This is a genomic window from Pseudomonas sp. NPDC088322 (assembly GCF_044740745.1).
Lineage (GTDB): Bacteria > Pseudomonadota > Gammaproteobacteria > Pseudomonadales > Pseudomonadaceae > Aquipseudomonas > Aquipseudomonas shirazensis.
In genome coordinates this window covers 167,851-271,123 of the sequence record NZ_JBIURK010000009.1, presented here as the reverse complement: position 1 = coordinate 271,123, position 103,273 = coordinate 167,851, and the positions used below count along the sequence as shown (strand labels likewise).

Sequence of the window (103,273 nt, the reverse complement as noted above, 5' to 3'; positions counted from 1 at the left end):
GGGTCTCCCCATGTGAGAGTAGGTCATCGTCAAGATTCATTTCGCAAAACCCCTATCTGCGCGAGCAGGTAGGGGTTTTGTCTTTTCCGCGATCCATAAAATCCAGAGCTGCTGCGCAGCCTAAAATTGTCGCTCCAGCTACCATTCCCGGCACTTTTTACCCCATCCAGCGCTCATAACGAAGTGCCAGTATGCTTATGTCTCGCATCAGGGCGGCCACGCGTCTCCCACAATGCGAGCCAGAACACTAGAATAGAGCCCACGCTTCCACTCAGACGCCCATATGCCCAACCCTGTCGACCCCGAAGTGCTGGCCAATCTGCCGCTGGACGACCTCATCGCCTGCCATGAGTGTGACCTGCTGCTGCGCAAGCCGCCCCTGCAGCACAATGAGAAGGCGCTGTGCCCACGTTGCGGCTACGAGCTGTACGCTCACCGCCATAACGTGGTCAATCGCAGCCTGGCGCTGGTGCTGGCTGCGCTGCTGCTTTATATACCCGCCAACTTCTTGCCGATCATGCAGCTGCACCTGCTCGGGCAGACCTCCGACGATACCGTCTGGAGCGGTGTGCTTGGCTTGTACAACTCACAAATGCACCTGATCGCCGTGGTGGTGTTTCTCTGCAGCATGGCCATCCCCTTGCTCAAGCTGCTGTGTCAACTGGCGGTGCTGCTGAGCATCCGTCTGGACATCGGGCGCAGCTACGGCTTGCTGATCTACCGGATGTACCACCACCTGCGCGAGTGGGGCATGCTCGAGGTGTACTTCATGGGCGTGCTGGTGGCCATGGTCAAGCTGCTCGACCTTGCCCAACTGAATATCGGTATTGGCCTGTTCTGCTTCATCAGCCTGCTGCTGGTGCAAGTCTGGTTGGAAGTGGTGATGTCGCCGCATCAGATCTGGGTGGCGTTGTCCGGGGAGGATCTGCATGCGGGCGATTGATGCCGGGATTCTGGTGTGCAATGAATGCCACGAGCTGAACCGTCAGGAAGGCGATGACGCCGGGCAGACCTGTATCCGCTGCGGTGCCATCGTCCACCCGCGACGGCCTAACAGCATCGTGCGCACCTGGGCACTGCTGATCACTGCGTCCATCCTGTATATCCCAGCGAACCTGTTGCCGATCATGACGGTCAGCTCGCTGGGCAAGGGCAGCCCCGACACGATCATGTCCGGGGTCATCACGCTGATGCACCACGGCATGTTGCCTATCGCAGCCGTGGTGTTCATTGCCAGTATCCTGGTGCCGACCTTCAAGTTGGTCGGCATCGGCCTGCTGCTGTACTCGGTGCAAAGACATCAGCCGCTGTCGGCCCGGCAGCGCATCTGGATGTACCGCTTTATCGAATTCATCGGGCGCTGGTCGATGCTCGACATCTTTGTCATTGCCATTTTGGTGGCGGTGGTCAATTTTGGCCGGATCGCCAGCGTCGAAGCTAATCTGGGCGCCATCGCTTTCGCCTGCGTGGTGATCCTGACGATGTTTGCTGCCTTAACTTTCGATCCCCGACTGATCTGGGATAACACGGAGTCGGATGACGACCATGAGTGACGTGCCTACGGCAAAAACCCGCCCTGCCTCGAACTGGTCGGCCATCTGGATCCTGCCCCTGATCGCGTTGATCATCGGCGGCTGGCTGGGCGTTCAGGCCTACCGTTCTGCCGGGGTGGAGATCCAGGTGCGCTTCAAGACTGGTGAAGGGATCGTCGCCAACAAGACCGAGGTGATCTACAAGGGTATGCCAGTCGGCAAGGTTACCGAACTAGAGCTGGATGCCACCGGCAGCAACACCGGGGTGATCGCCACCATCGAGATGAACAAGGCGGCAGACACCCAGCTGACCACCGGCACGCGCTTCTGGCTGGTCAAGCCGAGCGTTACCCTGGCGGGCATCTCTGGCCTGGAGACACTGGTCTCGGGTAACTATATTGCCGTCGACCCGGGCAAAGGCGAGCCGACCAAAAGCTTCAAGGCGCTGGCCTCGGCGCCGCCGCTGTCTGACTCCGAGCCCGGCCTGCACCTGACCCTCAAGGCCGATCGACTTGGCTCGCTCAATCGCGACAGCCCGGTGTTCTACAAGCAGATCCAGGTCGGTCGGGTGAAGAGCTACAAGCTGTCCGAGGATCAGGGCACCGTTGAGGTCAAGGTGTTCATCCAGCCCGCCTACGCCAGCCTGGTGCGCAAACATACTCGCTTCTGGAATGCCAGCGGCATCAGCATCGATGCTGACCTGTCCGGGGTCAAGGTGCGCAGTGAGTCGCTCAGCAGCATCGTTGCCGGTGGTATTGCCTTTGCTACCCCTGAGCACCGCAAGGACAGTCCGCCGACTGATCCAAGCCTGCCATTCCGCCTCTATGAAGACTTTGACGCTGCCCAGGCGGGTATCCGCATCAAGGTCAAACTGACTGATTTTGAAGGCCTGCAGGCAGGGCGTACGCCAGTATTGTACAAAGGCATTCAGATCGGCTCGCTGAAGACCCTGAAGATCGAAGACGACCTGGCCAGTGCCTCAGCCGAACTGACCCTTGATCCTCTGGCCGAGGATTATCTGGTCGAGGGCACGCAATTCTGGGTGGTCAAGCCGTCCATTTCCCTGGCGGGCATCACTGGCCTGGAGGCGCTGGTGAAGGGCAACTACATTGCTATCCGTCCAGGTGACAAGGGCGCACGGCCGCAGCGCGAGTTCGAAGCACGGGCCAAGGCGCCGCCGCTCGATCTGAAGTCGCCAGGGCTGCATATGGTGCTGTTTGCCGACAGCCTCGGCTCGCTCGAGGTCGGCAGCCCGGTGATGTATCGCCAGGTCAAGGTCGGCAACGTGCAGAGCTATCAGTTTGCCCGCAACAGCAAACGCATCCTGATCGGCGTGCACATCGAGAAGGAGTACGCCAATCTGGTCAACGGCTCAACGCGCTTCTGGAATGCCAGTGGTATCACCCTGACCGGCGGCCTGTCCGGGATCAAGGTCAAGAGCGAGTCATTGCAGACCCTGATGGCGGGCGGCATTGCCTTCGATACGCCGAAGCCGGATGTGCCGCTCAAGCGTCATATCCCGCGCTTCCGTCTGCATGAGAGCGAAGAGGCAGCCAATCGCGCCGGTACCCTGATCACCATCCGTGTCGAGCGCGCTGATGGCCTCAAGCCGGGCACGCCGATCCGCTTCCGCGGCCTGGAGGTGGGCAGTATCGAGAGTACCGACCTGACCGACGATCTGCAGGCGGTACTGCTGCGTGCGCGCATCAACGAAGCTGCCGACCGCATCACCCGTGTCGGTACGCAGTTCTGGGTGGTCAAGCCAGCATTGGGGCTGGTCAAGACCGAGAACCTCGATACGCTGATCGGTGGGCAGTACATCGAGGTGCAGCCAGCCGCCAGGAGCCAAGGCTCACAGCGTGACTTCATCGCTCTGGCGGAGGCGCCAGAGGTGAAAGGTCAGGAGATCGGCTTGCCGATTACCCTGAGTGCTCCGCGACGTGGCTCGATCAAGCCGGGCGTGCCGGTCACCTACCGCGAGGTGGCAGTGGGCAAGGTCACTGGCTTTGAATTGGGACAGAACGCTGATCGAGTGCTGATCCACATCCTCATCGAACCGCGCTATGCCGGGCTGGTGCGCGGTGGCAGCCGGTTCTGGAACAGCAGCGGCTTTGGCTTCGACTGGGGCTTGTTCAAGGGGGCAACGGTGCGTACCGAGTCGCTGGAGACGCTGATCGACGGCGGCATTGCTTTTGCCACGCCAGAGGGCGAGCAGATGGGTAACCCGGCACGACCGAAGCAGACCTTTGCCTTGTTCGACAAGCCTGATGACGTGTGGCTGCAGTGGGCGCCGAAGATCCAGCTGGGCAAGTAAGCAATATGGCTGCGCTGCAGATCTTGTAGCAGCGGCCTGTGTCGCGAAAGGGGTGCGCAGCGCCCCCAGCAGTTCTGCGGCGTTGCCTAAATCGCGGGGCCGCTGCGCGCCCCTTTCGCGACACAAGGCCGCTCCTACAGGGGTCGCATCCAGGCGAGGGTAAATCGCAGGCAATAAAAAACCGACCCTAGGGTCGGTTTTTAACAAGCGCGTCGCTTAGGCAGCTGCAGTTTCTTTCAGCGCCTTGATGTGGCCATTCAGACGGCCTTTATGGCGAGCAGCCTTGTTCTTGTGGATGATACCTTTGTCGGCCATACGGTCGAGGACAGGCACAGCCAGGGTGTAAGCGGCTTGCGCTTTTTCGGCGTCTTTTGCGTCAATGGCTTTAACTACATTCTTGATGTAGGTACGAACCATGGAACGCAGGCTGGCGTTGTGGCTGCGACGCTTCTCAGCCTGTTTTGCGCGTTTCTTGGCGGAAGGTGAGTTGGCCACCGTCGAGCTCCTTGAAAGACTTTAGGGAAATAGCAAACAAAATAGGCCGCGAATCATGCCGATGCATACGACAGATGTCAAGGCCACCTGCAAGGTTCCGCCGAGTGGTGGGTCCGCGAGAGGGAAATATTCCTTTCTGCGCCGCGACCTGTAAACTCGGGAATTTTGGCTCCCCTGCGAAGGCGCGGGAGTATCGCACATCTTGGCGGCTTTAGTAGCGTCCTCCGTCCCCAGCGTGAAAATTTTTCGATGAACCTGCTCAAATCCCTGGCTGCAGTCAGCTCCATCACCATGATTTCACGGGTGCTGGGCTTTGTCCGCGACACCATCCTGGCGCGCGTATTCGGTGCCGGCGCGGCAACCGATGCGTTCTTCATCGCCTTCAAACTGCCCAACCTGCTGCGGCGTATCTTCGCTGAGGGCGCATTCTCGCAGGCCTTCGTGCCGATCCTGGCCGAGTACAAGACCCAACAGGGCGAAGAGGCGACGCGCACCTTTATTGCCTACGTCAGTGGCTTGTTGACTCTGGTACTGGCCGTTGTTACTGCGCTGGGCATCTTCGCCGCGCCGTGGATCGTGTGGGTCACGGCGCCGGGCTTTGCCGCCGACGCCGAGCGCTTCGCCCTGACCACCGACCTGCTGCGGGTGACCTTCCCTTATATATTGCTGATCTCGCTGTCATCGCTGGCAGGGGCGATCCTCAATACCTGGAACCGCTTTGCGGTACCGGCGTTCACCCCGACCCTGCTCAACGTGGCGATGATCGCCTTCGCCCTGCTGCTGACGCCGTACTTCGAGCAGCCGATCATGGCCCTGGCCTGGGGTGTGTTGGCGGGCGGCCTGGCGCAGTTGCTGTATCAGCTGCCGGCATTGAAGAAGATCGGCATGCTCGTGCTGCCGCGCCTGAACCTGCGGGACAGCGGTGTATGGCGGGTGCTCAAGCAGATGCTGCCGGCGATTCTCGGCGTGTCGGTCAGCCAGATCTCGCTGATCATCAACACCATCTTCGCTTCCTTTCTGGTGGCCGGATCGGTGTCGTGGATGTACTACGCCGACCGCCTGATGGAGCTGCCCTCAGGCGTGCTCGGGGTAGCGCTCGGCACTATCCTGTTGCCGACCCTGGCCAAGACCTACGCCAATCGCGACCGCCACGAGTACTCGCGGATTCTCGACTGGGGCCTGCGCCTGTGCTTCCTGCTGGTACTGCCGTGTACCCTGGCCCTGGCAATTCTGGCCGAGCCGTTGACCGTGTCGCTGTTCCAGTACGGCAAGTTCAGCGCATTCGACGCGGCCATGACCCAGCGCGCCTTGATCGCCTACTCGGTCGGCCTGCTGGCGATCATCCTGATCAAGGTGCTTGCGCCGGGCTTCTATGCCCAGCAGAACATCCGCACGCCGGTAAAGATCGCCATCTTCACCCTGATCTCGACCCAGCTGCTCAACCTGGTGCTGGTCGGCCCGCTGGCCCATGCCGGGCTGGCCCTGGCCATTAGCATCGGCGCCTGCCTCAACGCCGGCTTGCTGTACTGGCGCCTGCGCCGCCAGGACCTGTTCCAGCCGCAACCAGGCTGGGCGCGGTTCCTGCTCAAGCTGATCCTCGCGGTCAGCCTGATGTCGGCCGTGTTGCTGCTGGGCATGCATTACATGCCAGCCTGGGAAGAGGGCGGCATGCTCGAGCGCTTCCTGCGCCTGGGTGCCCTGATCGGTGCCGGCGTCGTGACCTATTTCGGTTGCCTGTTCGCCTGCGGCTTGCGTCCTCGGCAGTTTGCCCGCAATGCCTTGCATTAAGGTGCCAGGCGGCCAGGCGTCGGTTTTACACATTAGTCGCCACCCCAGGGCGCTGCTGCCTGTCACCAGCGCCCGGGTGTGGTTATAATCGACCACTTTATGAGCAAGAAGCGCGTTATGCAGCTGGTTCGAGGTCTTCACAACCTGCGCCCCGAGCACCGGGGGTGTGTCGCCACCATTGGCAACTTCGACGGGGTTCACCGTGGCCACCAGGCAATCCTGGCGCGCCTGCGCGACCGCGCCCGGGAGTTAGGCCTGCCCACCTGCGTGGTTATCTTCGAGCCACAGCCGCGCGAGTACTTTGCCCCCGAGACTGCGCCGGCACGCCTGGCGCGGCTGCGTGACAAAGTGCAGCTGCTGGCCGCCGAAGGCATCGACCTGGTCCTGTGCCTGGCCTTCAACCAGCGCCTGAGCCAGCTCAGCGCCGATGAATTCGTCAAGACGATCGTGGTCGATGGCCTCGGCGTGCGCCACCTGGAGGTCGGTGACGACTTCCGCTTTGGCTGCGACCGTGCCGGCGACTTTGATTTTCTGGTCGAGGCCGGCAAAAAGTACGGCTTTACCGTCGAGGCCGCCAACACGGTCGTGCAGGACGGCTTGAGGGTCAGCAGCACCAAGGTGCGTACCGCCCTGGCCAATGCTGACTTTGCCCTGGCCGCACACCTGCTGGGCCGCCCGTACACCATTACCGGGCGCGTCCTGCACGGCCAGAAGCTGGCTCGTCAGCTCGGCACGCCGACCGCCAACATCCAGCTCAAGCGCCGCCGCATCCCACTCAGCGGGGTCTACCTGACCAGCGCCGAGATCGACGGCAAGCGCTGGCCGGGTGTTGCCAATATCGGGGTACGACCCACCGTTGCTGGTGATGGTCGTCCTCACCTGGAGATTCATCTTCTTGATTTTGCCGGCGACCTGTATGGCCGGCGTCTGACGGTGGAGTTCCACCAAAAGCTGCGCGAAGAGCAGCGATTCGCCTCCCTGGAGGCGCTGAAGTCGGCGATCGACGCGGACATCGCCGCCGCACGTGCCCACTGGCACGCTCAACCGCTAACCAAGAGCCTGAAATGACCGACTACAAAGCCACGCTTAATCTTCCGGACACCGCCTTCCCGATGAAGGCCGGCCTGCCCCAGCGCGAACCGCAGATCCTGCAGCGCTGGGACAGCATTGGCCTGTACCAGAAGCTTCGCGAAATTGGCAAGGATCGTCCCAAGTTCGTCCTGCACGATGGCCCGCCCTACGCCAACGGCAAGATCCACATCGGTCATGCGCTGAACAAGATTCTCAAGGACATGATTGTCCGCTCCAAGACCCTCTCCGGTTTCGACGCGCCGTACGTCCCGGGTTGGGACTGCCACGGCCTGCCGATCGAGCACAAGGTCGAGGTCACCCATGGCAAGCACCTGAGCCCGGACCAGACCCGTGAGCTGTGCCGTGCCTATGCCGCCGAGCAGATCGAAGGGCAGAAGAGCGAGTTCATCCGCCTGGGTGTGCTGGGTGACTGGGACAACCCCTACAAGACCATGAACTTCGCCAACGAAGCGGGCGAAATCCGCGCGCTGGCCGAAATCGTCAAGCAAGGCTTCGTGTTCAAGGGCCTCAAGCCTGTGAACTGGTGCTTCGACTGCGGCTCGGCCCTGGCTGAAGCCGAAGTCGAATACGCCGACAAGAAGTCCTCGACCATCGACGTCGCCTTCCCTATCGCCGATGCCGACAAGCTGGCCAGCGCCTTTGGCCTGGCCGCGCTGGCCAAGCCTGCCGCCATCGTCATCTGGACCACCACGCCGTGGACCATTCCCGCCAACCAGGCGCTGAACGTCCACCCGGAGTTCACCTACGCCCTGGTCGACACCGGCGAGCGTCTGCTGGTACTGGCCGAAGAGCTGGTCGAAGCCTGCCTCAAGCGCTGGGACCTGCAAGGCTCGGTCATCGCCACCGCGCCAGGTTCGGCGCTGGAACTGATCAACTTCCGTCACCCGTTCTACGAGCGTATGTCGCCTGTCTACCTGGCTGAATACGTCGAGCTGGGCGCCGGTACCGGTGTTGTCCACTCGGCACCTGCCTACGGCGAAGACGACTTCGTGACCTGCAAGCGCTATGGCATGGTCAACGACGAAATCCTCACCCCGGTGCAGAGCAACGGCGTCTACGTGCCATCGCTCGAGCTGTTTGGCGGCCAGTTCATCTGGAAGGCCAACCCAGCCATCGTCGACAAGCTGCAGGAAGTCGGTGCGCTGCTGCACACCGAAACCATCAGCCACAGCTACATGCACTGCTGGCGCCACAAGAGCCCGCTGATCTACCGCGCCACCGCGCAGTGGTTCATCGGTATGGACCGCAAACCGGCCAGCGGCGACACCCTGCGTGAGCGTGCGCTCAAAGCCATCGAAGAAACCAAGTTCGTGCCGGCCTGGGGCCAGGCGCGCCTGCACTCGATGATCGCCAACCGCCCTGACTGGTGCATCTCGCGTCAGCGCAACTGGGGTGTGCCGATTCCGTTCTTCCTCGACAAGCAGACCGGCGAGCTGCACCCGCGTACAGTCGAGCTGATGGAAGAGGTCGCCAAGCGCGTTGAACAAGAGGGCATCGAAGCCTGGTTCAAGCTCGACGCCGCCGAACTGCTCGGTGACGAAGCCGGCCAGTACGACAAGATCACCGACACCCTCGATGTCTGGTTCGACTCCGGTACTACCCACTGGCACGTACTGCGTGGCTCGCATGACATCGGTCACGCCACCGGCCCGCGCGCCGACCTGTACCTGGAAGGCTCCGACCAGCACCGGGGCTGGTTCCACTCGTCGCTGCTGACCGGCTGCGCGATCGACAACCATGCGCCTTACCGCGAGCTGCTCACCCACGGCTTCACCGTCGATGAGAACGGCCGCAAGATGTCCAAGTCGCTGGGTAACACCATCGAGCCGCAGAAGGTCAACGACACCCTCGGCGCCGACATCATGCGCCTGTGGGTTTCGGCCACCGACTATTCCGGTGAAATGGCCGTCTCCGACCAGATCCTCCAGCGTAGCGCCGACGCCTACCGGCGCATCCGCAATACCGCGCGCTTCCTGCTGTCGAACCTGTCCGGCTTCGATCCGGCCCGCGACCTGCTGCCGGCCGAAGACATGCTTGCGCTGGACCGCTGGGCCGTCGACCGCGCGCTGCTGCTGCAACGCGAGCTGGAAGAGCACTACAGCGAATACCGGTTCTGGAACGTCTACTCCAAGGTGCACAACTTCTGTGTGCAGGAGCTGGGCGGGTTCTACCTCGACATCATCAAGGACCGCCAGTACACCACCGGCGCCAACAGTGTTGCCCGGCGTTCGTGCCAGACCGCGCTGTACCACATCAGCGAAGCGCTGGTGCGCTGGATCGCGCCGATCCTGGCGTTCACCGCCGACGAGCTGTGGCAGTACCTGCCAGGCGAGCGCAACGAGTCGGTGATGCTCAACACCTGGTACCAAGGCCTGACCGAACTGCCAGAAGGCTTCGAGCTGGACCGCGCCTATTGGGAGCGGGTCATGGCGGTCAAGGCAGCGGTCAACAAGGAACTGGAAAACCAGCGTGCGGCCAAGGCCATCGGTGGCAACCTGCAAGCCGAAGTGACCCTGTTTGCCGAAGAAAGCCTGAGCGCCGACCTGGCCAAGCTTGGCGACGAACTGCGCTTCGTACTGATCACCTCGGCTGCGAGCGTGGTGCCGTTCGTGCAGGCGCCGGCCGATGCCGTGGCCACCGAAGTCGAAGGCCTCAAGCTGAAAGTGGTCAAGTCCGGTCACGCCAAGTGTGGCCGTTGCTGGCACTTCCGCGCCGATGTCGGCGCCAACCCTGAGCATCCGGAAATCTGCGCACGCTGCGTCGACAACCTGAGCGGTGCGGGCGAGGTGCGTCACTATGCCTAATCCTGCAGTGGGGCGCTTCGGGCGCCTCGCCTGGCTGTGGTTGAGCCTGCTGATCGTGGTGGTCGACCAGGTGACCAAGCTGTACTTCAACAGCAACCTGAGCATGTACCAGCAGATCGTGGTCATCCCTGACTACTTCAGCTGGACCCTGGCCTACAACACCGGCGCTGCGTTCAGCTTCCTGGCCGACGGCGCTGGCTGGCAGCGCTGGCTGTTTGCCCTGATCGCGATCGTGGTCAGCGCGGTGCTGGTAGTCTGGCTCAAGCGCCTTGGTCGCAGCGAAACCTGGCTGGCAGTTGCCCTGGCGCTGGTACTCGGCGGCGCGCTGGGCAACCTGTACGACCGTGTCGTGCTCGGTCATGTGGTCGATTTCATCCTGGTCCACTGGAAGAATACGCATTACTTCCCGGCATTCAACGTTGCCGACAGTGCCATTACCGTTGGCGCGATCATGCTGGCGCTGGATATGTTCAAGAGCAAGAAGTCCGAGGAGCCTGCGCATGACTGAGACCCGTATCGGCCAGAACAGCGAAGTCACTCTGCACTTCGCCCTGCACCTGGAAAACGGCGACACCGTCGACAGCACTTTCGACAAGGCTCCGGCCGTGTTCAAGGTTGGCGATGGCAACCTGCTGCCGGGTTTTGAAGCCGCATTGTTCGGCTTCAAGGCCGGCGACAAGCGCACGGTCAGCGTGCCCCCGGAAAACGCCTTCGGCCAGCCGAACCCGCAGAACGTGCAGATCATGCCGCGTTCGCAGTTCGCTGACATGGAGCTGTCCGAAGGGTTGCTGGTGATCTTCAATGATGCAGCCAACGCCGAGCTGCCTGGAGTGGTCAAAGCCTTTGACGAGCACCAGGTGACGATCGACTTCAACCACCCATTGGCTGGCAAGACCCTGAGCTTCGAGGTGGAGATCCTCGCGGTGAAGGCCTTGTAAGCCTGGAGCCGAGCATGCAAATCAAACTCGCCAACCCTCGCGGCTTTTGTGCGGGGGTCGACCGGGCGATCGAGATCGTCAACCGTGCCCTGGAAGTGTTCGGCCCGCCGATCTACGTGCGTCACGAAGTGGTGCACAACAAGTTCGTGGTCGAAGACCTGCGCAACCGTGGCGCGATCTTCGTTGAAGAACTCGACCAGGTGCCGGACGACGTCATCGTCATCTTCAGCGCCCACGGCGTCTCCCAGGCTGTGCGCCAGGAGGCCGCAGGCCGTGGCCTGAAGGTGTTCGACGCCACCTGCCCGCTGGTGACCAAGGTCCACATCGAGGTGGCCAAGTACAGCCGCGATGGCCGTGAGTGCATCCTGATCGGCCACGCCGGCCACCCGGAAGTCGAAGGCACCATGGGTCAGTACGACGCCAGCAACGGTGGCTCCATCTATCTCGTCGAAGACGAGAAAGATGTGGCCAATCTGCAGGTGCGCGACCCTGATCACCTGGCCTTCGTTACCCAGACCACCTTGTCGATGGACGACACCAGCCGAGTTATCGACGCCCTGCGCGCGCGCTTCCCCAACATCGGCGGGCCGCGCAAGGACGATATCTGCTACGCCACTCAGAACCGCCAGGACGCGGTCAAGCAATTGGCTGATGAGTGCGATGTGGTGCTGGTGGTCGGCAGCCCGAACAGCTCCAACTCCAACCGCCTGCGCGAGCTGGCCGAGCGTATGGGCACTCCGGCGTACCTGATCGACGGCGCCGAGGACCTGCAGCAAAGCTGGTTCGATGGCATTGGCCGGGTGGGTGTCACTGCCGGTGCTTCGGCACCTGAAGTGCTGGTGCGCGGGGTGCTTGAGCAGCTCACGGCCTGGGGCGCAACCGGTGCCGAAGAGCTCGACGGGCGCCCGGAGAACGTGACCTTCTCGATGCCCAAGGAACTGCGGGTGCGCTCGCTGCTCTGAGCCACCCCTCAGGGGCCTGCGCACAATGGCTCAACGGCCATGTCCGTGCGCAGGCGCACCCTGCCGCTGGGCGCCAGGACGATCTGGCGTGGTTGCCCGCCTTCTGCGTGTGGGCATATCTGCAAACTCCCGCCGTGAAACCCGCCGTTACCGCGCAACGGTACGCCCTGTGCGCTGAAGCGCACACCGTCAGCCAAGTTGCCAACGATCCGTACCCGCTGCGGTAAACGTTGCTCAGCCAGTAACAGCCCGCTATCCGCGTCCACCACGCGCCAACCCACTCCCCAGCCTGCCTCCAATGGCTCGACCCGCACGGCCTGCTGCTGCAACAAGGCCTGGCTACGTGCCGAGCGAAAGGCCTGGAGCAGCTGTTGCGCCGCTGCCGCCCGTTGCAAGTCCTGGCTGAGCGCGGTGTAGGACGGCGTCGCCAGCTGCGCCAGAACCGCGACCAGCGCGAGCGCCAACATCATTTGTATCAGTGTTGCCCCGTGTTGCCACACCGTGCATTCCTCCCTGGAAGTGCTTCGCTGTAGCTTCAGGCACGGCGGACATGAGGTCCAGTCGGCCACTTGGCTGGCACATTGCGGGAAATTTCCCAAGGAGCGCATGGATGCGCAAAGGACAGCAGGGCATCACGCTGCTCGAGGTCGTGCTGGGCATGCTAGTGCTGGCGCTTGGCCTGTTTGCGGCAGCGGCTTTACAGGTCAAGGCATTGCAGGCTACCGCCAGCGCTCGGCAGCACAGCCAGGCGACCTATCTCGCCCAGAGCCTGCTGGAGCAGGCGAGGGCGGGCGGGTCAGTGGAGGATTCAGGACAATGGCAGGCGCAGGTAAGGCTGGCCCTTGGCGCGCAGGCCGAGGGCTGGGTGCGAAGTTCAGGGTCATCGCTGAAGGTCATCGTCGACTGGCCCGGTGCGCGTGACCCGGAGCATCAGGGCGTAAGCCTGCAGGGCTGGCCATGAACGGCAGTCAGGCGGGTTTCAGCCTGCTCGAAGGGCTGCTCGCGCTGGCCTTGGGCTTGATGCTGCTGGCCGCAGCGAGCCAAGTGTTTGTCGCTACGGTGCAAGCCTGGCGCTTGCAGGGCGCGCTGGCGCAGCAGCAAGAGGATGCCCGCCTGGCGCTGCAACGGATCGCCCAGGATATCCGCATGACCGGTGTGTTCGGCTGTTTGCGCTTGCACGCCAGCGACTTCGACTCACCCAACGCAGCGGCCGCCTTTGCCAGGCCTGTGCAAATCAACCAGGGTGGCGCACAACTGAGTCTGTTGGTGGGGCAGTTGCCCGGCAGCGGTAGCCGGCCCGACTGGACGGTGTTGAGTGATTGCCGCAGTTGGGCTCAGGTCAGGGCCGACGCCCACGAGGGTGACGAGCAGACCCTGGCCTTGCCGGTCAGCCGCATCACCTACGAGCTGCGCGATGGCAGCCTGCGGGTGGTGCGCCGAGGCTCGCCGCAGGCTTTGATCGACAATGTGCGCAGCCTGCATGCTAACTTGGTAACGAACGCGCAGGGCCAGCGGGTCGACCTGCAACTAAGCCTGTTCGACCCACAGCACAATCTCGAACAGCAGTACGCCATCAGCGTAGCTCTACGCAATCGGCTGCCAGAACAATGAAGCACCAGCGCGGCATGGTGCTGCTGACCGCTCTTATATTGAGCCTGCTGCTCGGTCTGCTCGCCGCCGCCGCCCTGCGCGAAGCAGTGCTGCAGACCCGCATGGCCGGGCTTTTGCTGGCCAGCAGCCAAGCGCTGGAGCAGGCCGAGGCAGTCTTGCTGGAGGGCGCAGCGCGGCTCGCCGTGGCGCCGCCCAACGAGTGCCAGCTCTGCTCGCCGCCAGCCGACTCCCATGACGTGAACGGCGCTGGTGGCGACTGGCAGGCAGCCGGGCAGGGCTGGTTCAACCTGCAGAACCTTGGCCAAAGCGACCGGCCCGCGCACCTGCCCGTGGGCACCCAGGCCACCCTCTACCGAGTGACCGCAGTCAGTCAGCAAACCCGCGTGCGGCATGTGCTCGAAGCCGTATACGCGCAGCCCGCCGACCCGTCGCAGGCACTGCAAAGAATCCTTTGGCGGCAAAGAGTGCAGGAGCCATGACATGCAGCAAGGCCTGAGCCTGATCGAGTTGTTGATTGTCGTCGCCGTCAGCGGCATTCTGGCAGCCATTGCCTACCCCGCTTACAACGAACAATTGCGCCGCGCCGCTCGCAGTGAAGTGGTCGGCCTGCTGCACGACGCTGCGTTGCGCCTGGAGCGCCACCATGCGCGCAGCGGCCAGTACAGCGACACTGACCAGCATCAATTGAGCTTGCCCGCCGACAGCCGCTATTACCGCCTGCAGTTGCAACGCGATGACGCCAGCTTCCGCCTGCAGGCGCAGCGCTTGTCGACCGGTTTGATGGCGCAGGACCAGTGCGCTGACTATCAGCTCGATCAGGCGGGTGTGCGTAGCAACCCGGGCAGCCAGGACGCTGCGGGTTGCTGGAGCGGTTGACGGGGTAGCTCGGTTTTTTCAGGTATTGGATCGACAGATGAACAAGCAAGTAGTGGTTGTCGGCGGTGGCGTGATCGGCCTGCTGACTGCGCTCAACCTGGCAGCAAAGGTCGAGCGGGTGGTGGTGTGTGATCAAGGCGAAGTCGGCCGCGAGTCGTCGTGGGCCGGTGGCGGCATCGTCTCGCCGCTGTATCCGTGGCGCTACAGCCCGGCAGTCACGGCGTTGGCGCATTGGTCACAGGCGTTTTATCCACAGCTGGGCGAGCGCCTGTTCGCCAGCACCGGCGTCGACCCCGAGGTGCACGTCACCGGCCTGTACTGGCTGGACCTTGAGGACGAAGCCGAGGCGCTGGCGTGGGCGGTGCGTGAGCAGCGGCCGTTGACGGCTGTGGATATCTCGGCGGCATATGACGCCGTGCCGGGCCTCGGCGCCGGCTTCACACGGGCGATCTTCATGGCTGGGGTGGCCAATGTGCGCAATCCACGGCTGGTTAAGTCGTTGAAAGCAGCGCTGGCGGCTCTGCCCAATGTCACTCTGCGCGAGCACTGCCAGATCACCGGCTTTGCCCAGCAAGACGGGCGTATCAGCGGTGTGCACACGGCCGATGGGCTGCTCGAAGCCGATGACGTGGTGCTCAGCGCGGGCGCCTGGAGTGGTGACCTGTTGGCCACGCTGGGCCTGACCTTGCCGGTCGAACCGGTCAAGGGCCAGATGATCCTCTACAAGTGCGCCGAAGACTTTTTGCCGAGCATGGTTCTGGCCAAGGGCCGCTACGCGATCCCGCGGCGCGACGGGCATATCCTCATCGGCAGTACGCTGGAGCATGCCGGCTACGACAAGACCCCGACCGAGCAGGCACTGGAGAGTCTCAAGGCCTCCGCCGTTGAGCTGTTGCCCGGGCTTGCTGACGCCACGCCGGTGGCGCACTGGGCCGGTCTGCGTCCAGGCTCACCCGAGGGTGTGCCGTATATCGGCCCGGTGCCGGGGCATGCCGGGCTGTGGCTGAACTGCGGGCATTACCGCAACGGCCTGGTGCTGGCGCCGGCTTCGTGCCAGCTGTTTGTCGACTTGCTGACGGGCGTTGAGCCGATTATCGATCCCTCCCCGTATGCCCCGGCTGGGCGGCTGGCTTGAGATTTTGGGACTGCAGAGCAGCCCCTGCGCCCCTCAGCCGATAACCGGTTCCTGCAGATGACGAGTCGGGTAATGCTGCTCGTACATCTTGCACACCCGCAGCACCTGCTCATCGGCGAAGCGCCCGGCCACCACCTGCAGGCCCACCGGCAACCCTTCGCGGGTGAAGCCACACGGCACCGAGGCTGCCGGTTGCTGGGTCAGGTTGAACGGGTAGCTGAACGGCGTCCACTCCATCCACTGCTCCAATCCCGACCCTGGCGGCACGTTGTGCCCGGCGGCAAACGCCACCAGCGGCATCATTGGCGACACCAGCACGTCGTAGCGCTGATGGAAGGCGTTCATCCGCGCCACCAACTCAGCCCGTGCTTCCAGCGCTGCGGTGTACTGCTCGAGACTGATGGCCGCGCCTTGCTCGGCAATCCAGCGCAGGCCCGGATCGAGCAGCTCGCGCTGGGCTGACGTCAACTGGCTGGCCAGCCGCGCCGCGCCGGCGAACCACAGGGTATTGAAGGTTGCCAGCGGGTCGGCAAAACCTGGGTCGACTTCTTCGACCTGCGCCCCTAATCGCGCCAGGCGCTGCACTGCCTGAGCGGTCAGAGACTGAATCTGCGGGTCGACGCTGACGTAACCGAAGTCGGCGCTGTAGCCGATGCGCAGCCCGCTCAAGTCCTGCTCTGCGGCCAGCCAGGGTCGCTGGCGCGGTGCTCCGGCGAGACCGTCGCGCGGATCGGGGCGAGCCACACAGTCGAGCATCAGCACAGCATCGTCGACCGTGCGCGTCATCGGCCCCAGGTGCGAGAGGATGGTCATGGCACTGGCCGGCCACTGCGGCACATAACCAAAGGTCGGTTTGATGCCGAAGGTGCCAGTGAACGCGCAGGGGATGCGGATCGAGCCGCCGGCATCGCTGCCCTGGTGCAACACGCCGAGATTGAGCGCCGCTGCCGCCGCCGCACCGCCCGATGAGCCGCCGGCAGTCAGGCGCGTATCCCACGGGTTGCGCGTGATGCCATACAGCGGGTTGTCGGTGACACCCTTCCAGCCGAACTCAGGCGTGGTGGTCTTGCCCAGCAGCACCGCGCCGGCCTCACGCATGAACCCGCTGAACGGTGCGTCGACGTCCCATGGCCCAGCTGCCGAAGACGTCAGCGAGCCTTTGCGGGTGGGCATGCCACGGGTCAGGGTCAGGTCCTTGATCGAGGTCGGCAAGCCATCCAGGCGGCCACAGGGCTCGCCGCGCTGCCAGCGCTGTTCGCTGGCGCGGGCGGCGGCGCGGGCGCCTTCGGCATCGACATGGCAGTAGGCGTTGACGGCCGGGTTGTGCTGGTCGATGCGGGTCAGCACGTCATCGATCACCTCGAGCGGAGACAGCTGGCGCCGTTGATACAGGTCGAGCAGCTCGACGGCGGTGAACTCGCCGATTGCAGTTTTGCCGGTCATCTCAATGGGCTCCCTGATTGGCGGCCTGGACCATTGCCCGCAGCAGTACATCACAGCCATCGGCCAGGTCCTGCGGCGCAGCGTTTTCGATTTCGTTGTGGCTGATGCCGCCTTCGCACGGCACGAAGATCATCCCCGCCGGGCCCAGCTCGGCGACGAAGATCGCATCGTGGCCAGCGCCGCTGACGATATCCAGATGGCTCAGGCCCAGCGCGACTGCGCCCTGGCGCACAGCGTCGACACACTGCTCGGCAAAATACAGCGGCGGGAAGTCAGCGGTTGGCGTCAGCTCGAAGCTCAGGCCATGCTTGGCCGTGGTGGCTTCGATCACCGCGCGCACCTCGGCGACCATCGCATCGAGCTGCTGCGGGTCGAGGTGACGCAGGTCGATGGTCATGTGCACCTGGCCGGGGATCACGTTGCGCGAGCCAGGATGCAGGCTCAGGCAGCCGACCGTGCCGCAGGCATGCGGTTGATGGGCATGGGCGATGCGGTTGACCGCGCTGACTACATCGGCGGCGCCGACCAGTGCATCCTTGCGCAGGTGCATCGGCGTAGGCCCGGCGTGGGCTTCGACGCCGGTCAACACCAGGTCGAACCACTTCTGCCCTAGGCAACCCTGCACTACGCCAATGGTGGTGCGCTGGTCTTCCAGCACCGGGCCTTGTTCGATATGCGCCTCGAAGTAGGCGCCGACCGCATGGCCGGTGGGCACACGCGGGCCGGCGTAGCCGATGCGCGTAAGCTCGGCGCCGACTGACAGGCCTTGCTCGTCGCGCTTGGCCAGGGTCTCGTCAAGGTCGAACTTGCCGGCAAATACTCCGGAACCCATCATGCATGGCGGGAAGCGCGAGCCTTCTTCGTTGGTCCACACCACCACTTCCAGCGGTGCTTCGGTTTGCAGGCCGAGGTCATTGAGGGTGCGGATCACCTCCAGCCCGGCCATCACCCCGTAGCAACCGTCGAACTTGCCGCCGGTGGGCTGGGTGTCGATATGGCTGCCGGTCATCACTGGCGCCAGGTCCGGGTTGCGCCCCGGACGGCGGGCGAAGATATTGCCGATGGCATCGACACTGACGCTGCAGCCCGCCTCCGTGCACCATTGCACGAACAGGTCGCGCGCCTGGCGGTCAAGGTCGGTCAGAGCCAGCCGGCACACGCCGCCCTTGGCGGTGGCACCGAGGCGGGCGAGGTCCATCAGCGACTGCCAGAGGCGCTCGCGGCTGATCAAGGCGCCCTGGCCTAGTGTTGCTTGCGCTGGATCGATAGGGTTTTGGCTGTTCATGGTCGGTCTCCTTCAGGCGCTCAAGGCCAGGTAGCGGTTCTTGATGCTCGGGTCGGCGCGGAACTGTTCGGCGCTGCCCTGATAGGCCACGCGGCCTTGTTCCAGCACGTAGTGACGGTCGGCGAGGGCGTCGCAGACCTTGAGGTTCTGCTCGACCAGCAGGATCGACAGGCCTTCGTCCTTGATCCGCCGCAGGATCTTCACCAGTTCGTCGACGATCACCGGGGCCAGGCCTTCAGTCGGCTCGTCGAGGATCAGCAGCTTGGGCCCATTGAGCAGCGCGCGGGCAATCGCCAGCATCTGCTGCTCGCCACCGGACAGGGCAAAGCCGCTGTTGCGGCGACGTTCCTTGAGCCGCGGGAACATCGCGTAAACGTCCTCCAGCTGCCAGCGGCTGTGCTTGCGCGCGGCGATCTTGAGGTTCTCTTCGACGTCCAGCTGGCGGAAGATGCCGCGGTGCTCCGGCACCAGCGCGATGCCTTGGCGGGCGATGTCAAAGATCTCGCGACCGACCAGCGGCTGGCCGTTGAAGTGAATCTGGCCCTGGCGCGGGCGGACGATGCCGAGAATGCTGCGCAGGGTGGTGGTCTTGCCGGCGCCGTTACGCCCGAGCAGGGTCACCAGCTCACCGGCCTCGACCTTGAGCGAAACGCCCTCGAGCACATGGCTCTTGTCGTAGTAGGAATGGATCGATTCGACGCTGAGCATCAGGCGGCCTCTCCAAGGTAGGCGGTACGCACGCGTTCGTCGTTGCGCACCTGATCCGGGGTGCCTTCGACCAGGATCTGGCCGTGGCTCATGACGGTAATGCGTTGGCTGATCGACATGACGATGCTCATGTTGTGTTCGATCAGCAGCACGGTGTGGTCGCGGCCCAGGTCGCAGATCAGGTCGGTCATCACCGGGATGTCATCGATGCCCATGCCCGAGGTGGGCTCGTCGAGCATCAGCAAGGTGGGCTTGGCGCAGATCGACATGCCGACTTCCAGCACCCGCTGCTGGCCGTGCGACAGCTCGCCAGCGAGGGTCTCGGCGCGGCCGTTGAGCTTGAGCCGTTCGAGCACCTGGTCAGCGGTGTCCCAATGGCTGCGCTTGTGCTCGACGCTGCGCCAGAAGTTGAGCGCGCCAAGGCCATCGCGGCCCTGCGCGGCCAGGCGCAGGTTCTCGCGCACGCTTAGGTTCTGGAACAGGCTGGTGAGCTGGAACGAGCGCGCCATGCCCAGAGCGACGCGGCCGTGAGACGGTTTGCGGACGATGTCCTGGCCGTTGAGGAGGATCTTGCCGGCGGTGGCCTGGCGCTCACCGGTGAGGCAGTGGAACAGGCTGGTCTTGCCGGCGCCGTTGGGCCCGATCACGGTGTGGATGGTGCCGGCACGGACTTTCAGGTCGACACCATCGACGGCATGGAACGGCCCGTAGGCCAGTTGCAGGTTGTGTGTTTCGAGGAGGAATTCGCTCATTACAGCTGCTCCTTGGTTTTGCCATCGACGGCAGGCGAAGGGCGCAGGCGCTTGGCCAGATCAGCCAGGCCACCCCACAGCCCACCGCGCATGAACACCACCACCAGAATCAGGATCACCCCCAGCAGCATCAGCCAGCGCGGCCACAGCTCCGACAGCACGTCCCCGAGCAGCACGATCGCGCCGGCGCCGAGCAACGAGCCGAACAGCGAGCCGGTGCCGCCGACGATGGTCATGATCAGGATGTTTTCACTCATCATCAGGTCGATGTTCGACAGCGGGGCAAAGTGCAGCAGCATCGCGTACAACGCCCCGGCGATACCGGTGATGGCGCCAGACAACATGAACACCAGGATCTTGAAGTGGCGAATGTCATAGCCGATGGCCGCAGCGCGGGTTTCGTTTTCGCGGATCGCCAGCAAGGTGCTGCCGAACGGTGAGCGGATCACCCGCAGGGCGCCGGCAAAGATCAGCAGGAACAGCACCGCGACAAACGCGTAGAAGTGGCGCGGGTCGGCAAGGTCGAGCAACACATGCCCGGCAACCGTGATGTTCGGCCGTGGCACGTCGAGCAGGCCGTTGTCGCCGCCGGTCCAGCTGCTCAGGGTGTAGGCCAGAAAGTACGCCATCTGGCTGAAGGCCAGGGTCAGCATGACGAAGTAGATGCCCTTGCGCCGAATCGCCAGCGCACCGACCAGCAAGGCCAGCAGCGCGCCGAACAGCGCCGCGCCAACCAGAGCGCCGAGCATGCCCCATTGCAGGTGAATCATCAGCAGCGCCGCGCCGTAGGCACCGGCACCAAAGAAGATGCCCTGGCCGAACGAGAGCAGGCCGGTGTAGCCCAGCAGCAGGTTGCAGGCCAGCGCGGCCAGGCCAAAGATCAGGATCTCGGTGGCGAGGGTGGTCGACGGCAGGATCAGCGGCAAGCCGATCAGGGTCACGACCAGCAACAGCAGCAGCGCCGGGCCATGCCCTTTGGCCACGGCCAGTGGATTTTTCTCAGTCATGTTCATGCTCTCCCGAACAGGCCGTAGGGACGAACCAGGATCACCGCCGCCATCGCGCCGTAGATCATCAGGCTGGCGCCTTGCGGCCAGAGGCTGCTCATCATGCTTTGCACCACCCCGACCAGCAGGCCGCCAACCAGCGCACCGCCAAACGAGCCCATGCCGCCGATCACCACCACGACGAAGGCGATGCCGAGAATCTCCGGGCCAACGAACGGCTGCGCCCCGCGCAGTGGCGCAAACAGCACCCCGGCCACGCCCGCCAGGCCCACGCCAAGGGCAAAGGTCAGCGAGAACAGGCGGAAGATGTTGGTGCCCAGCAGCGACACCGTCTCGGTGCTTTCACTGCCGGCTCGCACCAGGGCGCCGAAGCGGGTGCGCTCCAGCAGCAGCCACAGGCCAAGGCCGATCAAGGCGGCGAAGCCGATCAGGAACAGGCGGTAATAGGGGTAGATGAAGTCGCCGATGATCAGCACCCCGCGCAGCTCCGGCGGCACCGCGATGTGCTTGCCGACCGGGCCCCAGATCAGCACCGAGGCTTCCTGGATGATCAGCGCGATACCAAGGGTGACGAGAATCTGGAAGGTGTGTGGCAAGTGGTAGATGCGCTTGATCAGCACCCGCTCAACCACCCAGGCCAGCGCGGCTACCGCCAGCGGCGCGATCAGCAGCGCCAGCCAGAAGTTGCCGGTCAGCGCCACGGCGGTGTAGCACAGGTAGGCACCCAGCAGAAAAAACGCACCGTGGGCGAAGTTGACGAAGTTGAGCAAGCCGAAAATGATTGTCAGGCCCACGGCAATGAGGAAGTAGATCATCCCCAGGCCAAGGCCGTTGAGCAGCTGGAACAGGTACAAATCGAGCATGAACGTGCCCTCTGCAGCGCGCCGCGCGCCTGCAATTTTGTCGAGTGGGAAGGCGTGGCGTCAGGCCAGGGCGCAACCGGTTTGAGAGACCTCGATGAACGAACGGCCGGCGTGCAGCACTTCGGCCAGATCATCGTCATCTCGCATCTGTGCTTGAGGTTTGCCGCGCAGCAGGTAGTAGTCCTTGAGCACCTGATGGTCACCCGGGCGGATCAGCTCGTCGCCGGTCGGGCCTTGGAAACTCATGCCCTGCAGGGCTTTGGACACTGCGGCGCCGTCGAGGCTGTTGGCCTTGATGATGGCTTCGAGCATGACCCGGGTGCCGATGTAGTCGGCCGCCAGCGGGTAATTGGGGTTGATGCCGTAGGCCTTGCGCGTGGCCGCGACCAGCTCGCGGTTGAGCGGGGTGTCAACCTGATGCCAATACTGCGCGCCGAGGTACACGCCTTCCAGTACATCGCTGCCCAGCTCCTGGAATTGATCGAGCCCGGCCGACCACACCAGCAGCACTTTCATCCGATCCTTGATGCCGAAATTGACCGCCTGGCGCAGGGCATTGGATGACTGGCTGCCGAAGTTGAGCAGCACCAGTACGTCCGGCTTGGCGGCAATGGCGTTGGTCAGGTAGCCGGAGAACTCCTGCTCCTGCAGCGAGTGGTAGCTGTTGCCGATGTGCTCGATGCCGTGTTCGCTGAAGACCTTGCGTGCGTTGTCCAGCAGGGCATCGCCAAACACGTACTGCGGGGTGATGGTGTACCAGCGCTTGGCCTCGGGCAGCAGCTTGATCAGCGGCACCAGGGTTTCGCGAATGGCGCCGTAGGTCGGCACCGACCAGCGAAAGGTAGAGCTGTTGCAGTCCTTGCCGGTGATCTCGTCGGCTCCGACCGGGGTCATGAACACGCCGCCGGCCTTGTTGATTTCCTTCGACACCGCCAGCGCCGAGGACGACAGCGTGCAACCTTGAAAGAACCGCGCTCCGTCCTGGCCGATGGCTTCCTGGACCTTGCGTACCGCCTTGCCGGCGTTGCCCTCGGTATCGATGACCTTGTACTTGAGCGGCTGGCCGAGCAGCTGCGGGTGCTCGGCAATCGCCAGGCGCGAGCCCATGTCGGCGTATTTGCCGTAACTGGCAAACGGCCCGGACATCGACTTGAGGCCATAGAAGGTCAACGGTTGCTCGGCGAACACCCGCGACGCTCCCAACGGGAGGCTGCCGAGGGCGCCGAGGGCAAGGCCTGCTTTGAGCAGGGTACGTCTTTGCATGAGTAACTCCTTGTTTGTGGTTATTAGGCAGGAGTGGCAATGACAAAGCGGGTACGGCCGGGCCTGTGTGCAGGCCTCTGTCCAGGCGAATCAGTGGTTGTGGCTGAACTCCAGGAGGAAATTGCGGGCGACTTCGCCTTCCAGCGCAGTCATGTGGTGTTCGGCGTCGCACATGTGCTCGTGCATCAAGCGGCGCACGGCGGCTTCATCGTTGGCGCGCAGGGCGTCGAGCAGCTGCTTGTGATAGTCGATGTTGGCCGCGGCGAACTGCTGGCGCTTGGGCAGGTAGGCTTTTTTCAGCACCACAAGGTCGCGCAGCAGGTCGTTGAGAAACACCGCCATGAAGCTCAGCAGCGGGTTGGCGCAGCGACCGGCCAGCAGGGTATGAAACTCAAGCTCGGCCAAACGCTGCTCGCGCTGGCCTTCTTCGCTGTCTTCCGGGGTGCTGCAGAAATCGATGTTGGCTTGCAGCGCGGCGTAGTCGGCCTCGCTGAGGCGGCCCATCACTGAAACCGCCAGCTCGACCTCGATGACTTTGCGCAGTTGGTACACCTGCTCGCCATCCAGGTGCTGAAAATGCAGGTAGTTGCGCAGCGCACGGCTGGCCGGTTCGGTGCCGACTTCATTGAGGTAGGCGCCGCCGCTCGGGCCGGTGCGGGTGCTGACCAGGCCCTCGACCTCGAGCGCCTTGAGCGCTTCGCGAGCGGTGCCCTTGGAACACTCGAAGTGCTCCATCAGCTCACGCTCGGTCGGCAGACGGTCACCGGGGTGCAGCGCCTCGGTGACGATCGAGCGCTTGACCGACTCGACGATCATGTCCGACAGCTTCTGACGTTTGCGCTTGGGTTTGAGCATGCGGGCTATTTTTCATATTTATGCGGATAAATAGGATTTAGCGAATTTGCCGGTGGTGGGTCAAGAGTTGAGGCGGGGAGGGGGTCGTAAATGGAGCGGATGGGTCGGCTACGGGTATGTGTGTTCAGCGAGCGGGCATGAAAAAGCCGCTGTAACCGTGTTACAGCGGCTTGGCCGGAGCAGACCGTTGATCAGTCTTTCGGGCCTTGCTCCAGATGGGCTGGGCTGCAGTACCACTGATTGCCACGGTGCAGCGCCCGGTCATTGGGCAGGTGCACGCCGCAGTGCGCGCAGCGCACCATGGTCAGCGGGTCATCCAGGCGCTGCGCGGGGCGCGCCTGCTGGCTGAGCTTGAATTTGCGCCACAGCCAGAACGCGGCGGCGATCAGGGCGATCCAGAAAAGTAGGCGAACCATGGTGTCCAGCTTGGTCGAGAAGAAGAGCCGACAGTCTAGGACGCGGGCAAAAAAAAAGGGAGGCCTTGGGCTTCCCTTTCTTTTTTGTTTTTCCGACATCGTGCTTGCTGTGTGTAGGAGCGGCCTTGTGTCGCGAAAGGCCTGCGCAGCGGGCCCAGCAATTCTGCGGCGCTGCGTAGATCGTGGGGCCGCTGCGCAGCCCTTTCGCGACACAAGGCCGCTCCTACAAGGGCAGCCTGTATCAAATCAATCAAACAGACCGAAGGTCGCGTAGCTGAACCACGAACGGCTCTCTTCGGCTTCTTTCGGACCGGCTGGCAGAATCGGATCACCGTCTTCATCTTTAGGCAGCAAGTCTTGCGGAATCTCCGAACGGGCATCCTTGAACTGGCGAACCACGTCCTGATTGGCGCGGGTCTCACCTGGCGGCAGCGGCGTGTCGGTCTCGATCAGGCCCAGGGTTGCCTTGGACAGCCACGAACGCTGATCACCATCAGCTTGCTTGGGCTCGAAGCTGCCGTCGACCAGGCTTGGGTGATCTGGGTAGTTGAGCTTGAGGGTTTCCAGGCTGGTATTGGCCAGCTCGTCCAGGTGCAGATGCTGGTAAGCCTCGACCATCACCGCCAGGCCGTCACCGACCGATGGGGTTTCCTGGAAGTTCTCGACCACGTAACGGCCACGGTTGGCTGCAGCGACATAGGCCTGGCGGCTCATGTAGTAGTCGGCAACGTGGATTTCGTAGGCGGCCAGCAGGTTGCGCAGGTAGATCATGCGCTGCTTGGCGTCTGGCGCGTAGCGGCTGTTGGGGAAGCGGCTGGTCAGCTGGGCGAACTCGTTATAGGAGTCGCGGGCAGCGCCCGGATCACGCTTGGTCATGTCCAGCGGCAGGAAGCGCGCCAGCAGGCCACGGTCCTGGTCGAACGAAGTCAGGCCCTTGAGGTAATAGGCGTAGTCGACGTTCGGGTGCTGCGGGTGCAGCCGGATGAAGCGCTCGGCAGCCGACTTGGCAGCCTCTGGCTCGGTGTTCTTGTAGTTGGCGTAGATCAGCTCGAGCTGGGCCTGATCGGCGTAACGGCCGAACGGGTAGCGCGATTCCAGGGCCTTGAGCTTGTTGACGGCACTGGTGTAGCTCTTGTTGTCCAGGTCGGCCTGCGCCTGCTGGTACAACTCGGCTTCGCTGAGGTTCTCGTCAATCACTTCCTTGTTCGAGGAACAGGCAGCGGTAAGCCCGAGGAGGGCGATCAGCAGCAGGTGTTTCACTTGCATGGCGGCTTGCGTCCTTTGACGGCCGCTGTCTTGGGCGGTGCCGTCCTGTTATGATGAGCGCCCCCGGGTTGACCCCAGGGCAAAAGAAGCCGTATTTAACCACAAGCGCGCAGTTGAAACCAAAGGCTGTGCGCCAGCCGAATCGAGCATGTCCGAGATCATCCAACTTAGCGAAGAGGTCCCGTCCGAAATGGGCGGCCAGCGCCTCGACCAGATCGCCGCCCAACTGTTCGGCGAGTACTCGCGTTCGCGCCTGACCACCTGGATCAAGGACGGCCGTCTGACGGTCGACGGTCAAGTCGTGCGTCCACGCGATCCGGTCTATGGCGGTGCCAAGCTGGTCCTTGAGGCCGAGCAGGAAGCCCAGGGCGAGTGGATCGCCCAGGACATCCCGTTGAACATCGTCTACGAAGACGAGCAGATCCTGGTGATCAACAAGCCTGCCGGGCTGGTTGTCCACCCGGCTGCCGGGCATGCCGATGGCACCCTGCTCAATGCCTTGCTGCACCACGTGCCAGACATCGTCAACGTGCCGCGTGCGGGCATCGTCCACCGCCTGGACAAGGACACCACCGGCCTGATGGTAGTGGCCAAGACCCTGCAGGCGCAGACCAAGCTGGTCGAGCAGATGCAGAGCCGCAGTGTCAGCCGCATCTACGAGTGCATCGTGATTGGCGTGGTCACCTCCGGTGCCACCATCAACGCCCCGATCGGTCGCCACGGCGGCTCGCGTCAGCGCATGGCGGTGACCGAGACCGGCAAGCCTGCCGTCAGCCACTACCGCGTGCTCACCCGCTTCCGTTCGCACACCCATGTGCGGGTCAAGCTGGAGACCGGCCGTACGCACCAGATCCGCGTGCACATGGCCCACGTCGGCTATCCGCTGATTGGTGACCAGACCTACGGCGGTCGCTTCCGCATCCCGCCTGCGGCCGAGCCGGAAATGGTCACTGCGCTGAAGACCTTCCCGCGTCAGGCCCTGCACGCACGCTTCCTCGCCCTCGATCACCCGCTCACGGGTGAGCGGATGCAATGGAAGTCGGCGCTGCCGGAAGACTTCGTCGGCTTGCTGGAGCTGCTCCAGGAAGACCGCGACAGCTTTATCGGATGAACGGTCTGACGCAGTTGCTGCGCCCTGATTGGCCAGCCCCGGCCACAGTGCGCGCCTGCGTCACCACTCGTGCGGGTGGCATCAGCCTGCCGCCGTACGACAGTTTCAACCTGGGCGATCATGTCGGCGACGACCCGGCTGCCGTCAGTGAAAACCGCCGACGCCTCAGTGAGCAATTCGACATTCATCCCGCCTGGCTCAAGCAAGTCCACGGCGTGGTGGTGGCTGATGCTAACCCGGCGCAGGTGATGGAAGCTGACGCGAGCTGGACCGACCATGCGCACATTGCCTGTACGGTGATGACCGCCGACTGCCTGCCAGTGTTGTTCTGCGATCGCGCCGGTACCCGCGTTGCCGCAGCCCATGCCGGCTGGCGCGGGCTGGCGGGCGGCGTGCTCGAGGCTACCCTCGAGCGCCTGGCAGTGCCGGCCGATCAGGTGCTGGTCTGGCTCGGCCCGGCCATTGGCCCGAGCGCATTCGAAGTAGGCGAAGAAGTCCGTGACGCCTTCACTGCCGAGCACCCGCAAGCCGCCGAAGCATTCGTGCCGGGTGAGCGTGCGGGCAAACTGCTGGCCGACATCTACCAGCTGGCACGCATCCGCCTTGCGGCGCGCGGCATCACTGCTGTCTATGGTGGTGGCCTGTGCACGGTCAGCGACCCACGCTTCTATTCCTATCGGCGCACCCCGCAGGGTGGGCGCTTCGCTTCGCTGGTTTGGCTCGATCCGCTGTGCGTCTGATTTGAGAGCGCCGGGGCTGCGTTGCTGCAGCCCTTTCGCGACACACGGCCGCTCCTACAGGGGACCGCGTACTACCTGAGCGGCCTTGTGTCGCGAAAGGGGGGCAGAGCGCCCCAGCATTGCCAGCTCCTCATGCAGTCATCGTTCTTGTAGGACATTCCCGTAACTGATCTCGATCAACCCGGCTAAGCTTGAAACTCCCAGAATAAGCCTCATCTATTAGTCATCTCTGGCAGGTTTCTTCATCAGGTGTGTCCATCGCTCCGGCCTGCCCTTATTTAGGAAGGTATCCCCATGCGAATAGACCGATTAACCAGCAAACTGCAATTAGCGTTATCTGACTCGCAATCCCTGGCGGTGGGCATGGACCACCCGGCCATCGAGCCGTTGCACCTGCTGCAAGCACTGATCGACCAGCAAGGTGGTTCGATCAAGCCGCTGCTGATGCAGGTCGGCTTTGACGTCAACAGCCTGCGCAAGGCGTTGAGCAAAGAGCTCGACCAGCTGCCGAAAATCCAGAACCCGACCGGCGACGTCAACATGTCGCAGGACTTGGCGCGCATGCTCAACCAGGCCGACCGTCTGGCCCAGCAGAAGGGTGACCAGTTCATCTCCAGTGAACTGGTGCTGCTGGCGGCCATGGACGAGAACAGCAAGGTCGGCAAACTGTTGCTCGGCCAGGGCGTGAGCAAGAAAGCCCTGGAAAACGCCATCAATAACCTGCGTGGCGGTGCGGCCGTCAACGACGCCAACGTCGAAGAGTCGCGTCAGGCCTTGGACAAGTACACCGTCGACCTGACCAAGCGTGCCGAAGAAGGCAAGCTTGACCCGGTGATCGGCCGTGACGACGAAATCCGCCGCACCGTGCAGGTATTGCAACGCCGGACCAAGAACAACCCGGTGCTGATCGGCGAGCCTGGCGTGGGTAAAACCGCCATTGCCGAAGGCCTGGCCCAGCGCATCATCAATGGCGAAGTGCCGGACGGCCTCAAAGGCAAGCGCCTGCTCGCCCTGGATATGGGTGCGCTGATTGCTGGCGCCAAGTACCGCGGCGAATTCGAAGAGCGCCTCAAAGGCCTGCTCAACGAGCTGTCCAAGCAGGAAGGGCAGATCATTCTGTTCATCGACGAGCTGCACACCATGGTTGGCGCTGGTAAAGGCGAGGGCGCCATGGACGCCGGTAACATGCTTAAACCGGCCCTGGCCCGTGGCGAGCTGCACTGCGTCGGCGCCACCACGCTCAACGAGTACCGCCAGTTCATCGAGAAGGACGCGGCGCTCGAGCGACGCTTCCAGAAGGTGCTGGTCGAGGAGCCGAGCGAGGAAGACACCATCGCCATCCTGCGCGGCCTGAAAGAGCGCTATGAAGTGCACCACAAGGTGGCCATCACCGACGGTGCGATCATTGCCGCGGCCAAGCTCAGCCACCGCTACATCACCGATCGCCAGCTGCCGGACAAGGCCATCGACCTGATCGACGAAGCGGCCAGCCGCATCCGTATGGAGATCGACTCCAAGCCTGAAGTGCTCGACCGTCTCGACCGTCGTTTGATTCAGCTCAAGGTCGAATCCCAGGCGCTGAAAAAAGAAGAAGACGAGGCGGCGAAAAAACGCCTCGAGAAACTTCACGAAGAAATCCAGCGGCTGGAGCGTGAATACTCCGACCTGGAAGAGATCTGGCAGTCGGAAAAAGCCGAAGTACAGGGCTCGGCGCAGATCCAGCAAAAGATCGAGCAAGCCCGTCAGGAGCTTGAAGCTGCGCGCCGCAAAGGCGACCTGAGCCGCATGGCCGAGCTGCAGTACGGGGTGATCCCGGACCTGGAGCGCAGCTTGCAGATGGTCGACCAGCACGGCAAGAGCGAGAACCAGCTGCTGCGCAACAAGGTCACCGAGGAAGAGATCGCCGAAGTGGTCTCGAAGTGGACCGGCATCCCGGTGTCGAAGATGCTCGAAGGCGAGCGCGACAAGTTGCTGAAAATGGAAGCGCTGCTGCACCAGCGCGTGATTGGCCAGCACGAGGCCGTGACCGCCGTGGCCAACGCCGTGCGCCGTTCGCGGGCCGGGCTGTCTGACCCGAACCGGCCAAGTGGTTCGTTCATGTTCCTTGGCCCGACTGGCGTGGGTAAGACCGAGCTGTGCAAGGCCTTGGCCGAGTTCCTGTTCGACACCGAAGAGGCCATGGTGCGTATCGATATGTCCGAGTTCATGGAGAAACATTCCGTGGCTCGCCTGATCGGTGCTCCACCAGGCTATGTAGGTTACGAAGAGGGCGGGTACCTGACCGAAGCCGTGCGCCGCAAGCCGTACACCGTTTTGCTGCTGGACGAGGTCGAGAAGGCCCACCCGGATGTATTCAACGTGCTGCTGCAAGTGCTTGAAGACGGTCGCCTGACCGACAGCCATGGCCGTACGGTGGACTTCCGCAACACGGTCATCGTGATGACTTCCAACCTTGGCTCGGCACAGATCCAGGAGTTGGTCGGCGACCGTGAGGCGCAGCGTGCGGCGGTAATGGACGCGGTGGGTAACCACTTCCGGCCGGAGTTCATCAACCGGATCGACGAGGTGGTGGTGTTCGAGCCGCTGGGCCGTGAGCAGATCGCCGGTATCACCGAGATCCAGCTGGGCCGTCTGCGCAGCCGTCTGGCCGAGCGCGAGCTGTCGCTGGAACTGAGCCCGGAGGCGATCGACAAGCTGATCGCGATTGGCTACGACCCGGTGTATGGCGCACGTCCACTGAAGCGCGCGATCCAGCGCTGGATCGAAAACCCGCTGGCGCAGTTGATCCTGGCAGGGCAGTTCATGCCGGGGACGACGATTACCGCCAAGGTCGAAGGCGAAGAAATAGTCTTCGAATAAAAAATAATCTTGAGCCCCGCACGTGCGGGGCTTTTTTTTGAAAATTTTCTGGGTTTTTTTACCCAAAAACGGCTTTGACCCTGAGAAAAATGCCTGCCACGACGATTATTCTGCCCATCCCGAAGCGAGATCCAGCAGCGTTTTCTGCCCTCCAGTTGGCTCGCAGGGCGATCGTAAGCTACTGATTATCCCAGTAAAACCCCCAATTTACGGGGGCTCGCGGCAAGCCCGTAAAATTATTGAAATTTATGCTTGCATCTAAAATCGAGTGCTCCTAATATACGCCCCGCTGTCAGCCACTAAGCAGATCGCCAGCGGTAACAACGATCTGAAAACAGTTTGCAAATCAGTAAGTTGAATGCAAATTGGGGGTTGACAAGCAAAACGAAGGATGTAGAATAGCCGGCCTCAGAGACGCAAACGCAGAAATGCAGAGTGTTGAAGAGATCGAAGCTTAAACAGCCTTCGAGATCGGAAGATCGAAGTTTAGTTCCGCGATAGCTCAGTCGGTAGAGCAAATGACTGTTAATCATTGGGTCCCTGGTTCGAGTCCAGGTCGCGGAGCCATTTCGGGGTGTAGCGCAGTCCGGTAGCGCGCCTGCTTTGGGAGCAGGATGTCAGGAGTTCGAATCCCCTCACCCCGACCATTTTCCGGGTCGTTAGCTCAGTTGGTAGAGCAGTTGGCTTTTAACCAATTGGTCGTAGGTTCGAATCCTACACGACCCACCAGTAAGATAAGGGTACCTCGACTGAGGTGCCCTTTTTCTTCGTCTAGTGTTTGCTTTTGTACAGTTTCATTTTCGGGGTGTAGCGCAGTCCGGTAGCGCGCCTGCTTTGGGAGCAGGATGTCAGGAGTTCGAATCCCCTCACCCCGACCATATTCCGGGTCGTTAGCTCAGTTGGTAGAGCAGTTGGCTTTTAACCAATTGGTCGTAGGTTCGAATCCTACACGACCCACCATGTAAGAGCAGGGCACCTCGACTGAGGTGCCCTTTTTCTTTATCTGGATTTTATCTCTGCAGGTTTTCCCGCCTGCCCCCGCCACGTTGCCGACCTGCCTGCACAGCCTTTCCAGGGCGTGCTCCGACGGCGAGCGCCAGCAAGATCAGCAGCATCGACGCCAACCCCAATGTACTTGGCCATTGCCCCAGTATCAGCATCGAACTGACGATGCCGAACAGCGGGATCAGCAGCGACAGCGGTGCTACCTGTGATACAGGGTATTCGCGCAGCAGCAGGTTCCAGCCCCAGTAGCAAAACAGCGTCGCGCCGTATACCTGAAACGCCAGCGAAAACAAGGTAAACCCGTGCAACTGGGCCGGCAGCGCGGTGAATGGTGCTGAGCCGTGTGCAAGCCAGGTCAGCAGTAATAGCGGGATTGGCGGGAACAGGCTGGCCCAGACCACAAAAGCAAAGATTTCCTGCACCTTCGACTTTTTGATCAGTACATTGCCAATACTCCAGGCCAGGGCGCTGGCGATTACCAGCGCTAAACCGACAGTGCTGACGGTGCCTGAGCCATCCACCAGCACGCCGAACAGGCCAAGAGCCGCCAGGCATATGCCGATCAGTTGTGGCCGATTCAGGCTTTCGCCAAACCACAATACGCCCCAGCCCAAGGTGAAAAATGCACTTAGCTGAATCAGCAGCGAGGCACTGCCAGGTGGTACGCCCAAAGCGATGCCCTGGTTGATAAGCGCCCACATGGCCACGCCGAAGATCAAGCCGTAGCCGGCCAGCCAGCGAAACCTTACCTGCGGCCGCTTGACCACGAATACCCAAGGCAGGGCGGCAAGGCTGAAGCGCAGCGCGGTCAGCAGCAGCGGATCGATCTCGGCCAGGCCGAGCTTGGTGATGGGGAAGTTCAACCCCCAGATGGCCGTGACCATGACGGCCAGGCACAGGTGCTTTTTCTGCATTGTCAGACTTTTCCCGGAACAACGAGCGCACAAGCGCGAGAGCGGGAAATATGCGCGAAATGGCGCTGGCCTGCTTTCAGCTTGAGGCCAACTATCATTAAAATCAGGCCATGAAAGAATCTCTCGGTCTTGATCCTTACCAGAACGTCCCGCGTGATGCGGTGGTGACGGTGCGTGATTACGCCGACGGCCAGGTATTTGCCGCGCACAGCCATCAACGCGGGCAGTTTGCCTACGCCTCATGTGGCGTCATCACCGTGTTTACCGACAGGGGTAATTGGGTGGTGCCGCCCCAGCGGGCTATCTGGGTGCCGGCGCGGCTGGGTCATGCCATGCACATGCGTGGCCCGGTCACCATGCTCAACACCTATATCCGCGAGCCTGCTGCACTGGCTTTGGGCTTGCCGGAGGCGTGCCAGGTGTACGGTGTATCTGCACTGCTACGGCAGTTGCTGGACAAGGCGATTGAGGTCCCTGCGCTGTACGCCGCAGAGGGGCGTGATGGCCACCTGATGGGCCTGTTGTTGCATGAGATAGCGGCCATGCCAGCGCTGTCGCTGAATGCGCCACTGCCGCATGAGCCGCGGCTGGCGCAGGCCTGCCGCGAGTTTCTCGAGCAACCTTCACTGGAGGTCGGCATTGACGCCATGGCCCAGCGCACGGCCATGAGCCGGCGCACGTTCACTCGCCTGTTCAGGGCGCAGACCGGCATCAGCTTCATCGAATGGCGGCAACAGGCTTGCCTGCACGCGGCGGTGATCAGGTTGGGCAACGGCGAGCCAGTCACGCAGGTGGCAATAGCGCTTGGCTACAGCAGCTCAAGTGCCTTTGCGACTGTTTTCAAGCGGGTGTTGGGCGAGGTGCCGAGCCGCTATATGGCGTAACCACCGGGGCCGCAAGGCTGCGGCCCGGCAGTTTTTACGTCAGTGCAGCTTGAGTCGCGGTTCGGTGCCGCGGCCGATCTTGCTGCCGATCATCAGCATCGCCGTGCGGAACGCGCCATACAGCGCCATCTGGTGCATGCGGTACAGCGACACATAGAACATCCGCGCCAGCCAGCCTTCCAGCATCACGCTGCCGGTCAGGTTACCCATCAGATTGCCCACTGCCGAGAAGCGCGACAGCGAGACCAGCGAGCCGTAATCCTTGTAGGCATAGGTTGGCAGCGGCTTGTTGTCGAGGCGGGCTTTCAGGCTCTTGGCCAGCATTGAGGCCTGCTGGTGCGCAGCCTGCGCGCGAGGCGGCACATTGCGGTCGCTGCCCGGTTGTGGGCATGCAGCGCAGTCGCCAAAGGCGAAGATATTGTCATCCAGTGTGGTCTGCAGGGTGGGGCGCACCACCAGCTGGTTGATCCGGTTGCTTTCCAGGCCGTCGATATCCTTGAGGAAGCCCGGCGCGCGAATACCTGCCGCCCATACTTTGAGGCTGGCCTGGATGACTTCGCCGGAGGCGGTTTTCAGGCCATCTTCGGTCACTTCACTGACCGAGGCGTTGGTCAGCACCGTCACCCCGAGTTTTTCCAGGGTCTTGTGCACCGGCACGCTGATGCGCTCAGGCAATGCCGGCAACACGCGCGGGCCGGCTTCGATCAGTGTGATGTGCATGTCTTGCGGCTGGATCTTGTCCAGGCCGTAGGCGGCCAGCTCGTGCGCGGCGTTGTGCAGCTCAGCGGCCAGCTCGACGCCCGTGGCGCCGGCACCGACGATGGCCACGCTGATTTTTTCGCCCGCTGCATTACCGGCATGGGCGCGCAGGTAGTGATTGAGCAGCTGCTGATGGAAGCGCTCGGCCTGCTTGCGGCTGTCGAGGAACAAGCAGTGCTGCGCCGCGCCCAAGGTACCGAAATCATTGGTATTGCTACCAACTGCAATTACCAGGGTGTCGTAGCCCAGGGTGCGCGCTGGCAGCAGCTCGCGGCCGTCTTCATCGAGGGTGGCCGCCAGCTGGATCTGCTTGCTCTCACGCTCCAGACCACTCATGCGGCCGAGCTGGAAGTTGAAGTGGTTCCATTTGGCCTGGGCGACGTAGTTGAGCTCGTCTTCCGAAGAGTTCAGCGAGCCGGCCGCCACTTCGTGCAGCAGCGGTTTCCAGATGTGGGTCAGGTTGGCGTCGACCAGGGTGATTTCGGCCTTTTTGCTCTTGCCCAGGCTTTTACCCAGGCGGGTCGCCAGTTCCAGGCCGCCGGCGCCGCCGCCGACAATCACGATGCGATGTGTCATGGAGATATCTCATAAGGTTAAACGAATGCTTGGCCCTGAGGGCCGGCGTCGTGGCCGAGGGGAGGGCGAGCGCAACGCAGCTCATAGCACCAGTCCACTCAACAAACGACTCAAGAGGCCCAGACCGATGGTCACTGCCACCACCAGCGCCAGGAGCAGCCATGGCCGAAAAGGCCTGCGCTCGACTTGGTGCTGAGGGGCTTTGAGATACTCATCGACGCGACGCTGATCTTCAGGATTCAGGCGGCTGGTCATGGTGGGCCTCGTCAGATAGACGCTTGAGACTGCACGAACGCTACAGGGTTCGTGCACCAGGCAGCGACGAATGATAATACTTTCTGTCTATGCCGCCGAGTGTACGCCGCTGCAAAGACTTTCGGCAGTGGATCAAAGACTGATCCCGACATCGAAAACGATACTGCGTCCCAGGTTACCGCGCAGAAAATCCGGCGCGTCCGGGTGGGCGAACAGCACCCGGGCAAAGGTTGGTCCGACCAGCGACAACGACCGCCAGCCCTGGCGCAGGTATTCGGTCGGCGGCGGGAAATGGCTGTTCAGGTCGAGCACTTCACGCTTGAGGCTGGCAAAAGCGATTATATCCAGCTCGTTCAACTCCAGGCCGCGCTCGCGGTAATTGTGGGCTTTCTTGCGCAAGGTTGGAGCCAGGCGCAGCAGCAATTCCTGCGCGCTGATGCGTCTGGGCCGGGCTTCGCGGCGTACCAGCTGGCTCAGCGAGAACGCACTGCGCCGCCGTTGCAGCTCTTCGCGCCACTCGTCATTCAGCCGCCGACCCTCATCGAGCACGAAAAATACCTCGAATGCCGCGTCGCGAAACAGCACGTCCGGCGGCTCCTGCCCGGCGGGGGTGAAGTCTTCGTTGCGGTAGGGAATGTTCAGCCCCTGCAGTAGGCGCTGGCAGACCCAACGCTCGCGTTCCCATTTGCGGGCATTGGACAGAAAGGCATTGGCTTGTTCGGCCTGGATAGTAAGCAGGCGCAGGTAATCTGAGTCATCCATGGCTCAAGCTTAGCCGCTAATCTGTGAAGGTAAGATGTTGTTTACCGATGAAAATCAGCCAACCTCCAGGTCAACGCGGTCCCGTAGGAGCGGCCTTGTGTCGCGAAAGGCCAGCGAAGCTGGCCTGGCGATATCAGCGGCGAAGCTGAAAATGTGGGGCCGCTGCGCAGCCCTTTCGCGACACAAGGCCGCTCCTACGCCGAGCGCGCCAGGTTTGGAAGAATGGATAGTCAACACAGGAGACATCAAACGTGATCAGCGCACAGGTCCTGTCCACCACCAGCCTCACCCTCGGCTGGCTGGCCTACCTGCCACTGCTGCTCTGGGCCATATCGCGCAGCAGCTGGATCGAACTGTGCAGCGATCGTCGCCGCCAACACCTGCTGTTCGGCGCGATATTCGCCTTGTTTGCGTTATGGCTGGTTCGTCGCGACTTCGACACCGGCGTCTCCTACCACTTCATCGGCATGACTGCCGTAACCCTGCTGCTCGACTGGCCGTTGGCGATCATCGCCGGCTTCATCGCTCAACTCGGGCTGTTGTCGCTCGGCCGGCAGGATTGGGCCGCGCTCGGCATCAACGGCCTGCTGATCGTCGGCCTGCCGGTGCTGGTTACCGAAACCTGCGCGATCCTGGTCGAGCGGGCGCAGCCGCGTAACCTGTTCATCTATATATTTTCAGGCTTTTTCGCCGCTGCGCTGTCAGCCCTGCTGTGCCTCACGGCTGCGCTGGGCCTGCTCTGGGTCGATGGCCTGTTCGCCATGCCCGAGTGGCTGACGGACTTTGTCGGTTACCTGTGGCTGATGATGTTTCCCGAAGCCTTTATCAACGGCATGGTCATCAGTGCGCTGGTGGTGTTCTGCCCGGAATGGCTGGAGACCTTCAACCGCACCCGCTACCTGCAGGCGCCGTGGAAGGATGACGAGCGCTGAGGCCCATCACCCAGGCATGGACTCAGTGACGCGGCTCCAGATCAGCCGAATACAACTCATCTTCCGATTCCGGCGCGCCGGCAATCTTGTGTTCCTCAGCCGCCCAGGCGCCAAGGTCGATCAATTTACAGCGGTCGGAGCAAAACGGCCGGTTGACGCTGGCCTCGGTCCATTCCACAGGTGCGCCACAGGTTGGGCAATCAACGGACAACGGCTGGCTCATGGCTGGCCTCCTCGTAAAGTCAGGTAAAAGTGGTGCAACTGGTCGATCTGCTCGTGCAGCCAAGGCACATCGCGATCATTCACCAGCACATCGTCGGCATGCCGCAAACGCTCCTCGCGGGTCGCCTGAGCCGCCAGAATCGCCTGCACCTGCTCAGGGCTGGTGCCGTCGCGCTGCAATGTACGCTGCACTTGTAGCGCCTGCGGCACATCGATCACCAGCACGCGCTGGGTCTTGCGATACTGCCCCGACTCGATCAACAGCGGCGAAACATACACCGCATAGGGCGACTCGGCCTTGGCCAGGTAGCTGAAGATCTCCTGCCCGATCAACGGGTGCAGCAACGCTTCAAGCCAGCGCCGCTGTTCAGGGTCGGCAAAAATCAGCTGGCGCAGTGCCGCTCGATCGAGCTGGCCATCGCCTTGCAGCACGCCCGCGCCAAAGCGCTCGACGATGCTGGCCAACGCTGGCCGCCCAGGCTCGACCACCCAGCGCGCAGCCTGATCAGCGTCGACCAGGTGCACACCCAGCTCGACAAAACGCTCGGCCGCAGCGCTCTTGCCACTGCCGATGCCGCCGGTCAGGCCCAGGATCCAAGGGGAAAACGCCGCAGTGGTCATCAGATTCCAAGCAGTTGCAGGTAAGAGGCGTACATTTCATCACCCCAGAGCACAGCAATCCACCCCGCAATTGCCAGATACGGACCAAACGGCATCGCCGTGCCCAGCGAAGCGTTACGCCAACGCAGCAAACACAGGCCGATCAACGCCCCCACCAGCGATGACAACAGCAGCGTCAACGGCAGCACCTGCCAGCCACCCCAGGCGCCGAACAACGCCAGCAGCTTGAAGTCGCCATAGCCCATGCCGTCCTTGCCGGTCACCAGCTTGAATAGCCAGAACACCGTCCACAGGCTCAGGTAGCCCATCACCGCGCCCCACAGCGCGTCCGGCAACGGCACGAACATACCCGTGGCATTGAGCATCAAACCGATCCACAGCATCGGCAGCACCAGCACATCGGGCAGCAACTGATGCTGGCTGTCGATCAAGCTCAATGCCAGCAGGCACCAGGTCAGTAACAGCGCAGACAGCGCCTGCAGCCCAGGCCCGTAGTGCCATGCCACCACCAGCGACAGCCCGGCGCAGGCCAGCTCCACCAGCGGGTAACGCCTGCTGATCGCGCCCTTGCAGCCCGCGCATTGTCCCCGCAGCAGCAGGTAACTGAGCACAGGAATATTCTCCCAAGCCCGGATCCGATGCCCACAGTGCGGGCAATGCGAAGCCGGCAGCGCCAGATCAAACCGCCCATGTTCGGCGACCGGCAACTCCAGCACCTCCTGCGCTTCACGCTGCCACTGCCGTTCCAGCATGATCGGCAAACGGTGCACCAACACATTGATGAAGCTGCCCACCAGCAAGCCCAGCAGTGTCGCCAAACAGGTGAAATAAACCGGCTGTGCGGTCAAAAGCGTCCACAGATTCATATTCAGACCAAACTACCCAACTGGAAAATCGGTAGATACATCGCCACCACCAAACCACCGACCAGTACCCCGAGGATCAGCACGATGGCCGGCTCGAGCAGGCCGGTCAACTGATCCAGCGCCTGGCTCACCTGCTCTTCATAATGACTGGCGGCCTTGCCCAGCATCTGGTCCAGCGTGCCACTGGATTCGCCGATGGCCGCAAGCTGCACCAACAACGGCGCAAACAACCGATCCGCACTCATCGCCTGATGCAACCCCAGCCCATTGGCCATGCCCTGACGCAAACGCAGGATCGCCTGCTCATGCACCACGCCACCACTGACCGACGCCACTGTCGCCAACGCATCCAGCAATGGCACCCCCGCTGTGTACGCTGTGCCCAAACTGCGGGCAAAACGCGCCAGTGCCGCCTGCGCCAGCAACCGCCCCAGCACCGGCACCTCAAGTACCCGCAAAGATATCCACAAGCGCGCCACAGCGTTGTGCCGATACAGCCAACGCAGCGCCACTGTGGATAACACCATCAATGCCCCCAGCCAAGGTGCATGCCGCGCCAGCCCTGTGGACAAGTCCAGCACCCACTGGGTGAACGCCGGCAAGCTCTTGTCAAAACCGGCAAACAACCCCTGAAAGCGCGGCACCACCTCCAGCAGCAGCAGCGCCGAAACCCCCAGCCCCGTCAGTAACAGCAGCAGCGGATAAATCATCGCCTTGCGCACCCGCCGCTGCAGCGCCTGACGCTGCTCAAGCATGTTCGCCAGCTCCTCCAGCTGCCCATCCAGCTTGCCCGACTGCTCACCCACCCGCACCAGGTTGCAGTACAGCCGATCAAACCAAAGCGGCTGGCGCTGCAACGCATCCGCCAATCCTAACCCCGCTGCCACATCCTGCTGCAATTTCACCAGCAACCGCCCCAGGCCCTCGTCGCCACCACTGCGCCCCATCACCTCAAACGCCTGCAACAACGGCACCCCCGCCTTCAGCAGCGTCGCCAACTGCCGACTGAAGCCCGCCGCATCCGGCTTACCCCGCCGCTGCGGCCAACTCAGCTGCCAGCACCCCACCGGCCGCAGCCGCGCAATGCTGATGCCCTGCCGCAACAGCCCAGCCCGCACCCACGCCGGGCTGCGCCCCTCGCACTGGCCGCTGACCCGGGCACCGCTGCGGTCGGTGCCCTCCCAGGTGTAAATACGCGATGTGGTACTCATGCACAGCTCCTTGCGGCTGATGCGACAAGCCCGGTAACAGCTTGCCGCGCCCATCCATGGGCGGGTTGTGAAGATGCTCACTAGAGTAGTTCAGCGAACATGACGTCCAGCCGAGCAGGGGTGACAAAAGGTGTCTGTTGAGGCCTACTGCGCGCCTGAAAGGCTGACGTCCACAGTGGATGAAGGCTCAGCCGAATCAACAAGGAAACGCGTTCATGAAAGCCCAACAAGGCATCACCCTGATCGAACTGATGATCGTCGTCGCAATCATCGGCATCCTCGCCACCATCGCCGTACCGATGTACACCAATCACCAGGCTCGTACCAAGGCCGCGGCCGGGTTGCTGGAGATATCTGCGCTGAAGACCGCGATGGATTTGCGCCTGAACGAAGGCAAGGACGTGCCCGATGTGGCTGCGCTCGGTGGACAGGCGACTACTGCGCATTGTGCAATTGCTGCCAGTGGCGCTGCGGCTACCGGGGTAGGGAGTATTGCCTGCACGCTGGTGGAAGCGCCGGGGAATGTGGTGGGCAAGGTGATTACCCTGAGCCGGTCGGCGGCGGGGTGGGTTTGTAGTACCGGTATTGAAGAGGATTTGGCGCCTTCGGGGTGTAAGGCGGGGTGACGTTGGCGGCTGTTGCTGATTTGGCGGATGGAGATGGTGCGCTGGCCCGTATCATGCCGATTGCATTTGTATGATGCTAACTCGCCGCAACTGCGTAATCGGCAATGTGGTGTCCAGCGCAACGCGGCGGGGCATCGATCCACCGTCTGAGGCTCGAAGTCACCGGGCTTGACCAAGAGACCTTCGCAGCCATGTGCAGGATGTCCACAAAAAGCCTGTACGAACTGGAGAGCGGGAAGTCGAATTCCAAACTCAGCACGTTGGAATCCGTGTTGCGTCTGTTTGGCGTGCGGATGGGTATGGTGATGACTGCCAAAGATACGCCCGTTGCAGCAGTCATCGGCACTCCGCTGGCCGGCTCCAACGTGGTGGCCGGACCAAAACGAGGGAAAAGCCCTGCGGCAGCCAAAGCGAAGAGGGCAGCGTCGAAGCCGGCATCGCCACGGGCACGGGAACGCAGTGAGGAGAAGTGAGTGTGTTACCGATATTGAAAAGGACTTGGCCCCAGCGGGTGCAAGGCGGGGTGATATTGGCTCCGGTCGTTCGACCTGAACGGCGCGGCCAAACGCAGTGATTTGCGGTTGGGCGATTGCTGGCAGGGGCGGTTTGCCTAAGCATCGCAGGTAATGATACGTTCGCAAAACGCCGGTGTAGCTCAGTCGGTAGAGCAGCGCACTCGTAACGCGAAGGTCGCAGGTTCGATTCCTGTCCCCGGCACCAGTAAAATCAAGTGGTTAGGCTAAATCAAGCTCTCCAATTTCTCGAGCATGACAGCAGGGTGACAGCAAATGGAGAGAGTTTTCTCTCAGCTTAACCAACCTTTCTCAACCCCGGGACACCGTGTAAATCAAGGTCTCTAGCGATTTTAGATATCGTCGTCAATTTCCCAGGCTGCATGACGAGTCCTAGATGATCGATACAGGCATTTAAAAGCCCCGTTCAGGTAAGTGCCTGCCGGGGCTTTTTCGTAACCGTGGCACTGACATCAAGGAAAGGTATGGATACGCTAAAGAGCTTGGCTCTGACCATCATCAGCTCCGCCGGGGTGAGTGCCGCTCTACTCGCTGCGCTTGCATGGCTGGCTAGAAGCTGGATCGGCGAAAGGCTGAAGGCTAGCATCAGGCACGAATATGATGATCGACTTGAAAAGCTTAGGGCGGACTTGAAAGCCCAAGGCGATGCTCAGCTCACATCGCTCAAGTCAGAGCTAGACCGTCAGGCAGAAAAACTTAGGATCGCGTCCGCCTCGTTCTCCGAGGTCCAAAAAGCGACCATTGCTAAGAAAATCGAAGCTGTAGATGCGCTATGGCTAGGTGTGATTAGGTCGCGCGCCGCGTTTCCTGGCGAAGTCACGATAACCGACATCTTCACGGATAAGGAGATGCAAGGCTTTTACACCAACCCCCAGATGCGAAAGTACTCCAACAAGCTTGCGGGTATCAGTGAGTACGATTATTTCCAAGCTGGCTTCGAGGAGGTGCAGCTTTTTCGGCCGCACTTGGGGGAGTACACCTGGGCGCTCTATGTCACCTACCGCTCTGTCCTAGGTCGCTCGATTTACCTGATAAAGCAAGGAGCTGAGAACCCTGAAAAGCTTGCCTGGCATCAAGATGACAATATCAAAAGGCTTATTGCCTCTGCCTTTGGTCCTGAGCTCATGAATGAGTTTAACCTCCTGACACATTCGAGATATCAGTGGCTCAGCTACAAATTTGACACTCTGTTGTTCAAGGCCATTGATACTCTCCTCACGGGCAAAAGCTTCAGTGATGCGGCCTTACGCCAGGCTCAAGAGATGGAGCAGCAGATCGGGGCGAGCCTACCTCCAAATTAAAGCGCGGTGTCTCTGATTCTAAGGACAGTAGTTGTTGAGCAATCAGCGTGTCGCGCTGTCGCGCGGATGCCGAGCCCTGCGTTCAGCAATTCCTTCACCCTCCTGTGCAGATCCGCGTCCACCGGTCGCCCTTGGTACTTGCCGGCGGCCTTGGCCTTCTGGATACCCTGGGCCTGGCGCTCCCGGCGCTGCTCGTAATCCTTCCGTGCGATCGCAGCCATCATGTCCACCAGCATTGAGTTGATTGCGGCCAGCATCCGGTGAGTAAACTCGTCGCCCTTCGTGTCGAGCATACCCTGGTGACTGGTCGGCAGGTCGAGCGCGACGATGCGCAGGCCCTTGGCGTCGATCGCAGCCTTGAGCTTGGCCCACTCATCGGCTGGGAGGCGGGAAAGGCGGTCTATGGATTCGACAAGCAGCACGTCACCCTTGCGGGCGTCCTTAAGCAGGCGCAGCAGCTCCGGCCTATCTGCGGCGGCACCGCTGGCGTTCTCCAAGTAGTCACAGGCGATGGTCTTGTTGTGATCGCTGGCGAACTTCTCCAAGGAGGTCCGGGCTCGGCTGGCATCTTGCTCGTCGGTAGAGGCTCGGAGGTAAGCGCGGATGAACATGGTGCAACCTGTATCAGTTAGGGTGTCTTCCTACAGCTGTTGCACTTTGGGTGTCACTTTTCAAGTGTAAAGGTTGCCAAAGGCTCGAATCACCCGTATCAGTCTAGGCATACACCGGTTCGACGAGAAAACGTACCTATGGCGCGCACCGTTACGCCCTTGTCAGACCCCAAATGCGAGGCTGCCAAGCCGCGGGACAAGGACTAGAGCGCCTTGAGGAGATTGCTAGCCTTGCGTCATCGCGCGCTGCGTTTGGTGATACCTATGAAGACGAACTACATGACATTTGGGTGCATTTGAATGCCGAATATGAACAGTAGGCGGGAAGAGAACGTTTGGAGTATGTGAGACTGTCTGGGGAGCCCTCGTTAGCGTCAGGTTAGGTCCCTTGCATGCAGCGGAATAGGCAGGTATCCACTCTGGTATCCATGAAATGGGTAGCTCCAGCAGGCAGTGCCGGGCGTAATTCGCGCAGCGGTTCACGCACGATCGTCACGTAGTCGGAATGCGTGACCCTGCCGAGGTACGCAGCCAGGTACGCGCTGCTGGTACGCACGCAGGTTCACCAGCCCATGGGCCGTGAGGGCAAGGGGGGCATCAAGGTGATGCTCCCTCTGGCTTCGCTAACGGACACTGCCTGGCGGGTGCCGGCGACCTTGGAAGGCCACCCCTAGTAACGCTGCGGGCGCTACTTCACCGAAAAATCACAGACCCCACATCCGAACCAGGGCAAACCCCAAATCCACGTTGACGCATTCGTGTCCGTCCACCCACTGGTCAGTGCGAAGCCTCCGCCCGGTATTTGTCTCCCTTTCACCCTTGGCTATCACAAGAACGAACAGCTTTGTAGGACATTCGAAGGAGTTCAGCCGCTTCACATCGGCCTGTACTGACCACGGGCCTTCAAGGCACTTCGTTTGTGACACATCTCCCAGGCACTTTATTTCAGCGACCATGTTGGCTATGCCGCTGTCATCCACTGCATACAGATCCGCTTTACGCCTGTCGCCTATCGGATGGTCAGTCCAGATTTCGATGCCGTCTTCAAACCAGGCGTGAAGGCTTACTTCGGCCTGAATCCAGTGCTCGCGACAACTGCTCAATTGCAGCACTTGCTCAAGTCTTTTGCTCATCCCGCAAAAAGCTCGTTCGAATAAGGAGATCCATTGGGTTGTGTCCATTCAACACCCGTGCCTACAAAAAATGAGGTGTGCTGATATGCGGCAATTGGTTGCTCAGCACCATGATCGGCTACGCGCTGTCGCTACTCATTTCGGTGCTGGGCCAGTTCGCACCGGTGGTTCGCACTCAGGTTCGCAACCCCCTATGCGCGAACCTTCCGCTCCAGTTGATGCAAGTTGAGCCAACTAGATTCCAGAGAAACTGAGCTTCTCGACTTTGGCTGAGGCTTCATGAAGTCGAGCTGCAACTAAGGCTAGATAGTTGTTAAATCGGGCCCGGGCGCCAGGGGATACGCTAGCAATCAGCGTTTCGTCGACAATGCCCACACCCCGTAAAGTGCTCTGAAGGTTGGCAATCCAGCTGCTCATGAACCCGTCGTATAGGCTCGGCACCGCATCGAAAACCGATTTGATCGCTTTAGAGATAGCAGCGTCATCGAGACTGTTCACAATCTTATGGGCAAAGGTATTCCTCGCGTCACGCAGACTATGAAGCAGCGTCAGCATTTCTAATGAAATCATGCCTAGCGAGAACGCCATGTCGATCTTGGCTGCGTACTGGAATCGGAGCTTGCCCACGCGAGCTGAGGGCAAACCTATGAGGCGCGATTTGATCATCTCATCCAGAATTCCGTCTGTTATCACTCCGCTGAGCAGCACCGCGCCTCGGTCATTCTCCTCAGACAGCAGCTCAAAGGTTTTCTCATAAACCTCACCAGCTGTAGCTCCTGCGAACATGGTTTTCTCCATCGAGCCTGGGGCAGCCTACCCGACATGGCCGCCTGTGATTTATCCGCACTATGGCATGAGCACCGTCAGTGTGCACAGGCGGGGTGAGCATCAGGCTCGTGACCGCTATCCGGGCGGCATGCCTGTTGAGAAATGTTGAGGTTGCCAGGTCTTGGTTTCCACTTTGGTTTCCACGGTATTGGAGCCTGCCAGTGAGCCCGCCGCGATGACCACATGAAAACCACAATGCTCACCGCCCAGCGCCTGCTGATCCAATCTCAGGTTTGTCAGTTTCCACCGTGTAAGACGAGTGTCGCTAGGAGGGTGGAATTCGTGCAGGTCATGGTCAGCAGCTGTGCTATGAGCAGGCCGGATTACGGCGTTTGGTCAGTGCGGTGGTTCTGCGTGGCAATTTGACATCTGTCCTTGGCAGGCAACAGTATTGGTACGAAAGGGGCGAGGGACAGCTCTATGCTGTATGGATATACAGTAAAAGGCTTTACTATGCTAGCTCTATCCAACAGAGCCGCTGGCGAACTCACGCACGGCGGTGGAAGGGCTGATTATGCTTAGCATCCTCATGAAATTCGCGCTCGTACTGACAACGATTGCGCCAATCGGTTTAACGCTCTCATTCTTGCTTTATCAAAGCAATGACCAGAAGCTATGGTCATTGTTTGTACTATTTTGTTCGTTGTCGCTCTGTGCGACTTGTCATCAGATAATTATATCTTCAGCCGCAAAGCTCAACAAAACGACCGTCACGGCCGTTTCGATAAAGCCTGCCGACAAAGAGATTTCGGGATACTTTGTGGCGTACATGCTGCCGGTGTTAGGTGGTGGGAAGTACTTTCTTGAACCTCTCACTTTCGCCTTTTTTGCAATTATGTTTTTTGTTTTCATTTGGGTGTCCAAGTCCTTTTACGCGAATCCGGTGCTGGCAATTTGCGGGTATAAATTCTATGAGGTTCAGCTAAATAATGGCGGGAACCTTCTGCTTATTACAAAGAGGGTCATAAGTAAGCCAGCAGATATTGTAAAGGTAAGTTACATAACATCGCACACAGTGCTTGAATCTTCATAGGGGCCAATGGATGGATCTTTTTGTTTTGCTAGAAACAACGCCGCGTATCCTTAGAGTTGTTACGAGTGGCGAGCTTCAAACCGATATCGACAAGGAGCTTCGCCGACAGGCTCAAGCATTCATTAGCAACAAAACCGACGTTGCCTTTGATGCGCGCTACCGCCCTGATGACGATGAGGTACTTCTGATAGATGGATTCGATGATCTGGACGGCCTGATCGCCACTGTACGGGAGCCAGAAAACGCAGACATTTGGCAGCCCTCAGAGCAGGGGCTGGGTGTAATCAAAGGGCTGTTTGGAGGCTTCACTGAGAATGGATCTACGACAGTAGTCGTCCAAGCTTTCGATAAGCGTCAAGCAATAGCCACAGGAAAGTTTTCAATTTTTTATGACAAGAATACCTTCCGTCGACTAGATGGGATAGGTATCGCCTTGGACAACAAGCCAACCGCAATACTCACTCAAGGTGTTGCTGAGAATTCGCCTACCGAACTTCGATTCGTTAGCCTTCACAATGCTCGACGGCTTTTCGATATGGATGCCTATTATCATGAAAGTACTAAGGAAGAGTTAGAGAATTTCTTTAATCTTGATAAGTTCCATGGCTTTGATTCCAGTTGGCTTGATGCCAACATTGATAACTGGATACGCAAGAAGGTCACCTTCATTAATCAGGAAGGTATTCTCGACGCTTGCACGCCACAGGAACTGCGTATTGCAGCTGCCGGGTTTGATATTGATATCGGTGTTTATGATGAGGCCGGACAAATGAAGCTCGTCTTCCCGGGGGACAAGAAGAGTCTTAAGGCGTTGCTAAGATTCCTGGATGAGGATATTTATCAGTCCCCGATTTCAGGCAACCGTTTCCAAACGAACTCCAAGCGGAAGATCGCCGCGCAAGCGTAAAGCATCAACAAGCTTTACCGGGCCTTTACCGAATGTGAGACAGGCATGAGACGGAACCAGCATGGCCCGGGCGTTTAAGGCCATACGCCAGGCCATGCCGGTAAAGCTGGTGGTCGGCGCTGTCTCATATTGCTGGTGGTGCTGGGCGCTACTTTAACCACGCTTTGACGAAGTACGGGCCAGGCTGATGGCCGTGGCGCCTGCGGGCGGGCGCCTGAGGCTTGGCCGGTGCTGGAGGCCGTCAAAGTAGAGGCCCTGGCCGTCACTCACCCCCGACAGACCCCTGGCGGATTCTAGGCAGGCCCTAGGCGGATCGAGCGGCAGTAGCGGATGGGCAAGATTGCGGCGAAGCCTGCCGCTGTTGAGCATTCAGCCGGGTGCCGAGCATGCTTCGGTCTGATTGCCGTCAAGAATCCGCGAAAATATTAGACAGGCATTACACGAAGTCAGACAGGCCGCCTGGCGGCTCAATCGATGAATCCCTCAGCAGGCCTGGGCTACAGCTCTGTCCGTTGCATTAACATGCCTACGCCTCGTCAAATGTTGTCGGCCGCCTATTCTGGACAGGCTCTGGACGGATTCGCGGAGCCAGAAGGTGGCCTGCCGGGCTGGGGAGCACGCCGGGAACGGGTTGCGGGTCGGTAGGGTCGAGCCTCGAGCGAATGCCCGTCCAGAATGGCGCCAATCTTGACTGGCCCTTGACCATCCTGGACAGAAATTCTTGACCCTTCTTGACGGATTGGGCTGCTGGCGCTTGAGCATGATCGGCTGTAAGCCTTGCTGTACAAGGGCTGGCGCTGTCTATGGCGGAGCTGTGGGAGCGGAGGCCGTCAAGGATATCCGCGCGTGCTTGTCAAGGGAAAACCGGGCGGTCCAGAACCTGACAAAACCTGACTATTTTAGCGACCTGCCCTATATGGATTATCAGGATAAGGCGCCCAATGTCCATGCTTAAGTGTAGTGGCCGCTTTAAATCAATTGGCCAGTCCCCATATGCCAGTTACAGGGATGCCCCCTGATTACGAGGAATGGAAATCATGGCTACAGAAGATAAGTTCGCGGTTGGCGACATCGTAAAATTGAAGTCAGGTGGGCCTGCTATGACTGTTCAGGCGAAGGAATTCAACAGCGACTACTACGTCTGCCAGTGGTTCGCAGGGAAAAAGCTCGAAAGCGGTCGCTTTAAGACTGACTCTTTGGAAAGCACAACTCTAGAGGCGAAATAGTGGACGCTGAGGTGGTTGCACAGTGGATGCTTGCCGAAATCGAGCGTGACGCTTGCGTCTACCAAGACGATGTTGTTGATTACATCGTCAGAGCGAGGCATGAGGAGCTTCTGATTGATAATGCGGATGGCAACCAGGTTCTCGGCAAAGCTATCCTCGCTGCATTTCGCAAGCTTACCCCTGACAATGTGGTCTGGGTTAAACCTGACCGCTACTGGCGCTTTCGTGTAGCTGAGGATGAGCCTGGGCGAAACGCCCGAGGTTGAGATGACCGGCTGCCCCTATGGTAGACCGACGCGGTTAGCGGGTGGTGAGAGCCACCCCACCGTTTCGGGAGAGTGGTACCCGGCTATACGCGACCCCTTGGGCATCGCTTATACAATGGCTATACACGACCCCCCAAGCATCGTCATGTTAGAGGCTCTTGGCATGGGGCTGCTTAGGAAGGATGATGGCCATAAGCCATTGAGTTTGGAGGGAGCAACTGTGACATGAGGTCCGATGATGAAGAGTACAAGCTGTACGAGAAGATCTACCTCGCTGAGGCTGACCGTAAGGAGAAATTAATCTCCAGGCTGAATCTGCCACTCGCGCTGATCGTAGCCCTCTTGAGCTTCCTCTCCTACCTACTTCCCAAAGCTCCGCCGACAGAAACGACCGCGGGAATCTATTTCTGGATTCTGTACCTAGGGGCAGGCGTTTTCGTTGTCAGAGCGATGTGGCATTTCGCCTGGGCTTGGCGCGTCCGTTTCGATGACTTAGCCATACCGGTTGCCGAAAAGCTTGAGGCTCACCGGAAGACGCTCATCGATTACTACGATGGGAGCGTTGAGCAGGCGAACAGCTTCTTCATGCAGATCATGATGGACTACTACGTCATGGGAGCGACGAGAAATGCTACCAATAACGATCGACGGAGCAACGAGCTTGACGGTTTGTCGAGGAACGTTATCTACGCTGTGATTTGGTCGCTGATTTCCTTCCTGCCGATCTACATATCAACCAACCCATAGGAAAACTTCATGTCCAACCAAAAGCCGCCGCCGCCGCCGCCCCCCCCGATGAGAAACATCAAAAGTGATGTGGATCTTCCACGGCGCGTACCGCCGCCACCGCCTCCGCCGCCGCCAAAGAAAGCGTAAGACCAAGCCCTCTTAGGAGGGCGTGTTCGTGTTCGCCGCTAACCACGACGCCCCGGGGTACTTTTCGGTTTAGGTATATGTCTAGGTATACAGTTGTGGCATTGCATCATATGGCTGCCCGATTTTACTGGTCTGGAGGTACCCGATTCGACTCCTGTCTCCGCACCTGACATCAGTTCCCAGAAGTCCACACTGTCTAAGCAAATACCCAACAAAAGCCCGCCTCGTGCGGGCTTTGTTGTTTCTGTAATTCCTCGTTTCGAGGCCGACTCACGGATCCGTCGGCCAGTCATCTGTCAGTTTTGCTAGGTAAAAATGACAGTATCAGCGTCTCGAAGGAGGCTTATAAAAGCGCGGGGCAGCAAGTTGAAGTGCTAGCGCCTTCCAACTCCACCGGACAGGAGTCCGTCTTATGCCTACAGATCTGGACACGTTGCTTTCAAGTATTCGCGAGTGCGGAACCCATGACGCGGTAAAAAGTCGCCTCGCGCCTGAGCTCTACAAGAACAGGTCGTAAGACAGTTTGCTGATCAGAATCACCAACAACACCAAGAACAGCGTGCGGACAAAGGGCACGCCTTTATGGACCGCCAACCAAGTGCCAGTGAGCGCTCCGAGAATGTTGAACGCAGCCATGGGGATCGCGACCAGGTAGAGCACGTTACCCGTCGGAATGAAGAACATCAGGGCCGCGATATTGGTAGCGATGTTCACGAGTTTCGCCGATGCCGAGGCGTGCAGAAAGTCGAAGGCGAAGCAGCGGATAAACAAAAAGATCAGGAAGCTGCCAGTGCCCGGACCGAACAGGCCATCGTAAAAACCGATGGCGCCGCCGATGACGATCGCCAGCAGTTTTTCCCTGTTACCGATGCGCATCGGTTTATGCAGGGCGCCGAAGTCTTTTTTCCAGAAGGTGTAGATCGCCATCAGCACAATCAGCACCAGCACTGCCGGCCGCATCACTGACTGCGGTACGAACGATACCGTGGCGGCGCCGAAGAACGCCATGACAAAGGCCGCACAGGCCGCAGGGATCACAAGCCCCCAGTCGATCACCACCTTGCGTATGAAGGAGCGAGCCGCGAATGCTGTACCGCAGGCGGCCGCGACCTTGTTGGTACCCAGCAGCGCTGCCGGTTGAGCGCTGGGTAGTACGTTGAACAGTGCGGGTATCTGGATCAGTCCGCCGCCGCCCACCGCCGCATCGATCAGGCCGGCAGCGAAAGCGAACACGCAAAGGATGACAATATCGACCATGAACTAAGGCTCTGACTATCTAGGTGGGGGGCGCAAATCGCTGCAACCAGAGGACATGCTGACCTGGGCTGACGGGAAGGTTAACGGAAGGGCTTTTTCTGTGTTGCAATGCCGCATTGTGAAAAGTGCAATGAGGTGGAGCGTGGCATTGAACATGTTGGCGGAACTTGAAGCCTTTGCGGCAGTAGCTCGCAAGCGCAGCTTCGTCGCCGCGGCGCGGGCCTTGGGGCGTTCCCCTAGTGCACTGACCCGCGCCATTCAGGCCCTAGAGGAAAGTGTCGGACTCAAGTTGTTCAATCGCTCGTCCAATACCGTGAGCCTGACCGAGGCGGGTGAGTGCTTGTTACCCCACGCCTACAAAATGCTCGAACTGCAACGCGAGGTGGATGAAGACCTGGCCGGTCTCAGCGGCCTGGCCTCCGGCTGGATCCGTTTTTCCGCCCCCGAGGTACTTGGACATGGGGTATTGCCTAGGTTGATCGCGCAATATTGCGAGCGTTATCCAGACGTCAACATCGATGTGATTTTCACCGATGAAATCATCGACCCGGCCAAGAGCAAACTGGACTTCTCGATCCGCGGGGCATTTCCACAATCCAGCGACTTGATCGGTTTCGCGCTCTGGAGTTACTCACGCCATCTGTATGCCGCCCCCGGGTACCTGGAGCGCAAAGGCGTGCCCGACTCTATCGAGGCGCTGGAGTCGCATTCGCTGATCCTGCATACGGCGCCGCGGATTCTCAAAGAGTGGAATTTTCGCAGCGAGGGGCAAGCCATCAGCTTTCGGGTTCATCCCAAATTTCGTTTTAGTTCTGGTCTGGCGGTCTTCCAGGCAGCCTTGGCGGGCGTCGGGATCGCCCGCTTGGCGGATTGGATGGCTGAGCCCGAAGTGGAAGCGGGGCGCTTGGTGCGGGTTTGCCCTGACTACAAACTCACCTCCAGCAGCGGCGAGAGCCCACAGATGCATGCGGTTTACCCGGCCGGAAATCTGCCGCTGCGGGTGAGGGCGTTGCTGGAAATGATTCGTGGCGTGGGTGAGAGCCCGAAATATAGCCGCGGCACAGCACTGATATGAGATTACAGGGCGTTCAGCCCGGCGGTACGTCTGACGTCAATACGCGCATTGTCAAACATGGCCATATCTTGTGATCTGTGTGCTTGAGGCCATACCCTGAGCGCCGGAACCCGTCGTGGTGCTCTCACAGGGGCAGGTATCGATACCTGCAAAGCTACGAAGCAAAAGTCGAGGTCATGGCCGGCGATCCGGTGCGGATCGTCGCGCGATATGCCGGGACGACGCGCTCACCCATGCTCCGCCGCCAACATTGATCTGAACTGAGAAATGCTCTCTGCAGATAGCCTGGCACCTTCAAATCAAACGGGTGCGGTGCCCGAGGAATGCAGGGTTCTGCGTGAGTGGCACACGCGCATGCAGGAACGCCCCAGCGTGCAGGAATGGCGAGCAATGGTGCAGCGTGGAGCGCCGCAAAAGTGAAGTGGTTACCGCGCACGCGGGGTCGATGACAGCCACCCCGGCTCAACACGAGGTGCTGCACTGCTGATCAGTGCAGCACCTGACTCAAAAACAACCGACTCCGCTCACTCTGCGGATTCTCAAAAAACTCCCTGGGCGTAGCCTCCTCAACAATCTCCCCCTGATCCATAAATACCACCCGGTGCGCCACCGTCCGGGCAAAGCCCATCTCATGCGTCACGCACACCATGGTCATGCCGTCTTCGGCCAGGTCGACCATGGTCTGCAGCACTTCCTTGACCATCTCCGGGTCCAGCGCCGAGGTGGGTTCGTCAAACAGCATGATCTTTGGCTTCATGCACAACGCCCGGGCAATCGCGACGCGCTGTTGCTGGCCGCCTGAAAGCTGGCCGGGGTATTTATGCGCCTGTTCGGGAATGCGCACCCGTTCCAGGTAATGCATCGCCACCGCCTCCGCCTCCTTGCGCGGCATCTTGCGCGCCCACATCGGGGCGAGGGTGCAGTTCTGCAGGATGGTCAGGTGCGGGAACAGGTTGAAGTGCTGGAACACCATGCCGACTTCGCGGCGGATGGTTTCGATTTGTTTGGCATCATTGGTCAGCTCGGTGCCGTCGACGACGATGCGGCCTTGCTGGTGTTCTTCGAGGCGGTTCAGGCAGCGAATGGTCGTCGATTTGCCCGAGCCAGACGGGCCGCACAGCACGATGCGTTCACCCTGGCGTACGCTGAGGTTGATGTTCTTCAGTACCTGGAACTCGCCATACCATTTGTTGACGTTCTCCATCTGGATCATGGTCTGTGCGCCCAGTGGATCCAGGGCTTTGCCGGTCGCTTGACTCATTTGAAACTCCTTGCCGGAGCACAGGCGCGCCGTCCCGGTGGAGGCGGGCACGCCGGGTGTGGAAGAGGATGTTGAAGTCAGTGCAGGACGCTTTCCAGAAACTGCCGGGTGCGAGGCTCCTTCGGTGCGCTGAAGATTTCCGATGGCGGGCCCATTTCGATGATCTTGCCGCCGTCGAAGAACACCACGCGGTCGGCCACCTCACGTGCGAAGCCCATCTCGTGAGTGACGACGATCATGGTCATGCCCTCGGCCGCGAGGCCTTTCATCACGTTCAGCACGTCACCTACGGTCTCCGGATCGAGCGCGGAGGTGGGCTCGTCGAACAGCATCAGCTTGGGTTTCATCGCAAGAGCCCGCACGATCGCCACCCGCTGTTGCTGGCCGCCGGACAGCTCCGCCGGGTAGTGCTCGGCCTTGTGCCGCAGGCCAACGCGGTCGAGCAGGGCGAGGGCGTGAGCCTGGGCTTCTTGCTTGCTCGAGCGCTTGAGCTTGACCGGGGCGAGCATCATGTTCGCCAGCACGCTCATGTGCGGGAACAGGGTGTAGTCCTGAAACACCATGCCCACCTCTTCGCGCAGCCTGGCCAAAGCCTTGCGGTCACCGGCATTGGCCGAGTCGCCATTGGCGATTACCACGGTACCGAGGGTCGGCTCTTCCAGGCTGTTCAGGCAGCGGATGAAGGTCGACTTGCCCGAGCCGCTGGGGCCGATGATGACCACCACTTCACCTTGGCGAACGTCCATGTCCACGCCCTTGACCACCTCGTGCGCGCCGAAGCTTTTGTGCAGGTCGCGAACCGTCAGGATCGTGCTCATACGCCCGCCTGTGCCCGGGTCAGGGTTTGCAGGTTGAGGTCGGCCGCGCTGAGGCGCTCGCGGCGCTGCTGGTTGGCAATGCGCTCGGCGCTCAGGCGCTCGCTGGCACGTGCCAGGCTTGGCTTGAGTGAGCCGAGCGAGGGGCCGCCTGCGGAGCTGCGGCCTTGCACGTTGCTGACCGGGTCGAGGCAATCACGGACTTTCTGCTCGGGCAGGTTGAGGGCGTGGCCGAGTTGTTCGAGAGCGCAGGCATCGACCATCTGCGTGGTGATCTGGTTGGCCGGCAGGCCCTGGTCCATGGCCATGCGAACCACGCCGCCGACCACATGGTGGGCTTCGCGGAACGACAGGTCGACTTCGCGCACCATCAGGTCGGCAAGGCCGGTGGCGGTGGAGAAGTCTTCACCGGCGCGGCGTACCGCCAGGTCGATGTTGGGCGTTGCGGTGCGCAGCACCAGGTCGAGCAGTTTCAGGCAGCGTAGGGTTTCTTCGGCGGCTTCCCAGAAGCCACGGGTGCCTTCGCGGTTGCCATCACCGGTGTGGGAGAAGTTGGTGCCCTTGATGCTCACGCTGGCGCCCATCAGCAGGCCGACGATGTGCCCACTGCGGCCCTTGAGGTACTCGAGCACGGTGGGGTTTTTCTTTTGCGGCATGATGCTGGAGGTGGCGGCGACGCTGTCGGGGAAGTCGATGAGGTTGAACTCATGGGTGCTCCAGACGAAGTAGTCCTGCGCGACGCGGCTCCAGAACACCGCCAGGTGGCTCAGGTGCGACAGGCTTTCGAGCAGGAAGTCGCGTGAGCCGATGGCGTCCAGCGCGTTGTCCAGGTAGCCGTCGAAGCCGAGCAGCTCGGCGGTGCGTGCGCGGTCGATGTCGAACGGCGTGCCGGCGAAAGCGGCTGCGCCGAGTGGACACTGGTTCATCGACTCCAGAGTCTGGATCAGGCGCTTGCTGTCGCGCTCCAGCGCCTGTTCCACCGCGCTCAGGTAGTAGCCGTAGGTGATCGGTTGCGCCGGTTGCAGGTGGGTGTAGCCGGGCATCACCACTTCGGCGTACATCGCGGCGCAGCGCAGGGCCGTGGCGCGCACGGTCACCAGTTCATCGATCAGGTCCATCAACAACTCGCGGCAGCGCAGGCGGTCGAGTGTGGCGAGTATGTCGTTGCGGCTGCGACCGGTGTGCAGGCGCCCGCCGATGTCGGCGCCGATCTGTTCGATCAGGTGCGCTTCGTAGTTGAAGTAGGCGTCTTCGCGGGACGGGTCCAGCTCGACCGCATCCGGCCCGGCCTGCTCCATGTCCAGCACACCCTTGGCCAGCGCACTGGCATGTTCGCCGCGAATCAGCCCCTGTTCGGCAAGCATCAGGATGTGCGCCTTGTTGACGTTGCCCAGGTTGGCGAAACCGCTTGCGAAGCCTTCCAGGCGCGGGCGATAGATGTACTCGTTGACTTCCGGCGCGGTGCTTTCTTTCAGACGCCGACTGACTTTGGATTCTTGCATGTTGGAACCTCTCCAATAGAAGTACGTACCGCCGGGCGACCCAGACGACGTTCGAGATAACGGCTAAGCCAGGTCAGTGCCGAGCAGATGACGAAGTACACCAGCAACACCACGGCGTAGACCGAGAAGGCCGGGCTGACGCCGGTCATTACGGTTTCCCGTTCGATGATGATCTGGCCGACCTTGAGGAATTCGCCTACGCCGACCAGGGCGCCCAGCGACGTCGCTTGCACGAGGATCGTCAGCAGCCCGGTATAGGCCGGCAGAATGGCTTTCATCGACTGCGGCACGATCACGTGCAGGTAGATCTGCCAGGGGCGCAGGCCCAAGGCCCAGGCGCTTTTCCACTGGTGTCGGGACACCGACTCCAACCCGCCCCGCACGATCTCGATACCGTTGGCGCTGCCCCACAAGGTCAGGCCGACGGTGACCGCGGCAAACGGGCTTAGATCGACGCCGAACATCGGCGCGCCGAAGAAGATGAAGAACACGTTGACGATCAGCGGAATGGAGCGGAACAGCTCCACATAGGCATGAATCGTCCACCACAGCACGCGGTTCTTGACCGTGGCCAGTACGCCGAGCACGGCCGAGATCAGCGTGGTGAACAACAGCACCACCAGCGCCAGCTGCAGGGTCATCAACAACCCTTTTAAGACGAAGCTCCAGTTTTCGAAGATGAAGTTCATGCTCGCCTCACTGCCGGAAAGGGCGTTGTAAGTGGGCGGAAAGGCGCGCGGTCAAAAGCGCGAGCACGCCGACCAGCACCAGGTACATGACGCAGATGGCCGTGAACATCTCGATGGCGCGAAAGTCCGTGGCGATGCGGTCCACCGCGACGAAGGTCAATTCCGCCAGGCCGATGGCCTGCAGGTACGAAGAGTTCTTCAGCAGCGAGATCGCGGTGTTGAGCATCGCCGGCAGGCTGGTGCGAAATGCGATCGGCAGGGCGATCAGGGCAAAGTACTGCGCCGGCTTGAGGCTGAGTGCCAGGCTCGCCTCGCGCATGCCGCGCTCCACGGTGGCCAGGCCGCCGCGGATGTTCTCGATCTGATAAGCCCCAGCCCACAGTGACAGGCACACCACCCCCGACCAGAACAGCGACAACCCTAAGCCAATGGCCGGCAGACCGTAGAAGATGAAGAACAACTGCACCAGGATCGGCGTATTGCGGATCAACTCTACGTACAGCACCACGGCCTGCGACAGCACTGGCACTTTCATCACCCGCACCGCGCCACCCAGCACACCGATCAGCATTGAAAAGAAGATGGCCAGCGCGGTGATCTTCAGCGTCATCAACACGCCGTCGAGCAGCGCAGGCCACTGCGCTATCAAGTAATTGATGTCGAAATCCATGATCGCGGCCGATCAGAGCGATTCGGCAGGTTTAGCCTGCTCGAACACACTGATGTAATAGCCCTGGATATTCTTCGGTACGAACTGCTCTACCCAGCCGCGGTACAGGTGCTCTTCACGCATGCGCAGCACCGCCGCGCTGAGGAAGTCGCGCCACTGCTCTTCGTTCTTGCGCACACCGATGGCCGCGTCGGAGATCTGGAACGGTTCGCCGATCAGGCGCGCGTCCTTGTCGTTGTCGGCCACCACCACCAGCGTTGCGGCGTCGTGGGTGTAGGCATCGGCGCGGCCTTGGCGGAAGGCTTGCAGGGCATCGGCGGCGCTGTTCATGCGCAGGGTTTTCACGTCGGGCATGTGGTCTTCGAACCACTTGGCCTGCACCGAGCCCTTGAGCGTGGCGAGGGTCTTGCCCTTGAGGTCGGCGATCTTCTGTGCCGGGCTGTCCTTCTTCACCACCACGTCACTCGCCCCCCAGCGGTAGGGCGTGGTGAAGTCGATCACGCGCTGACGCTCCGGGGTCACGCCGAGGGTGGCGATGAGGAAGTCGACCTTGCGCCCGAGCAGTTGCGGCACTCGGTTTTCGGCAGTCACGCAGGTAAAGCTGACCTTGTCCTTGGAGCCCAGGGCCCACAGTGACACCTGCTTTGCCATCTCTACTTCGACGCCGGCAAAGTCGCCCTTGTTGTCTTGATAGCCATAAGGCGGCTGGTCGCAACGCACGCCAGCTCGCAGCTGGCCTGCCTCTTTGATAGCTGCAGGAACGGCCGGCAAGTCGACGGCCTGTGCGGTGGACACCGCCGCCATGGACACGCACGAAAGGGCCAGTGCAGCGCTTAGTTTTTTATACGAGAACGACATGATGCCTCCTGATTACCGGGCTGCATCGCCCCACTGGCGTGCGGCGAAACGATGAGTACAAGGGCAGAGCTGAAATGAAGCTTGAGCACCGGTTTTGTTTTTGTTGTTGCGGGTATGCGCTCGGTTGGCATCGCGCTGCATCGGGGCAGACGTCGATGTAGATCTAGTTATAAAATCTTCGGGTCATGCAATCAAATGACAATCCATCAACCAGTCATGCAGAAATGATATGGCCATTAACTTCAAGCAGATCGAAACCTTCCGCGCGGTGATGGTCAGCGGCTCCATGACGGCGGCGGCGCAGGCGTTGCACACCTCGCAGCCGAACGTCAGCCGCCTGATCGCGCAGCTCGAACGGGCCAACGGCTTCAAATTGTTTGAGCGGGTGGGCGCGCGATTGGTGCCAACCGATGAAGGCGCGCAGTTCTTCGCCGACGTCGAGCGTGCCTTCATCGGCCTGCACAGCCTGGAAAACTCCGCCCAGCACCTCAAGCGCGGCGGCACCGGGCGCTTGCGCATCGGCGCTGTGCCGTCGCTGACCCACGGCCTGCTGCCGGCGATCATCCAGCGCTTTCGCCAGCAGAACCCCCACGTGCATATATCGATCCACACCAATGATTCGCCCAACGTCGCGCACTGGGCGGCGACCCGTTTCTGCGATGTATGCCTGGTGTCCTACGTGGCCGAGGACATGGCCGGTGTGCAGTCGGAAATCATCTGTGATGTGCCTGGCGTGTGCATTTTTCCTAAAGGGCATCGGCTTGGTGCCTTGGAGGTGGTGACACCGGCAGATTTGAAAGGCGAGGAATTCATCTCGCTGTCGCACACCGACGGCTCGCGCACGCGGCTCGACCGGCTGTTCGCCGAAGAAGACCCGCGCGTGCTGAACATGGATGCGACCCATGCCGCCACTGTCTGCTCACTGGTCGGGCTTGGGCTGGGCGTCAGTGTGGTCAGCCCGCTGGTGGCAAACGAGTACTTGCATACCGATATCGACATCCGGCCTTTCGAGCCTGAGTTGCGCTTTTATACGTATTTGCTGCTGTCGTCCGACCGGCCTGAGAACGTGCTGACGCAGAGGTTTCGGGTGTTGGCGGGGGAGATGTTGAGGGAGGCGGCGCGGGGGAGTTTGGAAAGGGAGCGGTAGGCAACGTGACTTCCTGGCCCGCTAGATAGAGCAAGTATTCGGCGTTGCCTTGAGCTATTGTTAGCTGCGTACAAAATTGCCTGATGCACTTTTTTCAAGGATTGAAATGAAAGCCCTATTGCTTGTGCTATCGACCTTGCTCCTGCTTTCCGGCTGCTCCACGCCGCTCACCGCTACCAAGGCCAGCCCCTCGATCGCCGAAACCAAATCGGTGCAGTTCGGTGGGAAGACGTTTGTCCTCAAGTTCCAGAAGCAAGGGCTGTGGGAATATTTCCCTGAAGACGAAAGCATGGATGCCTGGACCGAGATGGTCGACTTTACTGTCGTGCCTCGCGAGCTGAACCGCTTCAAGCCCCTCGACCTGGCCAAACGTGCCATCCAGCTGCATCAGCAGGAAAACCCGAACATGCCGGCAGTCCTGCTGACAAAAAATAGAACCGGGATCGACTACGCGATGATGTACTACCCCGATTCAGTCCGTAAGGACGGGCAGTTTTCGGAGATTAGTTACTTCAAGTACTACACCGATGGCACCACTGGCCAGACCATAATTTTTCACTTCGCCCGGACCATCCCAAAACCGAACGATCCCACCGAGAGCGCAACAGCGATGGGGCAGGAGATCCCGCCGCTGATGGAAGCATTCCCGCTGTACCGGCCGTGACACGGCTGAGTGAACAGTACCTTCGCCAAGGTGGCATTCGTGGTTGCGTTTGCCGAGCGTAAGCAGGGGGAAAATCTGATGCTGGTCTGTGAAACGGAGGGAGAGGCAATAGCCTCAGTGTTAGGCCAGGCGGTGAAAGGGCGCTAATTAAAATTTCATCCCTTTCAAGCAAAATTAATTAAAATCTCTGTTTTAGGTTAGCCATGAAAAATCTACTGATTGCTTTCGTCCTGTTGGGTTCGGCGGTGTCTGTTAAGGTTTTAGCGAACACGCTAGAGGTCGAGCATCAGCGGATTGAGCAACGCTGGTATTCGTTCAGCGAGGTAGTAGAGAAAAGAAAGAAATATGACCGAGTGGATATTTCTCGAGGGTATATCGAATACTACTTCGAGGGTGAAAACCATGCCTCCAACGCTCCGGAGGAACGCCTGTCGCCGCGTGAAAAATTCTACGCCAATCATGCAACCGTTGGCACTTATGCAGTTGCTGATTACGCGACCGCGCTGGACAAGGCGTGTGTAGATGTGGTCTCTGAGTCGCTGGGATCGTTCAGAGGCAGCTATGAAAACGCTAAGAGACCAGACAGGCAACAATATAAGAGAACGGTCGTTGGTATCAGGTCATTAAGCTACAAAGGTCCTGAGTTTAACTTCAAGAGTCCTGCCTCTTGGTCGTCCATAGAGTTGCCGAAGGACAAGAGAAGCCTTCTGTGTGAGATTTATGAAGTCAAGGATGAGGCCAATGACGTGAAATACATCGTCTACGCTGCATCGGTGACAACCGCTATGTTCGACGAAATTCATTCGGCACCACTGCCCGCTAACAAACCGAATAATTAGTTTCTTTGCGACAATGCCACGGCACCTAACGCTGTGGCATCAAGCAGATCAGCTTTGAGCCTTGGCACGCTCAGTAATTGTCTGCCAATCGACCCATTTTGCTGTCGGCCAACGCCACGGGTTTGCCTGGCTCCGATCCATGTGGAAGCTGTCTGACAGCCGCCGTACAGTTAGATCACGACCAGCGGATACGGGCAATTTCTGCGTCGCTCATCTGGCGCCAATCATCCTTGCTGATCCCGTAATCCTGCTCGGCGGATTCCAGAGCCTGCTCCAGCGTAATCATCAAATGATCGCCTTCAATCTGCTGGCGGACGTAGTCCACGAAGCGAATCTCCATGTATACCGGCGGCTCGTGCTCCCCCGCGACCTCAAGACCAAACAGCACGATCGTCGAGACGCTGGGGCGGTATGCGCAAGGTACTTTCACATCAGCAACCAAGTGCAACGGTTGTGGCTTCATCTGGATACCTGAGTCGCTGTGCCTGTGTGTAGCCGCTATCTGACGTCTGTGCCGGGGTACAGCTCGGGTGGTGGCCGGTAGTCAGGGTTTTCGAATTGACTGTTGGTGTAGAAGGTCTCGGCGGTTGGCCCAGCATTCTTGTAGGTTACATTTTCGTTACGGACCAGATGCCAGCCCGTACCTTCTTTGTCACGCTCGATCAGGGTTGGGGACAGCGTGCACTTCCCACTGGAACCAGAAGTGAGGAGGAACTGATAGTAGCGCCCGGCTTCAGGTGTGAATTGAGTTGTGACAAAGCAGGTCCTGGTACGCGAGCCCTCCCATGTCATATACACAGTTGTTTCCAGGCCCGGTCGAATCGTTGACTCGTAGTAGTCCCAGGTCAGCTCTTGACCCGCTTTGGGCATGCCAATGTCTTGGGTATGGGTAAAGGGGAGAGGCCCGGTACGCACCACACCGCCGGTCCTCACACCGTTGTCGGTCTGGTAGATTGCCGCATGCTGGGTGAAATTGACCACACGAATCCAGGCCGGATTCGGCTCATTCGCGGGTGCGACAAAGTAATCGGTGTGGGGGAGATACTTACAACCTGCGAACATTGGCAACAGCACTAAACAGAATCTCAAGCGTGTCGTCATTGATCCATTTCTCTGCAGAATTTTCGCTATGACCGCGTCTGCAGGGGTTTATTCGTCACCCGCACTGATTTCCTCGGGGTGGATGGCTATTGGTCTGCGTGCCTGATCACGAGCTTCTGGAACGAGCCAGGCAACTTCCCCTGACCCCAAATGCGCCCCGCTATCGCGGGGCTCAACACAGAGGGAGGCTCGTAGTCAGAACGACTCGACTGGCTTCTGGGCTTGTTGAACAAGCTTGTTTCCATCCAGTTTCGGGAAGGAAAAATTAATGATGATACTGGACTCGTCATCCACGCCAGAGATGACTAAATCAGCACCCCTGACATTGGCAGGTGCTGACTTCATCAGGCTCTGAAGGTTGGTGGCCGCTTTGTCGAGGGTGAGCCCTTCAACGAAAGAGTAGGTCAAATCGTTGGCGGCCAACGCAACACTCTCGTAGTTCGTGAGTTTGGCTGTGTAGTCATCCTTGTTTTTTGTTTTGCGCGCGGTATCAACCAGATCCAGCACGGATTTCCCGTCAGTGAGCGCCACCAAGGTAAATGTCTTTGCAAGCGCTCCAATGACGCGAGCGTACAGGTCACGATCATAGGGTGCAAACAGCGAAACCGACGCCAGTTTGTCACTGCTGAAAACCAGGGCTACCGTGAACTTCTGATCCAGAAAGTCCACATCGTCCACACAGCGTGCAGGAGCTCCAATATCAGCTGTACAGTCGTAGTAGCCTGCTACCCCGGTGTATTTCGCGATCGGCGCGTCGTAAGCATATGTTTTGAACAGGTTGTCTGCCGCTACCGCATTCTGCATGCCGGTCAACATCGCCGTGGCGGCCAGCGCTGCAGAAATAGCTTTCTTTGACATGGATTCCCTTCCTGAATGAGCATCGAGATGAATAGCCAGATGCTATCAGTCAGGTATGCACTGCTCAACACCGGCAATCCATTCGGTGACGACGCAGGCCATCTCTCGGTCTCTTGAAAGACAGTTGGGTCTGCCGGGCGCCGTTTCTTCGATTCGCCAACCCAGGGCAGCGACAACACCGATAACAGCTTGCATGCTGTGATCAATCCTGTCGCTACCGCAGTCAGTTCACCACGTGACCGTTTAAAGAGCCGCTTCCGGACTACGCCCGAGTACCCGGTTGTACTCCAACTTCGCAGTCTTCTCGGTGAACTCCCCAGACCACTTCGATACCACTACTGTCGCCACACTGTTGCCAATGGTATTGCACGTCGCAATCGCCATCGACATGAAGCGGTACACGCCAAACAGCAGCGCCAAACCTTCTACCGGCAGGTTGCCAATGGCGGTCACGGTCGCGGCGAACACCACGAAGCTGCCGCCCGACACCGCTGCCGCACCCTTGGAGGTGACCAGCATGACGGCGAGGATACCCAGCTGTTGTTCCCAGCTCAGGGGCACGCCATAGGCGTTGGCAATAAACAGTACGCACAACGACATATAGATGGAGGTGCCGTCGAGGTTGAACGCATAGCCAGTCGGCAACACCAGGCCAACGCTCTGCTTGGAGCAACCGAACTTCTCCAGTTTCTGCAGCAGGCGCGGCAGCGCGCTTTCCGACGAGGCGGTGCCCAGTACGATGAAGATTTCATCCTTGATGTACTTGAGAAAGCGCCACAGGCTGAAGCCCGATACACGACACACCACGCCCAGTACGACGAAGATGAAGAACGCGATGCAGACGTAGAACATCAGCACCAGGTTGGCCAGCGACATTAGCACCGCAGTGCCATTGCTGCCCACGGCATAAGCGACCGAGCCAAATGCACCCAGCGGGGCGAACTTCATGATCAGGTTGATGAACTCGAAGAAACACTCCGAGACGCGGTTCAAGCCGTCTTCGATGACTTCACGACGCTCAGGCTTGAGCGCCAGCAAGGCGAAGCCGAACAGCACCGAGATCACCAGCACTTGCAAGAGCTGGCCGCCGGAGAAGGCGCCGACGAAGTTGTCCGGGAAGATCGCGTAGATGAAGTCCAGGGTCGAGGCCGGCGCGTGGCCTTTGGCAACTGCTGCAGCCGAGGCCGCAGTGGCTGCGCTGCTTGGGTGGGCGTCGTGCATGCCCGAGCCGATTTGCAACAGGTTGCCCCACAGCAGGCCGATGGCCAGGGCAATGGTGGACACTACTTCGAAGTAGATCAACGCACGTACACCAACCTTGCCCACGCGCTTGATGTCGCCGGCGGAGGCAATGCCATGCACCACGGTGAAGAACACCAGCGGCGCGACAGCGGTCTTGATCAGTTTGAGGAAGATATCCCCGAGGATCTTGAACTTGGCGGCCAGCTCCGGCGCGATGAAGCCAAAGGCAATGCCCAGCAGCATGGCGGCAACGACCTGAAAGGTCAGATCCTTGTAGAACGGTTTTTTAGCGGTAGCATTCATGACTGCGATCTCGTTGTTTTTATTCGTAATCGATAGGCAGCGAGGTGCGGCGCACCCCGGGAACATTCAGCGTTTGACCTTGCCCTCGCGGGCCAGGGCGATGTCGACCATCTGCGGCGCCAGGCCGATGTAGTTGGTCGGGTCGGTCAGGCGCTTGAGTTCTTCGATGTCCAGCTGTGCCGTGGCTTCGCCTTGCGCCAGCAGCGCGTCAAGCAGGCTGGTGCCTTGGTCGTTGGCCATGCGGCAGGCGGCATAGACCACGTCGTGGGCTACCTGGCGACCCAGCGCCGGGGCCAGGCCCATCATCACGGCTTCGGCAACGATCAGGCCTTGGGTCATGTCGAGGTTCTTGAGCATGCGCTCGGTGCGCACTTCCAGGCCGGCCAGCATGAATTTCGCCTGGCCCAGCGACGCAGCGCTCAGGGCGAAGGCTTCTGGAATGGCGATCCATTCTGCCTGCCATGGGCCGGTGGAGCGTTCGAAGTCCTGGATCATCGCGTCGAGCATCAGCCCGGCTTGCTGGCGCACACCTTTGGCGGCGGCGTACATCAGCTCGCAGGAAATCGGGTTGCGTTTCTGAGGCATGGTGCTGCTGGCGCCACGGCCTTTGACGAAGGGTTCGTACACCTCGCCCAGCTCGCTGGTCATCATCATCATCACGTCGAGGGCGACCTTGCCCAGCGAGCCGGTGACCAGGCCAAGGAAGTTCAGGGTCTCGGCCAAGCCGTCGCGGGCGACGTGCCACGTGGCTTGCGGTACGCCCAGGCCGAGTTCGGCCATCATCGCTTGTTGTACTTCCAGGCCCTTGTCACCCAACGAGGCCAGGGTCCCGGCAGCGCCAGCAAACTGGCCAACTTCGACCCGTGGGCGCAACTCGACCAGGCGCTCGGCGTGACGGTCGAACATGCTCAACCAGACCGCGCATTTGTAGCCGAAGGTGATCGGCAGCGCGTGCTGCAGGTGGGTACGGCCTGCCATCGGCGTGTCACGGTATTTTTTCGCCAGATCTGCGAGCAGGCCACGCACGGCCTGGATATCACGCTCGATGATCGCCAGTGCCGCACGCACCTGTAGCACTACGGCGGTGTCCATGATGTCCTGGGTGGTAGCGCCCCAGTGCACGTAGCGGCCGGCTTCGCCGCACGTCTTCGACAGTTGTTCCACCAGCGGCAGGATCGGGTAGCCGACGATTTCTGTCTCGTGCTGCATCAGCGCCAGGTCGAGGGAGTCGTAGGTAGACAGCTTGGCGATCTGCTCGGCAGCTTCGGCCGGGATCACGCCGCAGCGCGCTTCGGCACGGGCCAGAGCGACTTCCACTTCGATGTAGCGCTCGATCAGGGCTTTGTCGGAGAACACGTTGCGCATTTCGGCGGTGCCGAACATGTCGCGGAACAGGGCGGAGTCGAAGACGGTGCTGGACATGGAGTAATCCCGATATGTTTGTTATTGGTCGGACATATTTTTAATGTCCGTACATAATTCTTACGTCCTCGCTGGTACACTGTCAACTCGCTTAAACCAGTGGGCTGATTGAAGGTATGAACCAGACGCGTTATGCGCTCGTTGCCAAGGACTTGATGGACGGGATTGCCAGTGGCCGATTCCCTCTAGGCAGCCTGTTGCCGACCGAATTCGAGCTATGTGAGCTGTACGCGGTCAGCCGCCATACCATTCGCGCTGCGATTACCCAGTTGCAGAACCAAGGGCTGGTTTCGCGGCGCAAGCGCGTGGGTACGCGGGTCGAGTCGGTGTCGCCCAAGGGCGGGTACTCGCAGTCGCTGGCCTCGGTGACCGACCTGGTGCATCTGGCCGAAACGCAGATGCGCAGCATCCAGCACGTCAGCCATTTTGTGGCTGACATCGCCCAGGCGCGGCGCTTGGGAATGGAGCCGGGCGGGCATTACTTCTGCGTATCGAGCATCCGCGTAGATGCCGACAACCGCCGTGCGCCGCTGTGCTGGACCGATGTGTATGCGCAGGAGTCATACGCCGAGGTGATTGCCTTGGCCGAGGAGCATCCGGACGAGTTGATTGCTGCGCTGATCGAGCGCCATTTTGGTCGCCATATCGACGTGGTCGATCAGCAGGTGCGCGCGGTGCTGTTGACCCCGGAGGTTGCCAAAAACCTCAACGCCGAGCCGGGCTCGCCGGGTTTGAACATCATTCGTCAGTACCGTGATGGCGACGGCGCGCTGATGGTGGTTTCGGAAACCGTGCATCCGGAAGATCGGTTTACGCTGGTGTCGCAGATGAAGCGGGAGCGGTAGAGCCTGTATCGCATTGGCCCGCTGTAGGAGCGGCCTTGTGTCGCGAAAGGGGGGCGAAGCGCCCCCAAAAATTTCAGCTCCGCCGCTGACATCGCCGGGCCCGCTGCGCGCGCCTTTCGCGACACAAGGCCGCTCCTACAGTTGACCACGTATGGCGCAGTCGGCAGCTTCAGTTATCCAGCTCGGCAACTTTGACCGCCGCCGGTTGAAACCACACCGGCCACGAGCTGCGATGCCGCGCTTTCTTTTCGCTCCGAGTAGCGATCCACCAGGTAGCTCTCACGACCGCGAACCAGCAGAGTGAATTTCACCAGTTCCTCCATCACATCGACTACTCGGTCGTAGTACGGTGAAGGCTTCATTCGATCTGCCTCGTCGAACTCCAGATACGCCTTGGGCACAGACGACTGATTCGGGATGGTCAGCATGCGCATCCACCGACCCAGAACCCGCATCTGGTTCACTGCATTGAAGGACTGCGAGCCGCCGCACACCTGCATCACCGCGAGAGTCTTACCCTGTGTGGGGCGTACGGCACCCATGGTCAGAGGAATCCAGTCAATCTGCGCTTTGAACACCGCAGACATCGCTCCGTGTCGTTCCGGGGAGCACCACACCTGACCGTCTGACCACAGCACCAGATCGCGCAGCTCCTGCACCTTAGGGTGATCGACTGGCGCGTCATCCGGCAACGGCAGTCCGGACGGATCGAAGATCACCGTCTCGGCACCCATTTGTTGGAGCAGACGTGCAGCTTCATGCGTCAGCAGACGGCTGAACGACCGCTCTCTGGTCGACCCATAGATCAGGAGAATGCGTGGTTTGATGTTCGAACCATCTGGAAAACCCAATTTTTCAGCGCTCGGCATATCCATCAGCGACAGATCAAGAGCTGGAAAAGTATCGACAGAGTCCATATCAAATTCGCTCATCACAGGGCTCCGATCCGATCCAGAGCCTGCTTCAGATCAGCGCCCTGAAGCGTTTTCAGATTCAAGGTGAAGAGCGCGGTAAATCGCCTCTTGATACGTTCAACGGTCGCATCAAATGCGGCCTGAACCTCCTCATCAGAGCCGTCGACCTCAGACGGGTCGGACAGCCCCCAGTGGCTTTTGATGGCCGGGCCGAAATACACCGGGCAAGGTTCGCCGCCCGCCTTGTCGCACACGGTGATGACGATATCGGGTGGTGTGTCTACGAAGACTTCCGAGCCTTTGCTGTACAGGCCGGACGTGTCGATTCCCAATCCTTGCAGAGTGCTCACCGCTCGCGGATTGAGTTTGCCGCTCGGGAAGCTGCCCGAACTGATGGCCGTGAAGCCGTCTGGGGCGACATGGTTGAACAGCCCCTCGGACAGGACGCTACGACAGCTATTGGCCGTACACATGAACAGAATCTTCATAAAGCAACTCCTAAGCGCTGATGCTCAAGCGCACGGCAAGTGCTGCCAGTGTCGTAAGCAAAATGGGAAAGGTGAGTACGCAGCCAACCTTGAAGTAGTAACCCCAGGTGATGCGGATGTTTTTCTGGGCCAGGACGTGCAGCCAGAGCAGCGTGGCCAAACTGCCGATGGGGGTGATCTTCGGGCCGAGGTCGCAGCCAATGATGTTGGCGTACACCATGGCCTCGTGTGCGAGTCCCGATACCCCACTGCCCTGGATCGACAAGGCACCGATCAGCACGCTGGGCATATTGTTCATCACGGATGAAAGCAACGCGGCGGTGAAACCGGTACCCAGCGTGGCAGCCCACAGGCCATGGTCGGCGAAGGTGCCAAGCAGCGAGCTGAGTCCTTCAGTCAGCCCGGCATTCTTCAGCCCGTAGATCACCAGATACATGCCAAGCGAAAACAGGACGACTTGCCAGGGGGCGTTGAACATCACTTTGCGTGTCGAGATCACATGCCCCTTTGCGGCAATGATCAGCAGCACCAAGGCGCATGCGGCGGCGACAGCACTGACAGGAATACCAAGCGGCTCAAGGACGAATAACCCGAGCAACAGAAGTACCAGCACCCACCAGCCTGCAAGGAACGTATGGCGATCTTTGATGGCTTTTTCTGGCCGCTTTAGTTGCTCGGGCGAATACGCCTGCGGCACCTCCTTTCGATAAAACAACCAGAGCATGCTCAGGGTCACCACGACACTGACCAGATTCACCGGCCACATGATCGAGGCGTACCGGGCGAATCCGATATCGAAAAAGTCGGCAGAGACGATGTTCACCAAGTTCGAGACAACCAGCGGCAGGCTGGCAGTGTCGGCAATGAAACCGGCAGCCATCACGAAAGCTAAGGTCGCCGCTGGACTGAAGCGGAGCGCGGTCAGCATCGCGATCACGATGGGAGTCAGTATCAATGCTGCGCCGTCATTGGCAAACAGGGCCGAAACCGCTGCCCCCAAGAGCACCATCAGTGCAAACAGGCGTGCGCCGCTGCCTCCTCCCCAGCGAGCCACATGAAGTGCTGCCCACTCGAAAAAGCCCGCCTCATCCAGCAGAAGGCTGATGATGATCACCGCGATGAACGTTGCCGTGGCGTTCCACACTATGTGCCAGACCACTGGGATATCGCTGAGCGTGATGACACCGGTCAACAATGCGAGTACCGCCCCGGCAGACGCGCTCCAGCCAACGCCAAGTCCACGGGGTTGCCAGATCACCAGTACCAGCGTGACCAGAAATATTGAAATTGCCAACAGCATGTCAGTTCTCCAGAAACACTTAGCAGCAGGAAGCCTGGCGTACTGGGCGACCTTCCATCGAAGCAAGGCGACCTTGGTCATCGCCGAGCCAGGAATGGTTAGCCTCAAGGGTCGTTTGGAGTACCTCCACTGCCCACTGAGGGAGTTCTGGATGAAGGCGGTAATAGATCCATTGGCCCTGACGGCGATCTTCCAGCAGCCCGCAGGTGCGCAACTGAGCGAGGTGCCGGGACACTTTGGGTTGGTGATCGTCGAGCGCCCAAATCAATTCGCAGACACATAGCTCCCCCTCGACAGCGAGCATCAGCATGATTCGGGCGCGAGTTTCATCACCGAGGCATTTGAAGAAAGTGTGGGGCTGAAAGGACATGGCCAACCTGTATATTTGTTTATTCGTATATTCGAATTTACAGATATGAATACCTCAGTGGAAGCAGCTTCTTTGCTTAAGCCGAGCAAGCGTGCGGATGCAGGTCGTGCAGATTGCTTGCTTGGTGAGTTGGCAACCGCGTCAGTACGTCCTTCAGGTATCTGTACGGATCATGCCCGTTCATGCGCGCCGACTGGATCAAGCTCATGATAGCCGCCGCTCGTTTACCACTGCGCAGCGAACCGGCGAACAACCAGTTGGAGCGACCGTCGATAGGCACAGCACCATCATCAAGCTCCGCGCAGCGCATTCACCAAGGGCTGGAGCTGCACGCCGGTTTGCCCTACCCATTGAGCCAGTGTTGAACGCGGGATGGCCAAGCCTGCTCGGCCAAAAGATCCTTTCTTGCCGGTACAGCGGCAGATGGTCGGAGAACTTGGCGCTGGAGTTGGCAGCCGCGGACACATTCGCTGCTCTCCGGCTCGGCACCAATTCCCCTCAGCTTCAGGTGGCAGCCAACTGCCTCAACCTGCGACTCAACCCAGGCGTGGTACCCGTAACTCGCTTGAACGCCCGACTGAAGGCCGCCTGAGACGTATAGCCCAACCGCTGCGCGACCTCTTCAATAGGTACTCTTTCCAGCGTCAGCCACTGGCTGGCAAGCCGCATTCGCACTTCGGTAACGTAGCGCAGTGGGCTCATGCCAATCGTCAGTTGGAAGCGCTCGGCAAAGACCGAGCGGGAGGTATTGCATTGCTCCGCCAACTGCTCGACGGTCCAGTCTCGGCCCGGTTGCTGATGAAGCGCCAGAAGTGCACCTGCCAGCCGCGGATCGCGCAGAGCGGCAACCAGGCCGGAGGCGTTGCCGCAGGCGCACTCGACCCAACCGCGAACGACCATGGCGGCGACCACATCGGCCAATCGCGCGAGGATGCCGGCGAAGCCAACGCGTGCGGCGCTGACCTCGCGCTCCATGGTGGTGAGAATAGGCACCAGCCCGGGGTAACGCTGGCCGTCGGCGTCAATAAGCATCAGGCCAGGCATCAGCTTGCCAAGGCCATGGAGGCTGCCCAATTCGAATTCCATGCATCCACTGAACAACAGCGTGGTCGGCATGGAGCCGGGATCGGTTCCGGTGTCCACCGCGCTTACGGTCTCGCCGAGAGGCTCGCCGTCCAACAGATCAATGTCCTGCACGGGTACCTGCGTATGCGAGAGCAAGTGATGGGCCGCGCCATGGCAGATGAAGACGGCGTTACCGGCGGACAGCGCATAGGTCGTCCCGTCTTCCATACGTAGCACCGCGTTGCCGACCGCCAGGAAGTGGAACCAAGCATGCCCGGGTTTGGCAGCGAAGGCCAAGCCGAAGGCTGGGCCCGCCTGGATACGGCGGTACTCGACACCGCGCAGGCGCATGCCGCGCAACAGCTCGTTGATGAGGTCGGAAGAGAGGGCAAATTGGTCTGTCGACATCGGTCCGGTGTTTTAATCAAAAAATTGAGTTTTTAGATCATAGATCATCCGAAATCTCGCGCCTAGACTACCGGTCGCAATTGAAGATTGGGAGATCCATGCAGTGACTGACCTTATATGCAATGCCGTACCCGACAGCCGTCGCGGCGCCGCGCCGGATGCAGAACCTACAACTCCAGCGTGGATGGCCGTATTCTCGTTGGCGATGGGCGTGTTTGGCTTGCTGACCGCTGAGTACCTTCCGGCCAGCCTGTTGACGCCGATGGCAACCGAGCTGGGGGTGTCCGAAGCGCTGGCTGGCCAAGCGGTAACGATGACAGCGGTGGTGGCGCTGTTCGCTGGCTTGTTGGTGCCAGGCCTGACTCGAAGTATCGATCGGCGCTGGGTGTTGCTGGGGTTTTCCACGTTGATGATCGCATCCAACCTGCTGGTTGCCGTTTCCTCCAGTTTCGCGGTGCTGTTGTTGATGCGTATCTTGCTCGGCATCGCGCTTGGTGGGCTTTGGAGCATGGCGGCAGCGGTGGCGATGCGCTTGGTGCCCGTGGCTTTGTTGCCGCGAGCGCTCTCGATCATTTTCAGCGGCATCGCCGTCGGGACGGTGGTCGCGGTCCCGCTGGGTAGTTATCTGGGCGGGCTCTATGGCTGGCGCAGCGCGTTCTATGCAGCGGCAGCAGTGGGGGTGGTGACCCTGGTTTTCCAGTCGCTTACGCTGCCGAGCCTTGCGCCACGTCGGCCGGCACGCCTGCGTACAGTGCTTGAAGTGTTGCAGCGCCCAGGCATTGCTATGGGGATGTTCGGTTGTGTGCTGGTGCACAGCGGCCACTTCGCGATGTTCACGTATATTCGGCCATTCCTCGAAGATACGACCGGCATTGGCCCGCAGGGCCTGTCGCTGATGTTGCTGGGTTTTGGTGTGGCGAACTTTGTCGGCACGTTGGTGGCCGGGTGGATGCTCACTCGTCACCCATTGGCCACCCTGGTGTTGATGCCAGCGTTGGTAGGCGTTGCGGCACTGGCGCTGGTCTTGTTGCCAGCTTCGGTGCCAGGGCAGGCTGTACTGCTGGCGGTCTGGGGCCTGGCCTTTGGGGGTGTGCCGGTGGCATGGTCGAACTGGGTCGCCAGCGCGGTCCCTGATCAAGCGGAGAGCGCTGGCGGCATGGTGGTAGCGTCTGTGCAGTCGGCCATCGCCACAGGCGCAGCCGCGGGTGGGGCAATGTTCAGCCTCGGTGGTAGCGCAGGCGTCTTCGTGGCGGCGGCCGTGCTGATGCTGCTGGCCGCGTTGCTGATTGCACTGCGTGTGCGAGTTCCTGCGGTAGATGGGGCTGTGCTGAAAGGGGTTTTGCCTTGATGGGCATTTTCGCCACAGTTTTATCTCGCTACCTGTACCAGCGGCTCGGTGGGGCTTCGGATGAGCTGCGCGTTGTCATCAAGATACTGAAGGTTCGTTAGCCAGCTTCGCATGGGTGGCCAGCTCTTCAGTGATGAAGGCCGAAATCATCGCACGATAGACCTGCTCCACGACCTCAGCCGAGGCGCCAGTTTCGTCAGCCATTTCACGAACCTTCCTTATCACTTGCTCGACCCGAGCAGGCGCACGCACATCATCGGTGGTTTTCTTGAAAGCCGCTGCTTGCGTCACGAGTCGGCCCCGTTTGGCGAGAAGCGAAACAAGATTGCGGTCAATTTCATCGATCCCTTGGCGGACTTCGTCCAGAGAGGTGCAAGGTACATCCATTGCCTGACTTCCTTTTCATGAGCCTGCGTCTGGTTAGGGCAGGCAGTGGCTGGTGATTCTGGGCTGTATTGTAGCGGCTGGTGGCTGTCCGCAATGAGTCGATATGTCCTACAGAACCGGCTCGCAGCAGTGACGCCAGAACCATGTCCTTCCTTGCCCCTCTAAGCGTGATCGGGTATTGAATCTTCATCATTGATCCGAACCATGCCCTCAATGCCTGATCTATTCTCAGTGGCAGGTGGTGCGGATCATCACGGCCTGGCCTTTGCTGTACGAGATCGAGATAAGAATGACTCTGCAAAAGCGCAACAACGTAAACATCTCCGGCAGCGGCAGCGCGACCATGATCCTTTCGCATGGCTTCGGTTGCGACCAAACCATGTGGAAATTGCTGCTGCCGCACCTTGCTTCGCGTTTTCGGGTGATCAGCTACGACTTGGTTGGTGCGGGCCAGTCGGATCTTGCTGCATACGACCCTGAGAAGTATTCCTCGCTGTGGGGCTACGCATCGGACCTCAACGAGGTTATCGACGCGTACGCCGAAGGCCCGGTTATCCTGGTTTGCCATTCTGCAAGCGCAATGATTGGTACCCTGGCTCAGCGCCAGCAGCCAGGGCGCGTCGCGGCGATGGTCATGATTGGCGGATCGCCCAGCTATATCGACTCGGGCGACTATGCCGGTGGCTTCCTGGCTGAGGAGGTCGATGCGTTGCTCGAGGCCATCGACGACAACTATCAGGGCTGGTCAACCACCATGGCGCCGGTGTTGATGGGCGAACCTGGGGAGCCTGCGCTGGGTGAGGAGTTGCTCAGCAGCTTCAAGCGTACCGATGGGCAAATCGCTCGGCATTTTGCGCGGGTGATCTTCTTGGCTGACCACCGCGCCGACGTTGTCGGGCTGGACACGCCTACGCTGATTCTGCAGTGCACACGCGATCCGGTTGTGCCGGTTGCGGTGGGTAAGTACCTGAATCGCGTGCTGCCCAACAGCCAACTGAGCCTGATCGAGGGCATGGGCCATTACCCGCAATTGAGCGCGCCGAGTGCGTGCACGGCGGCCATCGATGGCTTCCTCGCCCAGCTCGATTTCGACCATGGATGACACCCTCCTGGTCTGTGACGAATCGTTGTTCGAGCGCGCGCCTTGCGGGCTTGTCGTCATGACCGTGGAGGGCACGATATTGCGTTGCAACCAGACGTTCAGCCGGTGGCTTGGCTATGACATGGCCACGTTGAACGCGCAGAATTTCCATGACTTGCTGACGGTGGGCGGGCGCTTGTTCCAGCGCACCCACTGGGGGCCGTTGCTCAACAGCCAAGGCTCGGTGGCGGAGGTCAAGCTAGAGCTGCGCCATCACGATGGCCATGCGCTGGCGATGCTGCTCAATGGCGTGCGCCGAGAAACCCGCGAGGGTGTGCGTTACGAGCTGGCGCTGTTCGGCACTGCCGAGCGCGATCGCTACGAGCGCGCGGTGCTGGCGGCTCGGCAGCGTGCCGAGGAATTGCTCGCGCAGAAGATCGCTGCGGAAGCGGCGTTGCAGGAGGCCAAGGCAGAATTGGCCGAGGCATTCGAGAAGGCGCAGCGGCGTGCTGCCTTTGCTGAGCAGATGGTCGCGATTGCCAGCCATGATCTGAAGAACCCGATGATGGCCATCAAGATGGCCGCGCACATGCTCGAGCATGGGCAGCGCTCCGAACGGGAGCAGCGCCTACTTGATGGCATCAGCACCTCGGCCGAGCGGGCGCAGCGGATGATTGTTGACCTGCTGGATTTTGCCTCGGTGCGGATTGGGCAGGGCATCAAGATCAGCCGGCATCAGGTCCCCCTCCCTGAGTTTGTGGACCAGTGTGTAAGTGAGCTGAGGATTGCCTTTGCTGATGCGCACATCCGGCATGTGTCGCGCGGGTGCGGCACGCTTGAAGTGGATCAGGATCGTCTGCAGCAGATGATCGGTAATCTGGTTGCCAACAGCGTTGCTTATGGTGATCTGAGTTTTCCGATCACCTTGAGCACTGACCTGTCCGCAGCAGGCGCGACCTTGAGCGTTCACAACCATGGCGAGCACATCGCCGAGGCGGTGATCCCGACGTTGTTCGAGCCCATGATGCGGGCCAATGAGTATGACGGTTCGATTCGGTCGGTCGGACTGGGGTTGTTCATTGTCAAGCAAATTGCCGAGGCGCATGGCGGGACGGTGAGCATGGTTTCGGATGCTGTGGCGGGGACTGCGTTCACGGTTAGCTTGCCCGTGCAGGCCGCTACAAGTTAGTGGGCTGCCAAACCTGGCCCTAGCGCCAGTTGCATCAAAACCGCTCCTTTTGTCGTAACGTGCTATGGCCTGCAAGGCCGCAGTCGGCGGCGTCAGTTATCCACCTCAGCAACCGCTACCTCACGCTGAACAGACTCCGAACCTGCAGCCCGCCGCACCACAACCACCGGCTCAACCTTGACCACCGGCGCCGGTTGAAACCACACCGGCCACGAGCTGCGGTGGCGGTTCTCGACTTCGACGCAAGGGATCAATCGCTCGCGCAGCACATCGGTCTCGCCCACAGTCTTGGCCACGCGGTACTTCACGCCATGCACGCACTCGCGATCACCGAACTCGCAGCGGTTCAGCGAGGTGCCGCCGCAGGGGCCGTTGGCGAGGCCTTTGGGGCAGGACTCGGGGCAGATATAGAGGGTGTCATGCAAGCGACAACTGCCGCAGGTGTCGCAACCAACCAAGGGTCTTTTGATGCCGCGCTCAAGACCATGCAGCAGGCTTGCTGCGCCAGGTTTCGACCACAAAGGTCTAGTCACAGCCCAGCCAAACGCACGACTGGCCCGGTTCTCGCGGCCGAACAACAACCCGTGCATGCTCGACAACAAGTGATAGCGAACCTGCTCCCGCAGGCTGGCGCTGACCCGTGACTGGCCAAGCCGCCAATGCGCGCCGGGCGGGGTGAAGGTCACTGCGGGCAGGTCCGGCATCTGCCAGCTGGCAGTCCAGGCAGGCGCCCATTGTTCCAGGGTATGAACACTTGCCAGCACTTGCTCCAGCTCATCCTCCAGCGCTTGCAACTGGGTAATTTCATGCACACCGGACAGGTGCACGCCGGCATACCCCATCAATTTCAAACCCACCACCTGCAACGCCAGGCGCTGAATACTGCGCGCCTGGGCATACGCCTTGGACAGCGCCAGCTCGGCAGCCAGTACATCGCGCATCGATGGCGTGACGACGGCGCCGGCAACGTGTTCGAGCATCTGCGCGCGGCCGTGGGTGAGCGCCATAAGGCAGGCGATCAGCGGTTTCGGTGTGCGCTGACGAGCCATCCACTGCAGCGCTTCCTGATGTTTTTGATCGTCGTAGCCGAGCTGCAGGGTGAGGAAGTCAGCACCGGCACTGAGCTTTTTCTCAGCCTTGAGATACTGCGCAGCGCCTTCTTCTTCGCGGTACTTGAACGGGTTCAGGGCTGCACCGAGCAGCCAGTCGGGTCGGGCCTGGCGGGCGATCTGCAGGGCGGCGACGGATTCGAGATAACGCACTGGCTGCTGGCCGGGTGTATGTCCGGGCAAGCGGTCGCCGGTGAGGATCAGCAACTGGTCGAGGCCGGCGGCATCCATGTGTTGCAGCTGGCTGAGCAGGTCGTGGCGTTCGCGGGCCTTGCCGGAAAAGTGCAGCAGGGCGGGCACGGGTGTAGTCAGCGAGTTGAAGGCGTCCAGCGGCGACATGTCCAGCGGGCTGCCGACGCGGTCGCCGATGGACACGGTCAGCGGCCAGCCGCACAGCTGTTTGCGGGTCATGATCGCTTCGAGCGCGGCGAAGCGCTCGGCAGAGGGCTTGGGCACGAATTCCATGATGCAGACGAAGGCGTGCTCATGCAGCGCGGTTTTCAGCAGGCTCATGCGGGGCTCGGCACCGGCAGTGGATCTGGCCGGCATTGTGCGGCAGATGGGTGAGGTTGGCTTGTCTGATTGCGCTGGTGACAGGTGTGGAAAAGACATGCCATGGCGCGGCTGGGCCAATCTTAAGTCGGTGTACGTCAAAGCGCTGTATGAGAATTTCTTGAGATGATCATAAATTATATGAGTTTGTCTCAGCATCGCATTGCGCACAGACTTGCCCCATTGAAATTCAACGGCAAGGAACACCTCACATGGCACTGGCACACAACCTCGGCTTTCCACGCATCGGCTGTGATCCCGAACTGAAGAAGGCCCAACAGGCGTTCCTCACGGGCGCGCTGGATGACGCCGGCCTGCGTGCGGTGGGCCGTGAGTTGCGTGCCAAGCACTGGCAGCTGCAGAAAGATGCCGGCATCGAGCTGCTGCCAGTCAGCGACCACGCGCTGGAGCTGACCCAGTGGTTCGACAGCAATAGCCACCAGCTTGCCCCGCAGCTCAGCGTTGATCAGCAGTTCGCCCTGAACTGGGAGCAACTGCTTGAAGAGGTAAACGAGGCCAAAGCGCTCGGCCATGCCGTCAAGCCAGTCGTGCTCGGCCCGCTGACTTACCTGTGGCTGGGTGAATGCCAAGGTGGCGACTTCGACAAACTGGAATTGCTTGATCGCCTGCTGCCGCTGTACGACCAGATCCTCAACCAGCTGGCTGCGCAAGGTGTGGAGTGGGTACAGATCGATGAACCGATCCTGGCGCTGGAACTGCCACAGGCCTGGAAGAATGCCTACGAGCGGGTTTACAACATCCTCCAGCGGGCGCCGCTGAAAAAGCTGGTCGCGACCTACTTTGGCGGCCTGAACGCCAACCTCGGCCTGGCCGCCAATCTCCCGGTCGACGGCCTGCACATCGACCTGGTGCAGGCCCCTGAACAATTCCCGACCATTCTTGATCGCCTGCCGGCGTACAAGGTGCTTTCGCTGGGCGTAGTCAGTGGCCGCAACAGCGGGCACTGGAATCTGGACGATGCGCTGCACGTCCTGCGCCTCGCCGCCGAGCGCCTTGGCGACCGGTTGTGGGTAGCGCCGTCTTGCCCGCTGCTGCACAGCGCTGACGCGCAAGATGATGCCGAGCTCAACAATGAGCTCGCCCTCGCCGCCGACAAGTGCCAGCAGGTAGCACTGCTGACCAAGGCGCTCAACCAATCGGACGTAGCCCAGGCTTGTGCCGCGTAGCAGGCGAGCCACTGCTCATATCCAGATACAACCTGGCTTTGCCGCACCTGCCGAGTTCTGTTTCGATGCCGCTCGGCTATCCGGCCTACAGGGAGTGTTGGGATGAAAGTTCTAGTGGTGGGTGCCAGCAAAGGGCTGGGCAAGGCATTGATCGACGGACTGGGAGCAACGGGCGATACGCTGATCGGGGTGTCACGCACGCAGCCTGAACCGTTGCCGGTTCGCGATGGCATAGCAGTGCAGTGGATCGCAGCGGACATGGGCCAGCCCAAGTTGGCGGCCCAGCAGATTGCACATGCAGTAGAGGCGGGCGGTATCGATGCCCTGATCTACAACCTTGGTTTGTGGGAAACGCAGGCGTTCGAAGCCGGCTACAGTTTTTCAAGCGACGATGATGAGCAGCTGGAGCACATGGTCAGCTGCAATATCACCGCGACAATCCTGCTGATCAAACGTCTGCTGCCGGTTCTGTTGCGCAGCCAAGCGCCGCGAATCATCCTCACCGGCTCGACCTCCGGCCTGAGTCAGAGCGGTCGCCCCGAAGTTACCTTTGGCGCATCGAAATTCGCCTTGCGCGGTATCGCCGAAGCGCTGCGCGAAGGCTACCGAGATCAACAGCTCGGCGTCACTTGCCTCAATCTCGGCTACCTGAATACCGAAGACGGCCTTGAAGTGCCGTTGGCCGAAGCCGCAGCACGCGGGGCAGGGGAGTTGATTCCGGTGCACGATGTGGTGCTGATGGTGCGCACATTGCTCAGCTTGTCGCCAGCCAGCTACGTGCGTGAGCTGACTCTGCCAGCCATCGCTGACGAGCGCTTCTGAACCTTCTTGAGCAACCAGGCTGCCGGCACACGCCGCCAGCCCGGTTCACGCAAACGCCGACCTAGCGCTCGATCGCCAGCGCCACGCCCTGACCACCACCAATGCACAGGGTCGCCAGGCCTTTCTTGGCATCACGCTTGATCATCTCGTGCAGCAGGGTCACCAGCACGCGGCAACCGGATGCGCCAATTGGATGACCGAGGGCAATGGCGCCGCCATTGACGTTGACCTTGTCGGCATCCCATTCCAGCGACTTGCCCACCGCCAGCGCCTGCGCGGCGAAGGCTTCGTTGGCTTCGATCAGGTCCAGATCGGCCAACTGCCAGCCGGCTTTGGCCAGGCAGCGCTGGGTGGCCGAGACCGGGCCAATGCCCATGATCGCCGGGTCGACCCCTGCACTGGCGTAGCTGGCAATCCTGGCCAGCACCGGCAGGCCCAGCTCGGTGGCTTTGGCCGCGCTCATCAGCAGTACCGCCGCAGCGCCGTCGTTGAGGCTGGAGGCGTTGCCGGCGGTGACGCTGCCGTCTTTCTTGAACGCCGGGCGCAGTTTGGCCAGTGCTTCGGCGGTGGATTCGGGGCGGGGTTGCTCATCGCGCTCGACCACCTTTGGCTCGCCCTTTTTCTGCGGCAGCACGATGGGCGTGATTTCGTCCTTGAAACGCCCGGCCTCGATGGCGGCGACGGCCTTGCGCTGGGATTCGGCGGCAAAGGCGTCCTGCTGTTCACGGCTGATGTCGAACTTGTCGACCAGGTTCTCGGCTGTGATGCCCATGTGGTAATCGTTGAAGGCGTCCCACAGGCCGTCGCTGATCATGCTGTCGATCAACTGGCCATGGCCCATGCGCTGACCGGTGCGGGCGGAGGGCATGACGTAGGGCGCCAGGCTCATGTTCTCCTGGCCGCCGGCTATGACCACATCGGCATCGCCGCAGCGGATCGCCTGAGTGGCCAGATGCAAGGCCTTGAGGCCCGAGCCGCAGACTTTGTTCAGGGTCAGCGCCGGCACGCTGAACGGCAAGCCGGCCTTGACCGCAGCCTGACGCGCCGGGTTTTGCCCGGCACCGGCGGTCAGCACCTGGCCGAGGATCACCTCATCGACCTGCGCCGGGTCCAGCCCGGTCTGTTCGAGCAGACGCTTGATCACCGCAGCGCCCAGATCGACGGCTGGCACGCTGGCCAGAGCGCCCTGAAAACTGCCGATGGCGGTACGGGTGGCGGCGACGATGACGACTTCATGCATGTTGTTGTTCTCCTATGAAGGTGGCGCGACGAGGCGACGCATTGCCAACCAGCATCGGTGCAAACGGTTCATTTGTTAAGTTTGTTTTTCTTTGGCATTGATCCGCAAAGCTAATCAATCACCCCGTTAGACGGCAGGGCACTGATGAGTGACGCCGTGAATGTCACCGCCGCCTGCGGCAATCGCGTCGATGCGCAGCGGCGCAGGGTTTACTGCAGGCGTTGTCGGCGCAGCGGGTCAGGGGCCCGGCGTGGGCGTGCCTGGTGCACCCGCGACAGCCAGGATGACCCGCTGGCGCGTGCCTTCATGCAGTGGCTGCGTGAGCAGCTGGGGCGATCTGCGGTTGGAACCACCCCCGTCAGCCCGTAATATGTGTCGGATAACTTGCGGGGGTAGTCTCACCCTCAGATCAAACGGAACCCGCCCGCGCGGCGCGGCTCCCTAGCCTAAACCTGACGAGGTACAGACATTGGCCATCATTCATCCCAAGGTTCGCGGTTTCATCTGCACCACGACCCATCCGAAGGGCTGCGAGCTCAACGTCCGTGACCAGATCGAAGCCACCCGCAAGCTGGGCGTGCGCGATGATGGTCCGAAAAAGGTCCTGGTGATCGGTGCTTCCAGCGGCTACGGCCTGGCAGCACGCATCACTGCAGCCTTCGGCTTCAAGGCCGACACCCTCGGCGTGTTCTTCGAAAAGCCAGGCACCGAAACCAAGCCAGGCACCGCCGGCTGGTACAACGCTGCTGCATTCGACAAGTTCGCCAAGGCTGAAGGCCTGTACAGCAAGTCGATCAACGGTGACGCCTTCTCCGATGAAGCCCGCGCCAAGGTCATCGAACTGATCAAGAACGAAATGGGCGGCAAGGTTGACCTGGTCATCTACTCGCTGGCCTCGCCTGTGCGCAAGCTGCCACAGACTGGCGAAGTGATTCGCTCGTCGCTCAAACCAATCGGCCAGCCGTACAAGTCGACTGCCATCGACACCAACAAAGACGTGATCACCGAAGCCTCGATCGAGCCGGCCACCGAGCAGGAAATCGCCGACACCGTTACCGTCATGGGTGGTCAGGACTGGCAGTTGTGGATCGACGCTCTGGCTGATGCCGGCGTGCTGGCCGAGCAGGCGCGTACCGTCGCGTTCAGCTACATCGGCACCGAAATCACCTGGCCGATCTACTGGCACGGTGCACTGGGCAAGGCCAAGCAGGACCTGGACGACACTGCCCTGCGCCTGGACCAGAAGCTCGCCAGCGAGATCAAGGGCGGCGCCAACGTTGCCGTGCTCAAGTCGGTGGTCACCCAGGCCAGCTCGGCGATCCCGGTAATGCCGCTGTACCTGTCGATGGTGTTCAAGATCATGCAGGAAAAGGGTGTGCACGAAGGCACCCAGGACCAGCTCGATCGCATGTTCCGCGACCGCTTGTTCCGACAAGACGGCGCGCCGGCTGAAGTCGACGAAAAAGGCCGCCTGCGCCTGGACGACTGGGAACTGCGCGACGACGTCCAGGATGCGTGCAAGGCCCTGTGGCCACAAGTGACCACCGAGAACCTGTTCGAAATGACCGACTACGCCGGTTACAAGAAGCAGTTCCTCAACCTGTTCGGCTTCGAACGCGCTGACGTCGACTACGACGCAGACGTGGCGACCGACGTCCAGTTCGACTGCGTTCAGCTGTAATCTGCGAAGCGTGTGTCTGGTGATGGCGTGGGGCTGAAATTTTGCTAGCGTGAGCGGACTCCAACAAAGAGTCCGCCATGAGCAGCCTGACCCAACCCGCCAGCGCCCTGCGCCACAAAGCCGCCGATGGCTACAGCCTCGGCGGTTTTGTCTGGCGCCATGCTCGACCTGATCCTCAGCGCCCGCTGGTGATCATCAACCCGGCCACTTCGGTGCGCTGCGCTTACTACTCGCGCTTTGCCGACTACCTGTTTGCCCAGGGCTGTGATGTGCTGTGCTTCGATTATCGCGGCATCGGCGAATCACGGCCGCCGTCGTTGCGTGGCTTCACGGCGTCATGGAGCGATTGGGGGCAACTGGATTTCGAGGCCATGCTGCAGTATGCGGCCGAGCACTTCCCCGGGCAGCCAGTGGATGTGGTCGGGCACAGCTTCGGCGGTTGGGCGGTAGGCCTGGCGCCCTCGGCGCAGCAGGTGCGGCGGGTGGTGATGGTCGGTGCGCAGTTTGCCTATTGGCGCGACTATGCCGCGGCGCAGCGCTGGCGCTTGTTGGCCAAATGGCATGTGGCAATGCCGCTGTTGACCAGGGTGATGGGCTATTTCCCGGGCAAACGCCTGGGTTGGCTGGAAGATACCCCAGCAGGGGTTGTCGCTGACTGGAGTACGCCCACGCCTGCGTACGAACAGCGTCCTAGCGGGCGCTTGCTGGCGGCTAAGCCATTCGCTCAGGTGCGCGCGGCAACATTGGCGATCAGCTTGAGCGATGACCCGTTCGGCACGGTGGCTGCTACCGAGCGTTTACTGGCTTATCTGAGCGAGGCGCAACCCGCGCATCTGCGGATTGCCCCGGCAGACATACACGTCGCCGAGATCGGCCACTTTGCCTTCTTTCATGACCGCTTCAGGCAGACGCTGTGGCCGATTGCACTGGAATGGTTGCAACACGGCCAGCTGTCACCAGGCACGCCCGGCCAGCGGCTGCGCTGACGCCGCAAGCCAAGGGGCTACGCAGGCAGCCCCTTTGTCATCAAGCCAGGCGCTTGAGCGGCTGCTGGGCAAACTTCACCCCAGCCAGGCCATACGCGATCAACGCACGGATATTGCCGTGGTCGCTGCCATCTGGCGTGGCGACCACGCTGCGGTAATGCTCACCAAAGGCCAGCAAAGCTTCGCGGTCGCTCAAGCCTTCCATCACGGCCATGCCGAGGGTCTTGCACGAGCCTTCGTTCTGCCCGGCGGCGTTTTCCACGTCACCGTTGGTAAACGCCTGCGGCTGATAGCTGTAGTGCTCGGCGATGAAGGCAAGGGTGTCGGCAAAGGCGTGTTCGCCGCTTTCGAGGCTGGCGCGCAGGGTGTTCAAGTCAGTCACGGGGTTTTCCTTGTTCGAACGCCGCTTGCTGATCGGCGCTGGCTTCTTTCTGGTATTGGGCTTTCCATTCGGCGTAAGGCATGCCGTACACCGCTTCGCGGGCGTCATCCAGGCTGATGTCGACCTGCTGCTCATCGGCAGCCGCCTTGTACCACTTGGACAGGCAGTTGCGGCAGAAACCGGACAGGTTCATCAGGTCGATGTTCTGCACATCGGTGCGTTTTTGCAGGTGATCGACCAGCCGGCGAAACGCGGCGGCTTCGAGTTCGAGCTGTTGTTGTGGGGTCATGGGCTTCTCTCAGATCATGCGGTTCTTCAGGTGGCGGCCACCGTTGATGACCACCTGGCTGCCGGTGCTGTAGTGGCTGTCGAGCAGGTACTTGACCGCCTCGATCAGCGGCCCGGCGCCGGGTTCGAATTCCAGCAGGGCCTTTTTCAGGGTCTGCTGGCGGTAGGCTTCGTCGCCGCCTTCCTTGAGGATCAACAACCCCGGCAGGATACCGTTGACGCGCACCGTCGGCGCGTACTTTTCGGCAAACGACAGCACCATGTTCTGCAGTGCGGCCTTGGTCGCGGCGTAGCCGATATGGCTCTTGCTGCCGCGCGAGGAGGTTTCGTCACAGATGTGGATGATGTCGGCCTTGGCGACCTTGCGCAGCATGTCGCCAAGGGCCAGGTTGAGGTGATAGGGCGCCTCGACGTGCAGGCGGAACATCAGCTCAAGATTGACCAGGTCGTCATCCAGCCACACCGAGGCGTTGTGGATGATCGCGCGCAGGCCGTCGTAGTGGCTGCTCAAGTGATCGATCAGGGCGTCGCGGTCGGCCTGCTGGCACAGATCGGCGCGAAACTGGACGATGTTGGGGTGCGCAGATTGCGCATGGACATGGCGACTGGCAGCGACCACCGTATGGCCGGCCTGTGCCAGTTCAAGTGCCAGAGCCAGCCCTACGCGTTGGCTGGCTCCGGTGATCAGAATGGGGCTGTTCATGTTCAGGGCGGTCTACTTGTCTGTGCAGGCAGTGATGCCCCAGCATACCCGAACTGCTTCCCTCTGGGGTGCGCCTCAGCGGCTGCGCAGCCCGCGCGTGGGCTCTGCGCTGGCGGCTGGCGCCGGGTGTAGCCAGCTGGCCAGCAGCCGCGTCGACAGCGGGATGAATAGATAGACCATGACTGGCGTCAGGCCCAAGGTGCTGAGCAGCACCCGCGGCAGCAGGTCGAGTGCGCTGAGCCAGTGGCCGAAGACCAGGTTGAACAGCAGCGAGACCGGGAAGAACGCCAGCCAGATTGCCACGGCCTGCTTCCAGCGCGGCGGCTTTTGCACTGTATTGGCGCCGAACCAGTCGTCGATGCCGCTGACGCGCTGCTCCCTGGGGCGTTCGAACAGGCCGTCGCCGCGTTGCAGCCAGGCGCGGCGCGAGGCCGAATGCTCCCAGGCGTGCATGGTCTGCTCGCTGGTGAAACGGAAGATGATCTGGAATTCGTCGCCATCACCGGGCGGGGCGAGGATGCCCGAGCCGAGGTAGCCGGTGAAGTCAGTGGCCAGTTGCTCGCCTTCATGCAGCCAGGTCAGCAGGTCCTGGTAGCGGCCATGGGCGGCGCGGCGCGACACCATCAGGGTAACGGGTGGGGTAGACATTGTGTATCTCCTGGCGACAGGACTGGCGGGTAGCCGGCCCTTAGGCTTGCGCGCCCGGGGTGGTGGGCGACGCAGGCATGCATGCAAGAATCAGGCGCGGATTATCGCGGATAAACTGTGACTCGTCAGTGTCAGCGGGCGAACGGTTGGTTATTTGTTTGCCCGTCCCGGCGTAGAATGTGCTTTGTTTAATCGAATCCGGGTTTTCACCACGCATGAACGAGCAGGCACTCCCTATAGCCGATCTGGATCACCAAGAGCTGTTTCCAATCCGTGAGGTTTCGCGCCTGACCGGGGTCAACCCGGTGACGCTGCGTGCCTGGGAGCGTCGCTACGGCCTGATCCAGCCAACTCGCACCGACAGCGGCCACCGCTTGTACTCGCAGGCCGACATCGACGCGGTACGCAGCATTCTCGGCTGGCTTGAGCGCGGTGTGGCGGTGAGCAAGGTTGGCAGCATTCTCGCCCGTGGCCAGGCGCTGGCGCAGGACAGCAGTGCTGCAAGCAATGCCGATGACCTGGCCAGGTGGCGTACCCAGGTACGCGAGGCAGTGCAGTGCTTTGACGGCGCTAGGCTCGACCGTTTGTTCGATCAGGTATTTGCCAGTACTACCCAGGAGCGGGTGTTCAACGACGTATTCATGCCGGTTTGGCACACCCTGCGCGGGGCGCCGCGCGGTTTTGGCCAGGCCAGCGAGTGGGGTTTTCTCGACCAGTTCTTGCGCGGGCGGGTGCTGATGCGCCTGCAGCTGGCGCGGGCACCGCGGCGCCAGCGCGTCGTGCTGGCGCCGCTGTCAACCGCGCTGCAGGAGCTGGAGTTGCTGGTGGCCGGGCTGCTGCTCGGCAGCGAAGAAGTCGGCGTGGTACTGCTGCCGGCAAGTCAGCCGCTGCAGGAGCTGGCGCTGATCTGTCGGCAGCTGGAGCCGGATGCGGTGGTGCTGTTCTCCAATCAGCGGCCAACTGCCGAGTTGGGTAAGCGCCTGGCACGTTTAGGGTTGGGTTGCCCGTTACTGCTGGCGGGGGAGGCGGCGGAGTTTGCTCAGGACACGCTGGCCGGCAGTGCGGTGGTCTGCCTGGGAGCCGAGGTCAGCCTGATGCGCCGACGCTTGCGCCAGTATCTGGCCGGTCAGCTCGATACCTGAAGCTTAAGCGTGCAGTTCGGGATGGGCGCTACGGTGGGCCTGGAGGATGTATTCGCGTAAGCGCTCGATCTCTTCTGCCGGGCTGCGGCTGAGGTCGTACGCGGCCAGGTTTGCACCGATACGCCGGCGCAGCACGCCGTGCAGGCCGATCGGCGCGATGCCGTCAGGGGCGAAGCTCAGGTCGAAGCGCTTGGGCGCCTGTTTCAGGCCGCGCACTTCAAGCAATACACCCTTGAACGAGATGTCCCGGACCCACAGGTTGCTGCGTTTGCCTTTGCTTTCGAGCAGCGCCGAGGGCTCTTCGAGTGACAAGCGCCATGGCCGCAGTTGTGGGCCGTCTTCCTCGTAGATTTCCGGGGAGCCAAGCTGCAGGTGCAGGGCGTGGAATTCGTCTTCGACCAGTTGCAGCGGGAAGCTGATCTGCTGGTTGTTGAAATGCGCCTGCAGGGTAACCTGATCACTGGCCGCAAGGCGCGTCAGCAAGGTCTGCAGCTGGCGATCGCCGTTGACCAGCAGGCCGGACATAGGGTCAGCCAAGTTCAGTTGCGGCGAATGCTGCAAGTCTTGGATGAAGCTCATCTCGGCCTGGGTGAGCAGGGTATCTGCTTGCATGGTCGCATCCGAATGTGGCGATTTTTTCAACAGTGACAGGATGGACAGCGGCGGCGGCGGTTGGTTCATTTGAGCAGCTCGGATTTCAGATCGGCGAACTGCGCCTGGCATTGTTCCAGGCTGCGCTGCAGTTCGACCTGGCGGCTGACGTCCTTCTGGATACCAATGAAATAGCGGCGCTGGTCGGCTTCGTTGTACACCGGCGTGATAGACAGCTCATTCCAGAACGCGCTGCCGTCCTTGCGGTAGTTGAGCAACACTTCGCGGCACGGTTTGCCGTCGAGCATGGCCTTGCGGATGCGTACGCGGGCCAGTTGGTCGCGGTCATTGCCCTGCAGAAAGCGGCAGTCCTGATAGAGGATTTCGTCGCGGCTGAAACCGGTCAGGCGCTCGAAGGCGGCGTTCACGTAGATCAGGATGGTGTCGTCACCTTCCTGTTCACAGACCACGATGCCGTCATTGGAGGCATCGACCATCGATTGCAGCAGTTGAGCGTTGATCATGTGCGGACCAGAGATTGGATAGCGGCGACTTACGCCTCAAGCGGCCTTTTGCCATTGCAGGATGCTAGTATCCTACGTTTTTACTCAGTTTCGGAATCCTCCCGCAGATGAAAGTCGTCATTATTTCCGGTTCAGTGTATGGCACCGCCGAAGAAGTTGCCCGTCATGCCGAGGCGTTGCTCAAAGCCGCTGGCCTTGAAGCCTGGTACGCGGCGCGGGCCAGCCTGGCCGACATCGAAGGCTTTGCCCCGCAAGCCCTGCTGGCTGTGACCTCGACCACCGGCATGGGTGAGCTGCCGGATAACCTTATGCCGCTGTTCTGCGCTATTCGCGACAGCCTGCCAGCGGCATGGCGCGGCCTGCCCGGCGCAGTGATCGGCCTGGGCGACTCCAGCTACGGCGACACCTACTGCGGGGGCGGCGAGCAGATGCGCGAGCTGTTTACCGAACTGGGTGTGCACGAAGTGCTGCCGATGCTGCGTCTGGATGCCAGCGAAACGGTCACGCCGGAGGCTGACGCCGAGCCGTGGTTGGCCGAGCTGGCCGCCGCACTGAAGGCCTAAGCTTGCTCGCGCAGCAACCCCAGCCAGGCTTGCGCTGCGCGTGACAGATACGCGCCGCGGCGCCAGATAAAGGCAATGTCCCAGCGCAGCGCCTCGGGTGCCAGTAATGGCAGACGGACCACCCCAGGGCGCTCCAGCGCGCGGGCGACTACCCGCGGCAGCAGCACCACGCCTTGGCCTGCTGCCACCAGTGCCGCGAGAAAGTCCGCCTGACCGCTGCGCCCGCCTTCCTTGGGGGTGAAACCCAACTGCTGGCAGGCGCTGAGCAGGCGGTCGTTGAGGACGAAGCTGCGCTGATAGAGCAAGAACGGCGTCTCGGCCAGTTGGCCCAGGTCAACCTCGGTCAAGCCTGCCAGGGCGTGTCCGGCGGGCAGCAGGGCATCCAGCGGCTCGTTGCAGAAGGGCTGAAAGGCGAAAGCGTCGTCGTTTGGCGTCAGGCTGCCGCCCAATTCCAGCTCACCGCTGCGTACCGCCTGCTCAATGGTGCGGCTGCCGCCCTCGAGCAGGTGAATGACGATGTTCGGATGGCGCCGCCGGTACTCGGCGAACAGCCCGGCAAACAGCGCATCACTGCCCAGCAGTGGCAGGCCCAGGCGCAATTCGCCACGGTGCATCTGGCTCAGATCATCCAGCTCGCTCAACAGCTCCTGGCGCTGGCGCAGCAGTGCTTCGCCGCGCTCGAGGACGATGCGCCCGGCGGCGGTCAGGTGCATCTGCGAGCCCTGCCGTTCGAGCAGTTGCTGGCCGATGTCATCCTCCAGCTGAGCCACCTGCTTGCTCACCGCTGACTGGCTGATATTCAGCGTCTGCGCGGCCTGGGTAAAACCACCGCGATGAACCACTTCGACAAAGCTGCGTAGCTGCTTGAATTCCATCGCCTGAATTCCTTTTTGGAATGGCAGGCAGTCTAACAATTCGCTTCTGGCCTAGGCACGGCAAATTTACAATGGGCACCCGTCGAGGAACCCATTGATGAACGCTGTACTGCTTAAAAAACTCACTAGGCTGATCTGCGAGCTGGCGGTGCTGTTTGCCTTGTTCCTGTTCGGCAGCCAGCTTGCGGCCTGGTCTGGCTGGCCCATTCCGGGTGGTGTGTTCGGCCTGGCCCTGCTCTTGATCCTGTTCGCCAGCGGCCTGCTGAAACCGGCAATGCTCCAGGCCGGTGCGGGCTGGCTGATGGCCGAAATGCTGTTGTTCTTCATTCCGGCGCTGATGAGCCTGCTCGATTACGGCAGCCTGCTGCGCGATGAAGGCTGGCGCATCCTCCTGGTGATTGCGGTGAGCACGCTGCTGGTAATGGTGGTCACTGCCGTGACGGTCGAGCTGGTGTGCCGCTGGAGCCTGCGCCATGAGCCTTGAACCGATGCCGCTGTTCTGGCTGGCGCTGACACTGGCCGCTTATCTAGGCAGCCGCTGGCTGTACCGGCGCAGCGGGCGTTATCTGCTGTCGCCGCTGATCCTGGTGCCGGCTTTGCTGCTTGCGGTGGCCGTGCCACTGCACACCGCCTATGCCGAGTACGCGCGCAATACCCATTGGCTGATGGCCGTGCTTGGCCCGGTGACGGTGGCCTTTGCCGTGCCGATCTGGCAGCAACGGGGGTTGCTCGCGCGGCATTGGCCGGCGTTGCTGCTGGGCATGCTGGCCGGCAGCTGCGTGTCGATCGGCAGCTCCTGGGGCCTGGCACACCTGATGGCGCTGGACGATGCAGTCAGCCTGTCGCTGCTGCCGCGCTCGATCACCACCCCGTTTGCCATGCCGCTGGCCCACGATCTGGGCGGCGTGCCGGAGCTTACTGCGGTGTTCGTGATGTTCACCGGGGTGCTCGGGGCACTGTTCGGCGGCACCTTGCTGCGCTGGCTGCCATTGCGCACGCCACTGGCCCGTGGCGCGCTGTTTGGCGTCGGCGCACATGGCGCTGGCGTCAGCCGGGCGCAGGAAGTGGGCCGCGAAGAAGGTTCGGTGGCCGGCCTGGTAATGGTCCTGACCGGCTTGCTCAACTTGTTTGCCGCGCCATTGCTGGCGGCGTTGCTGTGACCGTTCGTGCCACTGACCTGTACGGTCATCAAGCTGGCTGCCAAGGCGAGTTCCGCCGACCGAGGCGCTGACTATGCTGTGCAGGACGCAACATAAAGAGCACATGTAAGTGCCAAGGTGACATGCAATGAGCGCAGCCTTGCCGTATTCGACCCACGCAGCTTTGATCCAAGCTACTACTCCAGGACAACTCTGATGCCTTTGGCCGAAATTCCATTGTGCGTCTGGCGTACCCGGGGTCAGGATTTCTCATTCCAGGGCCAGAGCATCCGCTACTGGACGGCAGGGCAAGGCGAGCCTCTGCTGCTTCTCCACGGTTTCCCCACGGCCAGCTGGGACTGGCACTATTTATGGGGCCCATTGACCCAGCGCTTTCGCGTAGTGGCCTGCGACATGCTCGGCTTTGGCGACTCGGCCAAGCCGCTCGGCCATCGCTACAGTCTGATCGAGCAGGCCGATCTGCAGCAGGCCTTGCTTGCTCACTTGGGCATCGACGAGCCAGTGCACCTGCTCGCCCACGACTATGGCGGCAGCGTCGCTCAAGAGTTGCTCGCACGGCACTATGAGCAGCGCAGCAACATCGCCAGCTGTGCCTTCCTCAACAGCGCGCTGTTCCCCGAGCATTGCCCGCTGCTGCTGGTGCATAAGCTGTTGCTCAGCCCGCTTGGCTGGCTGATCGGCCGCTCGTTCGGCCGGGATGACCTGGTGCGTACCGTCACCCAGATCTACGGGCCCTGCACCCACCCCAGCGAAAGCGCTCTGGACGACAGCTGGAGCCTGATCACCGCCAACCGTGGTACGCATATCCTGCACCGGCTGATCAATTATGTGCATGAACGGCGCCAGCAGCGTGAGCGTTGGGTAGGCGCGCTGCAGGGTGATGGCGTGCGTTTGCGTCTGATCAACGGCTCGGTTGATCCACTGTGCGGTGCCCACATGGTCGACGCCTTCCGCCAGCTCGTCGTGGATGCCGATACGGTGCAGTTGCAGGGCATTGGTCATTACCCGCACATCGAAGCGCCGGTGCAGGTGTTGCGCCATTACCTGAGCTTTCGCGAGCAGCCGTTGAGCTTTGTGCCGCAGAAAGTGGCCTGGTGTTGATGGAGCCGCCGGGCTGAAAAACAAAAAACCGATGTCAGCGAACTGACATCGGTTTTTCATGCAGCCTGGTTTTCAACAACAAAAAGCGACAGGCTGGATCACGCGTGGATCAGTTGCCGTAAACCGGCAGCTTTTTGCAGATGGCCTTGACCTTCTCACGTACCGCGTCGATCACGGCCTGGTTGTTCAGGTCGGCGAGGATGTCGCAGATCCAGCCAGCCAGCTCGCGGCATTCGGTTTCCTTGAAGCCGCGGGTGGTAACGGCCGGGGTGCCGAAGCGCAGGCCCGAGGTGACGAACGGCGAACGTGGGTCGTTCGGTACCGAGTTCTTGTTGACGGTGATGAAAGCGTTGCCCAGGGCAGCGTCAGCATCTTTACCGGAGATATCCTGCTTGATCAGCGAGAGCAGGAACAGGTGGTTTTGAGTACCGCCGGACACCACGTCGAAGCCGCGCTCGATGAACACCTCGGCCATGGCCTGGGCGTTTTTCACCACTTGCTGCTGGTAAGCCTTGAACTCAGGCTGCAGCGCTTCCTTGAAGCAGATCGCCTTGGCGGCGATGACGTGCTCGAGCGGGCCGCCCTGGGCGCCTGGGAACACTGCCGAGTTGAGTTTCTTCTCGATGTCGGCGTTGGCACGGGCCAGGATCAGGCCGCCACGTGGACCGCGCAGGGTCTTGTGGGTGGTGGTGGTGACCACGTCTGCGAACGGCACCGGGTTCGGGTACACGCCAGCGGCAACCAGGCCAGCAACGTGGGCCATGTCGACGAACAGGTAGGCACCGACCTTGTCGGCGATGGCGCGGAAGCGCGGGAAGTCGAGAACCTGCGAGTAGGCCGAGAAGCCGGCTACGATCATTTTCGGCTTGTGTTCAACAGCCAGGCGCTCGACTTCGTCGTAGTCGATCAGGCCATTGCCGTCGATGCCGTACTGCACGGCGTTGTACAGCTTGCCCGATGAGCTGACGCTGGCGCCGTGGGTCAGGTGACCGCCGTGGGCCAGGCTCATGCCCAGGATGGTGTCACCGGCCGACAGCAGGGCCAGGTAGACCGCAGCGTTGGCCTGGGAACCGGCATGCGGCTGGACGTTGGCGTAATCGGCGCCGAACAGCTCTTTGGCGCGATCGATAGCCAGTTGCTCGACCACGTCGACGTATTCACAGCCGCCGTAGTAGCGCTTGCCTGGGTAGCCTTCGGCGTACTTGTTGGTCAGTACCGAACCTTGGGCTTCCATCACCGCGGGGCTGGTGTAGTTTTCCGAAGCGATCAGCTCGATATGCTCTTCCTGACGCTGAGCTTCTTGCTCCATGGCGGCAAAGAGATCGGCGTCGTACTTGGCAATGGTCAAATCACGGCTGAACATGGCGGTCCTCAAGGATCGGGGCTGAATTGGGTGTGCATTCTAACCGATTGGCCGAGGCGTGGCATATGAACTGGCGTCATGTCGCAGACCAATGCCATTCACGTCGTAAAATGACCGGGCGGACATGCCGCTCGGCTCACTGGAACATGAACAGCGTCTCGTTGCTGAACTGCGCTTCGAACTGCTGCGGCGGCATTGGCCGGCCGAACAGGTAGCCCTGCACTTCGTCGCAGTCGTGCTCGCGCAGAAACTCCAGCTGCTCGTGGGTTTCGACACCCTCGGCGATCACCGCCAGGTTGAGGCTGTGGGCCATGGCGATGATCGCCCGGGCGATCTGCGCATCTTGCTCGCCGGAGGGCAGGCCGTCGACGAAGGTGCGGTCGATCTTGAGCACATCGATGGGGAACTGCTTCAGGTAGTTGAGCGATGAGTAGCCAGTGCCGAAGTCATCCACGGCGATGCTCAGGCCAAGGTTTTTCAGGCTGTCGAGAATCTGCATGGCCTCATGCACTTCGCGCATCAGGATGCTTTCGGTCAGCTCCAGCTCCAGGCACGCCGGCGGCAGCCCGGTTTCTTCAAGAATGGTCGCGATGCGCGTGCCCAACTGGCCGTCGGAGAACTGCCGCGCCGAGATGTTCACCGACACTTTCGGTACGCGCACCTTGGCCTGATGCCAGGCCTTGAGCTGGCGGCACGACTCGCGCAACACCCAGTCACCGACATCCACCACCAGCCCGACCTCTTCCAGCACCGGGATGAAATCGCCCGGCGGCACCAGCCCGCGACGTGGGTGGCGCCAGCGCAGCAGCGCTTCGGCGCCGGTCAGGCGTTTGCCGTCGCCACTCAATTGCGGCTGGTAATAGAGGATGAATTCGTTCTGTTCGAGGGCATGGCGCAAATCGCTTTCCAGTTCCAGGCGCTCGAGGGCACTGGCGTTCATCTCGGTCTGGTAGAACTGGAAGTTGTTCTTGCCGCGCTCCTTGGCGTGGTACATGGCGGTGTCGGCGTTTTTCATCAGCTGGCTGAGTTCGCTGCCATCCTGCGGGCTCAGGGCGATGCCGATACTGGCGGTGACGAAGAACTCGCGGTTCTCCAGTACGAACGGCCGCACCAGGCTGCCAAGAATGCTCTCGGCAACATGAATGGCGCGGTTCAGGGCCTGCTCGCGGCTGGCGCGCGGCTGCAGCAGCAGGGTGAATTCGTCGCCGCCCATGCGCGCTACGGTGTCGTCGTCATCGACGCACTCGAGCAGGCGCTGGGCCATGTCCTTGAGCATGCGGTCGCCGGCGGCGTGGCCGAGCGAGTCGTTGATCGGCTTGAAGCGGTCCAGGTCGAGGAACATCAGCACCACCCACGACTTCTGCCGCTCGGCCTGCTGCAGCGCCGTGTACAGGCGGTCCTGGAACAGGGTGCGGTTGGGCAGGTGGGTCAGGGCGTCGTAATAGGCCAGGCGGTGAATGCGCTGTTCGCTGGCCTTGCGCTCACTGATATCGGTGAAGAAACACACGTAGCTGGCCAGGTCGCCCTCGTCGTCGAGCACCGCGGTGATGCCGACCCAGGCCGGGTAATGCTCGCCGTCACGGCGTTTGAGCCAGACTTCGCCCTCCCAGCTGCCGCGCTGGTTGAGTTGCTTGAGCACGTAACGCAGGTGCGATTCCTGCTGGTCCTCGACGGTGAGCAGGCGTGGCAGTTGGTCGAGCACTTCGCTGACCGCATAACCACTGACCCGGCTGAAGGCGTCGTTGGCCTGAACGATGTAGCCGGCCGGGTCGGTGATCAGAATCGCCGAGGTCGAGTGCTCGAATACCGTTGCCGCCATGCGCAGGTCTTTTTCTGCACGGCGTTGCTGGCTGATGTCGCGGCCGACCCCAAGGATGCCCTCGAAGCGCTCGTGCTCATCCCACACCAGTACCAGGCGCAGCTCAATCGGGATCTTGCGGCCATCGGCGCGCAGGCAGTCGAACAGGAACAGCTGGGTCGGCAGCTCGGTGCGCAGCAGGGCCAGTTGCGCGCGGTCATCGATCGCTTTGCTGACCTGCTCCATCAAGCTGTAGACACCGCTCAACTGGGCCGGGTTGGCGACCACCGACTGCCAGCCATTGGCGAATATCCACTCTGCCTCATAGCCGAGCACCGCACGCACCGACGGGCTGACGTAATTGAGCAGCAAGCGGCTGTCGGTGGAGAAGATCACGTCGCTGATGCTCTCGGCGAGCATGCGATAGCGTTGCTCGCTGTCACGCAGCGACGCGCTGGCCTCGATCTGTACGGTGACGTCCTTGCCGACGCCGACGATGCGCGTGACCTGGCCATCGTTGTCGCGGGTCAGCACCTGCTCGCGGATGTCATAGCAACGCCAGCCGCCGTCATGGTGGCGGAAGCGCAACTGGCAGTGCAGCGCCTCGCGGTGGCCGCTGTCGCGTTGCAACTGCAGCTGGCTGCGATAGTGCGCGGCGTCTTCGGGGTGCAGCAACAGCTCCCAGAAGCGCTCGCCCATCTGCGCCAGCTCGGCGCGGTCGTAGCCCAGGGTCTGGCCCAGATGCCGGTTGCTGAAGATCATCCGCTGGCTGGCCACGTCCTGCACGTAGAGCTGATCGGGCACGGTACGGACCACGTCCGACCAGAAGCTTTCGCGCTCCAGCAGCGACAACTCGACCTGCTTGCGGCTGGTGATATCGCTGATGCTGAGGATCACCGCCTGATAATCGCGGCGTTGCTGTGGCAGGCGCACCATCAGCCACAGGTGCAGGTCGCCTCCCAGTGGCGCCGGCAGGCAGACTTCCAGTTCAAGCACACCGCGCTGTTCGATCAGGGCGTCGATCAACTGCATGCCGACGCTCTCGCGGCCATGCCCGGACGCCTCGATCAGGCGCTGCCAGGCGCCTTCGTGGCATTCGACACTGAGCAACTGGCGCGCCACCTGGTTGATCTCGGTGATTTTCAGCTCCTGCAGCAACGAGCGGCGCAGGTTTGGTTCCAGCGCCAGGCTCTGCCTCAGTGCAGCCAGGTTGCGCAGGTGATAGCGGTCGAGCTGACCGGGCAGGCTCGACAGGTCGAGCACGCACAGGGCAACCCCGGTGCCTTCGAAAATCTCGTGATAGCGGCGGCGGTCTTCCTGCAGCGCGCGCTGGCGCCGGCGCATGTTGATCAGTGCCAGCAACGGCAGCAACGCACAGATCACCACCAACAGGCACTTGCCCAGCATTGGCAGCAGCAGTTGCTGGCGAGTCAAGCCTTCGTCATACAGGCCGCGCAGTTGCCAGGTACTGTTATCGAGGAAGGCGAGCATCACGCTTTGTAGCGGTTCACCGCTGGAAGCGGCGGGCTCATGGCGCTCGAGCACCGCACCGTCGCGGCTGCTTTCCAGCAGCCAGAGCGGGTGGTCAGGGCCGTCCAGATGCTCGGTCAGCGCCGGGTAATAGTCAGGGCTCAGACGCAGCAGCCAATACCCGACGCCTTGTTCCGGCGTTTGCCGCAGCAGCAGATAGATCGTGCCGTTGTCCGCAGCATTGGCAAAGAAATGGCTGCGGCCGCGATTCAATTGCAGCAACTCGTCAATCAACTGGCGGTCAGGGCTGCCGACCAGGCTGTCGGCCACGACCTGGCCATTCTGGTTCAACCAGGCCACATGGCGCAGGCTAGGCAGGCGCGTCTGCAGGGTTTGCAGCAGCCACGGCAATGCTTCAGGCGTCGGCGCTTTGACGTAGGGCTGGACCAGGTTCAGCGCTTGCTGAGCCTTGAGCGCCAGATTCAGGTTGAGGTTGTCGGCCAATTTGGCGCTGGCGACAACCGTGTGTTCGCGCATTTCAGCCTGGGTATGGCGGAACTGCGCGAACAGCTGCCACAGCAGCAAGCCCAGCAAAACCAGCGCAAGCATGGCCAGCGCGCCCTTGAGCGAGCCGCGCAGGGATACACTGCTCGAAGTGGGAGCAGGGCGCAAAACGGGCGGTTGGTTGAGATTGGTCAAGCGATGGTCCTGCAATTGGGCGGCGACGGCAGGGGCGCAACATGCATGGGTCGTGCCTGAGCCTGGAGTGGCGCGCACTTATAGTTGTGGACACATGAAGGCGGCTAGCATGCCTGCAATTGTGGCGAAGTGCCAGCTCCGCATTCAGCTTGTCGCCGATGCGTTGATCGGGTCCGGTTCGGCAACCTCTTGCTGGCTGTGCGAGAATGCCCGCCGCTTGACTGTTTACGCTTCTGGAGATGTACGGTTTTGGTTACCCACTATTCCCTCAACGGCCTCGATTCCGCCTGCGGGCGCAGCAGCCAGACCTTGGTCAGCACCGGTGTGGCCGATGCCGTTTCGTGTAAATCCTGCCAGCGCTCGCTGGTCAAACCTGATGCCAACGCGGCAGTGGTGCGCAAGAGCCCGTCGCTGGCTGAGCTGCGCAAGTCGGCGAAGGCTGCCAAGGCTGCCAGTGAGCCTGGTTTTGCGGTCGCCTCGGTGGTGTTGCCTGCAGCGGCTCCTTCGGTAGCCACGCCGCAGGTCAATCCTGCGCTGGCGTCTGTGCTCAAGCAGCCAGTGTCGAGCCAGCCAGCGCCTGCGGCCAGCTTCAATGCCAAGGCCGCCTGGGCGGCGCAGTTGGTCAAGCAGGCCGGCAATCGCCCGCCGCGAGGCAAGCAGGCCAAGCAGCGGCGTGGTTGAGGCTGCTGGCTTGACAGCTGTGTGATTGGGGCTGCACAGCAGCCCCCCACCTCAAGCCCTGACATCTGGCCAACGCCCGCAGTTGGCGTAGAATGGTCGCCTTTGTTCACTGACACCCTGTAGCACATCCCCCTGGCATCAGCCGGGTAGTTCGGATGTCTTCACCTATCTATAGAGGGCTTGGTTTTGGCTCAATACGTCTACACCATGCATCGGCTGAGCAAGGTCGTGCCGCCGAAGCGCGAAATCCTGAAGAACATTTCGCTGTCGTTCTTCCCCGGCGCCAAGATCGGCGTGCTCGGCCTCAACGGTTCGGGCAAATCGACTTTGCTGAAGATCATGGCTGGCGTCGACAAAGAGTTCGACGGTGAAGCCCGTCCGATGCCTGAACTGAACGTCGGCTACCTGCCTCAGGAGCCGCAGTTGGACCCAACCAAGACCGTGCGTGAAGTGGTCGAGGAAGCGGTCAGCGTGATCAAGGACGCCCAGGCGCGCCTGGACGAGGTCTACGCTGCCTACGCCGAACCGGATGCCGACTTCGACAAGCTGGCTGCCGAACAGGCCAAGCTCGAGTCGATCCTGCAGGCCGCCGACGGCCACAACCTCGAGCGTCAGCTCGAAGTCGCTGCCGATGCCCTGCGTCTGCCGGCATGGGATGCCAAGGTCGAGCACCTCTCCGGTGGTGAAAAACGCCGCGTCGCTCTGTGCCGCCTGCTGCTGTCGGCCCCCGACATGCTCCTGCTCGACGAACCAACCAACCACCTGGATGCTGATTCGGTGGCCTGGCTCGAGCGCTTCCTGCACGACTTCCCGGGCACCGTGGTCGCGATTACCCACGACCGGTACTTCCTCGACAACGTTGCCGGCTGGATCCTCGAGCTCGACCGCGGCGCCGGTATCCCGTACGAAGGCAACTATTCGGGCTGGCTGGAAGCCAAGTCGGACCGTCTGGCGCAAGAGTCCAAGCAGCAGAGCGCTCACGAAAAAGCCATGAAGGAAGAACTGGAGTGGGTGCGCAAAGGCGCCAAGGCCCGCCAGTCCAAGTCCAAGGCCCGTCTGGCACGCTTCGAAGAAATGCAGTCGCAGGAATTCCAGAAGCGCAGCGAGACCAACGAGATCTATATCCCGGCCGGTCCGCGTCTGGGCGACAAGGTCATCGAGTTCAAGAACGTCAGCAAGAGCTATGGCGATCGCGTGCTGATCGAGAACCTCTCATTCGCCATGCCTAAAGGCGCCATCGTTGGCGTGATCGGCGGTAACGGTGCCGGTAAGTCGACCCTGTTCCGCATGCTGATGGGCAAAGAGCAACCGGACTCGGGCACCATCGAGATCGGCGAAACCGTGCAGCTGGCCTGTGTTGACCAGAGCCGCGAGGACCTCGACGGCAGCAAGTCGGTATTCCAGCAGATTTCCGACGGCTCCGACCAGATCCGCATCGGCAACTATGAGATCCCGGCGCGTACCTATGTTGGCCGCTTCAACTTCAAGGGCGGGGACCAGCAGAAGTTCGTCAAGGACCTGTCCGGTGGTGAGCGTGGCCGTCTGCACCTGGCGCTGACCTTGAAAGAAGGCGGCAACGTCCTGCTGCTCGACGAACCGTCCAACGACCTCGACGTCGAAACCCTGCGTTCGCTGGAGGAAGCGCTGCTCGACTTCCCAGGCGCAGCCATCGTGATCTCTCACGATCGGTGGTTCCTGGACCGTGTCGCCACGCACATCCTCGCCTACGAAGACGACTCCAACGTGCTGTTCTTCGAAGGTAACTACACCGAGTACGAAGCTGATCGCAAGAAACGCCTCGGCGACGCAGCGGCCCAGCCGCACCGTGTTCGCCACAAGAAGCTGGCGCAGTAACCGCTTCATCCGCTGCACAAGATTGGGGCCCTGCGGGGCCCCTTTTTTGTGCCTGCTTAAGCTACGGTCAGGCTGCTTTCACAAGCATTCCGCGTGGTCCTTTGTATACATTTATATAAAACGCACCAATTTATTTCAAAAAAACGACATTTCGCCCTGTTGCAGTGCGAGCGGTTCTTGATAGAGTCGGGAAAAAATATAAGTCCAACCCTCTCTTGGTGAGATGTCTAGCATGATCGAATCCGTCGACGATTTCCTCGCGCGCCTGCAGCAGCGTGACCCTGGCCAACCCGAATTCCACCAGGCAGTGGAGGAGGTCCTGCGTACGCTTTGGCCCTTCCTCGAGGCCAACCCTCACTACCTGCAAGCCGGCATTCTCGAGCGTATCGTCGAGCCTGAGCGCGCGATTCTGTTCCGTGTCTCCTGGGTCGATGATCAGGGCAAGGTCCAGGTCAACCGCGGCTACCGCATCCAGATGAACAGCGCCATCGGCCCTTACAAAGGCGGCTTGCGCTTCCATCGCTCGGTCAACCTCAGCGTGCTCAAGTTCCTCGCCTTCGAGCAGACCTTCAAGAACTCGCTGACCTCGCTGCCCATGGGCGGCGGCAAGGGTGGCTCGGACTTCGATCCAAAGGGCAAGAGCGACGCTGAAGTGATGCGCTTCTGCCAGGCCTTCATGAGCGAGCTGTACCGCCACATTGGTGCTGATTGCGACGTGCCGGCCGGTGATATCGGCGTTGGTGCACGCGAGATCGGCTTCATGTTCGGCCAGTACAAGCGCCTGGCCAACCAGTTCACCTCGGTGCTGACCGGCAAAGGCATGACCTACGGCGGCAGCCTGATCCGCCCGGAAGCGACCGGCTACGGCTGCGTGTACTTCGCTGAAGAAATGCTCAAGCGTCAGGGCCTGCGTATCGACGGTCGCCGGGTGGCCATCTCCGGCTCCGGCAACGTGGCTCAGTATGCAGCGCGCAAGGTCATGGACCTGGGCGGCAAGGTCATCTCGCTGTCCGACTCGGAAGGCACGCTGTACTGCGAAGCCGGCCTGAACGATGCCCAGTGGGATGCATTGATGGAGCTGAAAAACGTCAAGCGCGGGCGTATCAGCGAGCTGGCCAGCCAGTTCGGCCTGGAGTTCCGCAAGGGGCAAACGCCATGGACCCTGGCCTGCGACATCGCCCTGCCATGTGCTACTCAGAATGAGCTGGGCGCCGAAGACGCGCAGACTCTGCTGCGCAACGGCTGTATCTGTGTGGCAGAAGGCGCCAACATGCCGACCACGCTCGAGGCTGTGGATATCTTCATCGACGCGGGCATTCTGTATGCCCCGGGTAAGGCTTCGAACGCCGGCGGCGTTGCCGTCAGCGGCCTGGAAATGTCGCAGAACGCCATGCGCCTGCTGTGGACCGCGGGTGAAGTGGACAGCAAGCTGCACAACATCATGCAGTCGATCCACCATGCTTGCGTGCATTACGGCGAAGAAGCCGACGGTAAGGTCAACTACGTCAAAGGCGCCAACATCGCCGGCTTCGTCAAAGTCGCTGACGCGATGCTGGCGCAAGGCGTGGTCTGACATACGCTTGTGTAGGAGCGCCCCGGCAAGGCCGCTCCTACACAGCGTCCGGCGTTATGGCGGTAATAACGATCATCTGGTCCCCGGCCGGGCGCCGCCACAGGACTTCATCCCCCGGCGCCGCGCCTAGTAATGCGCGCCCCAATGGCGAACCCCAGTTGATCAGGCCATGCCTGGCGTCTGCTTGATCCTCGCCGACCAACTGCACGCTGTGTTGTTGCTCATCCTCATCGATAAACATCACGCAGCTGCCAATCTGTACCTTCTGCTCGGAGGTCGCCGGTGGCACCACCTGTGCGCTCTGCACGCGCGCGGCGAAGTAACGCAGTTCGCTTTCGGTGTTTGCCACCTGCTGCTTGTCGGCACGCTCACCCTCTGCCAGCAGTTGCTCTCGCTGGGCGTTCAGCGCGGCCACGCGCTGCTGCAGCAAGCGCAGGCCAGCAGCGGTGACGTAGTTGGGTTGCTCGCTGACCCGCCGCTGAACCGGCTCTTCGGTCTGGGCGGCGGCGTGGTCTTCGTTGACAAATGCTCGGCTCATGCTCGGCCCTCCTCAGGCATGAGACCTCTGCCACAGGCAGGTCGTTTCAGTGCAAGCCAGTTCGGGGCCTAGTTATGACGGTAGGCCCGCGCGGTGTCGCGATCCTTTTCATGCTGCCAGTCGCGGTCACGCTCGTTCCAGTAGTGTTCGCGGTAGTCACGCAAATCCTGATTGGCCTGCATGCTCTGGCACTGCCGAAAGCCATCGTCCCATCCGGTTTCATACTGGCGCTCGGCGAGATAACGCGGCACGTTCTTACGAAAGTCCCCGACCATCAAGCCCGCCGCCTGGCGGCCGCTGCTGCAGCCGTCGCCGTAACCATCGGCGTAGGCGGGCGGATAGCCGTGCTCGATCATCTGCTCGTGAGCTGACTGGCAGCCCGTGAGCAACAATGCTATTCCGATTCCAAGCCAGTACCGCGACATGTGCCAGACCTCCACGTAATAGAGAGAGTCTAGGCGCCGGATTGTCGCGCTGATGTCAAAACAGTGTTGGATTGCTGTACGGCCAAACCCGGCCTGAACGCAACCCTGTGCGCTCAGACCGGGGCCGGCTGCATCAGTAGTGGTACCACTTCAACTCGAGCATCACCTCGTTTTGCGCAGTGGCCAGCTGGCTGTATTCACGCTTGGCGCTCAGGCGCAGGCCCAGGTCCTGGCTGATTTCCCACTGCTGATTGAGGCTGAGGCTGCGGCGCACTTCGCCATTGGTGAAGTAATCGCCCTTGGCTTCGACGGTCATGTTGCCCAGCCCATTGCGCCAGAGCAGGCCACCATTGAAGCCTGCAGCCGGGCTGATGAACTCGGCAAAGTCGTTGTGGTGTTCGACCCGTACCGTGCCCAAGGCAAAGCCGAGCAAGCCGTCGGCCAGCTGCCAGGTGCCGCCGGCGCCGCCGTTGACGTGGCTGACCAGCACCTCATCGTCATGCTTGCCCGGTACCCGCTCAAGGCCACCGGCAACCTGCCACGACAGCGGTTTGAGCAGCTCGTTGCGCGGCGTCAGGGAGCGGATGGTGGCGAGGTCGAGTTGCTGTACCTGCCAGTCGTTGCCTTCGTACTGGCGCAGCTTGAGTTGGAGAATCTCGATCTGCGCGCCGAGTGGGAAGCCGTAGGCGTTGTCGTTGAGGTCGTGGTAAGCCATGCGCAGGCCGTACTCGGCAAAGGCGCGGTCATCACGGGTGCCAACGCCAACCTGCCAGGTGCGCGACTGGTGGCCGTTTTCAGGCAGGCCCGGGCGTTCTACTTCGAGTGGCTCAGGTGGATTGCGGTTGATTGCCTGCAGCAGCTCGAAACTGCGCTTGGCCTGAGCCGGGTCGCGTTCCTGGCCGTTGGCGCGATAGCGCTCGAGGCGGTAGGCGGCGTCTTGCACCAGGGCCTGACGCGGCTTGGGCAGGGCGTTGAATTCGGCGCTCTGCAGCTGCGCGGTGTCGGCGCTGATGGCCAGCACTTGCTGTTTTTCCTGATGATCGAGCGAATCTGCGCGGGCCAGCAGTTCACGTTCACGGGAGGGCCGGTAGCGAACACTGGAAACCAGCCCGGATTGCTTGACTGCCTTGACCGTGTCGGTAGGGATCGCCGTCAGCGGGAACTGCGAGGTCAGGTCCAGCCCGGGTCGGGCGACTTGCAGCAGTTCGAGCAGGCGATACGAGCAGTTTTCGTCAAAGAAGAAATAGTCGAACTGGACCTGTTTGAGCTCCCACACGTGTTCGACCATGCGCCCGGTCTCGGTCGGCGTCAGGTCCAGCTGGTACTCCCACAGGTCGCGGTTTTCCAGGCTGCGATACTCGGACAACTTCTCCTGGTACGGCATCAGGGCGAATAACCCGGGGTAGCCGCCTGCCAGGCCTTTCCAGGCATAGAGAATGCTGTTGTCGCTGCCTTCGATGTAGGCACCGAAGTTGATCGCGTAGCTGAGCAGGGTGGTGTCGTCGTCGCGGGTCTTGGCCTGGTCGATACGCAGCAGGGTATGGCCGAACATCGACGACGGGCTGTTCAGGTAAGCCGCGGGGAATATCAGTACTGCGCTGTGCGGGTCTACCGACTGATACCACTGGCGGAATTCGGCGCAGTCGGGCTGCGGCAGGTCTTGCAGGTCGAGTTGCTCACGCAGCCAGCGGGTGCGCGCGGGGTAGACGCATTGGGCGTGCTTGTCGCCGAGGCCGGCCGGGGCGTACAACGCTTGTACAGTGGCCGCCAGTTCGCGGTCGGGATGGTGCCCGCCGTCTTCGGCGAGGAAGAATTTGGCATCGTCGACATAACTGCGCCAACCGCCCAGTTTGCCGGTCTCGTAGTGGCCGAGGGCAATCCAGTAGGGCGTGGCCGCCAGCTGTTGCAGGCGCGCAGGGTCGACGTGGGGTGCAGCGTTGAGCTGGGCGCTGCCAAGCAGAGCCAGAAGGGCAAGGCGTTTGAGCATGTCGGGCAACTACTTCTTGAAGGATGCCGATGATGATGCCAGTCCCGCCCCGGTGAGGGGCGGGAAGGGCCGGACTCAAGCCTCGGTAGCGTACTTGGCCAGTTGCGGGTCGCTTTTGAGCACCGCGAGGGTGTTGTTGTGCACGGTTTCAGCAGTGGCGTCGGCGCTGTTGAAGATCTCGCCGAAGTGCTGGTGGGTAACCGCGGCGAAGTGCGCGCGATCTTCAGGTGCAACGCCGAGAACCACGGCGTAGGTGGTCAGAGCTTCGCCCTGGCCTTGCGCCATGTCTTCGGAAAGCTCGTTCATCATGCCGTTCATGGCGAACCAGGACTTGCCGCCGTAGGTCAGCGAAGCCTTGGTCGAGCAACCGTTGGTGCCCGAGGTCATGCCGAAGGTGGCGTTGCCGGAAGTACCGTTGGTGGTGGAAGCCAGGAAGTGAGCAGGAGTCCCGCGCTGGCCTTCGAACAGCATGTTGCCCCAGCCGCAGTTCGGGCCACCAGGCGCTTCTGCCATGGCGTTGATCGAGATTGCGGTGAACAGAGTACCCAGAAGAATCCGTTTCATAGCTTCGTTCTCTTTCTTAGTAGACTTACCAATGGTCAGGGGTTCTGGCAATTCCTTGCCAGCTCGGAACAGCATAATGCTACCCCGCGCAATGTTGGAGTTTAGGCACGATCCAAAGGTTGCGTGGCTTATTACAAAAAATTGCATGAGTAATTGCCAGAGGTTGGCTGCGACATAAAGTCCCGGTGAGCCTTGCAACGTGCGGTCAGGCAGCGCCAGAATGCTTTCATCGCCCCGCCGAAGTAAGGAAACCCAATGCCCGATCCTGTCGCTGCGCGCCTGCGTCTTGCGCCTGAAGCCCTGACCCGGCGTTTTTCTCCCGAGCAGTTTGCTTTCACCAATACTGACGATCTGGAACCGTTTCGCGGCGTCCTGGGCCAGGAACGTGCTGTCGAGGCCCTGCAATTCGGTGTGGCCATGCCGCGCCCTGGTTACAACGTGTTTGTCATGGGCGAGCCGGGTACCGGTCGCTTCTCTTTCGTCAAACGCTACCTGCGCGCCGAGGGTAAGCGCCAGAAGACGCCGGCTGACTGGGTCTACGTCAACAACTTCGAGGACATGCGCGAGCCGCGTGCGCTGGAGCTGCCGTCGGGCACTGCCGGCGAGTTCATCAGTGACATGAACGGTTTGATCGACAACCTGCTGGCGACCTTCCCGGCAGTGTTCGAGCACCCGTCCTACCAGCAGAAAAAAAGCGCCATCGACCGCGCCTTCAACCAGCGCTACGACCGTGCCCTGGACGTTATCGAACGCGCCTCGCTGGAAAAGGACGTGGCCCTGTACCGCGACGCCAGCAACGTTGCCTTCACGCCGATGAGCGACGGCAAGGCGCTGGACGAAGCGGAGTTCGCCCAGTTGCCGGACGAAGTGCGCGAGCGCTTCCACGACGACATTTCGCAGCTTGAAGAGCGTCTCAACGAAGAGCTTGCCAGCCTGCCGCAATGGAAGCGTGAGTCGAACAACCAACTGCGCCAGCTCAACGAAGAAACCATCACCCTGGCACTGCAGCCGCTGTTGGCACCGCTGTCGGAAAAATACGCTGAAAACGCAGCAGTCTGCGCCTATCTGCAATCGGTGCAGTTGAACCTGCTGCGCACCGTGGTTGAAGAACTGGTCGATGACGCCAAGGCCGACCCGGTCGCGCGCAAGATGCTCGAGGAGTATTACGCGCCAAGCCTGATGGTCGGTCACCCCAACAGCGGTGGCG

Annotated in this window: 103 protein-coding genes, 6 tRNA genes and 4 pseudogenes (1 of these 113 cut by a window edge); 54 read left to right on the top strand and 59 right to left on the bottom strand. The window is 61.1% G+C overall.

What is annotated here, in order from left to right; genetic code table 11:
• Window positions 1-283 precede the first annotated feature (283 nt).
• From ACIOAU_RS22845 to ACIOAU_RS22835, 3 genes are read left to right on the top strand one after another with little or no spacing between them, the layout of a single operon-like run.
• The gene (locus tag ACIOAU_RS22845) at window positions 284-943 is read left to right on the top strand and encodes a paraquat-inducible protein A (protein ID WP_401184778.1); all 660 of its coding nucleotides are present in this window, start codon (window positions 284-286) and stop codon (window positions 941-943) included.
• Window positions 930-1,553, top strand: coding sequence for a paraquat-inducible protein A (locus ACIOAU_RS22840; RefSeq protein WP_401184776.1), 624 nt, complete (start codon window positions 930-932; stop codon window positions 1,551-1,553). The genes ACIOAU_RS22845 and ACIOAU_RS22840 overlap by 14 nt, the downstream gene beginning before the upstream one ends.
• Window positions 1,546-3,846: a PqiB family protein gene (locus ACIOAU_RS22835; protein ID WP_188035278.1), complete on the top strand. Its 2,301-nt coding sequence runs from the start codon at window positions 1,546-1,548 to the stop codon at window positions 3,844-3,846. Before ACIOAU_RS22840 ends, ACIOAU_RS22835 begins: the two co-directional genes overlap by 8 nt.
• A 216-nt stretch (window positions 3,847-4,062) precedes the next feature.
• Here ACIOAU_RS22835 and rpsT read toward each other — a convergent pair whose 3' ends face one another.
• Complete coding sequence (gene rpsT, locus ACIOAU_RS22830) at window positions 4,063-4,341, bottom strand: 30S ribosomal protein S20 (protein WP_101316189.1); 279 nt, start codon at window positions 4,339-4,341, stop codon at window positions 4,063-4,065.
• Window positions 4,342-4,590: 249 nt separating this feature from the next.
• Between rpsT and murJ the strand changes: the two genes are divergently transcribed.
• The 6 genes from murJ to ispH all read left to right on the top strand — a co-directional run bounded on the left by murJ (window position 4,591) and on the right by ispH (window position 11,925).
• Complete coding sequence (gene murJ, locus ACIOAU_RS22825) at window positions 4,591-6,129, top strand: murein biosynthesis integral membrane protein MurJ (RefSeq protein WP_101316193.1); 1,539 nt, start codon at window positions 4,591-4,593, stop codon at window positions 6,127-6,129.
• A gap of 117 nt (window positions 6,130-6,246) precedes the next feature.
• A complete protein-coding gene (gene ribF / locus ACIOAU_RS22820; RefSeq protein ID WP_103435951.1) occupies window positions 6,247-7,197 on the top strand; it encodes a bifunctional riboflavin kinase/FAD synthetase in 951 nt (316 codons plus the stop codon).
• The gene (gene ileS / locus ACIOAU_RS22815; protein WP_401184773.1) at window positions 7,194-10,025 is read left to right on the top strand and encodes an isoleucine--tRNA ligase; all 2,832 of its coding nucleotides are present in this window, start codon (window positions 7,194-7,196) and stop codon (window positions 10,023-10,025) included. The genes ribF and ileS overlap by 4 nt, the downstream gene beginning before the upstream one ends.
• Window positions 10,018-10,533, top strand: coding sequence for a signal peptidase II (lspA, locus tag ACIOAU_RS22810; protein WP_103435953.1), 516 nt, complete (start codon window positions 10,018-10,020; stop codon window positions 10,531-10,533). The genes ileS and lspA overlap by 8 nt, the downstream gene beginning before the upstream one ends.
• On the top strand, window positions 10,526-10,963 hold the full coding sequence (gene fkpB / locus ACIOAU_RS22805) for an FKBP-type peptidyl-prolyl cis-trans isomerase (protein ID WP_103435954.1): 438 nt from the start codon (window positions 10,526-10,528) through the stop codon (window positions 10,961-10,963). Before lspA ends, fkpB begins: the two co-directional genes overlap by 8 nt.
• A 14-nt stretch (window positions 10,964-10,977) precedes the next feature.
• Window positions 10,978-11,925 (top strand): 4-hydroxy-3-methylbut-2-enyl diphosphate reductase, encoded by a 948-nt coding sequence (gene ispH / locus ACIOAU_RS22800; RefSeq protein ID WP_101316204.1) that lies wholly within the window; start codon window positions 10,978-10,980, stop codon window positions 11,923-11,925.
• Window positions 11,926-11,933: 8 nt separating this feature from the next.
• Here the strand turns inward: ispH and ACIOAU_RS22795 are convergent, their stop codons facing one another.
• Window positions 11,934-12,392, bottom strand: a complete 459-nt coding sequence (locus ACIOAU_RS22795; RefSeq protein ID WP_224786408.1) for a GspH/FimT family protein — start codon at window positions 12,390-12,392, stop codon at window positions 11,934-11,936.
• Between the two features lie 143 nt (window positions 12,393-12,535).
• Between ACIOAU_RS22795 and pilV the strand changes: the two genes are divergently transcribed.
• Genes pilV through thiO form a run of 5 tightly spaced genes read left to right on the top strand, consistent with a single transcriptional unit; the run spans window position 12,536 to window position 15,547 of the window.
• On the top strand, window positions 12,536-12,886 hold the full coding sequence (gene pilV, locus ACIOAU_RS22790; RefSeq protein ID WP_401184770.1) for a type IV pilus modification protein PilV: 351 nt from the start codon (window positions 12,536-12,538) through the stop codon (window positions 12,884-12,886).
• The gene (locus ACIOAU_RS22785) at window positions 12,883-13,536 is read left to right on the top strand and encodes a PilW family protein (protein ID WP_401184768.1); all 654 of its coding nucleotides are present in this window, start codon (window positions 12,883-12,885) and stop codon (window positions 13,534-13,536) included. The genes pilV and ACIOAU_RS22785 overlap by 4 nt, the downstream gene beginning before the upstream one ends.
• Window positions 13,533-14,015 carry a hypothetical protein gene (locus tag ACIOAU_RS22780; protein ID WP_401184766.1) on the top strand — a complete coding sequence of 161 codons (483 nt, stop codon included), beginning with the start codon at window positions 13,533-13,535 and terminating at the stop codon, window positions 14,013-14,015. The genes ACIOAU_RS22785 and ACIOAU_RS22780 overlap by 4 nt, the downstream gene beginning before the upstream one ends.
• A gap of 1 nt (window position 14,016) precedes the next feature.
• Window positions 14,017-14,412 (top strand): type IV pilin protein, encoded by a 396-nt coding sequence (locus ACIOAU_RS22775; protein ID WP_188035282.1) that lies wholly within the window; start codon window positions 14,017-14,019, stop codon window positions 14,410-14,412.
• A 37-nt stretch (window positions 14,413-14,449) separates the two neighbouring features.
• The gene (gene thiO / locus ACIOAU_RS22770; RefSeq protein WP_401184764.1) at window positions 14,450-15,547 is read left to right on the top strand and encodes a glycine oxidase ThiO; all 1,098 of its coding nucleotides are present in this window, start codon (window positions 14,450-14,452) and stop codon (window positions 15,545-15,547) included.
• Between the two features lie 33 nt (window positions 15,548-15,580).
• Here the strand turns inward: thiO and ACIOAU_RS22765 are convergent, their stop codons facing one another.
• The 10 genes from ACIOAU_RS22765 to ACIOAU_RS22720 all read right to left on the bottom strand — a co-directional run bounded on the left by ACIOAU_RS22765 (window position 15,581) and on the right by ACIOAU_RS22720 (window position 25,405).
• On the bottom strand, window positions 15,581-16,990 hold the full coding sequence (locus ACIOAU_RS22765; RefSeq protein WP_401184762.1) for an amidase: 1,410 nt from the start codon (window positions 16,988-16,990) through the stop codon (window positions 15,581-15,583).
• A 1-nt stretch (window position 16,991) separates the two neighbouring features.
• On the bottom strand, window positions 16,992-18,275 hold the full coding sequence (locus ACIOAU_RS22760) for a Zn-dependent hydrolase (protein WP_101316219.1): 1,284 nt from the start codon (window positions 18,273-18,275) through the stop codon (window positions 16,992-16,994).
• 12 nt (window positions 18,276-18,287) lie between these two features.
• Window positions 18,288-18,983: an ABC transporter ATP-binding protein gene (locus ACIOAU_RS22755; protein ID WP_101316221.1), complete on the bottom strand. Its 696-nt coding sequence runs from the start codon at window positions 18,981-18,983 to the stop codon at window positions 18,288-18,290.
• Window positions 18,983-19,735, bottom strand: a complete 753-nt coding sequence (locus ACIOAU_RS22750; RefSeq protein ID WP_101316223.1) for an ABC transporter ATP-binding protein — start codon at window positions 19,733-19,735, stop codon at window positions 18,983-18,985. Before ACIOAU_RS22750 ends, ACIOAU_RS22755 begins: the two co-directional genes overlap by 1 nt.
• Window positions 19,735-20,742, bottom strand: coding sequence for a branched-chain amino acid ABC transporter permease (locus ACIOAU_RS22745; protein WP_401184759.1), 1,008 nt, complete (start codon window positions 20,740-20,742; stop codon window positions 19,735-19,737). The genes ACIOAU_RS22750 and ACIOAU_RS22745 overlap by 1 nt, the downstream gene beginning before the upstream one ends.
• 2 nt (window positions 20,743-20,744) lie before the next feature.
• Window positions 20,745-21,605, bottom strand: coding sequence for a branched-chain amino acid ABC transporter permease (locus ACIOAU_RS22740; protein WP_101316227.1), 861 nt, complete (start codon window positions 21,603-21,605; stop codon window positions 20,745-20,747).
• Window positions 21,606-21,665: 60 nt separating this feature from the next.
• Window positions 21,666-22,868, bottom strand: coding sequence for an ABC transporter substrate-binding protein (locus ACIOAU_RS22735; protein ID WP_101316229.1), 1,203 nt, complete (start codon window positions 22,866-22,868; stop codon window positions 21,666-21,668).
• Window positions 22,869-22,958: 90 nt separating this feature from the next.
• Window positions 22,959-23,723: a FadR/GntR family transcriptional regulator gene (locus ACIOAU_RS22730; protein WP_101316231.1), complete on the bottom strand. Its 765-nt coding sequence runs from the start codon at window positions 23,721-23,723 to the stop codon at window positions 22,959-22,961.
• Window positions 23,724-23,914: 191 nt separating this feature from the next.
• A complete protein-coding gene (locus ACIOAU_RS22725) occupies window positions 23,915-24,139 on the bottom strand; it encodes a PP0621 family protein (RefSeq protein ID WP_101316233.1) in 225 nt (74 codons plus the stop codon).
• Window positions 24,140-24,385: 246 nt separating this feature from the next.
• Window positions 24,386-25,405, bottom strand: a complete 1,020-nt coding sequence (locus ACIOAU_RS22720; protein ID WP_101316235.1) for an outer membrane protein assembly factor BamD — start codon at window positions 25,403-25,405, stop codon at window positions 24,386-24,388.
• Between the two features lie 148 nt (window positions 25,406-25,553).
• Here ACIOAU_RS22720 and rluD point away from each other — a divergent pair, with 148 nt between their 5' ends.
• The 8 genes from rluD to ACIOAU_RS22680 all read left to right on the top strand — a co-directional run bounded on the left by rluD (window position 25,554) and on the right by ACIOAU_RS22680 (window position 31,075).
• Complete coding sequence (rluD, locus tag ACIOAU_RS22715) at window positions 25,554-26,516, top strand: 23S rRNA pseudouridine(1911/1915/1917) synthase RluD (RefSeq protein WP_101316237.1); 963 nt, start codon at window positions 25,554-25,556, stop codon at window positions 26,514-26,516.
• A complete protein-coding gene (gene pgeF, locus ACIOAU_RS22710; RefSeq protein WP_401184755.1) occupies window positions 26,513-27,256 on the top strand; it encodes a peptidoglycan editing factor PgeF in 744 nt (247 codons plus the stop codon). Before rluD ends, pgeF begins: the two co-directional genes overlap by 4 nt.
• A 294-nt stretch (window positions 27,257-27,550) precedes the next feature.
• Window positions 27,551-30,115, top strand: a complete 2,565-nt coding sequence (gene clpB / locus ACIOAU_RS22705) for an ATP-dependent chaperone ClpB (protein WP_101316241.1) — start codon at window positions 27,551-27,553, stop codon at window positions 30,113-30,115.
• 491 nt (window positions 30,116-30,606) lie between these two features.
• A tRNA-Asn gene (locus ACIOAU_RS22700) sits at window positions 30,607-30,682 on the top strand.
• A 3-nt stretch (window positions 30,683-30,685) separates the two neighbouring features.
• Window positions 30,686-30,762: transfer RNA gene (locus tag ACIOAU_RS22695), tRNA-Pro, on the top strand.
• A gap of 6 nt (window positions 30,763-30,768) precedes the next feature.
• A tRNA-Lys gene (locus ACIOAU_RS22690) sits at window positions 30,769-30,844 on the top strand.
• A 72-nt stretch (window positions 30,845-30,916) separates the two neighbouring features.
• Window positions 30,917-30,993, top strand: a tRNA-Pro gene (locus ACIOAU_RS22685).
• Window positions 30,994-30,999: 6 nt separating this feature from the next.
• Window positions 31,000-31,075, top strand: a tRNA-Lys gene (locus tag ACIOAU_RS22680).
• Between the two features lie 50 nt (window positions 31,076-31,125).
• On the opposite strand, the gene ACIOAU_RS22675 is transcribed toward ACIOAU_RS22680, so the two are convergent.
• Window positions 31,126-32,034: an EamA family transporter gene (locus tag ACIOAU_RS22675; protein ID WP_401184753.1), complete on the bottom strand. Its 909-nt coding sequence runs from the start codon at window positions 32,032-32,034 to the stop codon at window positions 31,126-31,128.
• 110 nt (window positions 32,035-32,144) lie between these two features.
• Here ACIOAU_RS22675 and ACIOAU_RS22670 point away from each other — a divergent pair, with 110 nt between their 5' ends.
• A complete protein-coding gene (locus ACIOAU_RS22670; protein WP_401184751.1) occupies window positions 32,145-32,918 on the top strand; it encodes an AraC family transcriptional regulator in 774 nt (257 codons plus the stop codon).
• Between the two features lie 39 nt (window positions 32,919-32,957).
• Here ACIOAU_RS22670 and ACIOAU_RS22665 read toward each other — a convergent pair whose 3' ends face one another.
• The 3 genes from ACIOAU_RS22665 to ACIOAU_RS22655 form a co-directional block, all read right to left on the bottom strand.
• A complete protein-coding gene (locus tag ACIOAU_RS22665; protein ID WP_150569979.1) occupies window positions 32,958-34,253 on the bottom strand; it encodes an NAD(P)/FAD-dependent oxidoreductase in 1,296 nt (431 codons plus the stop codon).
• Window positions 34,254-34,334: 81 nt separating this feature from the next.
• On the bottom strand, window positions 34,335-34,508 hold the full coding sequence (locus tag ACIOAU_RS22660) for a DUF3094 family protein (protein ID WP_101316250.1): 174 nt from the start codon (window positions 34,506-34,508) through the stop codon (window positions 34,335-34,337).
• Between the two features lie 132 nt (window positions 34,509-34,640).
• The gene (locus tag ACIOAU_RS22655) at window positions 34,641-35,270 is read right to left on the bottom strand and encodes a DUF1780 domain-containing protein (RefSeq protein ID WP_101316252.1); all 630 of its coding nucleotides are present in this window, start codon (window positions 35,268-35,270) and stop codon (window positions 34,641-34,643) included.
• 251 nt (window positions 35,271-35,521) lie between these two features.
• Here ACIOAU_RS22655 and ACIOAU_RS22650 point away from each other — a divergent pair, with 251 nt between their 5' ends.
• A complete protein-coding gene (locus tag ACIOAU_RS22650) occupies window positions 35,522-36,202 on the top strand; it encodes an energy-coupling factor ABC transporter permease (RefSeq protein ID WP_150572779.1) in 681 nt (226 codons plus the stop codon).
• Between the two features lie 22 nt (window positions 36,203-36,224).
• On the opposite strand, the gene yacG is transcribed toward ACIOAU_RS22650, so the two are convergent.
• The 4 genes from yacG to ACIOAU_RS22630 are packed head-to-tail and all read right to left on the bottom strand — an operon-like array spanning window position 36,225 to window position 39,122.
• Window positions 36,225-36,425, bottom strand: coding sequence for a DNA gyrase inhibitor YacG (yacG, locus tag ACIOAU_RS22645; RefSeq protein ID WP_101316256.1), 201 nt, complete (start codon window positions 36,423-36,425; stop codon window positions 36,225-36,227).
• Entirely contained in the window at window positions 36,422-37,045 is a 624-nt protein-coding gene (gene coaE, locus ACIOAU_RS22640) for a dephospho-CoA kinase (RefSeq protein WP_101316258.1), read from the bottom strand. Before coaE ends, yacG begins: the two co-directional genes overlap by 4 nt.
• A complete protein-coding gene (locus tag ACIOAU_RS22635; protein ID WP_150569981.1) occupies window positions 37,045-37,911 on the bottom strand; it encodes an A24 family peptidase in 867 nt (288 codons plus the stop codon). Before ACIOAU_RS22635 ends, coaE begins: the two co-directional genes overlap by 1 nt.
• 2 nt (window positions 37,912-37,913) lie before the next feature.
• Entirely contained in the window at window positions 37,914-39,122 is a 1,209-nt protein-coding gene (locus tag ACIOAU_RS22630; RefSeq protein ID WP_401184747.1) for a type II secretion system F family protein, read from the bottom strand.
• A gap of 215 nt (window positions 39,123-39,337) precedes the next feature.
• Between ACIOAU_RS22630 and ACIOAU_RS22625 the strand changes: the two genes are divergently transcribed.
• From ACIOAU_RS22625 to ACIOAU_RS22610, 4 genes and pseudogenes are all read left to right on the top strand, one after another.
• Window positions 39,338-39,748 carry a pilin gene (locus tag ACIOAU_RS22625; protein ID WP_150569983.1) on the top strand — a complete coding sequence of 137 codons (411 nt, stop codon included), beginning with the start codon at window positions 39,338-39,340 and terminating at the stop codon, window positions 39,746-39,748.
• Between the two features lie 128 nt (window positions 39,749-39,876).
• A pseudogene (locus tag ACIOAU_RS22620) lies at window positions 39,877-40,221 on the top strand (helix-turn-helix domain-containing protein); the annotation flags it as partial.
• A gap of 171 nt (window positions 40,222-40,392) precedes the next feature.
• A tRNA-Thr gene (locus ACIOAU_RS22615) sits at window positions 40,393-40,468 on the top strand.
• 277 nt (window positions 40,469-40,745) lie between these two features.
• The gene (locus ACIOAU_RS22610) at window positions 40,746-41,582 is read left to right on the top strand and encodes a hypothetical protein (protein ID WP_101316268.1); all 837 of its coding nucleotides are present in this window, start codon (window positions 40,746-40,748) and stop codon (window positions 41,580-41,582) included.
• Here ACIOAU_RS22610 and ACIOAU_RS22605 read toward each other — a convergent pair.
• From ACIOAU_RS22605 to ACIOAU_RS22590, 4 genes are all read right to left on the bottom strand, one after another.
• Entirely contained in the window at window positions 41,579-42,193 is a 615-nt protein-coding gene (locus ACIOAU_RS22605; RefSeq protein WP_401184744.1) for a recombinase family protein, read from the bottom strand. The genes ACIOAU_RS22610 and ACIOAU_RS22605 overlap by 4 nt on opposite strands.
• Before the next feature lie 704 nt (window positions 42,194-42,897).
• Window positions 42,898-43,374, bottom strand: a complete 477-nt coding sequence (locus ACIOAU_RS22600) for a hypothetical protein (RefSeq protein ID WP_101316272.1) — start codon at window positions 43,372-43,374, stop codon at window positions 42,898-42,900.
• Window positions 43,375-43,560: 186 nt separating this feature from the next.
• Entirely contained in the window at window positions 43,561-44,112 is a 552-nt protein-coding gene (locus ACIOAU_RS22595) for a hypothetical protein (RefSeq protein WP_401184741.1), read from the bottom strand.
• A 708-nt stretch (window positions 44,113-44,820) separates the two neighbouring features.
• Window positions 44,821-45,006: a hypothetical protein gene (locus tag ACIOAU_RS22590; RefSeq protein ID WP_157831728.1), complete on the bottom strand. Its 186-nt coding sequence runs from the start codon at window positions 45,004-45,006 to the stop codon at window positions 44,821-44,823.
• 191 nt (window positions 45,007-45,197) lie between these two features.
• On the opposite strand from ACIOAU_RS22590, the gene ACIOAU_RS22585 reads away from it, so the two are divergent.
• From ACIOAU_RS22585 to ACIOAU_RS22570, 4 genes are all read left to right on the top strand, one after another.
• Window positions 45,198-46,094: a hypothetical protein gene (locus ACIOAU_RS22585; RefSeq protein WP_401184738.1), complete on the top strand. Its 897-nt coding sequence runs from the start codon at window positions 45,198-45,200 to the stop codon at window positions 46,092-46,094.
• 1,037 nt (window positions 46,095-47,131) lie between these two features.
• Complete coding sequence (locus tag ACIOAU_RS22580) at window positions 47,132-47,320, top strand: YodC family protein (protein ID WP_101322935.1); 189 nt, start codon at window positions 47,132-47,134, stop codon at window positions 47,318-47,320.
• Complete coding sequence (locus tag ACIOAU_RS22575; protein WP_101316280.1) at window positions 47,320-47,586, top strand: DUF6953 family protein; 267 nt, start codon at window positions 47,320-47,322, stop codon at window positions 47,584-47,586. Before ACIOAU_RS22580 ends, ACIOAU_RS22575 begins: the two co-directional genes overlap by 1 nt.
• A gap of 225 nt (window positions 47,587-47,811) precedes the next feature.
• The gene (locus ACIOAU_RS22570) at window positions 47,812-48,333 is read left to right on the top strand and encodes a hypothetical protein (protein ID WP_264361695.1); all 522 of its coding nucleotides are present in this window, start codon (window positions 47,812-47,814) and stop codon (window positions 48,331-48,333) included.
• A gap of 627 nt (window positions 48,334-48,960) precedes the next feature.
• Here ACIOAU_RS22570 and ACIOAU_RS22565 read toward each other — a convergent pair.
• Window positions 48,961-49,719, bottom strand: a complete 759-nt coding sequence (locus ACIOAU_RS22565; protein WP_401184733.1) for a sulfite exporter TauE/SafE family protein — start codon at window positions 49,717-49,719, stop codon at window positions 48,961-48,963.
• Between the two features lie 142 nt (window positions 49,720-49,861).
• Between ACIOAU_RS22565 and ACIOAU_RS22560 the strand changes: the two genes are divergently transcribed.
• Both ACIOAU_RS22560 and ACIOAU_RS22555 read left to right on the top strand, forming a co-directional pair.
• Window positions 49,862-50,794, top strand: a complete 933-nt coding sequence (locus ACIOAU_RS22560; RefSeq protein ID WP_312387390.1) for a LysR substrate-binding domain-containing protein — start codon at window positions 49,862-49,864, stop codon at window positions 50,792-50,794.
• A gap of 312 nt (window positions 50,795-51,106) precedes the next feature.
• Window positions 51,107-51,214: pseudogene (locus ACIOAU_RS22555) on the top strand (glutathione S-transferase); the annotation flags it as partial.
• Window positions 51,215-51,281: 67 nt separating this feature from the next.
• On the opposite strand, the gene ACIOAU_RS22550 reads toward ACIOAU_RS22555, so the two are convergent.
• The 6 genes from ACIOAU_RS22550 to ACIOAU_RS22525 form a co-directional block, all read right to left on the bottom strand.
• On the bottom strand, window positions 51,282-52,055 hold the full coding sequence (locus ACIOAU_RS22550; protein ID WP_259077638.1) for an amino acid ABC transporter ATP-binding protein: 774 nt from the start codon (window positions 52,053-52,055) through the stop codon (window positions 51,282-51,284).
• A 77-nt stretch (window positions 52,056-52,132) separates the two neighbouring features.
• Window positions 52,133-52,873: an amino acid ABC transporter ATP-binding protein gene (locus ACIOAU_RS22545; RefSeq protein WP_312387393.1), complete on the bottom strand. Its 741-nt coding sequence runs from the start codon at window positions 52,871-52,873 to the stop codon at window positions 52,133-52,135.
• Window positions 52,870-54,372: an argininosuccinate lyase gene (gene argH / locus ACIOAU_RS22540; RefSeq protein ID WP_101316294.1), complete on the bottom strand. Its 1,503-nt coding sequence runs from the start codon at window positions 54,370-54,372 to the stop codon at window positions 52,870-52,872. The genes ACIOAU_RS22545 and argH overlap by 4 nt, the downstream gene beginning before the upstream one ends.
• Window positions 54,342-55,061, bottom strand: a complete 720-nt coding sequence (locus ACIOAU_RS22535) for an amino acid ABC transporter permease (protein WP_150569989.1) — start codon at window positions 55,059-55,061, stop codon at window positions 54,342-54,344. Before ACIOAU_RS22535 ends, argH begins: the two co-directional genes overlap by 31 nt.
• Before the next feature lie 7 nt (window positions 55,062-55,068).
• Window positions 55,069-55,731, bottom strand: a complete 663-nt coding sequence (locus tag ACIOAU_RS22530; RefSeq protein WP_401184727.1) for an amino acid ABC transporter permease — start codon at window positions 55,729-55,731, stop codon at window positions 55,069-55,071.
• A 12-nt stretch (window positions 55,732-55,743) separates the two neighbouring features.
• On the bottom strand, window positions 55,744-56,589 hold the full coding sequence (locus ACIOAU_RS22525) for a transporter substrate-binding domain-containing protein (RefSeq protein ID WP_220633047.1): 846 nt from the start codon (window positions 56,587-56,589) through the stop codon (window positions 55,744-55,746).
• A gap of 229 nt (window positions 56,590-56,818) precedes the next feature.
• Here ACIOAU_RS22525 and ACIOAU_RS22520 point away from each other — a divergent pair, with 229 nt between their 5' ends.
• The 3 genes from ACIOAU_RS22520 to ACIOAU_RS22510 all read left to right on the top strand — a co-directional run bounded on the left by ACIOAU_RS22520 (window position 56,819) and on the right by ACIOAU_RS22510 (window position 59,239).
• Window positions 56,819-57,736, top strand: a complete 918-nt coding sequence (locus tag ACIOAU_RS22520; protein WP_318181725.1) for a LysR substrate-binding domain-containing protein — start codon at window positions 56,819-56,821, stop codon at window positions 57,734-57,736.
• A gap of 106 nt (window positions 57,737-57,842) precedes the next feature.
• Entirely contained in the window at window positions 57,843-58,400 is a 558-nt protein-coding gene (locus tag ACIOAU_RS22515; protein ID WP_150569990.1) for a hypothetical protein, read from the top strand.
• 203 nt (window positions 58,401-58,603) lie between these two features.
• Window positions 58,604-59,239 carry a hypothetical protein gene (locus ACIOAU_RS22510; protein WP_401184723.1) on the top strand — a complete coding sequence of 212 codons (636 nt, stop codon included), beginning with the start codon at window positions 58,604-58,606 and terminating at the stop codon, window positions 59,237-59,239.
• 175 nt (window positions 59,240-59,414) lie between these two features.
• On the opposite strand, the gene ACIOAU_RS22505 is transcribed toward ACIOAU_RS22510, so the two are convergent.
• The 5 genes from ACIOAU_RS22505 to ACIOAU_RS22485 all read right to left on the bottom strand — a co-directional run bounded on the left by ACIOAU_RS22505 (window position 59,415) and on the right by ACIOAU_RS22485 (window position 64,165).
• Window positions 59,415-59,702 (bottom strand): hypothetical protein, encoded by a 288-nt coding sequence (locus tag ACIOAU_RS22505; RefSeq protein WP_401184720.1) that lies wholly within the window; start codon window positions 59,700-59,702, stop codon window positions 59,415-59,417.
• Window positions 59,703-59,737: 35 nt separating this feature from the next.
• A complete protein-coding gene (locus ACIOAU_RS22500) occupies window positions 59,738-60,340 on the bottom strand; it encodes a hypothetical protein (RefSeq protein WP_401184717.1) in 603 nt (200 codons plus the stop codon).
• Window positions 60,341-60,535: 195 nt separating this feature from the next.
• A complete protein-coding gene (locus tag ACIOAU_RS22495) occupies window positions 60,536-61,198 on the bottom strand; it encodes a hypothetical protein (RefSeq protein WP_101316310.1) in 663 nt (220 codons plus the stop codon).
• A gap of 243 nt (window positions 61,199-61,441) precedes the next feature.
• Entirely contained in the window at window positions 61,442-62,743 is a 1,302-nt protein-coding gene (gene dctA, locus ACIOAU_RS22490) for a C4-dicarboxylate transporter DctA (RefSeq protein ID WP_150569994.1), read from the bottom strand.
• 66 nt (window positions 62,744-62,809) lie between these two features.
• A complete protein-coding gene (locus tag ACIOAU_RS22485; protein WP_401184714.1) occupies window positions 62,810-64,165 on the bottom strand; it encodes an adenylosuccinate lyase family protein in 1,356 nt (451 codons plus the stop codon).
• 116 nt (window positions 64,166-64,281) lie between these two features.
• Here ACIOAU_RS22485 and ACIOAU_RS22480 point away from each other — a divergent pair, with 116 nt between their 5' ends.
• Window positions 64,282-65,010 (top strand): GntR family transcriptional regulator, encoded by a 729-nt coding sequence (locus ACIOAU_RS22480; RefSeq protein WP_101316316.1) that lies wholly within the window; start codon window positions 64,282-64,284, stop codon window positions 65,008-65,010.
• Window positions 65,011-65,183: 173 nt separating this feature from the next.
• Here the strand turns inward: ACIOAU_RS22480 and arsH are convergent, their stop codons facing one another.
• From arsH to ACIOAU_RS22445, 7 genes and pseudogenes are all read right to left on the bottom strand, one after another.
• The gene (gene arsH, locus ACIOAU_RS22475) at window positions 65,184-65,927 is read right to left on the bottom strand and encodes an arsenical resistance protein ArsH (protein WP_371918910.1); all 744 of its coding nucleotides are present in this window, start codon (window positions 65,925-65,927) and stop codon (window positions 65,184-65,186) included.
• A gap of 14 nt (window positions 65,928-65,941) precedes the next feature.
• Window positions 65,942-66,412, bottom strand: coding sequence for an arsenate reductase ArsC (locus ACIOAU_RS22470; protein WP_150569998.1), 471 nt, complete (start codon window positions 66,410-66,412; stop codon window positions 65,942-65,944).
• Between the two features lie 10 nt (window positions 66,413-66,422).
• Window positions 66,423-67,712, bottom strand: coding sequence for an arsenic transporter (locus ACIOAU_RS22465; RefSeq protein ID WP_101316322.1), 1,290 nt, complete (start codon window positions 67,710-67,712; stop codon window positions 66,423-66,425).
• A gap of 19 nt (window positions 67,713-67,731) precedes the next feature.
• Entirely contained in the window at window positions 67,732-68,082 is a 351-nt protein-coding gene (locus ACIOAU_RS22460) for a metalloregulator ArsR/SmtB family transcription factor (protein ID WP_401184710.1), read from the bottom strand.
• A gap of 76 nt (window positions 68,083-68,158) precedes the next feature.
• Window positions 68,159-68,377, bottom strand: a pseudogene (locus ACIOAU_RS22455) (transposase domain-containing protein); the annotation flags it as partial.
• Window positions 68,373-68,549, bottom strand: a complete 177-nt coding sequence (locus tag ACIOAU_RS22450; protein ID WP_401184707.1) for a transposase — start codon at window positions 68,547-68,549, stop codon at window positions 68,373-68,375. The gene ACIOAU_RS22450 and the pseudogene ACIOAU_RS22455, both read right to left, overlap by 5 nt.
• 37 nt (window positions 68,550-68,586) lie before the next feature.
• Window positions 68,587-69,555, bottom strand: a complete 969-nt coding sequence (locus tag ACIOAU_RS22445; RefSeq protein ID WP_401184704.1) for an AraC family transcriptional regulator — start codon at window positions 69,553-69,555, stop codon at window positions 68,587-68,589.
• Window positions 69,556-69,658: 103 nt separating this feature from the next.
• Here ACIOAU_RS22445 and ACIOAU_RS22440 point away from each other — a divergent pair, with 103 nt between their 5' ends.
• Window positions 69,659-70,903, top strand: coding sequence for an MFS transporter (locus tag ACIOAU_RS22440; RefSeq protein WP_401184701.1), 1,245 nt, complete (start codon window positions 69,659-69,661; stop codon window positions 70,901-70,903).
• A 78-nt stretch (window positions 70,904-70,981) separates the two neighbouring features.
• Here the strand turns inward: ACIOAU_RS22440 and ACIOAU_RS22435 are convergent, their stop codons facing one another.
• A complete protein-coding gene (locus ACIOAU_RS22435; RefSeq protein WP_150570001.1) occupies window positions 70,982-71,290 on the bottom strand; it encodes a chorismate mutase in 309 nt (102 codons plus the stop codon).
• 289 nt (window positions 71,291-71,579) lie between these two features.
• On the opposite strand from ACIOAU_RS22435, the gene ACIOAU_RS22430 reads away from it, so the two are divergent.
• Together ACIOAU_RS22430 and ACIOAU_RS22425 are read left to right on the top strand one after the other, a co-directional pair.
• Window positions 71,580-72,392, top strand: a complete 813-nt coding sequence (locus ACIOAU_RS22430) for an alpha/beta fold hydrolase (protein WP_401184698.1) — start codon at window positions 71,580-71,582, stop codon at window positions 72,390-72,392.
• Window positions 72,385-73,560 carry an ATP-binding protein gene (locus ACIOAU_RS22425; RefSeq protein ID WP_401184696.1) on the top strand — a complete coding sequence of 392 codons (1,176 nt, stop codon included), beginning with the start codon at window positions 72,385-72,387 and terminating at the stop codon, window positions 73,558-73,560. Before ACIOAU_RS22430 ends, ACIOAU_RS22425 begins: the two co-directional genes overlap by 8 nt.
• 92 nt (window positions 73,561-73,652) lie before the next feature.
• Here the strand turns inward: ACIOAU_RS22425 and ACIOAU_RS22420 are convergent, their stop codons facing one another.
• Window positions 73,653-75,182 carry a methylenetetrahydrofolate reductase C-terminal domain-containing protein gene (locus tag ACIOAU_RS22420; RefSeq protein ID WP_401184693.1) on the bottom strand — a complete coding sequence of 510 codons (1,530 nt, stop codon included), beginning with the start codon at window positions 75,180-75,182 and terminating at the stop codon, window positions 73,653-73,655.
• 251 nt (window positions 75,183-75,433) lie between these two features.
• Here ACIOAU_RS22420 and ACIOAU_RS22415 point away from each other — a divergent pair.
• Window positions 75,434-76,405 (top strand): annotated as a pseudogene (locus tag ACIOAU_RS22415) (5-methyltetrahydropteroyltriglutamate--homocysteine S-methyltransferase); the annotation flags it as partial.
• A gap of 105 nt (window positions 76,406-76,510) precedes the next feature.
• The gene (locus ACIOAU_RS22410; RefSeq protein ID WP_103435981.1) at window positions 76,511-77,230 is read left to right on the top strand and encodes an SDR family oxidoreductase; all 720 of its coding nucleotides are present in this window, start codon (window positions 76,511-76,513) and stop codon (window positions 77,228-77,230) included.
• A gap of 61 nt (window positions 77,231-77,291) precedes the next feature.
• Here ACIOAU_RS22410 and ACIOAU_RS22405 read toward each other — a convergent pair whose 3' ends face one another.
• Window positions 77,292-78,470 (bottom strand): acetyl-CoA C-acetyltransferase, encoded by a 1,179-nt coding sequence (locus ACIOAU_RS22405; protein ID WP_101316341.1) that lies wholly within the window; start codon window positions 78,468-78,470, stop codon window positions 77,292-77,294.
• A gap of 469 nt (window positions 78,471-78,939) precedes the next feature.
• Between ACIOAU_RS22405 and fabV the strand changes: the two genes are divergently transcribed.
• The gene (fabV, locus tag ACIOAU_RS22400) at window positions 78,940-80,151 is read left to right on the top strand and encodes an enoyl-ACP reductase FabV (RefSeq protein WP_150572801.1); all 1,212 of its coding nucleotides are present in this window, start codon (window positions 78,940-78,942) and stop codon (window positions 80,149-80,151) included.
• Between the two features lie 77 nt (window positions 80,152-80,228).
• Window positions 80,229-81,137: an alpha/beta fold hydrolase gene (locus tag ACIOAU_RS22395; RefSeq protein ID WP_401184689.1), complete on the top strand. Its 909-nt coding sequence runs from the start codon at window positions 80,229-80,231 to the stop codon at window positions 81,135-81,137.
• Window positions 81,138-81,177: 40 nt separating this feature from the next.
• Here the strand turns inward: ACIOAU_RS22395 and ACIOAU_RS22390 are convergent, their stop codons facing one another.
• The 4 genes from ACIOAU_RS22390 to ACIOAU_RS22375 all read right to left on the bottom strand — a co-directional run bounded on the left by ACIOAU_RS22390 (window position 81,178) and on the right by ACIOAU_RS22375 (window position 83,158).
• Window positions 81,178-81,519 carry a HopJ type III effector protein gene (locus ACIOAU_RS22390; protein ID WP_401184687.1) on the bottom strand — a complete coding sequence of 114 codons (342 nt, stop codon included), beginning with the start codon at window positions 81,517-81,519 and terminating at the stop codon, window positions 81,178-81,180.
• Window positions 81,512-81,808 (bottom strand): DUF1244 domain-containing protein, encoded by a 297-nt coding sequence (locus tag ACIOAU_RS22385; protein WP_150570009.1) that lies wholly within the window; start codon window positions 81,806-81,808, stop codon window positions 81,512-81,514. The genes ACIOAU_RS22390 and ACIOAU_RS22385 overlap by 8 nt, the downstream gene beginning before the upstream one ends.
• Window positions 81,809-81,817: 9 nt before the next feature.
• On the bottom strand, window positions 81,818-82,510 hold the full coding sequence (gene folM, locus ACIOAU_RS22380; RefSeq protein ID WP_220633058.1) for a dihydromonapterin reductase: 693 nt from the start codon (window positions 82,508-82,510) through the stop codon (window positions 81,818-81,820).
• 75 nt (window positions 82,511-82,585) lie between these two features.
• Window positions 82,586-83,158 carry an antibiotic biosynthesis monooxygenase gene (locus ACIOAU_RS22375; protein ID WP_259077678.1) on the bottom strand — a complete coding sequence of 191 codons (573 nt, stop codon included), beginning with the start codon at window positions 83,156-83,158 and terminating at the stop codon, window positions 82,586-82,588.
• Window positions 83,159-83,373: 215 nt separating this feature from the next.
• On the opposite strand from ACIOAU_RS22375, the gene ACIOAU_RS22370 reads away from it, so the two are divergent.
• Window positions 83,374-84,300: a MerR family transcriptional regulator gene (locus ACIOAU_RS22370; RefSeq protein WP_150570010.1), complete on the top strand. Its 927-nt coding sequence runs from the start codon at window positions 83,374-83,376 to the stop codon at window positions 84,298-84,300.
• 3 nt (window positions 84,301-84,303) lie between these two features.
• Here the strand turns inward: ACIOAU_RS22370 and ACIOAU_RS22365 are convergent, their stop codons facing one another.
• Together ACIOAU_RS22365 and ACIOAU_RS22360 are read right to left on the bottom strand one after the other, a co-directional pair.
• Window positions 84,304-84,912 carry a hypothetical protein gene (locus ACIOAU_RS22365; RefSeq protein ID WP_101322937.1) on the bottom strand — a complete coding sequence of 203 codons (609 nt, stop codon included), beginning with the start codon at window positions 84,910-84,912 and terminating at the stop codon, window positions 84,304-84,306.
• A 65-nt stretch (window positions 84,913-84,977) separates the two neighbouring features.
• Entirely contained in the window at window positions 84,978-85,415 is a 438-nt protein-coding gene (locus tag ACIOAU_RS22360; protein ID WP_101316355.1) for a PAS domain-containing protein, read from the bottom strand.
• Window positions 85,416-85,522: 107 nt separating this feature from the next.
• Here ACIOAU_RS22360 and ACIOAU_RS22355 point away from each other — a divergent pair, with 107 nt between their 5' ends.
• Window positions 85,523-85,978, top strand: a complete 456-nt coding sequence (locus ACIOAU_RS22355; protein ID WP_103435991.1) for a flavodoxin — start codon at window positions 85,523-85,525, stop codon at window positions 85,976-85,978.
• On the opposite strand, the gene ACIOAU_RS22350 is transcribed toward ACIOAU_RS22355, so the two are convergent.
• Entirely contained in the window at window positions 85,975-86,853 is an 879-nt protein-coding gene (locus ACIOAU_RS22350) for a LysR family transcriptional regulator (protein WP_101316359.1), read from the bottom strand. The genes ACIOAU_RS22355 and ACIOAU_RS22350 overlap by 4 nt on opposite strands.
• Before the next feature lie 97 nt (window positions 86,854-86,950).
• Between ACIOAU_RS22350 and ACIOAU_RS22345 the strand changes: the two genes are divergently transcribed.
• From ACIOAU_RS22345 to ACIOAU_RS22335, 3 genes are all read left to right on the top strand, one after another.
• Entirely contained in the window at window positions 86,951-87,337 is a 387-nt protein-coding gene (locus ACIOAU_RS22345; protein ID WP_101316361.1) for a CidA/LrgA family protein, read from the top strand.
• A complete protein-coding gene (locus ACIOAU_RS22340) occupies window positions 87,327-88,013 on the top strand; it encodes an LrgB family protein (RefSeq protein ID WP_101316363.1) in 687 nt (228 codons plus the stop codon). The genes ACIOAU_RS22345 and ACIOAU_RS22340 overlap by 11 nt, the downstream gene beginning before the upstream one ends.
• Window positions 88,014-88,208: 195 nt before the next feature.
• Window positions 88,209-89,114: an alpha/beta fold hydrolase gene (locus tag ACIOAU_RS22335; RefSeq protein WP_220633062.1), complete on the top strand. Its 906-nt coding sequence runs from the start codon at window positions 88,209-88,211 to the stop codon at window positions 89,112-89,114.
• A gap of 109 nt (window positions 89,115-89,223) precedes the next feature.
• On the opposite strand, the gene glyA is transcribed toward ACIOAU_RS22335, so the two are convergent.
• Both glyA and ACIOAU_RS22325 read right to left on the bottom strand, forming a co-directional pair.
• Window positions 89,224-90,477, bottom strand: coding sequence for a serine hydroxymethyltransferase (gene glyA, locus ACIOAU_RS22330; protein ID WP_101316367.1), 1,254 nt, complete (start codon window positions 90,475-90,477; stop codon window positions 89,224-89,226).
• A gap of 136 nt (window positions 90,478-90,613) precedes the next feature.
• Window positions 90,614-94,444, bottom strand: coding sequence for an EAL domain-containing protein (locus ACIOAU_RS22325; RefSeq protein WP_401184677.1), 3,831 nt, complete (start codon window positions 94,442-94,444; stop codon window positions 90,614-90,616).
• A gap of 249 nt (window positions 94,445-94,693) precedes the next feature.
• Here ACIOAU_RS22325 and ACIOAU_RS22320 point away from each other — a divergent pair, with 249 nt between their 5' ends.
• From ACIOAU_RS22320 to gdhA, 3 genes are all read left to right on the top strand, one after another.
• The gene (locus ACIOAU_RS22320) at window positions 94,694-95,125 is read left to right on the top strand and encodes a hypothetical protein (protein WP_150570014.1); all 432 of its coding nucleotides are present in this window, start codon (window positions 94,694-94,696) and stop codon (window positions 95,123-95,125) included.
• 186 nt (window positions 95,126-95,311) lie between these two features.
• Complete coding sequence (ettA, locus tag ACIOAU_RS22315) at window positions 95,312-96,979, top strand: energy-dependent translational throttle protein EttA (protein WP_103435998.1); 1,668 nt, start codon at window positions 95,312-95,314, stop codon at window positions 96,977-96,979.
• 232 nt (window positions 96,980-97,211) lie between these two features.
• Window positions 97,212-98,552, top strand: coding sequence for an NADP-specific glutamate dehydrogenase (gene gdhA, locus ACIOAU_RS22310; protein ID WP_101316375.1), 1,341 nt, complete (start codon window positions 97,212-97,214; stop codon window positions 98,550-98,552).
• A gap of 37 nt (window positions 98,553-98,589) precedes the next feature.
• On the opposite strand, the gene ACIOAU_RS22305 is transcribed toward gdhA, so the two are convergent.
• From ACIOAU_RS22305 to ACIOAU_RS22290, 4 genes are all read right to left on the bottom strand, one after another.
• Window positions 98,590-99,090, bottom strand: coding sequence for a GreA/GreB family elongation factor (locus tag ACIOAU_RS22305; protein WP_401184672.1), 501 nt, complete (start codon window positions 99,088-99,090; stop codon window positions 98,590-98,592).
• 68 nt (window positions 99,091-99,158) lie between these two features.
• Entirely contained in the window at window positions 99,159-99,515 is a 357-nt protein-coding gene (locus tag ACIOAU_RS22300; RefSeq protein ID WP_150570016.1) for a hypothetical protein, read from the bottom strand.
• A 133-nt stretch (window positions 99,516-99,648) separates the two neighbouring features.
• The gene (locus ACIOAU_RS22295; protein WP_401184669.1) at window positions 99,649-101,502 is read right to left on the bottom strand and encodes a DUF4105 domain-containing protein; all 1,854 of its coding nucleotides are present in this window, start codon (window positions 101,500-101,502) and stop codon (window positions 99,649-99,651) included.
• 75 nt (window positions 101,503-101,577) lie between these two features.
• The gene (locus tag ACIOAU_RS22290) at window positions 101,578-102,066 is read right to left on the bottom strand and encodes a DUF3015 domain-containing protein (RefSeq protein ID WP_101316383.1); all 489 of its coding nucleotides are present in this window, start codon (window positions 102,064-102,066) and stop codon (window positions 101,578-101,580) included.
• Window positions 102,067-102,321: 255 nt separating this feature from the next.
• Here ACIOAU_RS22290 and ACIOAU_RS22285 point away from each other — a divergent pair, with 255 nt between their 5' ends.
• On the top strand, window positions 102,322-103,273 hold the 5' portion of the coding sequence (locus ACIOAU_RS22285) for a Lon protease family protein (protein WP_103436004.1). Its footprint extends 1,487 nt past the window's final position; the window shows 952 of its 2,439 coding nt (coding positions 1-952); it begins with the start codon at window positions 102,322-102,324; its stop codon lies off the right edge, out of view.

Excerpts from the sequence above, each read along its gene's own strand:
- ACIOAU_RS22845 (WP_401184778.1), top strand. The coding sequence starts at position 284 with ATGCCCAACCCTGTCGACCCCGAAGTGCTGGCCAATCTGCCGCTGGAC.
- ACIOAU_RS22840 (WP_401184776.1), top strand. The coding sequence starts at position 930 with ATGCGGGCGATTGATGCCGGGATTCTGGTGTGCAATGAATGCCACGAG.
- ACIOAU_RS22835 (WP_188035278.1), top strand. The coding sequence starts at position 1,546 with ATGAGTGACGTGCCTACGGCAAAAACCCGCCCTGCCTCGAACTGGTCG.
- murJ (WP_101316193.1), top strand. The coding sequence starts at position 4,591 with ATGAACCTGCTCAAATCCCTGGCTGCAGTCAGCTCCATCACCATGATT.
- ribF (WP_103435951.1), top strand. The coding sequence starts at position 6,247 with ATGCAGCTGGTTCGAGGTCTTCACAACCTGCGCCCCGAGCACCGGGGG.
- ileS (WP_401184773.1), top strand. The coding sequence starts at position 7,194 with ATGACCGACTACAAAGCCACGCTTAATCTTCCGGACACCGCCTTCCCG.
- lspA (WP_103435953.1), top strand. The coding sequence starts at position 10,018 with ATGCCTAATCCTGCAGTGGGGCGCTTCGGGCGCCTCGCCTGGCTGTGG.
- fkpB (WP_103435954.1), top strand. The coding sequence starts at position 10,526 with ATGACTGAGACCCGTATCGGCCAGAACAGCGAAGTCACTCTGCACTTC.
- ispH (WP_101316204.1), top strand. The coding sequence starts at position 10,978 with ATGCAAATCAAACTCGCCAACCCTCGCGGCTTTTGTGCGGGGGTCGAC.
- ACIOAU_RS22795 (WP_224786408.1), bottom strand. The coding sequence starts at position 12,392 with ATGTTGGCGCTCGCGCTGGTCGCGGTTCTGGCGCAGCTGGCGACGCCG.
- pilV (WP_401184770.1), top strand. The coding sequence starts at position 12,536 with ATGCGCAAAGGACAGCAGGGCATCACGCTGCTCGAGGTCGTGCTGGGC.
- ACIOAU_RS22785 (WP_401184768.1), top strand. The coding sequence starts at position 12,883 with ATGAACGGCAGTCAGGCGGGTTTCAGCCTGCTCGAAGGGCTGCTCGCG.
- ACIOAU_RS22780 (WP_401184766.1), top strand. The coding sequence starts at position 13,533 with ATGAAGCACCAGCGCGGCATGGTGCTGCTGACCGCTCTTATATTGAGC.
- ACIOAU_RS22775 (WP_188035282.1), top strand. The coding sequence starts at position 14,017 with ATGCAGCAAGGCCTGAGCCTGATCGAGTTGTTGATTGTCGTCGCCGTC.
- thiO (WP_401184764.1), top strand. The coding sequence starts at position 14,450 with ATGAACAAGCAAGTAGTGGTTGTCGGCGGTGGCGTGATCGGCCTGCTG.
- ACIOAU_RS22765 (WP_401184762.1), bottom strand. The coding sequence starts at position 16,990 with ATGACCGGCAAAACTGCAATCGGCGAGTTCACCGCCGTCGAGCTGCTC.
- ACIOAU_RS22760 (WP_101316219.1), bottom strand. The coding sequence starts at position 18,275 with ATGAACAGCCAAAACCCTATCGATCCAGCGCAAGCAACACTAGGCCAG.
- ACIOAU_RS22755 (WP_101316221.1), bottom strand. The coding sequence starts at position 18,983 with ATGCTCAGCGTCGAATCGATCCATTCCTACTACGACAAGAGCCATGTG.
- ACIOAU_RS22750 (WP_101316223.1), bottom strand. The coding sequence starts at position 19,735 with ATGAGCGAATTCCTCCTCGAAACACACAACCTGCAACTGGCCTACGGG.
- ACIOAU_RS22745 (WP_401184759.1), bottom strand. The coding sequence starts at position 20,742 with ATGACTGAGAAAAATCCACTGGCCGTGGCCAAAGGGCATGGCCCGGCG.
- ACIOAU_RS22740 (WP_101316227.1), bottom strand. The coding sequence starts at position 21,605 with ATGCTCGATTTGTACCTGTTCCAGCTGCTCAACGGCCTTGGCCTGGGG.
- ACIOAU_RS22735 (WP_101316229.1), bottom strand. The coding sequence starts at position 22,868 with ATGCAAAGACGTACCCTGCTCAAAGCAGGCCTTGCCCTCGGCGCCCTC.
- ACIOAU_RS22730 (WP_101316231.1), bottom strand. The coding sequence starts at position 23,723 with ATGCTCAAACCCAAGCGCAAACGTCAGAAGCTGTCGGACATGATCGTC.
- ACIOAU_RS22725 (WP_101316233.1), bottom strand. The coding sequence starts at position 24,139 with ATGGTTCGCCTACTTTTCTGGATCGCCCTGATCGCCGCCGCGTTCTGG.
- ACIOAU_RS22720 (WP_101316235.1), bottom strand. The coding sequence starts at position 25,405 with ATGCAAGTGAAACACCTGCTGCTGATCGCCCTCCTCGGGCTTACCGCT.
- rluD (WP_101316237.1), top strand. The coding sequence starts at position 25,554 with ATGTCCGAGATCATCCAACTTAGCGAAGAGGTCCCGTCCGAAATGGGC.
- pgeF (WP_401184755.1), top strand. The coding sequence starts at position 26,513 with ATGAACGGTCTGACGCAGTTGCTGCGCCCTGATTGGCCAGCCCCGGCC.
- clpB (WP_101316241.1), top strand. The coding sequence starts at position 27,551 with ATGCGAATAGACCGATTAACCAGCAAACTGCAATTAGCGTTATCTGAC.
- ACIOAU_RS22675 (WP_401184753.1), bottom strand. The coding sequence starts at position 32,034 with ATGCAGAAAAAGCACCTGTGCCTGGCCGTCATGGTCACGGCCATCTGG.
- ACIOAU_RS22670 (WP_401184751.1), top strand. The coding sequence starts at position 32,145 with ATGAAAGAATCTCTCGGTCTTGATCCTTACCAGAACGTCCCGCGTGAT.
- ACIOAU_RS22665 (WP_150569979.1), bottom strand. The coding sequence starts at position 34,253 with ATGACACATCGCATCGTGATTGTCGGCGGCGGCGCCGGCGGCCTGGAA.
- ACIOAU_RS22660 (WP_101316250.1), bottom strand. The coding sequence starts at position 34,508 with ATGACCAGCCGCCTGAATCCTGAAGATCAGCGTCGCGTCGATGAGTAT.
- ACIOAU_RS22655 (WP_101316252.1), bottom strand. The coding sequence starts at position 35,270 with ATGGATGACTCAGATTACCTGCGCCTGCTTACTATCCAGGCCGAACAA.
- yacG (WP_101316256.1), bottom strand. The coding sequence starts at position 36,425 with ATGAGCCAGCCGTTGTCCGTTGATTGCCCAACCTGTGGCGCACCTGTG.
- coaE (WP_101316258.1), bottom strand. The coding sequence starts at position 37,045 with ATGACCACTGCGGCGTTTTCCCCTTGGATCCTGGGCCTGACCGGCGGC.
- ACIOAU_RS22635 (WP_150569981.1), bottom strand. The coding sequence starts at position 37,911 with ATGAATCTGTGGACGCTTTTGACCGCACAGCCGGTTTATTTCACCTGT.
- ACIOAU_RS22630 (WP_401184747.1), bottom strand. The coding sequence starts at position 39,122 with ATGAGTACCACATCGCGTATTTACACCTGGGAGGGCACCGACCGCAGC.
- ACIOAU_RS22625 (WP_150569983.1), top strand. The coding sequence starts at position 39,338 with ATGAAAGCCCAACAAGGCATCACCCTGATCGAACTGATGATCGTCGTC.
- ACIOAU_RS22610 (WP_101316268.1), top strand. The coding sequence starts at position 40,746 with ATGGATACGCTAAAGAGCTTGGCTCTGACCATCATCAGCTCCGCCGGG.
- ACIOAU_RS22605 (WP_401184744.1), bottom strand. The coding sequence starts at position 42,193 with ATGTTCATCCGCGCTTACCTCCGAGCCTCTACCGACGAGCAAGATGCC.
- ACIOAU_RS22600 (WP_101316272.1), bottom strand. The coding sequence starts at position 43,374 with ATGGACACAACCCAATGGATCTCCTTATTCGAACGAGCTTTTTGCGGG.
- ACIOAU_RS22595 (WP_401184741.1), bottom strand. The coding sequence starts at position 44,112 with ATGTTCGCAGGAGCTACAGCTGGTGAGGTTTATGAGAAAACCTTTGAG.
- ACIOAU_RS22590 (WP_157831728.1), bottom strand. The coding sequence starts at position 45,006 with ATGAAAACAAAAAACATAATTGCAAAAAAGGCGAAAGTGAGAGGTTCA.
- ACIOAU_RS22585 (WP_401184738.1), top strand. The coding sequence starts at position 45,198 with ATGGATCTTTTTGTTTTGCTAGAAACAACGCCGCGTATCCTTAGAGTT.
- ACIOAU_RS22580 (WP_101322935.1), top strand. The coding sequence starts at position 47,132 with ATGGCTACAGAAGATAAGTTCGCGGTTGGCGACATCGTAAAATTGAAG.
- ACIOAU_RS22570 (WP_264361695.1), top strand. The coding sequence starts at position 47,812 with ATGAGGTCCGATGATGAAGAGTACAAGCTGTACGAGAAGATCTACCTC.
- ACIOAU_RS22565 (WP_401184733.1), bottom strand. The coding sequence starts at position 49,719 with ATGGTCGATATTGTCATCCTTTGCGTGTTCGCTTTCGCTGCCGGCCTG.
- ACIOAU_RS22550 (WP_259077638.1), bottom strand. The coding sequence starts at position 52,055 with ATGAGTCAAGCGACCGGCAAAGCCCTGGATCCACTGGGCGCACAGACC.
- ACIOAU_RS22545 (WP_312387393.1), bottom strand. The coding sequence starts at position 52,873 with ATGAGCACGATCCTGACGGTTCGCGACCTGCACAAAAGCTTCGGCGCG.
- argH (WP_101316294.1), bottom strand. The coding sequence starts at position 54,372 with ATGCAAGAATCCAAAGTCAGTCGGCGTCTGAAAGAAAGCACCGCGCCG.
- ACIOAU_RS22535 (WP_150569989.1), bottom strand. The coding sequence starts at position 55,061 with ATGAACTTCATCTTCGAAAACTGGAGCTTCGTCTTAAAAGGGTTGTTG.
- ACIOAU_RS22530 (WP_401184727.1), bottom strand. The coding sequence starts at position 55,731 with ATGGATTTCGACATCAATTACTTGATAGCGCAGTGGCCTGCGCTGCTC.
- ACIOAU_RS22525 (WP_220633047.1), bottom strand. The coding sequence starts at position 56,589 with ATGTCGTTCTCGTATAAAAAACTAAGCGCTGCACTGGCCCTTTCGTGC.
- ACIOAU_RS22520 (WP_318181725.1), top strand. The coding sequence starts at position 56,819 with ATGGCCATTAACTTCAAGCAGATCGAAACCTTCCGCGCGGTGATGGTC.
- ACIOAU_RS22515 (WP_150569990.1), top strand. The coding sequence starts at position 57,843 with ATGAAAGCCCTATTGCTTGTGCTATCGACCTTGCTCCTGCTTTCCGGC.
- ACIOAU_RS22510 (WP_401184723.1), top strand. The coding sequence starts at position 58,604 with ATGAAAAATCTACTGATTGCTTTCGTCCTGTTGGGTTCGGCGGTGTCT.
- ACIOAU_RS22505 (WP_401184720.1), bottom strand. The coding sequence starts at position 59,702 with ATGAAGCCACAACCGTTGCACTTGGTTGCTGATGTGAAAGTACCTTGC.
- ACIOAU_RS22500 (WP_401184717.1), bottom strand. The coding sequence starts at position 60,340 with ATGACGACACGCTTGAGATTCTGTTTAGTGCTGTTGCCAATGTTCGCA.
- ACIOAU_RS22495 (WP_101316310.1), bottom strand. The coding sequence starts at position 61,198 with ATGTCAAAGAAAGCTATTTCTGCAGCGCTGGCCGCCACGGCGATGTTG.
- dctA (WP_150569994.1), bottom strand. The coding sequence starts at position 62,743 with ATGAATGCTACCGCTAAAAAACCGTTCTACAAGGATCTGACCTTTCAG.
- ACIOAU_RS22485 (WP_401184714.1), bottom strand. The coding sequence starts at position 64,165 with ATGTCCAGCACCGTCTTCGACTCCGCCCTGTTCCGCGACATGTTCGGC.
- ACIOAU_RS22480 (WP_101316316.1), top strand. The coding sequence starts at position 64,282 with ATGAACCAGACGCGTTATGCGCTCGTTGCCAAGGACTTGATGGACGGG.
- arsH (WP_371918910.1), bottom strand. The coding sequence starts at position 65,927 with ATGGACTCTGTCGATACTTTTCCAGCTCTTGATCTGTCGCTGATGGAT.
- ACIOAU_RS22470 (WP_150569998.1), bottom strand. The coding sequence starts at position 66,412 with ATGAAGATTCTGTTCATGTGTACGGCCAATAGCTGTCGTAGCGTCCTG.
- ACIOAU_RS22465 (WP_101316322.1), bottom strand. The coding sequence starts at position 67,712 with ATGCTGTTGGCAATTTCAATATTTCTGGTCACGCTGGTACTGGTGATC.
- ACIOAU_RS22460 (WP_401184710.1), bottom strand. The coding sequence starts at position 68,082 with ATGTCCTTTCAGCCCCACACTTTCTTCAAATGCCTCGGTGATGAAACT.
- ACIOAU_RS22450 (WP_401184707.1), bottom strand. The coding sequence starts at position 68,549 with ATGTGTCCGCGGCTGCCAACTCCAGCGCCAAGTTCTCCGACCATCTGC.
- ACIOAU_RS22445 (WP_401184704.1), bottom strand. The coding sequence starts at position 69,555 with ATGTCGACAGACCAATTTGCCCTCTCTTCCGACCTCATCAACGAGCTG.
- ACIOAU_RS22435 (WP_150570001.1), bottom strand. The coding sequence starts at position 71,290 with ATGGATGTACCTTGCACCTCTCTGGACGAAGTCCGCCAAGGGATCGAT.
- ACIOAU_RS22430 (WP_401184698.1), top strand. The coding sequence starts at position 71,580 with ATGACTCTGCAAAAGCGCAACAACGTAAACATCTCCGGCAGCGGCAGC.
- ACIOAU_RS22425 (WP_401184696.1), top strand. The coding sequence starts at position 72,385 with ATGGATGACACCCTCCTGGTCTGTGACGAATCGTTGTTCGAGCGCGCG.
- ACIOAU_RS22420 (WP_401184693.1), bottom strand. The coding sequence starts at position 75,182 with ATGAGCCTGCTGAAAACCGCGCTGCATGAGCACGCCTTCGTCTGCATC.
- ACIOAU_RS22410 (WP_103435981.1), top strand. The coding sequence starts at position 76,511 with ATGAAAGTTCTAGTGGTGGGTGCCAGCAAAGGGCTGGGCAAGGCATTG.
- ACIOAU_RS22405 (WP_101316341.1), bottom strand. The coding sequence starts at position 78,470 with ATGCATGAAGTCGTCATCGTCGCCGCCACCCGTACCGCCATCGGCAGT.
- ACIOAU_RS22395 (WP_401184689.1), top strand. The coding sequence starts at position 80,229 with ATGAGCAGCCTGACCCAACCCGCCAGCGCCCTGCGCCACAAAGCCGCC.
- ACIOAU_RS22385 (WP_150570009.1), bottom strand. The coding sequence starts at position 81,808 with ATGACCCCACAACAACAGCTCGAACTCGAAGCCGCCGCGTTTCGCCGG.
- folM (WP_220633058.1), bottom strand. The coding sequence starts at position 82,510 with ATGAACAGCCCCATTCTGATCACCGGAGCCAGCCAACGCGTAGGGCTG.
- ACIOAU_RS22375 (WP_259077678.1), bottom strand. The coding sequence starts at position 83,158 with ATGTCTACCCCACCCGTTACCCTGATGGTGTCGCGCCGCGCCGCCCAT.
- ACIOAU_RS22370 (WP_150570010.1), top strand. The coding sequence starts at position 83,374 with ATGAACGAGCAGGCACTCCCTATAGCCGATCTGGATCACCAAGAGCTG.
- ACIOAU_RS22365 (WP_101322937.1), bottom strand. The coding sequence starts at position 84,912 with ATGCAAGCAGATACCCTGCTCACCCAGGCCGAGATGAGCTTCATCCAA.
- ACIOAU_RS22360 (WP_101316355.1), bottom strand. The coding sequence starts at position 85,415 with ATGATCAACGCTCAACTGCTGCAATCGATGGTCGATGCCTCCAATGAC.
- ACIOAU_RS22355 (WP_103435991.1), top strand. The coding sequence starts at position 85,523 with ATGAAAGTCGTCATTATTTCCGGTTCAGTGTATGGCACCGCCGAAGAA.
- ACIOAU_RS22350 (WP_101316359.1), bottom strand. The coding sequence starts at position 86,853 with ATGGAATTCAAGCAGCTACGCAGCTTTGTCGAAGTGGTTCATCGCGGT.
- ACIOAU_RS22345 (WP_101316361.1), top strand. The coding sequence starts at position 86,951 with ATGAACGCTGTACTGCTTAAAAAACTCACTAGGCTGATCTGCGAGCTG.
- ACIOAU_RS22340 (WP_101316363.1), top strand. The coding sequence starts at position 87,327 with ATGAGCCTTGAACCGATGCCGCTGTTCTGGCTGGCGCTGACACTGGCC.
- ACIOAU_RS22335 (WP_220633062.1), top strand. The coding sequence starts at position 88,209 with ATGCCTTTGGCCGAAATTCCATTGTGCGTCTGGCGTACCCGGGGTCAG.
- glyA (WP_101316367.1), bottom strand. The coding sequence starts at position 90,477 with ATGTTCAGCCGTGATTTGACCATTGCCAAGTACGACGCCGATCTCTTT.
- gdhA (WP_101316375.1), top strand. The coding sequence starts at position 97,212 with ATGATCGAATCCGTCGACGATTTCCTCGCGCGCCTGCAGCAGCGTGAC.
- ACIOAU_RS22305 (WP_401184672.1), bottom strand. The coding sequence starts at position 99,090 with ATGAGCCGAGCATTTGTCAACGAAGACCACGCCGCCGCCCAGACCGAA.
- ACIOAU_RS22300 (WP_150570016.1), bottom strand. The coding sequence starts at position 99,515 with ATGTCGCGGTACTGGCTTGGAATCGGAATAGCATTGTTGCTCACGGGC.
- ACIOAU_RS22295 (WP_401184669.1), bottom strand. The coding sequence starts at position 101,502 with ATGCTCAAACGCCTTGCCCTTCTGGCTCTGCTTGGCAGCGCCCAGCTC.
- ACIOAU_RS22290 (WP_101316383.1), bottom strand. The coding sequence starts at position 102,066 with ATGAAACGGATTCTTCTGGGTACTCTGTTCACCGCAATCTCGATCAAC.